The sequence below is a fragment of the Cyanobium sp. Cruz-8D1 genome (genome assembly GCF_024345975.1).
Classification (GTDB): Bacteria; Cyanobacteriota; Cyanobacteriia; order PCC-6307; family Cyanobiaceae; genus Cyanobium.
In genome coordinates this window covers 1-113,555 of sequence record NZ_JAGQCD010000005.1, presented here as the reverse complement: position 1 = coordinate 113,555, position 113,555 = coordinate 1, and the positions used below count along the sequence as shown (strand labels likewise).

Genomic DNA, 113,555 nt, shown 5'->3' with positions numbered 1-113,555 from the left:
CACTCCGGAGCGCTCATGGGGCCTGAAGGACCAGGGCGGGTCGTCGCCAGCTGAGCAGGAAGCGCTCGGGCCAGCTGCGCCGGACGCGGGCCCCCCCAAGGCCAGCCTGGACCGTCAGATCCAGGGCCTCGTCCATCCGGAAAGCCCCTTGCACCGAAACGGGACCATCAAAATGCACAATCGGGGAGCGACTCAGCAGGCGACAGCCCACCCACGCCAGCCCATACCCGAGGGGACTGCGGATCAGGTCGTTCACCAGTAGCAGCTGGCGGCAGCACTGGCCCATGCGGCGCAGCAGTTCGACGGCGCTGGTCTCATCGAGATGATGCAGAAACAGACTGCAGACCACGACGTCGTAATCCAGCGGCAGGGGATCCCTCAAGGCGTCGGCCTGGAAGAACGTGGCCTGCACATCCTTATCAGCGGCATGACGGCAGGCGATGGCCACCGCCTGCTGGCTCAGATCGCAGCCGTCGACCTGCACGGCCAGACCATGGCTTCGGCAGCGTTCCGCCAGGGCGATGCTGTTATCACCGCCGCCGCAGGCCACATCCAGAATTCGCAGGGGGCGGTTGTGCGCCTGTTCAGCGGTCAGGGCCTTGATCTCAGTGAACAGGGACCCCACAGCACCGCTCAAGGCATTGATCCGGCGCAGGCCTTGCAAGGCTTGGTCGTGCGCGGCGGCATCGATGCCGACCTGATCCATCCACTCTGGTTGCCGGTTCCGCTCGGCCAGTGGCTGCCAATGCATCGGGGAAGGTGGCTGGGGGTGGGGCGGCTGGTCAGACGGGAGTGCTCTGCGCGCAGGCTGACGTGATAGCTATGGGACGCTAATCCGTTCCAGGCAACGGCGTGGCAGCCTCCAGACATGGGGTTCATGGCCTGGAGCTACGTCATCGTCAATTAACTTGTGCTTGCCATCCGTTCGCAGGCGGATGGGCCATCACTGGATTTGCCGATGCTTTTCGACGGTTTACTGATTGTCGTGTTGATACTGATCAACGGCATCTTTTCGGGTTCGGAGTTGGCCATGATGTCGGCTCGGAGACTGCGCCTCGAACACCAGGCGGAGGCTGGGGACCCGAAGGCGGAAGTGGCTCTGAAACTAATCCGTTCCCCCAACGATTTCCTCTCGACGGTGCAGATCGGCATCACTTTGATCGGCATCCTCAGTGGCGCTCTGGGCGGCTCGCGGGCGGCCGAGTCGTTGCGGCTGCTGCTGCAGACGGTGCCCCCATTGCGCCCCTGGTCCGAACCCCTCGCCCTGGGCATCGTGGTGACGCTCATCACCTTTCTCTCCCTGGTGCTGGGCGAACTGGTGCCGAAGCGCATCGCCCTCAGTGATCCGGAGCGCTTCGCCTGCCTCGTGGCGCCCCCGATGCGGGCCCTGTCGCGCTGGATGGCCCCCGTGGCCCATCTGCTCGGCTCCTCCACCGATCGGCTGCTCAGCCTGATGGGCATTGGCGAGAGTGGTGAGCCTGAGATCACCGAAGACGAGATCAGGACTCTGCTGCGTAGGGGCACGGAATCAGGCTTGTTTGAAGTGGCGGAACACGCCATGGTGGAGCGGGTGTTTCGCCTGGCCGATCGACCTGTCAAGGCGATCATGACGCCCCGCACCGAAATCTGCTGGCTGGATCTCTCCGAATCCCCCCAGTCCCACCTCGAGCGGGTGATGCGGGTGAATCATTCCCTGTTTCCGGTGGCACGCGACAGCCTCGACGCCTGTGTCGGCGTGGTCCGCGGCCGCGCCATCCTGGCAGCCCAGCTCTCCGATGGCCCCCGGGAGATCGAGGCGTTGCTGCAACCGCCGCTGTACGTGGGCGAGAGCACCAGGGCCCTGAAGCTGATCGAACAATTCAGAACCAGCGGGGTTCACATTGCCCTGGTCACCGATGAATTCGGCGGTATCGAAGGACTGGTGACCCTCAACGACGTGATGGAGGCGATCGTGGGTGATCTTTCCTCCGCCAGAGACAAGGAGGATCCGATGATCATCGTTCGCCAGGATGGATCCTGGCTGCTCGATGGCATCCTCGACATTGCTGACTTCAAGGACCTGGTCCAGAAGGAAAACCTGCCGGAAGAAGTCCGTGGGGGTTACCAGACCCTGGGTGGATTCGTGATGCACCATCTCGAGCACATTCCCAGCGCCGGCGAAGCCTTCGAATGGGAAGACCTTCGCATCGAGGTGGTGGACATGGATGGCAATAGGGTCGACAAACTCCTGGTGAGCCGCTCCGCTAAGACCTCAGACGAGGCCGAGGGGCCGGTCTGAAGGCTTTCTCACTTGGCCACCAGCTCCGCTTCCTTGGTGGAATCGGTTCCGGCCTGGGGATCCACGGGCGGGGTGGCGGCGTGAACGCCCGCAGGCTTCATCGAGGAGCGGGGCTCGGCGGCCAGGAAGATCGCTTCCGCCTCCTCGGCCGAGCGCACGGCACTGGGTACCGGCTTGTAGCCAGCCGGGGCCAGGGCCTGACCCCGCAAAACCGCAGCCAGGGTGAGCACGGTCAGCTTGATCTGCTGCCAGGGGTTCATCGCAACCACCCGCTTGTAGAGGTAGCTGTCGAAGGTGAGGCGCTGCACGTCCTTGTCATCGCACATCTCCACAAACGCCTCACGGGCGGGATCGTTGCTGTAGAAGATGTTCTGCAGGAGCTCCAGCACCTTGTAGGTGGCGCCGTACTTGCGGTCCCACTTGCGGATGTAGACCTTGAGGTCTTTGTCGGTGGGAATGCGGCTGCCGGAGGCGCTGGAAGCCACAATCTCCTCGGCACACATGCGGCCACTCTTGGCGGCGAAGTAGATGCCTTCACCGGAGCTCTTGGTGACGTAACCGGCCGCGTCCCCCACCAGGGCCATGCGGCCCACCACCCGCCGGGGGCGGGGATGCTCGGGAATCGGGTGGGCTTCCACCTTGATCACCTCGCCGCGCAGCAGGCGCCGGCTGGCCCGGGCGCGGATGCCTTTCTGGAGCCCCTTGATCAGCGACTGGTTGGCCTGCATCGTGCCCGTGCCCACCGCCACATGGTCGTACTTGGGGAAGACCCAGGCGTAGAAATCAGGCGACACATCGGTGCCGACGTACATCTCCGCCAGATCCTCGTAGTAGGCCATCTCCTCGGCGGGCAGGCGAATCCGCTCCTGGAAGGCGATCGCCACGTTGTAGTCGCCCGCATCCATGGCCTTGGCCACGCGGCTGTTGGCGCCGTCGGCCCCGACGATCAGGTCCACCTCGAGGGTTTTCAGCTCGCCGGTGGGGCCGCCGGACGAGTAGTCGGCGTAGTGGAGGGTGTACGGGCCCTGACGCTGGTTGCCGGTGTCGATGCTCTGCACCAGCCCGTTGACCAGCTGGGCCCCCAGCTCGGCGGCCCGGTTGCGCAGGAAACCGTCGAGAACTTCCCGACGGCACATGCCGATGTATTCGTTGCTGTTCTCCAGGTGGATGTCCACTTCCCTGTTGGAGGGGGAGATCATCCGCATGTTCCGCACTTTGCGGTCGATGATGGAGTCCGGCAGGTCGAACTCTTCCACCATGCAGAGGGGGATCGCGCCGCCACAGGGCTTGGCGTTGTCCAGCTTGCGCTCGAACAGCCAGGTCTGGAGGCCTGCCTTGGCGAGAACTTCTGCAGCACAGGAACCGCTGGGGCCGCCGCCCACGACTGCCACTCGCAACATCTTGAAACCTGCTCCGCCATTGGGATGTGGCGTGAAGCTAACACCGCCGGGCAGGCATCCGTCCTGTAGAAAAACCACTGAAATGAGCCCCCACCTAAGATCAGCGTTGGCTTGCCGTTGAGGGAGTGTCCGCCCCAGGGTTCGGTGACGACATTCCGCTGGCCAGGCGCAGCACGCCCCGTCCCCGACGCCAGGCTTCCCTTCCCAGGCGCCTGATTCAGGTCCTGCTCACCAGTGCCCTGCTGGCCGGTGGTGCGGTGCTGCTGCTGATCGGCCCATTTCGCAGCCTGATCACCCCCACGCCGGTGCCGGGACTGGCGGCCCGTCTCGGGCCGGATGGGCGGTTGCTGGGTCATTTCCCCTACCCCGAGGCCAACCCGGAGGAGCTGGTGGCGATTGCCCCGGGCCTGCTGTTGCAGCCACAGGCCGCCGGGGCGTTGGAGGCGATGCGGGCCGCCGCTGAGGCTGACGGCATTGTTTTGACCGTTCTGAGTGCCTACCGCAGCCATGGTTTGCAGAAGCAGTTGTTCTTTGATGTCAAGGCCGAGCGCAACCAGACCTCCGCCGACCGGGCCCGGGTCAGCGCCCCACCCGGCTTCTCCGAGCACAGCACCGGCTACGCGGTCGACTTGGGCGATGGCCGCTTGCCCGCCACCAATCTGATGGAGAGCTTCGAAAACACCGACGCCTACCGCTGGTTGGATCGCCACGCCGCCCGCTTTCACTTCGTGCGCTCTTTCCCGAAGGGCAACCGCCAGGGGGTGATCTACGAACCCTGGCACTGGCGCTTCGAGGGATCCACCGACGCCCTGGAGATGTTCGAGCCGGCCCAGCGCCTGGGCCGATGATCCGGTGGGTGCGGAGACCCGCCGCCTGTGTTCCTGGAGGGGGTGGGAGTAGGATCAAGATTCGCTTCAACGTTCGCCACTTGTCCATTCGGGCCGGCGCGGCAGGGTTTCATCGAAAACCCTGACGAAGCGTCAGAGCGCCGGTTGGCCCCATCATCAGCGGCCCGTTTTCAGCGGCCCCTCTTTCAGGCTCGTTGGCAGCGACATGCCTTCTTCGTCTCGCCATCAACGTCTCGTTTCCCTGGAAACGACCAGCGTCGATTCGATTCCGTTGAATCCTTTCCCCTTACTTTTCAGGACGACATCCCCATGAGCGGCGAGATCAAAGGCGCCCCGATACGCAATATCGCGATCATTGCCCACGTCGACCACGGCAAGACCACCTTGGTGGATGCCCTGCTCGAGCAATCCGGCATCTTCCGCGAGGGCGAAGCGGTGCCCACGTGCGTGATGGATTCCAACGATCTGGAGCGGGAGAGGGGGATCACGATTCTCTCCAAGAACACGGCCGTGGATTACAACGGCATTCGCATCAATATTGTTGACACCCCCGGTCACTCTGATTTCGGTGGTGAAGTGGAGCGGGTGCTTGGCATGGTCGATGGCTGTCTGTTGATCGTGGACGCCAACGAAGGCCCCATGCCCCAGACCCGCTTCGTGCTCAAGAAGGCCCTGGAGAAGGGGTTGCGGCCGATTGTCTTCGTCAACAAGATTGACCGGGCCCGCGTTGATCCCGAGCAGGCCGTCGACAAGGTGCTGGATCTGTTCCTGGAACTCGGCGCTGACGACGACCAGTGCGATTTCACCTACCTCTTCGGCAGCGGCATGGCCGGGTATGCCAAGCCCGACATGGCGACCGAAAGCGACAATATGAAACCGCTGTTCGATGCCATTCTGCGGCATGTTCCGCCGCCGGTTGGTGATCCCGCCAAGCCCCTGCAGCTGCAGGTCACCACCCTCGATTATTCCGATTTCCTGGGCCGGATCATGATCGGTCGGGTGCACAACGGCACCATTGTCGGCGGCCAGAGTGTCGCCCTGATCCGCGACGACGGCAGCATCAAGCGGGGACGGATCAGCAAGCTGCTCGGCTTCCAGGGTCTGCAGCGGGTCGAGATTCCTGAGGCCCGAGCCGGAGATCTGGTGGCCGTGGCCGGTTTCGATGAGGTCAACATCGGCGAAACCATCGCTTGTCCCGACCATCCCGAGGCCCTGCCGTTGATCAAGGTGGATGAACCCACCCTGCAGATGACCTTCGTGGTCAACGACTCGCCGTTCGCCGGCAAGGAGGGCAAGTTCGTCACCAGCCGTCAGTTGCGGGATCGCCTGCAGCGTGAGCTGCTTACCAACGTGGCGCTGCGGGTGGAGGACACGGACTCCCCCGACCGTTTCTCCGTCTGCGGACGGGGCGAGCTTCACCTGGGCATCCTGATCGAGACGATGCGCCGCGAAGGCTTCGAGTTTCAGGTCTCCCAGCCCCAGGTGATCTTCCGCACCATCGATGGCACGCCCCACGAGCCCTTCGAAACCCTGGTGATGGATGTGCCCGAGGAAGCGGTGGGCAGCTGCATCGAGAAGCTGGGCATGCGCAAAGGCGAAATGCAGAACATGGAGGCCACCAGTGATGGGCGCACCCAGCTGGAGTTTGTGGTGCCCTCCCGGGGCCTGATCGGCTTCCGTGGTGAGTTCATCCGCGCCAGCCGCGGTGAAGGCATCATGAGCCACTCCTTCCTCGACTACCGGCCGATGCAGGGGGACTTCGACGCCCGCCGCAACGGCGTGCTGATTGCCTTTGAGGAAGGCACCGCCACCTTCTATGCCCTCAAGGGTGCCGAAGATCGCGGCCAGTTCTTCATCACCCCCGGTACCAAGGTGTACAAGGGGATGATTGTGGGGGAGCACAACCGCCCGCCTGATCTCGAACTCAATGTCTGCAAGGCCAAACAGGTCACCAACATCCGTTCCGCCGGCGCTGAGGTGCTCGATACCCTTCAGTCCCCCGTGCAGATGACCCTGGAGCGGGCCCTGGAGTACATCGGCCCCGACGAGATGCTGGAGGTCACGCCCGAGTCGATCCGGCTGCGCAAGATGCCGGTGAAAAAGCCCGCCAAGCGTTGAGCGACGGCTCCCCGCTCGCCGATGAGGAAACCCTGCTGCAGGCTGACCCACGCCTGCGGCAGGCGGTGGCGGATTTCAACAACGCCGACTGGTATGCCTGCCACGACGGCTTTGAGGCGCTGTGGCAGGAGACCCAGGGACCCATGCGTCCTGTCCTGCAGGGCCTGCTGCAGATCGCCGTGGCGGAACTTCATCTGGAGCGGGACAACCGTCACGGCGCCACGGTGCTGATGGGCGAGGGCCTGGGGCGGCTGCGCCGTTGCGACGATGAAGCCCTTGGCCTGGCGCTGGCCCCCCTGCGTCTGCTGGCCGCCGAGCGCCTCAACGCCCTGCAGCAACTGGGTGATCTCGACTCCCTGCCCCTGCCGTACCTGGAACTGGCGCGAGCTTCGGGCACGTCGCCGGTACATTGAGCACACTCAAGGCCTCAACGATTTCCACCTTGGCCCTGCCCCAACGCCCGCTGTTGTTCGTGCTTGCCGCCGGGCTCGCTGCCGCCGCCTTGCTGCTGCTGCCGTCCCGTCCCGTCGCTGCCCAGGCCCCCAGGGCGAAAGCTCCCGTCACGGGCATGGTCACGATCGAGTCCGATCGTCAGCAGGCCGACAATCAGAACGGCATCGTCACCGCCACGGGGAATGTGCGCATTGTCTACGCCGATCGCGGCATGACGGCGACGTCGCGCCAGGCCCAGTACTTCAGCAACGAAGGGCGTCTGGTGCTCACCGGCGACGTCGATGTGATCGACACGGATGGCCAACGCCTGCGGGCGGAGCGCCTGGTTTACCTGTTGGACAGTGAGCGCATGGTGGCGGAGCCACCGGCCGGCAAGCAGGTGTTCAGCAAGTTCCGCCTGCAGCAGCAGGGCAGCCCCAAGCCGTCCACCGCCAAGCCTGCGACCATCAAGCCGTGAGCCTGGTATTGGAGAGGGTGGCGATCACCCTCGCAGGCCGACCCCTGGTCACCGATGTGAGCCTGGATCTTCACCCGGGAGAAGTGGTGGGGCTCCTGGGGCCGAACGGGGCCGGCAAGACGACCACCTTCAACCTGATCACCGGGCTGCTCAGGCCCGACTGCGGCGAGGTGCTGCTGGATGGGGACTCCGTCGCCCATCTGCCGATGCCCAGCCGCGCCAGGCTGGGCATCGGCTACCTCCCCCAGGAGGCGAGCGTGTTCCGCCAGCTGAGTGTGCGAGACAACCTGCTGTTGGCCCTGCAGGAGAGCGGCTCGGACCCGGCTGGACGTCGCCAACGCCTCGAGCAGCTGATCAACGACTTCCATCTGGTCAGCTTTCAGCACCGCCGCGGCTACCAGCTCTCCGGCGGGGAACGGCGCCGTTGCGAAGTGGCCAGGGCCCTGGCGGTCGGAAACCACGGTCCCCGCTACCTGCTGCTTGATGAACCCTTCGCCGGAGTGGATCCCATGGCTGTGGCCGACCTCCAGACCCTGATCGACAGCCTGCGCCACCGTCAGATGGGAGTGCTGATCACTGACCACAACGTGCGGGAGACCCTGGCGATCACCGACCGGGCCTACATCTTGGCCGATGGCAGGATCCTCGCTTCTGGTTCTTCCCTCTCGGTGGCCAACGATCCCCTGGTGCGGCGTCACTACCTCGGTGAGGGCTTTCAGCTTTGAAGCCAGCCCTGCTGGAGAAGCGCCCCACCTGGCTGCAGTTACCTAGCCGTGAACGGCTGCGGGACTGGAAGCGAACCCCGCGCTGGCGCGATCTTCCCCTGCTGGATCGCTGGCTGCTGCAGGAGCAATTGGGCCCCCTGCTGTTCGGCATCGCCGCCTTCACGGCTGTGTCCCTTTCGGTGGGGGCCGTGTTCGAGCTGGTGCGACGGGTCGCTGAGTCCGGCCTGCCGGTGCTGGCGGCCGTCAAGGTGCTGCTGCTGCGGCTGCCCTCCTTTCTGGTGCTGTCCTTCCCGATGGCCACCCTGATGGCCACCCTGCTGGCCTACAGCCGCCTGTCAGGCAGCAGCGAACTGACCGCCCTGCGCAGTGTGGGGGTGAGCACCCGGCGCATGGTGCTGCCGGCCATGGCCCTGGCCCTGGTGATGTCCCTGCTCACGTTCGTCTTCAACGACGCGGTTGTGCCGCGGGCCAATCTTGAGGCCACCAACAGCCTGGAGCGGGCCCTTGGCAAGGCCATCGCCACCGAGCAGAGCGACAACGCCCTCTACTCCCGCTTCAGCGATGCCAAGTTGCCGAATGGCGACTCGGTCAAAGTTCTGAGCCACATCTTTTTCGCCCGGAAATTCATCAAGGGTGTGATGTTTGATGTGACGTTGCTGGACTTCAGTCGTGAAGGGTATCGCCAGATGCTGACGGCACTGATTGGCAAATGGAATGAAGACAAGGGGATGTGGGAGTTCACCAACGGCCGGATCACCAACATCGATGTCGCCACTGGCACCACCACCTCCGCCAGCTTCGACCGCTACCTCTATCCCTTCACCCGGGATCCGATTGAGGTGGCCCAGCTGCCCACCGATGCCAGCACCATGACCGTCGGCCAGGCGCTCACGGCGGAACGGCTCCTGTTGGAGGCCAATAACACCAAGGAGGCGCGACGCTTGCGCGTGCGCATCCAGGAGAAGTTCGCGTTCCCGGCCATCTGTCTTGTGTTCGGCTTGATCGGCAGCAGCCTGGGGGTCCGGCCCAACTCCCGCACGAGCCGCAGCCAGGGTTTCGGCATCAGCGTGCTGCTGATCTTCGGTTACTACCTGATGTCCTTCATCTTCAGCTCCCTGGGGGTCACAGGCACCTTGATGCCCTTCATGGCGGCCTGGCTGCCGGTGTTCATCGGGCTGGGCGGCGGTCTCTGGTTGCTGCGCCAGGCCAGCCGCTGAGGCCCCACCCGCCGGACGACACGGCAGAGTGGATCGGTTTCGAACAGCACCCTGGTGAACGATCCGGTCATCGGTCTTGGTCTGGCGGCCTTCGCCCTGCTGCTGCTGGTGTTGCCCATCGCCTTCTGGTCCGTCAGCGGCGGCCGCAGCAACCCGGTGGTGAGGATGCTGGTGGCCTCTGCCAACCTCTGCCTGACGGCCCAGTTGGTGCTGCGCTGGTGGGAGTCAGGCCACTTCCCGATCAGCAACCTCTACGAGTCGCTCTGTTTCCTGGCCTGGGCCTGCACCCTCACCCAGCTGTTGGTGGAACGCAGCTGGCCCAACCCCCTGGTGGCGGCGGCGGCGACCCCCATGGGACTGGGTTGCGTGGCCTTCGCCAGCTTCGCCCTCCCCGATCGCCTCCAGGAGGCCTCTCCCCTGGTGCCGGCGTTGCGCTCCAGCTGGCTGGTGATGCACGTCAGCGTGATCATGGTCAGCTATGCCGCCCTGCTGGTGGGTTCCCTGTTGTCGGTGGCTGTGTTGTTCGTTGACCGCAACCAGGATCTGGAGTTGCGCGGCAGCTCGATCGGCAGCGGCGGTTTCCGCCAGGCCCAGCTGGCCAGCGACGGACCTGGCGCGATGGCCCTGAGCAGCAGCAGCTTCCGCATCAGCGAACAGCTCGACAGCCTCAGCTACCGCACGATCACGGTGGGCTTCCTGCTGTTGTCGGTGGGTCTGGTCAGCGGTGCGGTCTGGGCGAACGAGGCCTGGGGCAGCTGGTGGAGCTGGGATCCCAAGGAGACCTGGGCCCTGATCTGCTGGCTGGTCTATGCGGCCTACCTGCACACCCGGCTGATCCGCGGCTGGCAGGGCCGGCGGCCAGCGATCGTGGCCTCCGCAGGCCTGGTGGTGATCGCCGTCTGCTACATCGGAGTCAACTTGCTCGGCATCGGCCTGCACAGTTACGGCTGGTTCCTCGGTGACTAGGACGCTGCCTGCCTGGTGTCGAGGGCTCCTTGCACCACGGTTGCGCATGCCCCTGGTTCTCCTGGCAGGGCTGGTGTTCAGGCTGGCACTCTCCGCCATCCTGCCGCCGGGCTACGACGAGGCCTACTACAGCTTTTATGGGCAGCATCCTGCCCTGAGCTACTTCGACCATCCCGCCGCTGTGGGGCTCTGGGCCTGGGCCGGCCAGCGGCTGGGGGGATCGATCCTCGCCCTGAGGGTGCCATCCCTGCTGAGCTATACCGTCGCGCTCGCCTTGCTGGCCGGGGCGACACAACGCTGGTTCGGCCAGCGCGCGGCTCTGCTGAGTGCCCTCCTGGGCAGTCTCTGTCCGGTGCTTCTGCTGTGTGGAGGCGTCCTGCTGCTGCCGGACAGCCCCTTGCTGCTGGCCCTGGCCGCACTCCTCTGGTGGCTGTCCCGACACCCGAAGGTGATTCCGGGCACAGCGGGCGAAGCCGTGGGGCTTGGGATCCTTCTGGGCCTCGTCACCCTGGGGAAGTACCACTCCTTTCTGGTGCTTCTGTCGCTGCTGGGCTGGTGTCTGGGCTCTCCCCATCGGCGCAGCTTCTACCGAAGTCCCTGGCCAGCACTGGGATGGCTGGTCTGGCTGATCGTGTCGGCGCCTCTGTGGCTCTGGAACGTGAATCAAGGCTGGGTTTCCTTTCTCTTCCAGGGCGGCCGGATCGATGCCGGGGTCGGTTATTCGCTGGCCTCTCCCCCCCTGTTCCTTCTGTCCCAGTTGGTGCTGCTCTTCCCCACACTCGGCGTCGTCCTGTTGCTGGCCCTGCTGCCCCGATCGGGCCGGGACGATGCCGCCGGTTCCAGGCAGCTGCTGCGCTGGCTGGTGCTGCCCCAATTGGTGGTGTTCGTGGCCCTGACCGGGCGGATGCATGTGCTCGCGAGCTGGCTGGTGCCCGCCTGGTGGCTGCTGCTGCCCCTCGCCGCTGACTGGCTCGCTGGGCTGAAACGGCCCAGGCTGCGGCCTTGGCTCATGGCGGGGGCCTGGGGCACGGCCCTGGTCCTGCCGCCGTTGCTGCTCACCCTGGCGACCCAGGTGCGCTGGGGGGTGTTCGACCACTGGCTGCCTGCCGGGCTGGACACGTCGACGCAGCTGATGCCGCCTGACAGCCTGCGGCAGGGTCTGAAACGCCACCCCGCCCTATGGAAGGCGCTCCAGGAGGCCCCGCTGATTGCCGCCAACCGCTACGACCTGCCGGGCTTCCTGTCCCTGGCCTTGGGCCGCGGGCACAGGGTGGCGTTCACCACCTTCAACCCCGATGCCCGAGGGTTTGCCTGGTGGCAGCCTGCCAACGGCTTCCAGGGAACCAGCGGCGTGGTCTTCGGGATTGAGGAGCCAGGTCAGCCTGTGGTTCCAACCTCCTGGGGGCCCTGGATGGGGCCCGTCAAGTCCCTGGGCATCGTTGAAATCCATCGCGCCGGACGACCGGCGCTGCGGCTGGCCTTCTCCCGCTTCGGACCCCTTCCCTACCCGTTGCCTCGCTTTTATGGACCGAGCGCCTTGGTGAGGCCCTCGCCCTGAGGCATGGGCCCCGTTGCCAAGCTGGCGACTTCAGACCAGGGCAGGTTCGGGACGGCGGCTGTTGCGGATGCCGGTGATGGCCTCGGCGTAGTCGGCGTGGCCGAAAACCCCCGAGCCGCTGACGATCGCGTTGGCGCCGGCCTCGATCACCTGCCAGGCGTTGCTGCCCTTGACTCCGCCGTCCACTTCGATCCAGGGATCGAGGCCGCGCTCGTCGCAGAGGCGACGCAGCTGGCGGATCTTCTCCACCTGGGAGGGAATGAAGCTCTGGCCACCGAAACCGGGGTTGACGCTCATGATCAGCACCAGATCACAGAGCTCCAGGCAGTACTCGAGGGTGTCGAGGGGGGTGCTGGGGTTGAGCACGGCACCGGCCATCTTGCCGAGGTCCTTGATCTGGCTCAGGTTGCGATGCAGGTGGGGGCAGGCCTCCACCTGGACACTGATGATGTCGGCGCCGGCCGTGGCGAAATCAGCCACATAGCGTTCGGGCTCGACGATCATCAGATGAACGTCCAGGGGCTTGGTGGTGACGGGCCGCAGCGCCTCGACAATCAGTGGGCCGATGGTGATGTTCGGCACGAAGCGGCCGTCCATCACGTCCACATGGATCCAGTCGGCACCGGCGGCGTCCACGGCGCGGACGTCGTCACCGAGGCGGGAGAAGTCGGCGGAGAGGATCGACGGGGAGATCACCAGGGGCTTGGTGCTCATGGACGGCCACCGCAGCGGAAGAATGGAGGGATTGTAAGGAGCGGCCCACCTGGGGCTTCCGAGGGGCTCCCGGGCGCGCTGATACGATGGCCCCGCTTCGACTCCGAGAGGCCTTGCAGCGGCTGGATCTTCCCCCGCTTTGCCTGCGGTCCGCCTCCGGCGTACCGGCCCCTCGTTGAGGCCCTCCCCCCCGCCGGACCGTTGTGGATCGCACTCTCATCCAGGAACTGCTCGAAGTCGTCGAGCAGGCCGCCATCGCCTCTGCCCGCCTGACAGGGCTCGGCAAGAAGGACGAAGCCGATGCCGCTGCCGTTGAGGCGATGCGCACCCGCATGGGCAGCATCGCCATGCAGGGCCGCATCGTCATCGGTGAGGGCGAGCGGGATGAAGCCCCGATGCTCTACATCGGCGAGGAAGTGGGCAGCGGCACCGGTCCCGGCGTCGATTTCGCCGTGGATCCCTGCGAAGGCACCAACCTCTGCGCCAACGCCCAGGACGGCTCGATGGCCGTGCTGGCCGCCAGCGACCGCGGTGGACTTTTCTATGCGCCCGACTTCTACATGAAGAAGCTGGCGGCGCCGCCGGCCGCCAAGGGCAAGGTGGACATCCGCAAAAGTGCCACCGAGAACATCGCCATCCTGAGCGAGTGCCTGGGCATGCCCGCCAGCGACCTGGTGATCGTGGTCATGGACCGCGCCCGCCACAAGGGCCTGATCGCCGAAATCCGCGCCACCGGCGCCCGGGTCAAGCCGATCAGTGACGGTGACGTGCAGGCCGCGATCGCCTGCGGCTTCGCCGGCACCGGCACCCATTGCCTGATGGGCATCGGCGCCGCCCCCGAGGGTGTGATCTCCGCCGCCGCCCTGCGTTGCCTTGGCGGCCACTTCCAGGGCCAGCTGGTGTATGACCCCGCCGTCGCCCAGACCAGCGAGTGGGCCGACTACACCAAGGAGGGCAACATCGCCCGCCTCAATGAGATGGGCATCACCGACGTCGACAAGGTCTATGAGGCCGAGGAGCTGGCTTCCGGCGAGAACGTCGTCTTCGCCGGCAGTGGCATCACCCCCGGCCTGCTGTTCAAAGGTGTCGAGTTCGAGCCTGACTGCACCCGCACCAGCAGCCTGATCATCAGCTCCCTCGACCGCAGCGCCCGCTTCACCGATACGGTGCACATCAAGGAGGGCGCCAAGAGCATCGCCCTGCGCTGAATCCCCCAGAGCCCGGACCTCGGAGCCCGCCTGCATGCACATCGCCGTCGTCGGTCTGAGCCATCGCACGGCTCCAGTGGAAATCCGCGAGCGCCTGAGCATCCCCGAGCAGACCATGGAGGATTCCCTCCAGCGGCTGCGGTCGGATGAGCAGGTGATCGAGGCCTCGATCCTGAGCACCTGCAACCGGCTGGAGATCTACACCCTCCTGCGCCATCCCGAACGGGGCATCAGCGCCGTCGGCGACTTCCTCAGCCAGCAGTCCGGGCTGGCGGTGGAGGAGCTGCGTCCCCATCTGTTCACGTACCACCACGAGGCGGCGGTGGGCCACCTGCTACGGGTGGCCGCCGGCCTCGACAGCCTGGTGCTCGGGGAGGGTCAGATCCTTTCCCAGGTGAAGAAGATGGTGCGCCTGGGCCAGGAGCACCGCTCCGTGGGGCCGATTCTCAACCGCCTGCTCAACCAGGCGGTGAGCACCGGTAAGCGGGTGCGCACCGAGACCAACCTGGGCACCGGGGCGGTCTCGATCAGCTCAGCGGCCGTGGAGCTGGCCCAGCTCAAGGTGGGCCAGGCCCGCGGGCGCGACGAACTGGTGCCCCTCGACCAGGAACAGGTGGCGGTGGTGGGGGCGGGCCGCATGGCCCGTCTGCTGCTGCAGCACCTCCAGGCCAAGGGCTGCCGGGGCGTGGTGGTGCTCAACCGCACCGTCGCCCGTGCCGAAGCCCTCGCGGCCGACTTCCCCACCCTCCCCGTCCAGTGCCGACCCCTGGACGACCTCGACCACTGCCTGAGCACCTGCTCGCTGGTGTTCACCAGCACCGGCGCCGAGGAGCCGATCATCACGGCCCGCCGGCTGGAGGGGCTGAACCGCCGTTCCAGCCTGATGCTCATCGATATCGGTGTGCCCCGCAACATCAGTGCGGATGCGGCCGAGCTGCCGGGTGTCGACAGTTTCGATGTCGACGATCTCCAGGAGGTGGTGGCCCGCAACCAGGAGGCCCGCCGGGAGATGGCCGCCGAGGCCGAGGGGCTGCTGGCCGAGGAATCGCGCCTGTTCCTGGAATGGTGGGACGGCCTCGAGGCGGTGCCCCTGGTCAACCGGTTGCGCCTGCAGCTGGAGGACATCCGGGAGCAGGAGCTCCAGAAGGCCCTGAGTCGCATGGGCCCCGACCTCTCCGCCCGGGAGCGGAAGGTGGTTGAAGCCCTGAGCAAGGGGATCATCAACAAGATCCTGCACACCCCGGTCACCAAGCTGCGGTCCCCCCAGCCCCGCCAGCAGCGACTGGCCTCCATGGGGGTCCTGCGCGACCTCTTCGAGCTTCACGACGACCCAACGGAGGCCTGAGCCCCCGTCCCCGGGATCACCCGGCCCCAGCCCCATCCACCACTGCAACGGAACATGAACCGAGTTGCCGCCGCGCCGCGCTCCGCGTCACCACGCTCCAGTACGGTCTGGCCAGCCAAGGACCGAGGACTGGGCTCATGAAACGCGTTCTGGCCATCATTCTGGGAGGCGGGGCGGGAACGCGCCTCTACCCCCTCACCAAGATGCGGGCCAAGCCCGCCGTGCCCCTCGCAGGCAAGTACCGCCTGATCGATATTCCCATCAGCAACTGCATCAACTCGGAGATCAACAAGATCTACGTGTTGACCCAGTTCAACAGCGCCTCGCTCAACCGTCACCTGACGATGAGCTACAACCTCTCCGCCGGTTTCGGCCAGGGGTTCGTGGAGGTGCTCGCCGCCCAGCAGACCCCCGACAGCCCCAGCTGGTTCGAGGGCACCGCTGATGCGGTGCGCAAGTACCAGTGGCTGTTCCAGGAGTGGGACGTCGACCACTACCTGATCCTCTCCGGTGACCAGCTCTACCGGATGGACTACAGCAAGTTCGTGCAGCACCACATTGATTGCGGCGCTGACCTCACCGTGGGTGCCCTGCCGGTGGATGGGGCCCAGGCCGAGGGCTTCGGCCTGATGCGCACCTCCTCCGACGGCCGCATCCTGGAGTTCAGCGAGAAGCCCAAGGGCGCCGCTCTTGAGGCGATGCGGGTCAACACCGAGAGCCTGGGCCTGTCCGCCGAAGAAGCGGTGAAGCGGCCCTTCCTGGCGTCGATGGGGATCTACGTCTTCAACCGCAACACCCTGTTCAACCTGCTGGCCAGCAATCCGGAGTCCACGGATTTCGGCAAGGAGATCATCCCCACCTCCCTGCGGGAAGGGGACCATCTCCAGACCTTCCTCTTCGACGACTACTGGGAAGACATCGGCACGATCGGGGCGTTCTACGAGGCCAACCTGGCCCTCACCGATCAGCCCAACCCGGCTTTCTCCTTCTACGACGAGAAGTTCCCGATTTACACCCGGCCCCGCTACCTCCCCCCCAGCAAGCTGCAGGACGCCCAGGTCACCCAGTCGATCATCGGTGAAGGCTCCCTGCTCAAGGCCTGCAGCATCCACCACTGCGTCCTGGGGGTTCGCTCCCGCGTCGAAGATGAGGTGGTGCTCCAGGACACCCTGGTGATGGGCGCCGACTTCTTTGAGTCGTCGGAGGAGCGGCTGGTGCTGCACGAGCGGGGCGGCACACCGATCGGCGTGGGCCGGGGCACCACGGTCAAGGGGGCCATCCTTGACAAGAACGTGCGCATCGGTCGCGACGTCACCATCGTCAACAAGGACCGGGTGGAGGAGGCCGACCGTCCGGAGCTCAACTTCTACATCCGCAACGGCATCGTGGTGGTGGTCAAAAACGGCACCATCGCCGACGGCACGGTCATCTAGACCGCGCTTTGGGGGGAGGCTTGGGCCAGCAGTTGCTGACATCCCTCCCCAGGACACCGACGAGGCGCCGACCGCTGGCCACACTGCCAACGAATCAAGGAGACCTCGGTCCTATGGGCAAGGCGCATTTCGGACTCATCGGCCTTGGCGTGATGGGTGAGAATCTGGTCCTCAACGCCGAGAGAAACGGGTTCTCGAGCGTCGTCTACAACCGGACCTACGCCAAGACCGAGGACTTCCTGGCCGGACGCGGTGCCGGCAAGGACATCGTGGGGGCAGCCACCCTGGAGGAGTTCGTGGGGGCGCTGGAGCGGCCCCGCCGCATCCTGATGATGGTCAAGGCGGGTGCTCCGGTGGATGCCACCATCGCCAGCATTTCCCCTTTGCTCGAAGAAGGCGATCTGCTGATCGATGGCGGCAACTCCCTCTTCACCGATACCGAGCGGCGCGTCAAGGAGCTGGAGAGCAAGAGCTTCGGCTACATCGGCATGGGGGTCTCCGGCGGCGCCAAGGGGGCCCTGGAGGGGCCAAGCATGATGCCCGGCGGCACCAAGGCCGCCTACGACGCCATTGAGAGCCTGGTGACCAAGATGGCCGCCCAGGTGGAGGACGGCCCCTGCGTCACCTACATCGGCCCCGGCGGCGCCGGACACTTCGTCAAGACCGTCCACAACGGCATTGAGTACGGCATCGAGCAGATCCTGGCCGAGGCCTACGACCTGATGAAGCGCATCGGCGGCCTCGATGGCGACGCCATGGCCGACGTGCTGGGGGGCTGGAACCAGACCGAAGAGCTCGCCTCCTTCCTGGTGGAGATCACCGAGGTGTGCCTGCGCACCAAGGATCCCGAAAGCGGTGGCGATCTGGTGGAGCTGATCGTCGATGCCGCCGGCCAGAAGGGCACCGGCCTCTGGACCGTGGTCAGCGCCCTGGAGATGGGGGTGCCCGTGCCCACCATCTATGCCGCCCTCAATGCCCGGGTGCTGAGCTCCCTGCGCAGCGAGCGGCTGGCGGCTGAATCGGTGCTGCTCGGCCCCGCCCCCCACAGCTTCCCCCTGGGCGAACCGGCCACCGGCATGGCACCGCTGCGGGACGCCTGCATCCTGGCCTGCATCGCCAGCTACGGCCAGGGCATGGCCCTGCTGCAGGAGGCCTCCAAACTTCACGACTACAACCTCGATTTTTCGGCCATCGGCCAGATCTGGAAGGGCGGCTGCATCATCCGGGCCCGACTGCTGCAACGTATCCAGGACGCCTATGGCGCCAACCCCTCCCTGCCCAACCTGATGCTGGATCCCTGGTTTGCTGCCCAGGTCAACCAGCGCCTGGGCGGCCTGCGTCAGGTGGTGGCGGGGGCGGCGCTGGCCGGCATTCCCGTGCCTTGCCTGAGCAGCACCCTGGATTACATCGACAGCTACCGCAGCGGCCGTCTGCCCCAGAACCTGGTGCAGGCGATGCGGGACTGCTTCGGCTCCCATACTTATGAACGCACGGATCGCCCCGGCGCGTTCCATACCGAATGGCTCGATTGACCGAACCCAGCACCCGCTATCACCTGATCGTCGCCGCCGGTCCCGAGGAGCTGGCCCGCCAGGCGGCCGAACAGATCGCCTCCGGCATCGATCTGGCCCTGGCCGAGCGAGACCGGGCCCAGATCGCCCTGGCGGGGGGCGAAACCCCCCGGGCGACCTACAGCCGTCTGGCCGGCGAGCACCTGCCCTGGGAGCGGGTTGATGTGCTCCTGGGCGATGAGCGCTGGGTGAGCGCCGACGACCCCTCCAGCAATGCCCGCCTGCTGCGGGAGACGCTGCTCGCCCAGCCTCCCGCCAGTGAGGCCCGCTTCCATCCGGTCCCCACCAACCGCCCCAGCGCCGAGGCCAGCGCCGAGGCCTATGCGGCAGAGCTGGCGGTGCTGTGTCCCGGCCTTGTGCCGCGCTTCGATGTGATGCTGCTGGGTCTTGGCGACGACGGGCACACCGCTTCGCTGTTCCCGGGCACGGCGGCCCCCGGGGTGCTCGACCGCACTGTCACCATCGGTGAAGGCAAGGGCCTGCCCCGCATCACCCTCACCGCCCCGGTGCTTTCGGCCGCCCGCCGGGTGATCTTTCTGGTCAGTGGCGCCGGCAAACGCCAGGCGCTCGCCCGCCTGCTCGATCCCAGCGAGCCGGCCGGCCGTACCCCCGCCCGGTTGGTGCGGCCGGCCTCTGAGGTGGTGATCCTTGCCGACGCCGCCGCCGCCGCCGACCTCCCCCCCCACTGAGGCAACCATGCAGGTGGTCAGTGGCGATGGTTTCAGCGGCTGGCATGCCCTCAACGACACCGTGATGGGGGGCCGCAGCACGGGCCGCTGCACGGTCAGCAGCCGCGGGCTGCGCCTGGAGGCGGAGGTGGTGGAGCGGGGCGGTGGTTTTGTCAGCTGCCGCTCACCGGTGTTTTCCCCGCCCCTGGATCTCTCTGGCCAGGCCGCCTTCGAGCTGGAGTTGCAGGGGGATGGCCGCCACTACAAACTGGCCGTCGCCTGCGCCGATGGGGTGGCGGGCCTCACCGAAATGATTCCCGGTGGTGTGCGCTGGGTGGCCAACTTCGCCACCGACGCCTCTGGCCCCAGCCGACTGCGGATTCCGTTCGATCAGTTGCGCCCCTCCATCCGGGCCAAGCCGATCGAGGCCCTGCCCCTGGGCCTGCCACTGCGTTTCGACTCAGGGCGCATCACCCGGCTGCAGATCCTGCACTCGAAGTTCGGCGACGATGGTTCCGACAATCCAGGCTTCCGGGCCGGCCCTCTCCTCCTGGAGCTGATGGCGATTGATGCCATCCCCTGAGACCTCGATCGGCAGCGACAACACCGACCTGAGCCGGTTGGTGGCGGCCGCTGCCGATCTCTGCCGCAAGCCCCTGCACCATGCTGTCGTGCCGGCAGCCCAGGACAACACCCCATCCGGGGCGGAGGAGCGACCGACGCAAAGCCTGGATCTCTGCCTGCGCCTGGAGGCCCGCACAGCCGAGGGGGAGCGGGTCCCGGCGGAGGATCTGGAGCTGGAGATTTACCGCAGCGGCGACGCGCTCAACCTCACCCTCGCCTGGTGCCACAGGGACGACCAACCGCTGCTGTGGCAGGGAAGCCATCCGGTCTGGATGGACGGGGCCACCGGCCTGCGCAGCAGCTGCCCGCCCCAGGGCGAGCCGCTGGAGGCCCTGGCACGCCGCCTCAGGGTCCTGCTGCGGCCCGATCAGGACTGAGGCGACGGCAGCACCACCAGCAAGACCCCGATCCCCACCGAGGCCGGCAGACGCCAGAGTTCGGCCACTGCCTCCAGCGCGCGTCCATCCCGGTGCCGCAGGGTGAGGGTTTCGCTGCGCAACAACGGCTCAGCGGCCGAGGTGTCGCTGCCCTGGGACGCCCACACCGCCTCCGGCAGCTTGCAGAAGAGCGACGCCGGCGAACCCACCAGGCTGGCCTGGTCGAAGCCGACGCGTTCGCAGAGGCTGCCGTTGACCATCACCACCCGCTGGTCGGCGTCGATCACCGCCAGGGCGAAGCTGGGGCTGTGGATCAGGGTCTCGAAGAGAGCGCTGAGGTCCTGGCCATGCTTGTCCACCTGGCGCTGCTCCGTCACATCGGCCAGGGTGCCGACCACGTAGCGATCGGTGGCTTCGGTGAGCACCCGGGCGTTCTCCTTCACCCAGCGGCGCTGGCCATCGCGGCGAAGGATCCGGTACTCCACCGACCAGCCCCCCTGCTTCAGGTTGCGGCTGGCCCAGACCCGTTCGCGATCGGCCGGATCGATGGCGTCATCGAGCAGTTCCGAATGGGCGAACAGCTCGGTCGGGGTCCAGCCCGTCAGGGGCAGGATGCGCTTGCTGGCGTAAAGAAGGCGATGCAGGGTGTCGTCCCGCTTCCAGACCGCCTCGTCAAGGGCATCGGTGAGGCTGGAGAAGGAATCCAGGGAGGCCTCGGCGGCCATGCGCAGGGCCAGCAGCTCCGACACGTCGGTGAGGGTGATGATGGCCCCGCGGCGCTGGCCTTCCTGTTCCTGGTAGGGCAACACCTGGGCCAGGTAGGCGACCTCCTCGTTCACCGCCTCGATGCTGCGCCGGGAGGCGCCGGCCAGCACCTCCCCCAGGGCCGCGCGCAGACCGGGCAGGGCCACCGTGGTGGGGATGCCGAGCAGGGGCTGGCCGATGTCCCCATCCACCAGGGCGAAGACGCGTACCGCCAGCGGGGTGTAGCGGGTGATCCGCAGGTCCCTGTCGACGATCACCATCCCCTGGTTCAAGGAGCGCTGGATGTTCTCCAGGTCGGAGCTGAGCAGCTGGAGATCCTCCGTCCTGGCCAGCAGCTGCTGGTTGAGGACGGCCAGTTCCTGGTTGGTGGCCTGCAGTTCCTCGTTGGAGGATTCCAACTCCTCATTGGACGACTGCAGTTCCTCGGAGGAGGCCTGCAGCTCCTCGGCGGAGGCTTCCAGTTCTTCGTTGGCCCCCTCCAGGTCGGCCATGGAGCGCCGCAGGGTGTCATGGCTGGTGAGCAGCTCCTGTTCCAGTCGGGCGATCTGCTGGTCGAAGTCCGCTGCCCGGGTGACCGGCGCGCCAGTGGTGGCGGGCTCCGGACCTTCGGCCGGCTCAGGCAGAAAGCTCAGCAGCGTGAGCAGCCGCTCGTTCACTGGCAGGGGCCGTGCCTCCAGGCGCAGGTTGAAGGCGGGCAGGTGCAGCACCTGACTGCGCACCGCTTGGCCATCGGAGCGGACGATCAGCAGCAGGGCGCGGGCTTCGGCCTGCAGATCCGGCAGCAGGAAGGTGGTGGCAGCACTGGAGATCCGGCCTTCCGGGAGCCGGCAATAGGGGCTGACATCGCCGATCACCTCCACCAGTTCGTGGGCTTCATCGAGGACCACACCGGCGGGACAGGTGCTGCGCACCAAGGCTTCGAGGGTGGCGACGTGCTCCTCGACCACGGATTCATTCAGGACCGAGATGCGGCCGACCGGACTGAACAATTGGGGGGGGCGCAGGGCGGGCTGGGGGAACGTGGAAAAGCGACTGGGCTGGTTCTCCGTGGTGCGATAGAAGATGCGGTGCTCGGCACTGGCCACCCCGAACCCCTGGGTCTTTCTACCGAGCGACTCGGTTCGTCCCAGGAAGAGCAGCCCGGAGGGCTGCAGGCCGAAGCGGAACAGCCCCAGCACCCGATCCTGTAGCGGTTGGGTGAAGTAGATGAGCGTATTGCGGCTGCAGATCAGGTCCAGGCGCGGGAAGGGGGGATCCACCCCCACGTTGTGTCGGGCGAACACGACGCAGTTGCGCAGGGCTTCGCTGATCTGCATCTCACCGTTGTGAGGGATAACAAAGCGCTCCCGCAGGGCTTCAGGGATCGCCATGACGGTCTCCGCCGGGTAGGTGGCCCGGCGCGCCAGCGCCAGGCTTCCCTCATCGAGATCGGTGCCGAAGATCTTGAGCTGATGGATCAGATCTTTGGGATGGTCGAGCACCTCGCTGATCAGCATGCCGATGGAATACACCTCTTCGCCGGTGGCACAGCCCGGCACCCACACCCGCAGGCGATCCCGGCGCGTGCGCTGGGATACATAGGTACGAAGCAGCTCCCCCAGGGCTGCGAAGGATTCGGGATCGCGGAAGAAGGACGTCACCGTGACCAGCAGGTTCTGGACCAGGGCGGACGACTCATTGCGGTCGGCCGACAGCAGCCGCAGGTACTCCTCCATCGTGTCCATCTGGCGCAGAGCCATCCGCCGCGACAGCTGCCGCTGCAGGGTGGAGTCCTTGTACTGGCTGAAGTCGATGCCGCTGTTGTGCTTCAGCAGCTCCAGGGCACTGCTGAGGCTCAAGGCTTCCGGCTCCGGCAGTTTGTGTTCCACCCAGTCATCGCCCGAATGCATCAGATCGCCGAGGTGCTGACCGATGGCGGCCGGATCGAGAATGAGGTCGGCCCCTCCCATGGCGATGGCGGCCCTGGGCATGCCATCAAAGCGGGCGCTCTCGGGGGCCTGGGCGATGGTGAGGCCACCGGCAGCCCGAACGGCCCTCAGACCGCGGGCCCCATCGGAACCTGTGCCGGAGAGGACCACGGCCGCGCCGCGCTCGGCCCAGTGCTCGGCAATCGACTCGAACAGGCGATCAATGCTGGGGCTGGGGCCGAGGCGCGGTTCGGGGTCCACCAAGGCCAGCTGGTTTCCCTGCACCCGAATGTCGTGATTGGGTGGACACACGGTGATCGTGTCGGGGAGTAACTCGGCCCCATCCACCGCCTTGAGCACCTGCAGCGGCGTGACACGGGCGAGCAGATCGACCATCAAGCTGCTGTGATCGGGGGCCAGGTGCTGGGCCACCACATAAGCCACATTGCCGCCGCAGCCGAGGCTGCCCAGAAGCGACTGCAGGGCCTCAAGCCCACCTGCGGAAGCGCCGATGCCGATCAAATGCATCAACGACTCTGTGACATTGGCTTCATTTTCCCCCTTCGAGCCCGAAGATGGAAAGACATCGGCAGACGACGCAGGGAATGGTGCGGGCAAGGACTCTGCATCACTGGATTCTTCCATCTGAAGAGAGGCGATGAAGAGAGGTTATCCACTTTAGACGCTGATCACTTTGGCTCTCCGAGACGAGGTTGCTCCAGCATCCGTTATCAAGCTGGCACCCATCCCATGCGATGGGTGCCTTTTGCATTGGCCCCGATTCGGCCCCGATGCCCTCAGGACTGAGTGAACGGGCCTTTGCAGAACGTTCGGCCTGGCCTCTTATCTGGCAATGAAACTGATGCCTGCCTGCCCCAACCAACATCGCTCAGATGGAATTAATCCTTGCGACTGTCCTGATCACGCGCCCACCAAACCTCCCTTCCGAATCTTAGGCTTTTATGATAGCATTATTAAAAGGCGAGAAGCGAGGTGGGTCGGCTGATGTGCAGCGAGGCCAGTGTTCCGGATCTATGGCATCAACAGGCTGCTCGCTTCTCGAATCCTCTGCTTCGCCAGTGGCACCTCAGTGAGGATCCACGAGCCTGTGCGTCGTTGTTGCAGGAGGCCTTGCCTCTGATGGAGTTGCAACCGCTCGAACCTGCCGCCACCTGGTGGTTCTACGGCGCCAATGTTCGTCTCGGCTCCACGGTGGCCACCGCCTGGACGGCCAAGGCCATGCGCGCCTCCTTCAGCGATCGCCGCGACCGCATCGCCGTGCTGGGCTACGGCGGCGAGCAGCGCCTGCGGCAGGCCTCCCGCACCTGGCGCTGCGGCATCGGTTGCTGTCTATTGATGGCCAAGGGACCTTGCAGCATGGAGAGTTCGCTCTCCTCGGCCGTGGCCTTCGCCCTGTGCGATGAGCAACTCCTGCAGACGGCGTTGAGCATGGGGGGCTACCACCAGCAACCATCGGGCTGGCAGGACATCCTGGACCAGGCCCATGGCTGGAGCCCCCCGGAGAATCCATCCGCCCCGTCGCTTCTGGCGGCCCTGCGGCAAACGATCGATATGGCCGGGCAGCTTTCCAGCTATGGACGGGGTCTGCTCGACTCCCTGCAGCTTGACGACCAGATTCACCGGCTGATGGCGGCGATGCTGCTGCCGGATCTGCGCGAAGAGAACTCCCTGGATCGCCTCAGACATCGCCAGCGGCAGGGCCGTGACGCCTTTGATGAGTTGATCGACTACATCAAGCAGAACCTCGGTAGTCCCTTGACATTGACCGTCCTGGAGTCAAGGAGTCATTATTCACGTCGGGCTTTGCAGTATGCCTTCGCTGAACGGATGGGCTGCAGTGCCACCCAGTGGATCAAGAATCAGCGCCTCGACCTGGCCAGAAGACGGCTGGAGAATCCACATCCGAGCGATTCGGTGGGGAGCATTGCCACGGAATGTGGCTACCGCTCCCTGGGATTATTCAGTGTGGATTTCCAGCAACGCTTTCACGTCAAACCGTCCCAACTGCTACGGGAATCCCGGCCGGACTAGACGCCAGGACTGCCGCTCTCAGGCGCGACGCTGGAAGCCGTCCATGACATCAGAACGGTTCTGGCCCTGCTCCACGGGATGGAGAGCTTGCAGCGACGTTTCGAGCAGGTAGGCGGCAAGATTGGAGAGCGAACGTCCCTGATGGTTGCTGCGCTCGATCAGGGCCTGGTAGGCGTTGTAAGGAATGGTGATCGTGACGCGCACAGGGCGTAGAAAGGGACCAGGTGTCGATTGGCTGAGCATGGGTTCATTGCTGCTACCCAACAGATATAAGCCAAATTCAGAAAAACACAAGGTGCCATTCATGTCAGCACTTGCTCACATATGAGGGAAAAGCGAGGGCGGCACAGCGATTCACCCTGCTGTGATCAACAGCGCGGCTACGGCAGCGGCAGTGCAGGTCTGCATCAGGTTGCGCGAGTTGCACGATTCTGAAACCGGGCTGAACACCGGCTTGATGGCTGCCGATCAGTCCGTCGATCAGTCGCTGGGTTGGTCGGTCACCGCACCGAGGCTACTGCTGCTGACCTGGCGGGCGTACTTGCCGAGCACCCCGGTCCGGTAGCGGGGTTCCGGCTTTATCCAGGCGCTGCGGCGCTGCGCCAGCTCGTCCTCGGCCACGTTGAGCTGGATCAGGCGTTGCTTGGCGTCCACCGTGATGCTGTCACCTTCCTGAACCAGGGCGATGGTGCCGCCCACGGCAGCCTCCGGCGCCACGTGTCCCACAACCATGCCGTAGGTGCCACCCGAGAAGCGTCCGTCGGTGATCAGAGCCACCGAATCGCCCAGCCCCTCGCCAATGATCGCAGCGGTGGGGGCCAGCATTTCACGCATGCCGGGACCGCCCACAGGCCCCTCGTAGCGGATCACCACCACATCGCCGGGGCTGATGCGTTTCTCGAGGATGGCCGCCAAGGCGGACTCTTCGCTCTCAAACACCCGGGCTGGACCGGTCATCACCGGATTCTTAACGCCGCTGATCTTGGCCACGCAGCCCTCTTGCGCCAGGTTTCCCCGCAGAATCGCCAGGTGGCCCTGGGCGTAAAGGGGATTGGAGAGGGGCCGGATCACCTCCTGGTCGGCAGGAGGCTCAGAAGGCACGTCGGCCAGCACCTCGTGCAGGCTGCGCCCTTCGATCGTGCGGCAGTCCCCGTGGAGGAGGCCGGCATCCAGTAGCAGCTTCATCACCTGGGGAATGCCACCGGCCCGGTGCAGATCCACGGTCACGAAGCGTCCGCTGGGCTTGAGATCGCAGATCACCGGAACCCGCTGGCGGATTGTCTCGAAATCGTCGATGCAGAGGGACACGCCGGCCGTACGGGCGATGGCCAGCAGATGCAGCACCGAATTGGTGGAGCCGCCCACCGCCATGATGACGCTGATGGCGTTCTCGAAGGCCTCCCGGGTGAGCAGATCCCGCGGCCGGATGTCGGCCGCGATCGCCTGTACCAGCACCTCGGCAGAACGGGCGGCGCTGTCCGCCTTCTCCGGATCCTCCGCGGCCATCGTGGAGCTGTAAGGCAGGCTGAGGCCGAAGGCTTCGAAGGCCGAGCTCATCGTGTTGGCGGTGAACATGCCGCCGCAACTGCCGGCGCCCGGACAGGCGTTCTTTTCGATCGCCAGCAGCTCCGCCTCACCAATCCGCCCACCGGAATACTGCCCCACCGCCTCAAAGGCGCTCACCACCGTGAGATCGCAGGGCCCCAATTTCCCCGGTTTGATCGTGCCCCCGTACACGAAGATGGCCGGGATGTTCATGCGGGCCATGGCAAGCATGGCGCCGGGCATGTTCTTGTCGCAGCCGCCGATGGCCAGCAGGCCATCCATGCTCTGGGCGTTGCAGGCGGTCTCGATCGAGTCGGCAATCACCTCGCGCGACACGAGTGAATACTTCATACCCTCCGTCCCCATCGAGATGCCGTCGCTGACGGTGATGGTGCCGAACATCTGGGGCATCGCTCCAGCGCCACGGAAGGACTGCTCAGCCCGCCGGGCCAGGTCGTTGAGGCCGATGTTGCAGGGCGTGATCGTGCTGTAGGCGTTGGCGATCGCCACGATCGGCTTACCGAAGTCATCATCCCCGAACCCCACGGCCCGGAGCATGGCCCGGTTGGGGGAGCGTTGGAGGCCCTTGGTGATGGCATCGGAGCGCAGCATGGCCGGGGAGGATCAGTTCTGCAGCAACTTACCGAGGGGCCTGCGCCCTCAGGGCTGGGGCTGCAGCTGCTCCAGCTGACGGCGCACCTCGTCAATCGCCTGGTTGAGCTTCTGGACGCGGTCGTGCAGCTGGTCACGGCCCACCGGCGGCTCGCCGCTGGCCTCCGCCAGCCGGGAGAGGCGCAGCATCCGCAGCTGGCGCTGCACGAGGTGCCGCCGTTCGGCGCGGCGCAGCAGCCAGACCGCCAGGCCTGCAGCTCCCACCACCGCACCGGCGGCCCCCGCCAGCAGCACGAGCCCACCGGCGGACGATTGCTCCCTGGAATCAGCCATGAACCTGCACCCGTCAGTGAGCTCGTAAGGGAGGCTCAGCCTAGGCAGTGGCGGAGGCGATCCCATACAACCGCTCACTCACCTCCCCGAAACCGGGCACGATGCGGTGCCGATCGTCCACCTCCGGGTCAATGCCGGCGCAGTAAATGGTGAGCTGGCCGTGGCGCTCCCCCACCACCTGGAGTCCAGGGTTGGCCGCCAGGGGAGTGATCACCCGCAGCCGCTGGCCTTCCACACCAAGACCCTGGAGCCGGTCCAGCAGCGCCAACAGGATGGAGCCGCTGGCCAGGCAGGGCAGGAACACCAGCACGCCGCTGCGGGGATCGATGCTGGCCGGCAAATCATCCAGGAACCAGTGGGGCCTGTGCTCCGGACCGCAGGGCTCCAGGCCCACATGGGCCAGCTGGGCTGAAGGCAGCACCGTCTGGCCCCCCTGCCACAGACCCAATCCTCCCCGCAGCACCGGAATCACCAGCAGGGGGACCTGCGGATCCACCACCTGTCCTTCGCTGCGGCCCAAGGGCGTTTCGACCGTCACCTGGCGATGGGGCAGCCAGTCGCGCAGGGATTCATAGGTGAGCCAGCGGCCCAGTTCCGCCATCGCCGTGGCAAACAGGGGCGAGGGGGTGGCGCCATCGCGCAGCAGGGTGAGCCAGTGGCCGATCAGGGGATGGGGGGGGACCACCACCCGCAGGGACATGCTCATGACGGGCTGCGTCTGCCATAGCTTGAACCGGCAGCGTACCGGTGTGGCATGGCCCCAAGCTTTCAGTCCTTTGCCGCGATCGCTTTTGCCGTGATTGCCCGCAGGGCCTGGGCCCTGCGGGGTGCCGTGCTGGTGCTGGTGATGCTCTGGGCCGCGCTGCCGGTGGGACCGGTGCTGGCGATCACCGCCCCGGAACTGCGCGCCCAGCGTTCCTTCCAGGATCTCGATCCGGATCTGCGGGGGCGCAATCTGCAGCAACAGGAATTCCTCAAGGCCTCCATGGAGGGCTTTGACCTGCGCGACGCCGATCTGCGTGGGGCCGTGTTCAATTCCACCAATCTGCGCCAGGCGGATCTGCGCGGCGCCGATCTTGAGGACGTCGTGGCTTACGCCACCCGCTTCGACGGTGCTGACCTGCGCGGGACCCAGTTCCGCAACGCCATGCTGATGCAGAGCCGCTTCCGGGATGCCCAGATCGAAGGGGCTGATTTCAGCGACGCGGTGCTCGATATGCCCGAGCAAAAAGCCCTCTGCGCCCGCGCCTCCGGCCGCCACCCCGTCACCGGTGTGGCCACCAGCGAAAGCCTCGGCTGCCGCTGACGTCCCGCTGGCCCTGCATGGAGTTGGCCGCAACTCCCTTAGGTTTCGGTTCTTGCCTTCGCGTCTGCTCTGATGACGGCCACCCTCTCCAGACGTCTGCCGGTCACGGTGGTGACCGGTTTTCTGGGGGCCGGTAAGACCACCCTGCTGCGCCACCTGTTGCTGGAGAGCGGTCTGCGCCTGGCCGTGCTGGTCAATGAGTTCGGCGAGGTAGGCATCGACGGCGACCTGCTCGCCGCCTGCGGCTTCTGCCCGGACGACGAGCTCGAGGGCCGCCTGGTGGAACTTGCCAACGGCTGTCTCTGCTGCACGGTGCAGGACGAGTTCCTGCCCACCATGACCCGCCTGTTGGAGCGCGCCGATCGCCTCGACGGCATCGTGGTGGAAACCAGTGGCCTGGCCCTGCCCGAACCCCTGGTGGCCGCCTTCGGCTGGCCGGAGATCCGCAGCCGCACGCGCGTGCATGGGGTGGTGACGGTGGTGGACGGCGAAGCCCTGGCTGCCGGCCATGTGGTCGGCGATGCCGCCGCGGTGGAGGCCCAGCGCCTGGCCGATCCCAGCCTCGACCACATCAGTGCCATCGAGGATCTGTTCGCCGACCAGCTCGGCGCCGCCGATCTCGTGCTGGTCAGCCGTGCCGACCGGCTGCAGCCTGAGGCCTTCGAGCGGGTGAAGGCCAGCCTGGCGGCGGGCCTGCGCCCCGGCACCGTGGTGCTGCCGATGGCCCGGGGCCAGCTCGATCCCTCCCTGGTGCTGGATGGGCCTGGGCGGGAGGAGGGCGAACACCTCCAGGACGCTCACGACCATGACCATGACCATGACCATGACCATGACCACCACGACCATGCCCACGTGGCGATGGAATCGCTGCTGCTGCGCCGTTCCGGCCGCTGGGAGCGGGCTGCCCTGGAGGCGAAGCTGCAACGGCTGCTGATCGAGCATCCGGTGGTGCGGCTCAAGGGCCGGCTGCGCCAGGGCGGCAAGCGGCTGCCGCTGCAGATCCAGGGGGTCGGCCGCCGCCTCGAGTGCTGGTACGAGGAGCGCGCGGCTTCCCCCCCCAACGATGAGGCCGCCGCTGAACCCGGCGAGCAGAACGCCGATGGACTGGAGCTGGTGGTCCTGGCCACCGCCGGAGCCGCCGGCCCCCTGCGCCTGGCCCTCGATCAGCTCTGAACAGCGACAGGCCAGCTCAGTCGAGGGGGATGTCCCCCCTGGCGCAGACCCCATCCCAGCAGAGATCCGTGGTTTCCACCCAGCGGCTGTGCACCGACTGCCAGCCGCCAGAGGGCTTCAGCATCGTCACCTTGCCGCGGCCATCGTGGCGGAATTCGATCCGCTCCCCCCCCACCAGCAGGAACCAGTGCAGGCCCAGCTCCTCCACCTGCATGTGGCAGTCCTGCCAGGGACCATTCGCCAGGCGGCACTGCAACGCGACCAGGCCCGGCAGGGAATGGGCTTGCAAGGCGGCGCAAGCCAGGGAGAGACCCATGAGCCAGGCCAGCAGATGGTGGCCCAGCGGATCCAGCAGAAACCTCCGCAGGGAAGGCACCACGGCCAGCGGAACATGGGACCAACCCCAGGCTGGTCAGTCGCCGGGAGGGTGGTGGGGCGTGCTGCCAAGATTTAACAAACGTCCGTGCCTCCGGTGCCGCTCTTCAACGCCCGCGTTCAGGTCTCCCTGCGACCCTCCGTGCTGGATCCCGCCGGGGAGGCCACCCGCGCCGCCGCCGCCCGGCTCGGCGTGGAGGGCGTGAAGCGGCTGCGGATCGGCAAGGCGATCGAACTGGATCTGGAGGCGCCGGATCGGGCCACCGCCCAGGCCCGTCTTGAACTGCTCAGTGACCGTCTGCTGGCCAATCCGGTGATCGAGGACTGGTCGCTGGATCTGGCGGAAGCGGGCTGAGGGGAGCAAACCGATGACCGTTGGCATTGTTGTGTTTCCCGGCTCCAACTGTGATCGGGACGTGGCCTGGGCCCTGGAAGGCTGTCTGGGCATTCCCGTGCGCTTCCTCTGGCACGAGGAGCGGGACCTGTCCGGCCTGGACGCCGTCGTGCTCCCGGGCGGCTTCAGCTACGGCGACTACCTGCGCTGCGGCGCCATCGCCCGTTTCGCCCCGGTGCTGGAGGAGGTGCGCACGTTCGCCGAGCGCGGCGGGCCGGTGCTCGGCATCTGCAACGGCTTCCAGGTGCTCACGGAAATGGGCTTGCTCCCCGGGGCCCTGACCCGCAACCGGGACCTGCACTTCCTCTGCCAGAGCAGCGAGCTGGAGGTACGGCCGGGAGCCTGCCGCTGGCTGGCTGCCTATGGCGCCGACGAGCGGATCAGCCTGCCGATCGCCCACGGGGAAGGGCGTTACCAGGTGGAGCCCCAGGAGCTGCAACGCCTCGAGGATCAGGGCTGTGTCGTGCTGCGCTACGTCGCCAACCCGAATGGCTCCCGGGGAGATGTGGCCGGCCTGACGGACCCGACGGGCCGCGTGCTCGGCCTGATGCCCCATCCGGAGCGGGCCTGCGATCCCATCACCGGTGGGCTCGATGGCCGCCGCCTGTTGGCGTCGCTGCTGGGCTGAGGCGTCACTCCAGCGCGGCGAAAAAGTTCCGGCTGCCCTTGGGGTCCGGAGCCAGGGTGTGCGCTCCCGGGGTCCAGTCGGCCGGGCAGACCTGGCCCGGGTCGTTGCGCACGAGCTGGAAGGCCTGCAGCACCCTCAGGGTTTCATCGACACTGCGGCCGACGGCCAGGTCGTTGATGGTGCTGTGCCGGATCACGCCATCGGGATCGATCAGGAACAGCCCCCTCAGGGCCGTTCCGGCCGCCTCATCCAGCACCTGGTACGCCCTCGAAATCTCCTTGTTGAGGTCCGAGACCAGGGGGTAGGCCACATCCCCCAGGCCACCGTTCTTGCGCTCGGTCTGCACCCAGGCCAGGTGGCTGAAGGGGCTGTCGACGGAGACGGCCAGGATGTCGGTGGCGAGGCGGGCGAAATCGGCGTGGCGATCGCTGAAGGCGGTGATCTCCGTGGGACAGACGAAGGTGAAATTGAGGGGATAGAAAAACAGCACCACATGCCTGCCGCGGTAATCGCGCAGTGACAGTTCGCGGAACTCCTGATCCACCACGGCGGTGGCGCGAAAGTCGGGGGCCTGGAGGCCAACGAGCCTGCCGGTGCTGGTCATGGTGGGTCGTGTTGGGGAGTGATCCAACCCCCATGCTGCCCCCAGCGAGCCTGGCCCTACGATGGTTGTCAAGCTAGAAATCTAAACGCCATGGGTTGGGATCCAACCGTTCTGCGTAAGTACAACACCACCGGCCATTTCCGCCTGATCAATCAGCTGCGCTCCGAACTCAAAGGCAACCCCCTGATCCGTCCCAAGGATGGCGAGACCGTAGGCGCCGCCAACCGCAGCAAGAGTCTCACCCGCGCCCTCGAGAACCGCTCCCAGTCAGGGGGTTACGGGCGCAGCCGTCGTCCGATTCAGACCCCCCAGGCCGCCGCCCCTGCCCCTTTGCCCGTGATCGCTCCGGTGCAGGTTCCCATCGAAACGGCAGAAAGTCAGGAGGCCGCCAATGCCCGCAGCTTCCGCGAACGGCTCAACGCCATTGAGATGCGCTGAAGCCGATAAAGGACCTTTGATGGGCTGAATCATCAAAGGCTCAGACGGAAGAAACTCTTGAGTCCGCATCCCCATGGATTGCAGCCCTCCAATGTTTCCATCACGTCGAATGACGTCTCCACAATGGCTCGGGGGAGACTTGAACTCCCGACCTTGGGGTTATGAATCCCACGCTCTAACCAGCTGAGCTACCGAGCCAATCGAAGTGATCCTAGACGATCACCTTCTCCGCCCCCGGGGCGGATCAGGCCCGGGGAGGGAGCATCTGCAGGGGGTTGACGGCTCCACGGCTGGGAGGGTGGATCTCAAAGTGCAGGTGGGGACCGGTGCTCCGGCCGGTGCTGCCCATCTGGCTGATCACTTGCCCCTGGGACACCATTTCACCTTTGGCCACCAGCAGGCGGCTGTTGTGGGCATACAAGCTGCGGCTGCCGTCGGGGTGGTGGATCTCCACGAGGTAGCCGTAGCCGCCCGCATGCCAGCCGGCGAAGGAGACCTGCCCTTCCTTGGCGGCCATGATCGGAGTTCCAACGTTGTTGGCCACGTCGATGCCTTTGTGCATCCGGCCCCAACGCCAGCCGAAGCCGGAGGTGAAGACCCCTTGGGTGGGCCAGATCCAGGTGGTGGAAGGTGCGTTGCTGCCGCCATTGAACGGAGGCTGGGGGTCGCCGAAATCCGGGATATCGGGCCAGCTGAGGCCGCCGCTCGCCGCCGGCTTCAGGCCCAGCAGCCTGCGGGAACGGCCGGGGGCCGACTGGACCAGGCGCACCTGACTGCCCACCACGAGGCGGGCGGTTTCCAGGCCTGGATTCAGCCGGACCAGCTCGGCCACGCTGAGGCCGTAGCGCTGAGCCAGTTTGAGCAGCGTGTCGCCGAGGCGGACGATCCCGTCGGCCTCCAGCGGCGGAGGGGTGGAGACAGGCGCGGACTGACGCTGGACGGACGTGTCCAGCGAGGCGATGCGCCCGAGGCGTTCCTTGCCGCGGGACGGCAGCACGAGCCAGTCGCCGTTGCTGAAGCGATGGTCCTCGTCGACGTCGTTCAGACGGGCCAGGCGGCTTTCATCGAGGTTGAGGGCCGTCGAGAGCTCCTCAATGGAGACGGGGCGGCGCACCTTGACCCAGACCCGGTCAGCGGACGTGGGCAGGGAGGCCAGGAGGGTTTCAGTGGACGCGGTGTTGGCGGCGTCGTTTGCAAGGACAGCCACGAGCGGCACGACGGCCGGTGTGGAGAGAAGAAAGGGAAGAATCAAGCGGAAAGGCTTCATGCATTTCACATCCATCGGACAAAACCCAGCAGAGAAGCCAACATCTGCGGGTCCGGCAGAGAGTAGCGCCATGAACCTCCTGCGGCAAGTTTCCTCAGGCACAACTCGGACGGGTCGGCAGGACAGAGCTGCTGGGATCTCAGCCGTCGGTTCGACCCTCGGGTCCCAGCTGGCGCAGGGCCTCGAACAGCACGATGCCAACGGACACCGAGAGATTCAGGCTGCGGACGCCCCCCTCGCCGTGGCGGGCAGCGCGGGCCATGGGGATGGTGAGACGCGCCTCGGCCGACGCCTGCAGGGCATTCGGTAATCCGTCCGTCTCGCGGCCGAACAGCAGCCAGTCGTCGGAACGGAAGCGGAACTCCGTGTAGGCCGTGTCCACCTGGCTGCTGAGGGCCACCAGCCGCCCCCCCCGCCGCTGCCGTTCCGCCTGGAAGCACCCCAGGTCGGCATGGCACTGCAGCGACACCCAGGGCCAGTAATCCAGGCCGGCCCGGCGCAGGTGGCGGTCGCTGATCGTGAAGCCGAGGGGCTCGATCAGATGGAGCTCCGAGCCGGTGGCGGCGCAGGTGCGCGCCACATTGCCCGTGTTCGGGGGAATCTGGGGTTGGTACAGAACGACGCGGGGCATGGGGAGCGGGCCTCAGCCGCAGGGGGGGACGGGCTGGCTGAGGGCCAGCAGGTCGATGGCACGACCCTGCAGGACAAGCCAGGCCGCCTCGCTGTGGCCTTGAAGCTCCTGCTGCATCGACCCCAGCCGGTCGCGGAAGCGGGATCCCGCCGCCGTGGCCGGGACCACCCCCCAACCCGTTTCCTCGCAGACGACCACCAGGGGCGCTTGGCAGCGGTGAACAGCCGCGATCAGCTCGTCGCAGCGTCTCGTCCAGGCCCCCGGCTCCAGGTCCAGGTGGGCGGCCACCCAGGTACCGAGCGAATCCACCAGGCCCAGCTGTCCGGGCTCCAGGCCGGCGAGGTGGGCGGCGAGTTCGCCGCCCACCTCGCGGCAGCCCCACTGGGGCGGGCGCCGCTGGCGATGGCGCTGCAGCCGCTCCTGCCAGGACGGGTCATCGGGAAGCGACGGCCCGGTGGCCAGGTACACAACCGCCTGGCCGCTCTGGGCGGCCAGATGCTCGGCCCAGCGGCTCTTGCCCCCCCGCGAGGGCCCGCTGACCAGGGTGAGCCGTGGCTGTCGCTGGCCCCCGGCCGGAGAATCAGCCGCCACCGTTCATGTTGCGCAGCGTGGCCACCGAGGAGGGCGAAACGCGGTTGAGGTAGCGGAAGATCCAGTACTTGAAGATCGTGGCCAGGACCACCGGGAAGGTGGCGATGAAGAGCATCACGAAGTTCTCCCGGGCCGGCAATCCGAGATGGTGGGCGACGCCATTGAGCAGCACGGTCCAGCCTTCCGGACTGTGGAATCCCACGAAGATGTCGGTGAACAGGATGATGGCGAAGGCCTTGGCACTGTCGCTCAAGCCATAGACCAGTTCATCGATGAAGCCCCGCAGCACCTGGAGATCGCGCCGGCCGGCGATGGCGATCACCACAAAACCGATGAAGCCGGAGATGTCCGCCAGGACGTTCTTGATGGCATGGGTGCTCTCCTGATCGGCCTCCTCCTTGAGCACATGGGCCCGCTTGGCCAGCTCCACCTGGAGCTCCTCGCGGCTCGGCAGCGGCTTGCCCTCCAGCAGGGCATCGAACTCGATCTCGGCCTGGTAGACGCGCAGCTTCTCGACCGCCCGTTCTTCCAGGTGGGGCTTGGGGTAGGTGAGGAAGGCGTTGTCGGGGGCGAAGCGATCCACCAGGGGCGAGACCACGTAGGTGCGGCTCACCTGTTGCACCAGCACCGGCACCAGAATCAACAGCAGCAGGATGCGCAGGGACACCAGGGTGGAGTCGCGGCGGCGGCGGAAGCCGGCCAGCACGCTCGCCTCCGCTTCCGGATCCAGCTGGCGACGCACCGTGTCGACCACGCTCACCAGGCTGCGGGGCAGCATCTCCGGCGAGCGGCTGAGAGCCGGCAACTCCTCCCGTTCAACGGCGTAACGGCCCGTGACCATGTCGATCAGCTGGAACTGGCGCAGTTCCTGGCCCGAGAGTTCCTGCCGGTAGGGGGTCAGCACGGTCCTGGCCTGCCGGCAGACCTGCAGGGCGGCACGGAAGCGGCGCAGCACCTGGGCCTGCATCGCCCGCGGAATCCTCAGCTCCAGCTCGGGACGCACCGGGCGGTCGTTGTAGTGCTCCATCTCGATGCTCTGGATGAGCAGGGCGGCTTCATAGCCGCGCTCGAGGTCAGAGCTCAGGTCGAGGGACTGGGCCCGCCCGAAGGTGCCCATCCAGTCAGTCAGTCCCATGGGGAGGCACGGCGCGGAGGGATCAACGGGAGAAGACCCACCAGGTCAGCATCGGCACCACGGTCCCCACCACCAGCAGGACGATCACCCAGGTGAAGGCGTTGCTGCTGGAGGTCTCTTCGCGGCTGGGAATGTTGCTGACGACGGCGGCGCTCTCCTCGACGACGGGTTCCCCCGGATCTTCACCGCCCTGGAGAACGGTGGCAAGCCGTTGCAGGGCATCGACAGCCGCCTGGCGGTAGCGATCACCGCTGCGCAGCGGTTGGGCCATGGTGGTGGCCGCCGTGCTCTGCAGCAGTTCGGTGGGCAGCTGCCGGTCGAGGGGGGCCTGGGCGGCAATGGCCGTGGCGCGGGTCTGGGTATCGATCAACAGCAACAGCAGCGGATCCGGGCTGCTGCCAGCCGGGGGATCGGCCGACCAACGCTCCAGCAACTGCTCGGCCAGGCTGTTGAGGTCAAGGCCGTAATCCAGACGGCTGAGCGTAATCAGGCGGGCGTCGACCCGTTCGGCGGAGAAGTCCTCCAGTTGGTGCTCAATTTCGGCTTTGCCGGCCCGGCTGAGCACCTTGGCGCCATCGAGCACATGCTCGACCGGTGGGCGGGTTGGCAGGTCGGCGGCGGACAGGGCCAGGGCGGCCGCGACCGGAGCGGCCAGCACCAGGACCAGGGCCAGCACCAGGGAAAGCAGGGACCGCCGCAAAGGGCTCACTGAAGCCAAGGCCATCGTGCAAGACGCCACCAGTCTGCCGTTGCCGCAGCGTTCCGGCATCCTGAAGTCACCTTCGGACCATGGAACTCCACGATGGCGATGCCCGCCGCCGCCCGCGTCGTTCTGGCCTGTGGTCTGACGGGACTGGTTCTGGTCGTGGTCAACCAGATGACCGCTCCCAGCCTCGACCCTTCGTTGGAGCGCGCCTCGGTGCTGGGCAGCATCTTGTCGGTGCTGTTGTTACTGGTGGCCCTGCTGTGGCAGCGGGTGGAGCCCTTGGCGCCGGAACGGGTGCCGCTGGAGGGCCGTGAGGGACTGCACCTGGCTCCGGATCTGGAGGGCCCGCTGGCCGAAGAGTTGGGCTGGGGCAGCACCATGCTCCTGACGGCGACGCCGGCGGCGGTGTTGCTGCTCCACTGGCGCGGCCGCGTCCTGCTGGAACGGGGTCTGCTTGGCAGCGGTGGGTTCCGTCCGGGCGCGATCTGCAGGCGTTCGATGGCCACAGGCAAGGCGATCTCCCTGGTGGATCTGAAGCTCTATCCGGGTCGGGATGAATTCGCCGCCCTGCCCACAGGCCTGCCGGCCGTCCTGGTCCAGCCCCTGGGTGAGGAGGGGGTCCTGGTCCTGGGCGGCTGGTCGCCCCGCTGTTTCAGCCGCAGTGATCTCGTCTGGGTGGAGGGCTGGGGCCGGCGCCTTACAGGCGAATTGGCTCGGGTTTCGGGCGGGGAGGAGCCGGCCGAGGAGGTGCCTTCGTCGTCGGCACCTGGAATTGGCTGAACACCCGCCCGCCCGGGGCGGTCACGACAACGGAACCCTTCGCGCCCAGCTGGCCCCGCAGCAAGCTGCCCCGGGTGAGCTGGCGACTGGCGGGCCGTTGCAGCAACACCGAGCCATCAGCCGCGATCGCCTGGGTCCGCCAGTTCCAGGCACAACTCTGGGCCTGGAGGCTGGCACCGGCCTGCTCGATCAGACAACCCATCGGAATCCGCACCAGCTGCTGGGCCGCATCCACCTGCATGGCCTGGCCCCGGGCCCTGACGCCGCCCGCCACCGCCGGATCCTTGAACAGCACCGGCGGTCCCAGATAGAACTGCTGCGTCTGGGTGTTTCCCTTCAGCGAGGTGGCCGTGAGGGTCTGGGGAGGAGCGCCAGTGGCCGAACCCGGTGGCCGCCGTTCCCCCAGCACCGGCCCCCCGGCGGTGAGGGCACCGCTGCCGGGTTGCCACAGCACCGACGCTACGGTCACCGCGATCTGGGGGGGGCCAACGGGATTGGCCTGGAAGGGATCGAAGGCCTGGGCCCAGCGCTTGAGCTGCGGCTTCCCTTGCAGCTCCAGGGTGTCCTTGTCGAGGCGGAAGGTGGCCCGCTCAGCAGAGAGCCGGGTGTGGGGATCGAAGCCCTCCGGGTGCCGGTCGATCTCCATCAGGTTGCGGCTGGGGAGCCAGCGCACCCGGGAACCCTGGATCATCACCGGTGCGCTGCCCAGGCGCTGCAGGCGGATCCGTCCCTCCAGCAGGATCACGGCCCCGTCGTTGATCACCGTTCCGGTGGAGGCTTCCACCCGATAGGCGGGCTTGCCGTCGCTGTAAATCACGCCCCGGGGCAGCAGGGCCCGGGCGACCCGCCGCCGCAGGTCGTAGCGGGCCTCCGGACTGGTGAGTTCCCAGTTCGGCCGCCCCAGCACGTCCTGCTGGCGCAGGTTCAAGGAGCGGAACACGAAGGGGGTGGGGGGCGTCTCGCGGGTGACCTCGCCGCCACCGCAGCCCGGGAGCAGCAGCAGCGCAGCCGCCAGGTGCCAGGGTCGGGCCAGGAGGGGAGGGGTCAAAGGGGGGAATCCAGTTCCAGACGGGCCAACACCGGCGTCGGCTCGGGCAGGGGATGGCCGCAGGCCAGCTTCCCCCAGTGTCGGGCCGCCGTCCAGCCGGTGTCGCCTGCCAGCTCCGGTTGACCCAGCTGGCCCAGCATGCGCCCCGAGAGATCGGGCAACAGGGGGGCCAGCAGCAGGGCCACCCAGCGGCTGGTCTCCAGCACGGCGTAGAGATCGGCGGCCACGCCGGCACGGCCGTCCTCGCTCTTGATCGCCTTCCAGGGGGCCCGGTCATTGAGAAAGCCGTTGGCCGCCTCCGCCAGCTCCAGGATCGCCACGGCCGCCGAGCGGAAATCCAGCGCCTCGAGGGCAGCGTCAACGGCAACGCCGCAGGCCGTCGCACGCAGGGCCAGGGGATGGTCGGCGCCAGCGGCGTCAGCGGCCGGCGGCACAGCCCCATCAAACCAGCGCCGCGCCATCGAAGAGGTGCGGTTGAGCAGGTTGCCGATGGTGTTGGCCAGGTCGTTGTTGACCAGGTCGGTGAAGCGCTGCTGCTGGAAATCGCCGTCATCGCCGAAGGGGATGTCCCGCAGCAGGTACCAGCGCACCGCATCGGCGCCGCAGCGCTCGAGCAGGACGTCCGGGTCGAGCACGTTGCCCAGCGACTTGCCCATCTTCTGGCCCTCCCGGGTGAGGAAGCCGTGGCCGAACACCTTCTCCGGCAGGGGCAGCCCGGCCGACAGCAGCATCGCCGGCCAGTAGACGGCGTGGAAGCGCAGGATGTCCTTGCCGATCACATGCAGCTGGGCGGGCCAGCCCCGCTCGGCCAGCAGGGTCAGGTCGGCGGGATCGTCGGGCTCCAGCAGGGCCGAGAGATAGCCCAGCAGGGCGTCGAACCACACATAGAAGGTATGGCCCTCGTAGCCGGGCACGGGGATGCCCCAGGGCAGGTCGAGCCGGGAGATGGAGAAGTCGCGCAGGCCTCCGGCAACAAAGTTTTCCACCTCCCGGCGGCGGGAGCGCGGTGTGATGAAGCTGTCACTGGCCACCAGCTGCTCAATCTGCTCCTGGTAGCGGGACAGTCGGAAGAACAGATTGAGCTCGTCGCGCCATTCCAGGGGACGCAGATGAATGGAGCAATGGGGCTCCTGGGCCGCCGGTGATTCCTCCTTGAACTCCTCACAGGCGACGCAATACCAGCCCTGCTGGCGGCCTTCGATCACATCGCCGCTGGCTTCCACCCGGGCGAAGAACTGCTGCACGATCGCCCGGTGGCGCGGATCGGTGGTGCGGATGAAACGGTCGTTGCTGATGCCCCAGCGCCGCCACAGGTCGCGGTACTCGCCGCTGATGGCATCGCAGTGGGCCTGGGGGGTGAGACCGGAGGCTTCCGCCGAACGCTGGATCTTGAGGCCGTGCTCGTCGCAACCGGTGATGAACGTGACCCGTTCCCCTTGCAGCCGCCGGAAGCGGGCGATGCTGTCGCAGGCCAGGGTGGTGTAGGTGCTGCCCAGGTGGGCACGGTCGTTGACGTAGTAGAGGGGGGTGGTGAGGGTATAGGTCATCGGCAGGCGACGTCGGCCGGATCCGCCGGCGGCAGGAAGGGTCCCCGTGACGCCGCTGGGACCTGGCCCGGGGTTCGGATCTTAACTGTGGCCCTGGGATGGGATGCTGACGTCCTGATCCCGGCCCCCTCGTCACAGATGCGTACGGGCTTTGATCGCCGGGCAGAGGTTCTCGTCTGGGGCGGTGGCAGCGGTGGTGTCGCCGCCGCCCTGCAGGCCGCCCGCTCCGGGGGCCACACCCTGCTGCTCACCCCCGGGCCCTGGCTGGGGGGGATGGTGAGCGCCGCTGGCGTCTGCGCCCCCGATGGCAATGAGCTGAGCCCCTGGCAGAGCGGCCTGTGGGGGGCGCTGCTGCGGGCCTTGCAGAGAAGCGAGCCGGAGGGTCTGGATCAGAACTGGGTGAGCTGTTTCGGCTACCGCCCCGCCAGCGCCGAGCGGATCCTGCGCCGCTGGGTGGCCGCTGAAGCCCGGCTCGAATGGTGGGCTGGGGCCCGGCTGGGGCCGATCGAGCGGGACGGCGATCGCATCAGCGCCGTGAGCGTGGGGCACGGCGGCCTCCAGCGGCGCCTGCTGCCCACGATCGTCATCGACGGCAGTGACCGCGGCGACCTGTTTCCCCTGGCCGGTGCCCCCTACCGCTTCGGCTGGGAAGCCAGAGAGTTGTGGCAGGAGCCCAGCGCCCCCACAGCCCAGCGCCTCGCGCGTGATCCCTTCTTCCAGCAGCAGCCGGTCCAGTCGCCCACCTGGGTGTGCCTGGGCCAGCTGGACGAACGGGGAGAAACGGCCGCCTCCGATCGGGAGGCCTGGCAGCACTCCCCCCCGTCCCTTGACGCCCCGTTTGCCAGAGCCACCGAAGCCTTCGGCCTGGAGCGCACCCTCACCTACGGCCGCCTGCCCGGAGGCCTGGTGATGCTGAATTGGCCCCTGCACGGCAACGACTGGCACCACGGCCTGGAGCGGGCCTTCACCGAGCAGGTTGCCTGTGGCGCCGCCGAAGCCGAGGCGGCCGAGCGGGATCTGAACGACGCGATGCGCGACCACAGCGAAGCCTTCGCCGCCACCCTGCGCCAGGCCAGCGGCGGCTGGCTGGGGCCGGCCGCCGTCTTCCCGAGCCAGGAAGAGGCCATGGCCGGCCGGTTGGACGGTGGTGAGTCCCTGGCGCTGATGCCCTACTGGCGTGAGGGCCGCCGACTGGTGGCCCAGGAGCTGGTGCTGGAGCAACACTTGCTGCCCCAGGCCAGCGGAGCCTGCATCGCCCCGCTCCGCTGCGATGCCGATGGGGCCTTGAGCAGCATCGCCGTGGGTAACTACGCCAACGACCACCACTACCCTGGCGGCGACTGGCCCCTGGCCCCCAAGAGCTGCCGCTGGGGCGGGCGCTGGAGCGGCACCCCGTTCACCATTCCCTACGGCGCCCTGGTGAGTGAGGGGGTGTCCAACCTGCTGGCCGCCGACAAGTGCTTCGGGGTCAGCCACATGGCGAATGGGGCTACCCGGCTGCAGCCCCTGGTGCTCAACATCGGCCAGGCCGCCGGGCTGGCGGCGGCGCTTTGCGTGCGCCACGGGCTGGAGCCGGCCTTTCTACCCGTGCGCCGCCTGCAGGAGGCCCTCATCAGTGATCCCTTCGCCCCTGCCGGGGTGTTGCCGTTATGGGACACCCCCTGGCATCACCCCCTCTGGCGCGAGCGGCAGCTTCGGGCGCTGGAGGCGCCCGAGCGACTGGATCGGCGCGGGCAGCTTGGGGCGAGCGCGGAGCTGGCAGGGCTGGCGCCTCCCCCGGAGCCTGGCGAGCGGCTGTGGCGCGGCGAACTGGTGCCGGATGGCCAAGGCGGCTACGTGCTCCATGGTGAGGCGGGGGCCTGGCCGCTGATCACCCTGGAGCCAGCGCTGCATCACTGGCTGCTGGGCCTCGAAGGCCCCACCTCTGTGGCCCTGATCGGCTGCCTCAACCCCTGGGGGCCCTGGCTGCGGGTCTCGCGGACCGTGCCGTGAAGGCGCTGTTCAGCGCGGCGGCCATCGCGCTGACCTTCGCGGCCTTCCTCCCCTACATCGTCTCGATCCGATCGGGTCGCACCCGCCCCCATGTCTTCTCCTGGCTGATCTGGGGCGTCACCACCCTGCTGGTGTTCCTGGCCCAACGCGCCGGCGGAGCCGGCGTGGGCGCCTGGCCCACCGGCGTGTCGGCCCTGATCACCTTCTTCATCGCCTGGCTGGCCCACGCCCATGGCGCCGACCGGGAGATCACCGCGAGTGACTGGCTGTTCCTGGTGGGGGCCAGCTCGGCCCTGCCCTTCTGGGTCCTCACCGCCGATCCTCTTTGGGCCGTGGTGATCCTCACCCTGGTGGATCTGCTGGGCTTCGGCCCCACCCTGCGGCGGGCCTATTCACACCCGGAGCAGGAACGGGCTGGCTTCTACGGCCTGTTCGTGCTGCGCAATCTGCTGGTGCTCCTGTCCCTGGAGCGCCTGACGCTCACCACGGCGTTGTTCCCGGCGGCGGTGGGTCTGGCCTGCGTGGGGCTGGTGCTGCTGCTGCTCTGGCGGCGGCGCTGCCTGCTGACCTGAGGTCGGCGAAAATGCTCCAACTCCGTGTCGTCACCCCATGGTCGTCACCACCACCGGATTCGCCGGTCGGCCCCTGCCCGCGCTGCTCTCCCTGGCGGGTTCGGCCCTGCTGCTGGCCTGCCTCCCTGCCCGGGCCCAGGGCCTCAACAACATGCGTGACCAGCTGATCATCCACTACTGCACGCAGGCGGTGAACGCCGACTTCGCCAAGGCGGGCAAGCCTGTGCCGGCGGGCCTGGCGAGGGACACCTGCACGTGCGTGGCCCAGCAGGTGAATGCCCGCGCCTCCATTGCCCAGGCCGAAACCATCTGCAAGCAGCAGGCGATGAGCCGGTACAACCTCAGTCCCTGAGTTGGGATGGCCTAGGGGGCAGCCGTGAAGCGCAGCAGGTCCCGCAGGGAGTCCACCTGCTGCAGCCGCACCAGCAGGGCCTCGCCGGGGCCGGGGTCGCCATGGCACTCGGCGGCCAGGTCCATGGCCAGATCGGGGAGGTGCACCAGGCCGAGCCGGTCCTGGGGCCGGAGCCAGCGCAGAAACAGCCCCGGCCACTGGTGCTGGTCCTGAGCCTCGAACCACACCTGCTGCCAATGGCGCTGGTCCTCCCGGGCGATCTGCAGGCCCTGACGGATCGCCCCCTCCAGCTCAGCCAGCAGCGCCCCCAACTCCGCCTCGTCCAGCACCGGCTGCCCCTGCTGGTGGGCCAGCAACTGGCGCTGCACCAGCAGGTCGTTGTAGCGGCGGATCGGTGAGGTGGCCTGCACGTAGCAGGGCAGGCCCAGGGAGAAGTGGGGGGCCGGACTGGTGCCGAGAAGGCCCCGGCTGAGGCAGCGCTTGATGGCCGCGTGGCGCACCGGGCCGGCCGGCAGGCCCTGCAGCTCCCCCTCAGGCGGCAGCTCCGCCGCCAGCTGGCTGCGGTAGGGCAGGGCCAGGCTCTGGTCCTGCCCGAGGTGGGCGATCACCGCCCCGGCCAGGATCATGGCCTCAGCCACCATCGTCCGTGAGGGCGAGGGTTCGGTGATCTCCAGCTGGGCCCCCTGGTCGTCACAGCGGATTCGCCCCTCGGGCTGATCCAGGTTGAGCGCCCCCCGGGCCAGACGCCAGCGGCGCCGCTGCTCCATCAGGCCGTGCATCTCCTCGATGGAGCGCTCCTGGGGCGGAGCCAGCTCGATCAGCTCATCGGCATCGTCATAACTGAGCCGATAGGCGGGTTGCACCCAGCTGGGCTCGAGCCCGTATCCGGCCACCGCGCCGTCGCCCGTCAGGTCCACCCAAAGGCTCAGGGCCGCGCTGCGCTGGCCCATGCGCAGGCTCATCGGGCCGGTGCTGAGCACTTGGGGGAACATCGGCAGGGGGCCCCGGGCCAGGTACAGGCTGCTGCCCCGGCGCCGGGCTTCTGCGTCGAGGGGGCTGTCCGCCGCCACCAGGCGGCCCGGGTCGGCGATGTGGATCCACAGCCGCGGTGTGCCATCAGCCCCGTGCTCCAGGGAGAGGCCGTCATCGATATCGCGGGTGTCCTCGTCATCGATCGTGACGGTGTGCAGGCCGGTGAGGTCGCGGCGGCGCTCGTCGCCGGGCAGCTCCGCTGTGGCCAGCTCCGCTAGCCGCCGGGCCTCACCCTCAAGTTCTTCGGAGAAGCCCGCTTGCCAGGTGGTGTTCTCCAGCGAAGGGAGGTGGTGCCGCTCCCACTGGCCCAGGTCCACCAGCAGGTGCCGGATCGGCGAGCCTTCCATCGGGCAGTGGGCCGCCTGCAGGCTTCGCTGCAGATCGTCCGGCAGAGGCCGGCTGGTGTCCCCGCCGGCCCACTCCCGCAACAGGGCCAACTGCTGGCGCTGATCAGGCTCGAGCTGCTGCGGGTCGATCGGCTGACGCTGACGCAGGACGTCCTGCCAGCGGCGACGGCGCTGCTCCGCCAGTTGCTGGCGGCGGGCATCCCGACGCAGCCGCCTGACATCCACCAAGGGGCGGGCTTCCACCTGCTGCTGGCGCCAGCGGAACAGCGTCTGGGGACTTTGCAACCAGAGCCAGCAGGCAGCCCTCTGAATGGGGTCGCCGCCGTCACCGATCAGGTCGACGAAGTCTTCCAGCGCCATAGGCACCGGATCTGCCAGCAGCAGCAGCCAGGCGGCCGCCAGCTCCTTCGGCTTGGGGGACGCTTGCTGCAACCTCTCCTGGCTCAGGCCCCAAGGGGGTTGGGACAGCCGGGACGGGGGCGGCTGATCACCAGGCAGGGAGGCCAGCAGATCAAGCTGACGCACACCCCGCTGGACGGCCTTGGCCTCGAAACCGACCCTCAGGTCGATTCGCGTGCCCTTTTCGGCTGCCACAACGGCCAGCAGACAACGGCTCTCATCCTGGAGGCCGACCAGGTCGCCCGCCGTGAACCGACGCGAGGCGGGGGGCAACTCAGCCTTCGGGATTCACGAAGGGCAGCAGGGCCACGATGCGCGCCCGCTTGACGGCATTGGTGAGATCACGCTGCTGCTTGGCCGTCAGGCCTGTGAGCCGACGGGGAAGGATCTTGCCGCGTTCGGTGATGAACTTCTTGAGCAGATCGACGTCTTTGTAGTCGATCGGATCACCGGGCTTGATCGGCGAAAGGCGCTTTTTGAAGAAGGAACTGGACATGGAAACGGAGTGAGGGAACGAAGAGGGGGAACTGCCGCTGCAGGGTCTGGAGGATGGTCAGGTGAGTGGTTTCCGTGAGGAAAGCAATCTCACTTGATCTCCTTGTGGACGGTGGAGGCGTTGCAGTGGGGGCAGAACTTCTTGAGTTCGATCCGTTCGGTGGTGTTGCGGCGGTTCTTCTGGGTCGTGTAACGGGACACGCCAGGGGACCGCTTGGCGGGGTTGGACCGGCATTCGGTGCACTCGAGGGTGATCACCAGCCGGACGCCCTTGTTTTTAGCCATGGAAGGACGTTGCGCCGCGTATGCGTTGCAGGGAGACGATTCAGCACCATACCTCCCGGTGGGACAGGCCTTGATCGCTTCCTAAGGTGGATGGCTGCTGTGCAATGGGCCCATGCTGGTTTCGCTCCAATGGCTCCGGGAGCTGGTCAGCGTTGAACCGGCCTGTCTTGAGCCTGGGCATCTGGCGGAACGCCTCTCGATTGCCGGCTTCGAAGTGGAAGGCATCGAGGATCTGGCGGCACGGGCGGCCGGTGTGGTGGTGGGTCACGTGGTGCAGCGGGACCCCCACCCGAATGCCGACAAACTCAGCGTCTGCACAGTGGATGTGGGGAATGGCGAGCCGCTGCAGATTGTCTGCGGCGCCCCGAATGTGCGTCAGGGTCTGCACGTGCCGGTGGCCCTGGTCGGCAGCACCCTGCCGGCCGTGGGGCTGACGATCAAACCGGCCGAACTGCGCGGGGTGGCCAGCAGCGGCATGATCTGCTCCCTGCGGGAGCTGGGCCTCGACGACGGCAGTGACGGCATCGCCGAACTCGACCAGTTGCTGGCTGCCGTGCCCCCCCTGGGGACGGCCGTGGGCCCCCTGCTGGGCCTGGATGACCAGGTGCTGGAACTGGCGATCACCGCCAACCGGCCCGATGGCTTGTCGATGCGGGGGATCGCCCGGGAAGTGGCGGCCCTCAGCGGCGGCAGCACCAGCTTCCCCGCGGCGGCGCCCGTGGTGGCAGCCGAGACCCTGTCCGCAGCGGCGGCCGACCGCCAGGCCATCGAGGCGGGCGGGCTGTTCAGCCTCACGGCCCTCAGCGGCCTGCGGGTGGGCCCCTCCCCCGATTGGCTGCGCCAGCGGCTGGAGCGGGCCGGTGTACGCCCCATCAACAACGTCGTGGACATCACCAACCTGGTGATGCTGGAAACGGGCCAGCCTCTGCACGCCTTCGACCGGGATCGCCTGGGGTCGCCCACGGGCGGCACGCCCGAGCCGGCCAGCATCGGCCTGCGCCAGGGCCGCCCTGGAGAAGCCTTCGTGGCCCTCGATGGCCAGGAGCGCACCTTGAGCGAAGAGGCCCTGGTGGTCACCTGTGCCGACCATCCCATCGCCCTGGCCGGGGTGATGGGGGGGCTGGGTGAGGCCGTCACCGAAGCCACCACCGCCATCTGGCTGGAGGCCGCGGTGTTCGCCCCCCAGGCCGTGCGGCGCTCGGCCCGCAGCGTTGGGTTGCGCACCGAAGCCAGTAGCCGATTTGAGAAGGGGGTGCCGCGGGAGATCACCCTGGCCGCCGCCGACCGGGCCGTGGTCCTGCTGCTGCAGCTGACCGGAGCCCAGCTGGAGGGCCGCTGGCTGCATCAGAAGCAAGCGATAGCCCAGAGGCCCCTGGGGCTGCGCCGCGACGCCCTCCACAACCTGCTGGGGCCAATCGTGGAGGAGGGCGAGGAGCGCGATCTCGACGACGGGCGCATCAGCGTCACCCTGGAAGCTCTCGGCTGCGTGCTGGAGGAGGACGAGGAGGGCTGGCAGGTGCGGGTGCCTCCGGAGCGGGCCATGGACCTCAAGCGCGAGGTGGACCTGATCGAGGAGGTGGCCCGGTTGGTGGGCTACGACCACTTCGCCGCCCACCTGCCTGATCCTCTCCTCCCCGGCGGCCTTGAACCGGCCCAGCAGCTGGAGCGGCGCCTGCGGCGGGCCCTCTGCGCAGCCGGCCTGCAGGAGGTCGTTTCGCTGTCTCTGGTTTCAGCAGCCACTGATCGGGTTCCCCTGGCCAACCCGCTCCTGGCCGACTACGGCCACCTGCGCGACAACCTGCATCAGGAGTTGCTCCAGGCCGCCCGGCGCAACCTTCAGGCTTCCCTGCCAGGGTTCTGGGGCTTCGAGATCGGCCGGGTGTTTCCTGGCGGAGCGGCCCGTGGTGAGGAGTGCCACGCTGAACGCACCCTGCTGGTGGGCGTGATCGCCGGGGAACGGCGCAGCGAACGCTGGCGCAGCTCCGGCAAGCCCACCCCCCCCGACTACTTCCAGGCCCGTGGGGTGCTGCAGGCCGGTCTTGAGCCCCTGCGGCTGCCTGTGGAGGATCGCCCCCTGAGCGACGCGCCTCTGCTGCACCCGGGGCGGGCGGCCCAGCTGGTGGTGGAAGGCAGGTCCGCGGGCTGGTTCGGCCAGCTCCACCCAGCCGAGGCCGAAGCCCTCGACCTGCCTTCGGCCACCTACGTGTTCCAGCTGGAGCTGGAGCCGCTGCTCAGCGCCGGCACCCGCCGCAACCGCTGGCAGCCGGCCTTCCGCCCCTTCGCCACCGTGCCGGCCTCCGAGCGCGATCTGGCCCTGGTGGTTCCCACCGACACCAGTGCCGCCGCCCTGCTGGCGGCGATCCGCAAGGCGGGCAAACCGTTACTGGAGCAGGCCGAACTCGTTGATCGCTACGAAGGCGCCCAGCTGGAGGCCGGCCGCTGCAGCCAGGCCTTTCGGTTGCGCTACCGCGACAGCGCCCGCACCCTCACCGACGAGGAGGTGGAGGCGGCCCATGGCCGGGTGCGCGAAGCCCTCGAGCGCCAGTTCGGCGCCCAGCAGCGCCGCTAGCGGCGTTCCAGGGCCGCCAGGGCTTCCACATGGCTGGTGTTGGGGAAGAAGTCGATGGGCTGCACCCAGTTCAGCCGGTAGACACCGGAGGCACACAGCTGGGCCAGGTCGCGGGCCAGCGCGGCGGGATCACAGCTCACGTAGGCGATGCGGCTGGGTGGCGCCGCCAGGATCGCCGCCGTGGCGGCCGGGCTCAGCCCCTTGCGGGGTGGATCCAGCACCAGGGCCTGCATGCCCTGCAGGCGCTCCTCCAGCACCAGGGGCACGTCGGCCTGCTCAAACTGCGCCCGAGCTTCCAGGTCATTGGCGGCGGCGTTGAGCCGGGCCATGGCCACGGCGCCGGGGTGCAGCTCCAGGCCGGTGACATGCCAGCCGGCGGCAGCCAGGGGCAGGCTGTAGGTGCCGATGCCGCAGTAGGCATCCAGCAGGGAGGCCTCGCCGGGGCCGGGGCCGAGGGCCTCGATCAGATGGGGCACCAGCCGCTCGGCCTGGCGGGTGTTGACCTGGAAAAAGGTGTCGGCGGCGATGCGGAAGCGCAGACCGTAGAACGTTTCATTCAGCCAGTCCCTGCCCCGGATCACCCGCGTCTCGTCCCCCATCAGGCGATTGGTCGGCCGGGGTTGGAGGTTGAGGCAAACGCCCACCAGCTCGGGCCAGCGTTGCCGCCAGGCGTCGGCCAGGGCCTCGAGGCCGGGCAGATCGTCATGGCTGCTGATCAGGGTGAGCAGCCGTTCGCCGGTGGCCGCCCCCACCCGCAGGCCCAGATGGCGCAGACCAGGGCCGTCCTCGGCCTCGGGGTCTCCGCCATGGCGATCGATCGGCCAATCGCTGGCTTCCAGATCGACCTTGAGCGGGGCGATCATGGCGTCGATGCGGGGGTCGAGCACCGGACAGCGGGCCATGTTGACGATCCGATGCGAGCCCCGCCGGTAATAGCCGGCCCGCAGGGTGCCGTCGGCACTGCGCTCCAGGGGAATCAACGCGCGGTTGCGATACCCCAGGGTGGGCTCGGCCGCCAGCAAGGGCCGTACCGGCGCGTTCAGGCCGCCGATGCGTTGCAGGGTCTGCTCCAGGCTGCGCTGCTTCCACGCGGCTTCGGCGGCGTCGTTGAGGGGCTGCAAGCTGCAGCCGCCGCAGTTGTCGGCAAGGATGCAGGGGGCACGCCGGCGCTCGGGGGAGGGCGTGAGCACGCGTTGCAGCTGGCCCACCAGATGGCGGCGGGCCACCACCTGCAGGCGCACCTCCACCGTGTCACCGGGCAGGGCGCCGCTGACGAACACCACCTGGCCGTCGTGGCGTCCCACCCCCTGGCCGTCGTGGCCCAGATCGGTGATCTCCATCTGCAGCTTTTCGCCCACCGAGGCCATGTGCGATCCGCACCACTGCTGCGACCCTATCGGGGGTCGTGCAAAGGGGCGTTACACCTTGCAGCCGAAGCCCGGGCTGGGGCTCTGCTCTCGATAGGATTCGCCGGACTGTGGTCGCTGCTATGAGCGTCGTTCGCGATCTGATCCTCCAGGCCGATGATCAGCTCCGCTATCCAACGGGCGGCGAGCTGCGCGCGATGGTGGAGTTCCTCAGTGGGGGAGCCCGCCGGCTGAGCGTTGTCCGTGTGCTGACCGACAACGAGAAGAAGATCGTCGCCGAGGCCTCCAAGCAACTGTTTCTGCGCAAGCCGGACTACGTGGCCCCCGGCGGCAACGCCTTCGGGCAGAAGCAGCGGGCCCAGTGCCTGCGTGACTACAGCTGGTATCTGCGGCTGGTCACCTACGGAATCCTGGCCGGCAGCACCGAGCTGATCCAGCAGATCGGCGTTGTGGGAGCCCGGGAGATGTACAACAGCCTGGGCGTGCCCCTGCCCGGCATGGTCGAAGCGATGCGCACCCTCAAAGAGGCAGCCCTGGTGCTGCTGGGCGGCGAGGAGGCCACCCTGGCCGGCCCTTATTTCGACTATCTGATCCAGGGGCTGCAGACGTCCACCTGAGCCGACCGAGCGTCTCAACCTGGTCTTGCCCCTGGTCTGCTAGTGGGTCCAGCCTGAGACGCACGATCAAGCTTTCGGATACGGCCTGGCCTCCTGCCCCGTCACAGCCGTGACGGGGATTTTTTTGGCGTCTGACGCTTTGCGATCGGGGCCCTGCAGGGTGCGTGCGCAACAACGTCTGAGGAGCGGCTGCAGCAGCCGCAGAGCTCTCCGATGGGACCACTCTCTGGTCCTGGGCTGAGACCAGAACCGGTCAGGCGCGACGGCCTGAGCGGCGGGAACGGTGCCCGGTCGCGGAAGAGCCCGTCGCAGCCCAGCGCGACAGAGCCGCTGCACCTCCGCAGTCTTCTCGGATGAGTCTTGAGCCGGGTCCTACGGCGGCTTCCAGCTGAGACAGTCGACACCTCTATTTCTTGGGATGCCCGCTCCGACGGGCGACCCATCCCGGAGATGGTTCTCCCCTTGGGGCCCTTCGAGCGGCTTCCGAGGCGATCGACGGCCTCAGGCCTGGTTGTCGTTCTGCGTATCTGTGTCAAAGACAGATACGCGGCGGTCTACATCTCAGTCTGCCACTAGGGTGCGAGGCGATGTCCAAGCCATGGACAGGGCCTGGGAGGCCTGGCCAGCCCCAGCCGGCCAGGACCAATCGGTGCCCAGGGGATGGAGAAGGACCCATCACCTTTGACAAGCCAGATCGAGGAAAAATCGCTGTATCTGAATAGGAGACTGTGTCTTGAAAATGGACCCATCGGTGGACCCAGGTCGGACCAGTGGGACTGGATGGCTGCACACGGCAGGGCTCGCGTTCTTGCGGGTCCAGCATGGGTCTCTACATAGGTCCAATAACGGGACCAGAACGAGAGAGCTGGCACGCCGACGCGTGTGGGTCGCCGGCACGCTCTGGGACCTCAGCGCTCCGCTGCCGCTCCCTGGCGGTACAGCTCCTTCAGCAGCTGGTAGGCCTCATTGAGCCGACGCATCGCTTCGAGGGATCCGCCGGCGTCGGGATGGTGGCTCTGGGCCATGTCCCGGTAGGCCTCCCGGATCTGGGCCAGGGTGAGCCGCTGGCCGGGGTCGGTGGGCAGCTGCAGCAGCCGCAGCGCGCCGTGAAGGGTCATGGTGTGCTCCAGGGTCTGGAAGGAGGTGCCGCGGCGACGGCGGCGGAAGCGGTGCACGAAGCGACGGATCAACGTCGGGATTCGCAGGGTGAGGGTCTGACCGCTGAAGGGGTCTTCCAGCACACCGGCGGTGACCATCACCCGCTCGAAGGTCGGTGGTCCGTCACTCCAGCCAGGGGCGAACGGCTGCATCACCTGGCAGGCGGCCGACCAGGTGAAGGTGCGGCCATCGCTCTGATCCGACTGGGGCCAGATGTCCTGGGCCAGCCACACCATCGCCGCCTCCAGCACCGCCTCATTGGCCGGCGACCCGTAGAGGGCGCGCCAATGGTTGCCGGATTCCTCCAGGGCCTGTTGCACCAGCTCGCCGCCAAGGGGGGGCAGGGGGGTCATGGGCAACGACGCGGAACGCGCCGGAGACGGCGACCGCAGGCTGCGCTTGATGACGTCGGAGCGGCGACGCACAAAGCCGGGCAGGTCGATGCCCCCGCCACCTGGCGCCGGACGGGGGGGATCCTGCCTCGGGGCCTCCCATTCAAATTCCGCCTGGAGGCTGTCCATGGCCCCGCGACCCACCAGCACCAGGGCTCCCTGCTCGTCGAAGTCGTGGTCGTCCTCCCGGTGACGCACGACCTCTCCGGGCTGCGGCGCGAGCCCATCACCGTCCTCCTCCTCGTCAGTGCCGAACAGATCGCCGAGAAGCCGTTCCAGCACATCGCCGCGGCTGCGGAGCCCCCACTCCCGTCGCAGACCATCGAGGTGGGTCACCAGTTCGCGGTTGAGGTCCAGGCTGATCCGCTGTCTGGCCTCGTTCGAATGTTCAGCCACGGCAGCCATCCATCGGCGCTGGGTTCGCTGGCATGGGGCTTCGGATCAGGGTCCCCGCTGGTCCCGCAGGAACTGTTGCTGGGCCTCCACCGCATCGCGATAGCGGTCCACCAGCGTCCCCCCCGTAGCGGCGGCTCCTGAGAGGCTGCGCATCGGGGACACCAGGGGGGAGGGGGCCAGAACGCTGCGGTTGGAGGAGGCTGGCGGCGGTGGCGGCGGGTTCAACCAACCCGGAGCCGGCGCCGGCCGCAGGATCTGGGGCGGCGGCACCAGGGGGCCGGTGCCCCCCATCGGCATCGGTGTGATCGGCCCGGGTTGGGGGGCAATGGTCAGGGCCGGAGGGGCAACGGGCGGCGGGGTTGGCCGGGTGGTGGCACCGGCCCGGGCCAGATCCAGCTGCCGTTCCCGCTGCTGGACGAGGGCCAGCTGGCTGGCACTCACCACACTCAGGAGGTGCCCGGGGGTGGCATCAGCCGGGTAGACCAGGCTGACCCGCACCGGGTTCACGACCCCCGGGACCAGATCGATCTGGCCCAGGGACAGGCTCTGGCCTGAGCGCAGCCCCACATGCACCTCACGCAGACCGGCGGATGTCTGGATCTGGATCGAGCCGCGGAAAGCCGTGAAGGGTTGTCCGCCGATCAGGGTGGGATGGCTCATCACCAGCTCGTAGGGCCCATTCCCCTTGAGGTTCATGTCGACATCGAACCGCACCCCGTAGGTGCCGACGTTGTCGAGGGAGGAATCGACCATGCGGCTGGCCAGGGCATTGACCTGCACATCACGGGTACCGAAATTGTGGCGGTCGGTGCTGGTGAAGGGCACATGCAGCGGTCCCTTCATGTCGAGGTCGTGGGAGATGGTGGCCTGGTAGGCATCACCGAGGGCCACACCACCGACCCGGGAGAAGATGCGCCGGTTGTGGATGTCATGGATGCGGCTCAGGTAGACCCGGCCAGGGGCCAGCCGACCCGCGTCCAACACCGCGAGCACATCACGGTCGGAGTCCGGTGTCTTGGCGGCCACCACCGCCATCTGGAAGGGCCCATCACTGCGGCCCCGCAGCAGGGCATTGGCGATGCCCAGGGCCGGCAGATCGGTCTGAAACAGCACGATGCGGCTGCGGGCCGGAATCGTGATCTCGTCGGCCAGTCGGGCATCCAGTCTGCCGCGCAGCATCTGGACCGCGGTGGCATCACCGGGACCGGTGTTCCAGGGCCTTGGCCCCAGGGGTTTCACCCCCATCAGATTGTTGGCGAGGTAGGGAGCCTCGAAGCTGTTGCGCACTGCCCCCTTGGAGAAGCGGATGTGCACCGGTCGTACGCCCGGATTGATCAGGATGGCCGCCAGGGTGAGCTCGGCCCGACGGTCGGAACGGGAGATCGAGCGGCGATTGGGCGGGAAGTATTTGTGGTGGAGATGCATGCCGAACTCACCGTTGAAGGTGTACTCGGCATAGCGAAGGGCCTGGCCCGTCTCACTGGCGTAGGCGTACCCAGGTGTCGTGCTGATCAGGATCCCCGGCCCCTCCACTTCCTCGGGCTGGTTGGAGTGCAGCACCGGCACGTTGTTGAAACTGCCGTTCAGGGGACGGGCCTTCTGGCCGGCCATCAGGGCCACGTAGGCGTGGGCCGGCTGGGCGTGCTGCAGGGGTGCCATGCCCAGACCGAGCGTCAGCCAGACACCGATGGGACCAAGGGGAGCGACCAATCTCAAATTGCGACAGGCTTGAGGGTGTGAGTGGCAAGGGGAGGGTAGGGCGGGAAGCGACCGGCCCAGTCACTGGGGGGTGCGCGCACCTGGGGAGCCCCGGATGGAACGGCGGGCTCGCTAGAACGGTCCCACTCTGCAGATTTTGTCATGATTCCTCCCTTCGGGACCTGCTCCGGCTCGGAGTCCGGAACCGGTGCCCTGCGGCGGTATCAGGAACGCAAGCTGCGCATGATGAGCTTCTGGCGCGATGGCGTTGAACGCCAGCTTGCTGCGTTGAACGCCGCCATCAGCACCCTCGAACAGCAGATGCACCGCGATCAGCCAGACCACCAGGGCTGAGCCCACCGGCCTCCAAGTGTTGCCGTAGCTGCTCAAGTCCCTTGTGCAGCAGTCGTTTCACTGTCATTGGGCTGACCTCCATCTGGCGGCCCAAGCGGCGGTAGCTCCAGCCCGCCAGCACCACTTGCCGCACCACCAGCCGCTGGCGAGGCTCCAGCAGGGCCAGCATTGTGGCCACCGAGAGCCCTGGTGAGGCATCGCCACAGGGCTCACCACACGTTTTGGCTGCCACCGCCTCGGCCAGGATCGGATCGTCCAGGTTGGCGGGTCTTGCCAACAGTCGCTGCACCTCCAGCCGCCGCCATTCCGTCGGGGTGATGCCGAGGGTCTGGCTCAGGGCCACGACTCCCAGGCTGGGATCTGCCTGGAGGATCGGATGGTGTTGCAAGCGGTTGAACCGCTCCTGCAGTTCCGCCTGTCGCCTGGGAAGCCGCACCACCGGTGCCTCGTCGCGCAGGTAATGGAGGATTGCCCCACGGATGTGTGGTCTGGCGAAGGCCTCGAACGGGGTGCGGCGTTCTTCGCTGTAGAGCTCGGCGGCCCGGATCAGTCCCATCAGGCCCACCTGGAGCAGATCTTCGAAGGATTCCCGGCAGCAGCGGGAGTAATGCAGGGCGAGGGGTCGGACCACGGCGCGATACTGCTCGACGCGGCGGTTGCGACTTGTGGTGGAGCCGCGATGGGTTGGGTGGCAGGAGGATGGGGTCATGGTCTGGAAAGCAAAGCCTGGGCTGGTTCGGTGGATCTGATCTGCCGCCGTGCCGTTAGGGCCGCGGTGATCTCCTTTCCAGGGAGGGACAGGCCTGCCGAAACACGCAACCGTGAAACCACGGAAGTTCTCGGTTCTGGGGCCGGAGCCGTGATCCGCTGGCTCAGGCGCGCAGGGCCGCCACGTGGGCCAGCAGGGACCAGGGACCGTGCCGCTCCAGCCACCCCCTGTCGGAGCCCACGGTGCAGAGCAGAAACCCTGCAAAGCCAAGGGCGTTGACACTGAAGCCGGCGCCGTGCTCCCGCACCCGGCGCACGGTCATGAACCACTGGTCGTCGAACAGGAGGTTGTAAGGGTGCAGCGGCTCGCTGTTGTTGCTGGGATCGCCGAGGTCGAGCGCGCGGGCATGGGCGCGGTAGAGATCCGCCAGGTCGGATCCGCCACAGGGATCGGTGCGCCGAGTGAGGCGATAAGCCCAGGTCCAGGAGGCCTCGGTCCCTGCCAGCTGCGCCAGAAACAGCGGAGCCAGCGGGCAGCTGAGCTCCCCCTGCCGGCGCGGCAGCAACTGCAGGTGCCGATGGGGCTGGCTGGCTCCGGATCGGGCACCGCTGTTGAAGAACCACAACCCGCCGGTGTCCTGGCTCACCTGCTGGACTGCCTGCCAGTCCGGGGACTCGATCCAGCCGCCCTGGGGCCGCCAGTCGCGGGTGATCACCAGCAGGTGAGCCTCCTGCACCGGGTACTTATTGAGCAGGAGCACGTGGGCGGGCCCCAGCAGGTCCACCTCCAGGGGGCTGTCCCAGGGGAGAAAGGGGTTGGGGCGCGGCCCCCCCTGGCGCAGGTGACGGGGCGTGGAGGAGAGGAGCTGGCGAACGACGAAGGGCTCAGTGCCAGGAATGTCCAGAAGACACGTCTCCAGGGGCACCAGGGCTCCCCCCAGGCGGGCCCGCTCCGACACCTCCCTGGCGCGCTGCCAATGGCGCTCAGCTCGCACCGGCCTGCAGACGGGCCAGGGAGGCGCCCTGGTAATAGCGCCCAAGGATCTCGTTGTAGCGCAGGCCCTGCTCGGCCAGATCCTGGGCGCCGTGCTGGCTCATGCTGGCGCCAAGGTGACCATGGGCCTCCTGGGTGATGCGCGTGGTGGCCGCGTAAAGGCTCTCGACGATCCCGCCCTGGTAGCTCAGGATCACCCCGGAGGTGCTGCTGGTGGCCTGGCGGGTGCGGGGATTGACACTGCCCAGGCCCCGGTAGGCCTGCCAGCGGGTGGTGTCGCCCAGATGCCAGTGGGCGCTGGCCGGGCGGGCCATGTGGGCCATGGCATAGGAGCGGGCCGCCACCGCCTGGGCCTTGAGGGCCTCCATCTGCCAGCTGCTGGGCATCTCGGCCCCCACCACGGAGCTGATGTAGCGCTCCAGGGAGACATGGTTCACCAGCTGGAGGCCCCTGGGACCACGCAGCACCCGGAGGCGGCCCTCATAGGGCCGTCCATCCACCGACAGGACATGACCAGAGCCGGTCTCCAGCCACACCTCGGCCCGGGCCGCCATGGCGGCGCCCAGGTCGGGCGAGGCGTCGGGGCCGCCATCCTGCACGGCGCGCCCATCGCGATCCACCAGTCGCCAATAGCCACTGGCGCCGAGCTGGGGGGAGGGGGAGGCTCCCAGCAGAGCCACCCGGATCTCCAGCGGCACCTCTGGGCCAGCCTCCGGCTCCACAAGGGACGGGTCGGGATGGTTCAGGCTGGTGCGTTGGGCCCGCAGTGACGTCGCGGCCAGGAGGTCCTTGTCTGGGGATTCCGCCGCGGTGGCGGACGATTGCGAGACCTCCCGGGGCTGGGCAATCAGGGCTTCGAGCAGATCCGGCTGCGCAGCAGACCGGGGGCCTGGGAGCAGGTCCTGGGCGGCAAAGCCCGCCCCTACCGCCACGACGGCCAGGGGAGCGGTCAGCAGGATGGGGTGGCGCCGGCAACCCTGAAGCAGGCGCCGGCCACTGGCACGGAGTGCGGCGAAGGCGGCCGCGTAGTGCCGACGCACAGCAGGATTCCACGAAGGGGTCGTCGGATCATGCCGGAAAACGCGACCCTGCACCCTCCTGGCGCAGGACGGTCGCCGCATTGCACCCGTGGTCCCGTGGGGGCCAAAGGCCGGGATCAGGTGGCGGCTTCAGCCTTCAGATCCCGCTGCATCAGCTCCTGCACCGCCTGGCGAGCCTCCACCTGACCCGCCAGCAGCCGCACGACCTGGTCGCAGATCGGCAGTTGCCAACCCTCCCGCTGAGCGAGGGCCAGGGTGGCCCGGGCGGTGCGGGGCCCCTCCACGGTGGCGCCGATCCGTCCGAGAGCCGTGCTCTCATCACACCCCTCCGCCAGCAGGGTGCCGAAGCGGTAATTGCGGCTCAGGCTGCTGTTGGCCGTGGCCAGCAGGTCGCCCAGGCCCGCCAGCCCGTAGAGGGTGGTGGGCTGGCCCCCGAGGGCCGTGAGAACCACGGCGATCTCCGACAGGCCCCGGCAGAGCAGGGAGGCCTTGGCATTGGCTCCCAGACCCAGCCCATCGCTGATGCCGGCCGCCAGGGCGATGACGTTCTTGAGCGCCCCGGCCGCCTCGGTGCCGATGGGATCGGCATTCGTGTAGAGGCGGAAGTGGGGGGCCCGCAGCTGCTCCTGCAGCTGAAGGGCCAGACCGTGATCCTGGCTGCTCAGCACGCTGGCCGCCGGCAAGCCCCGTTCCAGTTCACCGGCCAGATTCGGGCCGCTCAACACTGCCAGCGGCACGTCGGGGAGATGGCGGCGCCACAGCTGGCTGGCGGTGCAGAGGGTGTCCAGATCGATTCCCTTGCTGCAACTCAGCAGGGGGAGGTCCGCCGGCCAGTGCCCTTGCAGCTGGGCAGCCAGGGGGGCCACGCCCACCATCGACACGGCCACCACGACGAGATCGCAGTCCTGAAGCAGCGTGGTCGGCTGGCCCCCATCCCGCCGGGACCAGCTGCTGAGACGGTGGCCCTGACGCTCCCAGAGCCGCAGGAGCGTGGCGCCCCAGGCGCCCCGACCCAGCACCGTGATGCGCAGACTCATGGACCAACGCGGGGGTCGGTTCCCCTGATCGCCTTGCCATCATGCGCCATCCCCGAACGCACCATGGCGACCGCCCCCAATCCCTACTGGCAGGCCTGGGAGGGCCAGGCCCTCATCGTGGGTCCAGGGGGTCTGGGCCTGGCTCTGGCAGCCGAACTGACCCGGCGGGCGCCATCGCTGCGGGTGCGCACCGCCGGTCGCCGCGCTGCGGACCTGCCGCTCGACCTTGGCGATGACGTCAGCCTGGAGCGGTTCTCGGCCATGGCCGCCCACGACCTGAGCCCGTTGCGGGTCGTGATCAACACGGCCGGGCTGCTGCACGATGGCGCGCTGCAGCCGGAGAAGCGCCTCAGCCAGGTGCGTCGCCATGCCCTGGAGCGCAGCTTCGCCGTCAACGCCTTCGGCCCCCTGCTGCTGGCCCAGGCGATCGAGCCGGCCCTGGCGAGGGATTGTCCGGTGCACTTCGCCAGCCTCTCGGCCCGGGTGGGCAGCATCGGCGACAACCGGCTCGGGGGGTGGTACGCCTACCGGGCCGCCAAGGCGGCCCAGAACCAGCTGTTGCGCACCCTGGCGATCGAATGGCAGCGCCGCCTGCCCCAGGCCTGCGTGACCCTGCTCCACCCGGGCACCGCCGCCACCCCGCTCTCGGCCCCCTTCAGGGGCTCCCTGGCCGCCTCGGCCCTGTTCACGCCCGCCCGCTCCGCCTCCCACCTGCTTGATGTTCTGGAGGGACAGACGGCCACCAGCAGCGGCGCCTTCCTGGCCTGGGATGGTCAGCCGGTGCCCTGGTGAGGCTGCGGCCAGCGGTGAGGCTGGCTAGGCGGCGTGAGCGCGGAGCACCTCCAGCGGGATCACCTCCAGAGTGGCGATGGCGGAACTCTCCAGCCGCACCGGTGGGGCCATGCCGTCCTCGTAGGCCTCCAGCCAGCGGGCGGCACAGACGCACCAATGATCACCGGCCTGGAGGCCGGGGAACGAGTGGGCCGGCACCGGCGTGGAGAGGTCGTTGCCCTGGGCGCGGCTGTAGTTCAGAAACGACTCGTTCACAACGCAACAAACCGTGTGGCGGCCAAAATCGGCTGGATCGCCCTGGCAGTAGCCATCCCGGAACCAGCCGGTGAGGGGGGCACATCCACACTCCTGCAAGGGTTCTCCCAGCACATTGCGCTGGTCTTCTGGGGGCTGCAGAGAGGAAGCGGCCAAGGCCCGGGAGCAGGTGGAACGGGCTGAGTCTGCCGGAGGACTGGCACAAAAAGCGGCCAGGAGGTTGACGAAATCCGGGGGGGAGGCGTTAAAGGTCATTCAGCACGACCCCCTTCATGAGCTGGGATTTCACCGAGGATGCGGCCTTCCTGGCCCTCTGCGACGCCTACAAGGAAAGCGGTGAGCCCTCCGCCATGGAGTTTCTGGCCCATGGCGAAGGCGCCTTCCATTTCCAGGAACTCACCCAGAACGCGGCTGGGGAGGGCATCGATCTGAGCGATTCCGATGCCCTCGATGCCTTCCAGCAGGAGGTGATCGACAGTCTTGAAGAGCTGTGCAGCTGAAGGCGCCCCAAGGCCTCAGCCGTAAAAGAAGGCGATTTCCTTGTCCTTGAGCCCCTCCCAACCGGCCTCCCGCAGACGTTGGTCGAGGGTGAGCCGATCGAGGTGCTTGGCGCCGGTGCGCACGATGCGGTTACGCATCGACTTTTTGACTCCGCTGCGGGCCCGGCGAGCCTCCAGCTCCATCACTTCGCCGTAGAGGGCGAGCATGGCAGCCGGAATCGGCGTGCCGTCGAGGTCCACTCCGGCCGCAATGGCGTCATCGACGCCGCCGGGTCCTGCGATGGCCATGGCAAGGGAGGCAAAGGGTGCCCAAGCCTGCCACGTCCAGGACCCTGACCGGGGCTATCTCAGGCGCTGAAATAGCGGGCCTGGCTGTGCAGGGCCACCAGGGCCGTGGTGCTCTGCTCGGGCTCCAGCTGGTCGCTGTCGTCCATGGTGAGGCCAATGCGGTCAGTGCCCAGCCAGGCGAGCTGCTGGCGGGAGTCGGCCACGTTCGGACAGGCGGGGTAACCGAAGGAGTAGCGACTGCCCCGATAGCGCTGGGCCAGCACGTCCCGCAGGGCCGTAGGTTCCTCGGCGGCAAATCCCATCTCCCGCCGGACGCGGGCGTGGGTCCACTCTGCGAGTGATTCAGCCATCTGAACCGCCAGCCCATGGAAGTAGAGGTAGTCGGTGTAACGATCAGCCCGGAACAACTGCTGGGCAAAGCTGGTGGCGCCTTCGCCCATGGTGACAGCCTGCATCGGCAGCACATCCGTCGGCCGCAGGGTGCCGTCCGGGGCCGTCTCGAGGTCGCGGTAGAAGTCGGCGATGCAGTAGCGGTTGCCGCTGCGCTGGCGCGGCAGAACAAAGCGCCCCAGCTCAAGGGCAGCGGCCGCCGGTGGCGCCCCGGCCGCCATCCCCTCGGGGTCGAACACCACCAGGCCATTGCCGTCGCGGCCGCAGGGGAAGTAGCCGTAGGCCACCCGCGGGGTCAGCAGGCCTTCGCTGCGGCAGCGAGCGAGCCATTCCTGCAACACCGGCTCCGCCTTCTCGGCCAGCATCGCTTCATAGTCCTGCCGGCTCTGCTGCTGGGTCTTGCGCAGCTGCCACTGGCCGGCGAACAGGGCGTTGCGATCGAGGTAGGCGAAGACCTCGTCGAGGTCGATGGCCGCCTCGGTGAGCAGCCTCGATCCCCAGAAGGGGGGGATGATCGCTGCTTCGGCTGGCACGGCCGCGGAACGCTCCTCGCTGCCGGCGGCTGGAACGTCGGCTGGGGACCCCACCGCCAGCTCCATGACGGCCGTCGGCGTGGCCTCTACGGCGGCCGCTGGAGGGGCGGCGGGCTCGTTGAGGCCCAAGCCCTCGGGGGCAGCATCGAGGAAACCCTCGTGGTCGTCCCAGCGGCCAGCCGTTTTGGCCTCCATCAGGGCATCCATGAAGCGCAGGTCGGCGAAGGCATCACGGCCATAGATCACCTGGCCCCGGTAGGCCTGGCGGCAGTCGCCGTTGACGAACCGGGGCGTCAGGGCCGCACCGCCGAGGATCACAGGAACGGAAATTCCAACGTCGTTGAACGTTTCCAGGTTGTCCTTCATGAAGGCGGTGGATTTGACCAGCAGGCCGCTCATGGCGATGCAGTCGGCTGCGTGCTGCCGTTGGGCCTCGACGATGGCATCGACGCTTTGCTTGATGCCCAGGTTGATCACCTCATAGCCATTGTTGGTGAGGATGATGTCCACCAGGTTCTTGCCGATGTCGTGGACGTCGCCCTTGACAGTGGCGATCAGGAACTTGCCCTTGCTGCTCGATTCTCCCTCCTTGCGCTCCATGTGCGGCTCGAGAAAGGCCACGGCGGCCTTCATCGTTTCGGCGCTCTGCAACACGAAGGGCAACTGCATCTGGCCGGAGCCGAACAGTTCACCTACCACCTTCATGCCATCCAGCAGGTAGGTGTTGATGATCTTCAGGGGTGGATGCACCGTGAGGGCCGACTGCAGGGCGATATCCAGGCCAATGCGTTCACCATCGATGATGTGCTGCTTGAGACGCTCCTCAAGCGGCAGATCGGCCAGCGACGGTCCTGAGGCCCGGGCCTCTTTGGCGCTGACCCCCTCGAACTCGGTGGTCAGAAGGGTGAGCGGGTCATGGACGCAGATACCGTCTTCGAATCGGCGCCGGTCGTGGATCAGATCGCGACAGATCTGCTGGTGCTCTTCGCTGATCTTGGCCAGCGGCAAGATCTTCGCCGGGCTGATGATGGCGGCATCCATGCCGGCCTCGCAGCAGTCGTGCAGGAACACCGAATTGAGCACGATGCGGGCGGCCGGAGACAGCCCGAAGCTGACGTTGCTGACCCCCAGCACCACATGGACCCCGGGAAGTTCGCTGCGGATCCGGCGGATCGCCTCGATCGTGGCGGCCGCATTGGCCCGGTCCTCCTCGATGCCCGTGGAGATGGGCAGGGCGAGGGGGTCGTAAAAGATCTCGTGGGCTGGAAGGCCGAATTCGAGCGCATCCCGGTAGGCCCTCTGGGCGATGGCGAACTTACGCTCGGCGCTGCGGGCCATGCCCTCCTCGTCGATCGTGCCCACCACCACCCCGGCGCCGTAGTCACGGGCCAGTTCGAGCACTTTGAAGAAGCGCTCATCGCCATCTTCGTAGTTGGTGGAGTTGAGAATGCACTTGCCGCCGGCCACCTTGAGGCCAGCCTCCATCTTCTGCCACTCGGTGGAATCGAGCATCAGCGGCAGGTTGACGTTGGTGACCAGTCGGCTCACCAGGTCGTGCATGTCCTTGACCCCGTCGCGCCCCACGTAATCGACGTTGACGTCGAGCACATGGGCGTTTTCCTTCACCTGGCCCCGGGCCACCGCCACCAGGCCATCCCAGTCCTCGGCGTTGAGCAGCTCCCGCACCTTCTTCGAGCCGCTGGCATTGAGCCGTTCGCCGATGATCAGGAAGGAGTTGTCCTGAAAATAGGGGGTGACGCCATAGATCGAGGCCACCGCCGGTTCGTAGTGGAGCAGGGGCCGCTGCAGCCGTTGCTGGGGCCGCCGCACCTGCCGCTGGGCGGGTTGCAGACCGGCGGCGAGCTCCGCCAGCGCACCGATGTGGGCCGGGGTGGTGCCGCAGCAGCCACCGATCACCTGGACGCCGAGATCTTCGACGAAGTGCATCATCTGCATCCTCATCTCGGTGGGGGTGAGGCGATAGTGGGCCACCCCGCCAACGTTCTCCGGCAATCCCGCGTTGGGAATGCAGCTCACCACGAAGGGACTGTGCTGACTCAGGTAGCGGATGTGTTCCTTCATCTGCTCGGGCCCCGTGGCGCAGTTGAGGCCGAGCACGTCGATCGGGAAGGGCTCCAGGATCGCCACCACGGCGGCGATATCCGAGCCCACCAGCATGGTGCCGGTGGTTTCCATGGTGACGGAGACCATCAGGGCTCGCCGTTCCCCGGCGGCACTGAAGGCCTCCTCAATCCCCTGCAGCGCCGCCTTGATCTGCAGCACGTCCTGGCAGGTCTCGACGATGAACAGATCAACGTCGCCGGCGATCAGGCCAGCGGCCTGCTCCCGGAACGAGGCCTTCATCGTGTCGAAGTCGATGTGGCCCAGGGTGGGCAGCTTGGTGGTGGGACCGATCGATCCAGCCACGAAGCGGGGTTTTTCCGGGGTGCTGAAGGCGGCGGCCATCTCCCTGGCCAGTTCAGCCGCCCGGCGATTGATGGCGAAGGCCTGATCCTCCAGCCCGTACTCGGCCAGCACGATGGAGGCGGCCCCGAAGGTGTCCGTTTCGATCACATCGCAACCCGCCTCCAGGAACAGGCGATGCACCGCCTGGACCGCATCGGGCCTGGTGAAGACGAGGTTCTCGTTGCAGCCCTCCAGGGCTGCGCCACCGAAATCCTCCGCTGACAGGTCCATCTCCTGCAGGGAGGTGCCCGTGGCGCCGTCGAAGACGAGCACGGGACGACCTGGGCCATGCAACCAGTCGAGGAAGCCGATGCGATCGGTGGGGCAGTGGATGGCGGCGGAGACGACCATCAGGCGTCGAGGCGAATACGGGTGACCCAGTGGTCATAGGAAGGATCGCGGCCCTCCGTGATCGCGGTGAGGCGGTCGCGCAGACGCTCCATCACGGGCCGATGGCTGGGTAGGTCGGTGGATTCAATGCGACGCACCGGGGTGACCCTGGCGGCTGTGCCGCTGAGGAACACCTCGTCGGCGATCATCAGTTCGGTCTTGTCGACCGCCCGCTCGAGCACGGGGATATCCATCGATCGGGCCAGTTCCATGAGGCTGGCCCGGGTGATGCCCTCGAGGATGTCCTGATCGACGCCGGGGGTGATCAGCACACCGTCCCGGACGATGAACAGATTCATGCCGCTGGCCTCGCTCACTTTGCCGCGGCTGTTGAGCAGCAGGGCCTCATCGAAGCCGCTTTTGACCGCTTCGGTCTTGGCCAGCGAACTGGTGATGTAGGCCCCACTGATCTTGCCCCTCAGCGGCAGGGAGCGGTCCTCCTGGCGGCACCAGCTGCTGATCCGGCAGCTGACACCCTCAGGGGACAGATAGTCGCCCATCTCGATGCCGTAGATGAGGAAGTCGGTCTGGATGTTGTGCAGCCGCGGGGCGATGCCGAGATCACTGGTGTAGACGAAGGGACGCAGGTAGATCGGGCAGGTGGGCCTGTTGGCCTGCAGAAACGCCTGGATGGCCGTGTGGATCGTCTCCTCGGCAAGCTCGGTCAGCAGCAACCGGGCGCTCTGGCTGAGGCGGCGAGCATGGCGATCGGCGCGGAACAGCAGGATTTCGTTGTTGTCGGCGGGATTGGGCAGGGCCCGCATGCCGCCGAAGGCACCCGTGCCGTAATGCAGTGCATGGGTGGCCACCGACAGGGTGGCCTCGGCAAAGGGGACGCATTGTCCGCCGAACCAGGCATAGGGCAGGAACTGGTGCATGAAAGGCGGTGGCGATGCTGCGATCTTCTCATCGCGTTCGGCAGGATGGGGTGATGCATCGACTCGCGTCCATACCCGGTGACAGGACGGAGGACGGCGGGACCCTCTTCGTGGAACAGCCACCGGCGCCGGTGGTGCTGCTCAGCAGCGCCGACACGGATCTGCTGGCGGTCTCCCAGCTGCTGGAGGCCGAGCCGGCGCTGCTGCCGGCCGAACTGAGGGCTCTCAACCTTTCGGCGCTGATGCACCCGGCGGTGATCGACCACTACGTGGCCACCACCCTGGCGACCAGCCGGCTGGTGGTGGTGCGCCTGCTGGGGGGACGCGGCCATTGGAGCTACGGGCTGGAGTGCCTGCGTCACTGGGTCGCCACTGGTGAGGGCCGCCAGTTGCTGGTGCTGGCCGGCACCGCCGAGGAGGAGCAGGCCCTGGCCTGCCTCGGCAGCCTCGATGGCCCCCTGGCCATGGCCTGTGCGGCCTGCCTGCGGGAGGGGGGAGCCGCCAATCTGCGCCTGTTGCTCCAGACCCTGGCGGCCCTGCTGGCCGGCGAACGCCCCGCGCCACCCTGCCCCAGCCCCGCCGCCGATCCCCTGCCCCACGACTGGCGCGACGAGCCTGGCGCCCGGGTGGGGGTGATTCTTTACCGCGCCCTGTGGCAGGCGGGGGATCTGGCCCTGATGGAGGCGCTGCTGGCGGCCCTGCGCGGCCAGGGGCTGGCACCGCGGGGCCTTTGGGTCAGCAGCCTGCGGGACGGGGCCGTGCAGCGGGGGGTGGCGGATCTGCTGGGGCGGGAACAGGTGGAGGCGGTCCTCTGCGGCACGGGCTTCGCGTCGGTGTCGTTTGAGGAGGCGGGTCTGGGGGCTCCCCTGTGGGACCAGTTGGGGGTGCCGGTGTTGCAGGTGCTGTGCAGCGGCCGCAGCCGCGGGGCCTGGCGCCAGAGCAGCATCGGCCTGGGACCCCTCGACCTGAGCCTGCAGGTGGCCCTGCCGGAACTGGATGGGCGCCTCACCACCCGGGTGGGGGCCTTCAAGGAGCGGAGCTGCACCAGCGACAGCCTGGCCACGGCCCTGCACCGCTACGAACCGGACCGGGAGAGACTCGACTGGATCGCCCAGCTCACCGGCGCCTGGACCCACCTGCGGCTGACGCCGGCCCCCGAGCGGCGGCTGGCCCTGGTGCTGGCCAACTACCCCAACCGCAACAGCCGCCTGGCCAATGGCGTCGGTCTGGACACCCCGGCGAGCGCCGCCCTGATGCTGGGCTGGCTGGCGGAGGCCGGCTACGACCTGGGGGCGGCTGCTGAGCAGCCCGCCGATGGCGATAGCCTGATCCACCGGCTCCTGGAGGGCCGCAGCAACGACCCGGAGAGCGGCCATCGCCCTCCCCTGGCCCACCTGCCCCTGGCCGCTTACGCGGCTTGGTACGCCACCCTGCCGCTGGAGGGCCGCCAGCGGCTGGAGGCGGTCTGGGGGCCGCCCGAAACCGATGCGGGCCTGGAACGCGTGGGTGGGGGCCCGGCCTTTCCGGTGCGGGGGCTGCGTTTCGGCCGGGTGCTGCTGCTGATCCAGCCCGAACGCGGCTACGACCGCGATCCGAGCCTCAGCTACCACAGCCCCGATCTGCCCCCCACCCACGCCTACCTGGCCCAGTACCTGTGGCTGCGCCAGAGCTTCGGCGCCCAGGTGGTGGTGCACGTGGGCAAGCACGGCAACCTCGAATGGCTGCCCGGGAAGGGGCTGGGGCTGTCGCAGGACTGCTTCCCCGAATGGGCCCTGGGGCCCCTGCCGCACCTCTACCCCTTCATCGTCAACGACCCGGGCGAGGGCAGCCAGGCCAAACGCCGTGCCCAGGCGGTGATCCTCGACCACCTGACCCCGCCCCTGGGCCGGGCCGGCCTGCACGGTGACCTGCAGGGCCTCGAGGCCCTGCTCGATGAGTACTGGGAGGCGCGGCAGCTGGGCAGCGCCCGGGCCCCCCTGCTGCGGGAGCGCCTGGGCTCCCTGCTGGAGCAACTGCAACTTCCCGCCATGGCCCAGGCGGACCTGGAAGCGCGCCTGGAGGCGGCCGACGGCTACCTGTGTGAACTCAAGGAGGCCCAGATCCGCCTCGGCCTGCACACGTTCGGCACCCTGCCGGCGCCGGCGAAGCTGGCCGAACTGCTGCTGTGCCTGGCCCGGGCGCCCCAGGCGGGACAGCCGGGCCTCACCCAGGCCCTGGCCCTCGACCTGGGCCTGGATCTCGACCCCTGGGCCGACCCGGAGGAGGCCCCCCTCACCGCCGCCGACCGCGCCCGGCTGGCTGGCCATGCCCAGCCAGGCAGCCTGCTGCGCCATGCCGGCGACGGGGTCGCGGTGCTGGAGGCCCGTGCCCTTGTCCTGGTGGAGGAGCAGCTGGCCGCAGCCGCCGGGGCGCCGGAGGAGACACCGGGGCCCGCCACCGAACGGGCCCTGCAGCACCTGCGCCAGGCCCTGCTGCCGCCCCTGCTGGCCTGTGGCGAGGCGGAGCGCCAGGCCCTGCTCACGGGGCTGGCCGGCGGCCGCATCGCCGCTGGTCCCTCGGGGGCCCCCACCCGCGGGCGGCCCGACCTGCTGCCCACCGGCCGCAACTTCTACAGCGTCGATCTGCGCGGCCTGCCGACGGAGGCCGCCTGGGACCTGGGACGGCGCAGCGCCGCGTTGCTGTTGCAGCTCCACCTGCAGGAGCAGGGCGACGACCTGCGCACCCTGGCCCTCTCGGTGTGGGGAACCGCCACCATGCGCAACGGCGGCGAGGACATCGGCCAGGCCCTGGCCTTGATGGGCGTGCGGCCCGTCTGGGATGGCCCGACGCGACGGCTGGTGGATGTGGAGGTGATTCCCCTGCGTCTGCTCGGGCGGCCCCGGGTGGATGTGACCCTGCGCATTTCCGGCCTGTTCCGCGATGCCTTCCCCCAGCTGGTGGGCTGGTTCAACCGTGCCACCCGCCTGGTGGCGTCCCTGGCCGAAGACCCCGAAGACAACCCCCTGGCCGCTTCAGTCCGGCAGGAGGGCCATGGGGGGCGTATCTACGGATCGGCGCCCGGGGCCTATGGGGCCGGGCTGCAGGGCCTGATCGACAGCGGCCACTGGGAGGAGCGCGGCGATCTGGGCGAGGCGTTCCTCAACTGGAGCGCCTGGCGTTACGACGGCGATCCCAGCGATGGAGCCAGCGGCGGGGCCATCGCCGCCACCGCAGACCGGAGCGGACTCGAACGGCGTCTAGCCCAGGTGCAGGTGGTGCTGCACAACCAGGACAACAGGGAGCACGATCTGCTGGATTCCGATGACTACTACCAGTTTCAGGGCGGCCTCAGCGCCGCCGCCGAGCGGCTCCAGGGCCAGGCCCCGGCCCTCTGGTTCGGCGACCATTCCCGCAGCGAGCGTCCCCGGCTGCACCGCGTCGAGCGCGAATTTGACAAGGTGCTGCGCTCCCGCCTGCTCAATCCCCGCTGGATTGAGGCCATGCAGGGCCATGGCTACAAGGGCGGCTTCGAAATGGCCGCCAGCCTGGATTATCTGTTTGCCTACGACGCCAGCACCGGGCGGGTGCCGGACTGGGGCTACGGCGCCATCAGCGCCGCCTGGCTCGAAGACGGGGCCGTGCGGGAGTTTCTGGGCCGCTCCAACCCCTGGGCCCTGCGGGACATGGCCGAACGGCTCCTCGAAGCCCACCATCGGGGCCTGTGGGAAGGGGCCGACCCGCAGCGGCTGGAGCGGCTGCGGGCCCTGGTGCTGGAGAGCGAGGGCTTGGTGGAGCAGCGCTGAACCAGGCCCTCACTCCTTTGAGGGGATCAGAGGTCGAGATCCCGCGCCATCGAGCGGAAGGGGTCGGTGTTACCGGGTTTGGCGGGCTGCTGGCTGATCTTCGGCTGGCTCTGGGCCTCAATTTCCTTCTGTTGCTTGGCTGCCGCCGCTGCGCCGGGCACGTTGGTGGGAGTCACGGCGGACCCCTTCATGCGCTGACCCAGCTCGGCGACGCTCATCGTCTGGGCGAAGGTCTTCTTGACGGGCTTGGGGATGCCACCGGTGAGGTTCACGGAACCTTTTTCCGTGGGCTGGATCCCAGCCAGACCAGGGGTCATCTTCTCGACCCGGGCCTGCATCGAGGCCACCTCCGCCACCATCTCCTTGTCCCCGGGGCTGTCGGCATTGCCAGGGAAGGTGCGGCGGATGGTGTTCGACCGCTTCATGAACTGGACATCGCCCAGGCTGGTGGAAGCCTCGGGATCAAGGAAAAAGGATTCGGCCTTGGGTTTGGCCTTGGCCGCAGCCTCAGGCTTGGTCACCGAGGCGGCACGGGAACCGAACAGACGATCGAACAGGCCCATCGACGCATGCAGAAACGTGTCAGCAAACCCTAGCGGCCACGGAGCACCAGCCCATGGGTATCTGTACCACAACTCATCAGAAGGCCCCGCCGCTCCAGGTCCGTCGCGATCGCCTCGCAGACCAGTTCGGTGGGTTGCCAGCGGGGCTGCATGGCGTAGTCATACCAGACTTCGGCCCCGTCGAAGCCCAGAGCATCCGCCGCCGCAATCAGGCGCTGGTGGGGCAGGCGGTAGCGGGCGGGATGGGCCAGCAGGGCCAGGCCCCCGGCGGCCCGGATCGCCGCCAGCACCGCTTCGGCCAGCAGGCCCGGCCCCACCACGGAGGTGCCCTGCAGGTAGGGATCGAGGGAGGGGTGCTCCTCGGCGAAACCCAGCCCCAGCACGTGCACCAGGCACCCCTCAAGCAGGCAGCTGATTTCCACCCCGCGCCAGAGGGTGGGCGTCGCCGCTCCCCGCTGGCGGTGGTCAGCAAGGGACGCGGCAATGGCCCCATGGGCAGCCAGGGCGTGGTGATCGGTCACCGCCAGGTGCTCCAGGCCAATGGCCACGGCCTCAGCCGCAAGGTCTTCCGGGTGGAGGCTGCCGTCGCTGCAGATGGTGTGGCAATGGAAGTTGAGCCGATCCGGGCAGCTGTCGGCCTGCACCTGCCGCAGCACCGGCGTCAGGGGATGGGCGAGAGCTTCAGGCCGCAGCACCACCACTCTCCTGCTGGGCCAGCCGTTCGCTGCGCAAGCGCCGCCAGCGGGCATAGAACTGGATCGAGGCGGCCATGGCCACCACCAGGGCCACCAGGAACCATGTGGCGGCCCCTAGGGGGAACTGGTTCTTGAACACCACCAGCATCACCACCAGCACCAGCAGCAAGGTAGGCAGTTCATTGAGGGCCCGCAGCTGGCGGCCACTCCAGCGGCACTGACCCCGCTGCAGCTGGCCCATCAGCCGGTAACAGAACCAGTGGTAGACGAGCAGGGCCGCCACGAAGGCCAGCTTGGCGTGCATCCAGGCCTGTTTCAGCCAGGCCGGCTCCACCAGCAGCAGACCCACGGCCATGGCCACCGCCACCACCATGCCAGGGGTGGTGATGATGTTGGCCAGGCGCCGCTCCATCAGGGCGTACTGGTCCTCGAAAGCCTGACGCAGGGGGGGATCCAGCTCGGCCGCCTCCCGGTGGTAGATGAACAGCCGCACCAGGTAGAACAGCCCGGCGAACCACACCACCACCCCGACGATGTGGAGTGTCTTGAACCAGAGGTAGGCCTCGGGGGGCCAGCTCACGGCCAGCGGCAGCGGCAGCGTCATGTCAGGACCTGGGGGAACCGGGACTCGCTTCGGATTGCCAAGTTAGTCGGCAGTAGCGGCGGGCCACGGCGGCGGCGTAGGCCCGGTCCACAGGACCGACCCTTGGGCTGATGACGCCGTCGCGGCAATCCACCACGATCCGCTCCCGGTGGTTCTCCTGGTCGCTGACCCGCAGCTTCAGCTGCCAGTGGCGCTGAGCACTGCGGCTGAATTCGTCGCCGCAGACCGGGCCGACGCAGAGGCCCGGTGCCGCCCAGGCCCCCCGGGGAAACCACAGGAGCAGCAGCAGGGCCAGCAGCCATCCGGCCCAAAGCCCAACCGAACACCGACGCGCGGCCTGCAACCTTGAGCCTGACGTCATCCCGCCAGCTCCATCGGGGCGTCCTCCCCTTCGCCGGGCCCTTCGGGTCCATCCATGGGGGGATGGAAGTGCTCCCACACCTGCCGCGCCATGGCCGGTCCGATCCCGGAGACGGCGGCGATCTGCTCGGGAGTGGCCAGCTGGATGGCGTCGATGGAGCGGAAGTGGGCCAGCAGATCCTTGACCCGCTTCGGACCCAGCCCAGCGATGTCGCTGAGACGGGAGCGCTTCATCCGTTCGCCCCGCTGCTGGCGGTGGTAGCTCACGGCGAAGCGGTGGGCCTCGTCCCGCAGCCGCCGCAACAGCACCACCCCCAGCTGGTCGGCCTCGGTGTCGAGGGGCTGGCTGGCGCCGGGCAGGAACACCTCCTCCCGTTGCTTGGCCAGGGAACACACCGTCAGGTCCTCGTGCAGATCCAGCTCTCGCAGCGCCTCCATCACTGCCGACAACTGGCCCTTGCCGCCATCGATCATCACCACATCCGGCCAGTCGCTGAGGCCATCGGTGTGCAGGGCCGAAGCACCGTCCCGGCGCAGGGCGGCCAGGTCGGCCCCTTCCGCCTTGGCCTGGGACCAGCGGCGGAAACGCCGCCGCATGATCTCGGCCATGGCCATGAAGTCGTCGGAATGGCCGGCGCGGATGCTGCTGCTGCGGATCCGGTATTTGCGGTAGTGCTGCTTGGCCGGCAGGCCGTCGATGAAGACCACCTGGGAGGCCACGGCGTCGCTGCCCTGGATGTGGCTGATGTCGTAGCCCTCGATCCGCCGGGGCGGCACCGGCAGCTCCAGCAGCTGGGCCAGGTCTTCGGTGGCCAGTTGCTGCTGCTCCGCCCCCCTTTGGGCCCGGGCCAGTTCGAAGCCGGCGTTGCGCTCCACCAGTTCAATCAGGTCGGCCTTCTGGCGCCGTTGCGGCACGGCCAGTCGCACCTTGCGGCCCCGCCGCTCCGCCAGCCACTCGCCGATCAACTCCTGGGCCGGCAGCGCGTGCTGCAACACCAGTTCCGGAGGAATCTCCACGGGCTCCACCTGGCTGTAGTGCTCCTCGACCACCCGCTGCAGCACCTCGGCCGGTGTGGCGATGGCCGCATCGGCAGTGTAGCCCAACCGGCCCACCAGCTTGCCGGCACGCATCTGGAAGATCTGCACCGCCGCCACCCGATCGTCCGCCGCCAGGGCGATCACATCGCGGCTGACGGAGCTGTCCCCCAGGCTCATCTTCTGGTCGGCGGTGAGCAGGTCGAGACCCTGCAGCTGATCCCGCACCCGGGCGGCGGACTCGAAATCGAGCCGCTCGGCATAGCGGTCCATCTGCTGCCGCAGCAGATCCAGCAGTTCGTCATTGCGGCCCTGGAACACCATCGCCACCTTGCGCAGGATGTGGTGGTAGTCGTCGGAGCCGATCTTTTCCTGGCAGACCCCCGGACAGCGGCCGATGTCGAAGTTGAGGCAGGTGCGGTCGCGGTAGAGGGGCTGGGGACGCTGGCGCAGGGGAAAGACCCGCTTGACCACCGCCAGGGTGCGGCGCAGCAGCCCCACATCCACATAGGGCCCGTAGAAGCGATCCAGGGGGCTGCTTAGACGGCGGCGGCGCGTGATGAAGAGGCGCGGGTAGGCCTCGCTCCAGGTGATGCAGAGGTAGGGGTACTTCTTGTCGTCCTTCAGCAGGACATTGAAATGGGGCTGGTGGTTCTTGATCAGGTTCGACTCCAGCGCCAGCGCCTCCGCCTCGCTGTCGGTGACGATGAACTCGATCTCACAGACCTGCCGCACCATCAGGGCGATGCGGGGGCTGATGTCGTGGGAGTTGCGGAAATAGCTGCGCACCCGCGCCCGCAGACTCTTCGACTTGCCGATGTAGAGGATGCGGTCGCTCGCATCCCGCATCAGATAGCAGCCCGGCTCCGCCGGCAGCTCCCGCAACCGGGCCGACAGCCGCTCACGCTGCAGCAGCAGCGGTCCGACGACGTCCCCAACCGGAGTGCCGCCCGGCTCAGCCATGGCGGCGCCTCAACCGCCGTACTGCCAGCCCGTGGCGGACAGTTCCAGGGCGGGGGCATCGCGGTGCAGGGTCGCCGATTTCACTTCCCCCACGAACACGGTGTGGTCGCCATGGGCCACCTGGCCCACCACGGTGCACTCCACGGCGCCAAGGGCATCGTCCAGAACGGGCAGACCCAGGGGCCCCAGACTGAACGGGGCCGCGTCAAAACGTCCGCCCATCCCCTTCTGGGGCTTGAAGAACACGGCCGCCAGGTCCTTCTGATCGGCGGCCAGCACGTTGAGGCAGAAACGCCCGCTGCGCTCGATCATGCCGTTGCTGGTCGAGTCGGCCCGCACCGCCATCACCACCAGGGGTGGCTCAAAGGAGCCCTGGGTGACCCAGCTGGCGGTGAAGCCGTTCACCTCCGCGCCTTCGGCCACGCCGCAGATGAACACGCCGTGGGGAATCTTGCGCAGCAGCGTCTTCTTGGCGGCCGCGTCCAGAACAACGTCGGTCATGGGGGTGGGCGGCAGGGATCCAGCGACTCTAGGAACCCGACCGGGTCCGTCTCCATAGGCTGGGCGCATGCGAGCCCTCTATCCCGGCAGTTTCGACCCCCTCACCCTCGGCCACCTCGACCTGATCGAGCGGGCGGCGCACCTCTTCGATGGCGTCGTGGTGGCGGTGCTGATGAACCCCTCCAAGCAGCCCAGTTTTCCGCTCGAGCAACGGCTGCAGCAGATCCGCACGGCCACCGAAGGGCTGGCCGGCGTCGAGGTGGGTCATTTCGACGGTCTCACCGTGACCTACGCCCACACCTGTGGCGCCCAGGTGATCCTGCGGGGGCTGCGGGCCATGAGCGACTTCGAATTTGAGTTGCAGATCGCACACACCAACCGGACCCTGGCCCCCCGCGTCGAGACCCTGTTCATGGCCACCTCAGCGCACCACAGCTTTCTGAGCAGCTCGGTGGTGAAGGAGGTGGCCCGCTTCGGTGGGGATGTCGCCCACATGGTCCCGCCGGGAGTGGCGATCGACCTGGAGAGGCTCTTTAATCGACTGGCAGCGTCAGAATCCTGATATGTCTGAAGTCCGTTTCTCCGTTCTCGACCAGCTGGACCAGCTGGAGGACATCGTCCTCGAAGGCAGCAGGATCCCGTTCAGCGGCGGACGGCTGGTCAACGAGCAGGACGCCATCGAAATGATGGATGCCCTGCGTGAGGCCCTGCCCGGGCAGATCTCCCAGGCCGACGACCTCATCCGCCAGCGGGAGGGCTTCATCGAGAAGGCCAGGCTGCAGGCCGAGGAGATCGTCACCCAGGCCCGCCGCGAGCGGGAGCAGCTGATCAACGCCGCCGCCATCCGCCAGGAGGCCGAACGCCAGGTGACGGAACAGCGGGAACTGGCCCGTCAGCAATGTGAGCAGATGGTGCTGCAGGCGCGCCAGCAGGTGGCCCAGACCGAGCAGGAGCACCAGGCCCGGATGGCCCAGTTCGAGCAGCAGTTCGCCGGCCGCCGTCAGCAGCTGGAGCAGGAAGCCCAGCAGCGCCGCCAGCAGCTGGAGCAGGAGGCGGCGGACCGCAACCGCCAACTGCTGGAGCAGCACGAACGCGGCCGGGCCCAGGCCCTGCAGGATCTCGAAGGCATCCGCCAGGAGGGGCTGCGCCTGCAGCGTGAAAGCCAGACCGAAGCCGAGCGCCTCCACGCCGACGCCCTGCAGTTCCGCCAGCAGACCCAGCAGCAGTGCGATGCCCTGATCGCCCGCAGCCGCCAGGAGGCTGCAGCGATCCAGGAGGGCTCCAACCGCTACGCCGAGCAGGTGCTGGGGGAACTGGAGGTGCGCCTCAAGGAACTCAGCCAGGTGGTCCTGGGGGGTCGGCGCGAACTGGTGCGGCTCCAGAGCCAGGAGACGGCGATTGCCAGCCGCCCCCCCGAAGCTCCGATCCCCCTGGAGAACGCCACGGTCGACAGGGCCCGCCGTGTCGCCGGCCGCCTCAAGCGGGCCGCCGGCCGGGGCCTGGCCAGCTGAGGCTGGAGCGCCCGGAGTCCTGGGGCGCTCCGAAAGCTCAGAACGCCGGTTGACAGGCCCCTGCGGACTGGACCTGGCGCAGGACACGGCCGATGGTGGTGTTCGGAGCCCCCGCCCCGGCGGACACGGCACTCACATAGCGGGGGCCGTCTGCCGTCTGCAGGACGCCGCTGATCGAGCGCACGCCCGTCAGGGTGCCAGTCTTGGCGAAGAACTGACCATCCAGGCTGGTGCCTTTGTAGAGATTGCGCAGCGTGCCCCGCCGACCGGCGATGGCCATGGAACTGAGGTAATCCCTGGAGTAGGGATGGTGATCCATGCGCAGCAGCAGGGCCACCAGGAAACGGCTGGTGAGCCGGTTGGCGCGATCCAGGCCGCTGCCGTCGGCGATCCGGACACCCTCCATCGGCAAGCCCTGGGCATTCAGCCAGAGAGCCGTGCGCCGGCTGGCTTCGGGCAGGTCCCAGGTGCCGGCGGCCTGACGCAGCAGCACCTCGGCGGTGAAGTTATGGCTTTCGGTGTTGGCCAGGCTGAGCAGGCCATGCATCGAGGTGGAGGGCTGCTCATGCAGCAGGACGGCGTCGCTGGGGAGCGGCTGCCGCGCCGAGACCAGGGCCAGCTGCACCGGCTGGCCGCCGCTCTGGGCCATGGAGCGGCGTAGCAGGGTCTGCAAGCGCGAGGCGGGATTGCTCACCGCGTCGTCGATCGCGTTGCTGGTGATGGCCAGCCGGGTGATCGGCGCGCCGTAGGCATAGACCCGATCCCCCGGATGCCAGCCACTGGGCCACCAGTTCTGGGGCGCTTCCTCCGCCAGCTCCAGCCGCACGGGGCTGCCAGCCGCCATGGCCAGCTGGGCAAAGCGCTGCAGCTGGGGCAGGGCCAGATCGGGATCCCCCTGGCCGACCATGCGCAGGGTGCCGTCCTGGAGACGCCACAACTGGGTGGTGAGTCGGTAGTCGGGGCCGAGCCGGTCGAGGGCGAAGGCGGTGCTGATCAGTTTCTGGTTGGAGGCCGGCACCCTGGGCAGGCGCCCGTTGACATCGGCCAGCAGCCGTCCACTGCCATCGGCGACGCTGACGCTCCAGCGGGACTGTTCCGACCCCAGGGCCTGGGCAAGCTGCCGTTGCAGCAACGGACAGCTGACCTCCCCGGCCAGCCGCGGCATCCCCACCGGGGGCGGCGCCTCCGGTAAGGCGGCCATCGGCAGGGGGCGCAGGGCCCGGGGTGAGGGCAGCGCCGGGGCGTTCTGGGCCCAGGCCGCCGTGCCCAGGGGACTGGTGCTCCCGGCCATCAGCAGGATGGCCACCGCCCGCAGCGGGCTGTAGGGGCAACGGAACCCAGGGGACAGGCGGACGGGCGCGGTCATCTCAGGAGGCTCCGAGTTTCAGATCCGTGACAGTGCCGTTGAAGCGGAAGTTGGTCCCCTCCAGCTCCACCGGGGCACCGATCTTGATCGTTTGGTTGCCGAAGACAACCCCGCCGCTGGTGCGACGGCCCTGGCCCTCCAGGACGAAACGTCCATCAAAGGTGCTGAAGGTCTTCTGGTTGGGATCGGGGGCACTCACCACCTTTCCGTCGGGGGTGAGGGTGGAGATGATCCGATCAAAGGGAATGATCTGCTTCACCGCCACGCTGCCGTGGGGCTGGTTGCGAATCACGATCGCCACCTTGCCCTCCTGGCGGATCTGTTGCAGCAGCTCCAGGGGGGTGGCGGCTGGGGCACCACGCACATCCACCATCACGGTGACGGGCTCAAGGGCCCCGGTGGCCTGGGCCACGGCCCCGCTCAGACGGGGGCTCCAGATCACGCCCCCGATCGCCAGCAGCGCCGCAGCGGCAGCACCGAGGTCGATGGGGCTCCAGGAACGGGACCGGGGCGAATCGCTGGGCATGGGCACCTGAAAGCCAGGCAAGTGTACGCAGCCTTTCCGGGATGCACCAGCCGGGCCGGCGGGTCAGTTCCGCAGGTCTTCGATCATCTGGCCAAGGGCCCGCAGGTTGCTCCCCAGACCAGGCTCCTGCCCGCCGCTGAGGACCAGCTCCTGCTGCTCGGCATCGGGTTTCTGCTCGAAGCGCCCGGCCAGCCGATAACCGTCGGGGTCGAGTCGGTAGAGCTCCCACTCACCCGGGTAGGCGCAGCGCAGGGCGCGGTCGGACTGGGGCAACAGGGCATAGGCGGCCCGCCAGCCGGCCAGGAAACCCTTGCGGCGCTGGCGCGCCACGCTGCCGATGCCGATGGCGGCATCTTCCAGAGAGGAATTGATCAGCACCACGCTGTCGCCGTGGCCGCCGCACACCGCTTCCACCAGCTCGTAGTCCGCCTGGCTGGCCCCCACCAGCAGCAGCACCCCCCGGGAGGGTTCCTGCTGCTGGAGCCGGCGCTGGTCGGAGAAGCTGCCAATGCGATCGGCGAGGGCAGGGGCATCGCGGCGGGCCAGGGCCGTGGCACCGGCATCCGGGAACAACAGCCGCAACGCGGGCCGCTCTGCCAGCAGCCCTTCCAGCAGGCGCAGCACCACCGGCAGCAGCCGCAAGCCTTCAAAACGGAACTCCACGGTCCAGCGACCTCCGGATCCGGACGCCAGGGCCGCCTGCAGGGCCTCGCGGGCTTCGGCCTCGGCGGTGCGCAGATCAGCAGGCAGCATCGGCGTGCGACAAGGCTGGGCGGACCCTACCCAGGCGCTGCGGCGACACGGCGGCGTGCCTCCTCCAGGGCCGCCGGCAGCCCGGCCAGATCGGCCGGGGTGAGCCAGGGGCCCAGGCTGAGTCGCAGGCCGCTGGCGGCCTCCTCGGGGTTGTAGCCCATGGCGAGCAGCACGGCACTGGCCCCCGCGGCCCCGCCACTGGTGCAGGCCGATCCACTGCTGACGGCGTAACCCCGCCGGGCCAGCTCCCGCACCAGCCGGCGTCCGCTCAGTGATCGTCCCGCCGGGCCAGCCACCAGCAGGCTGATGTGATGGGGCAGGCGCCCGCAGGGGTCGTCCGGGGCCGGCCCGCTGAGGCGCACCCCCTCGAGCGGCAACAATGCCTCCAGAAGCCGATCCCGCAGGGGGCCCATGGGGTCCACTCCGCCGTGGGTCGCCAGTCGCTGCTCGGCCAGCGCCAGGGCCGCCGCAAACCCCGCCACCAGGGCCACGGGCTCGGTACCGCCGCGGCGGCCCGCTTCCTGAACTCCGCCGATCAGGGGGTCCAGTCGGAGCCCGCGCCGCACCAGCAGGGCGCCGACACCGCGGGGGCCCTGCAGCTTGTGGGCCGCGCAGCTGAGCAGGTCCACCGGCAGCTGGCTGAAGTCGAGGCTTTGGTGACCCACCACCTGCACGGCGTCGACATGCAGCAACACGCCGGCCTGGCGGCAGAGCTTGCCGATGCGGGTGATCGGCTGGAGCGTGCCCACCTCGCTCTGGCCCCAGAGGATCGAGACCAGACGGGTCGGCGGCTGCAGCAGCGCCTCGAGGGCCTCCAGGTCCACCACACCGCGGCGATCCACCGGCAGCAGCTGCCGCTGCCAGCCCCGCCTCTCCATGGCGTCGGCAGCGGCGTAGCTGGCGGGATGCTCCACCGCCGAGAGCAGCACCCGGCCGGGCTCCAGGCAGCCGGCGCAACCGATCAGGGCGGTGTGGATCGCTTCGCTGCCACCCGAGACCAACACCAGCTCGTCGCTGCCGCAGCCCAGGCATGACGCCAGGGCCTGGCGGTCGCGCTCCAGTCGGTCGGCTGCCGCCAGGCCGAAGCCGTGCAGGCTGGAGGGATTGGCCCAGGCCTCCCGATGGGCACGGTCCATGGCGTCGAGCACCTCCGGCGCCGGGGGGCTGGTGGCGCAGGCGTCGAGGTAAACCCCTGGGCGGAGACCTGCCGACCCAGGGGGCTCAGGGGGCGGCGGGTTCATCACGGCAGAGGCGGTCCCGGGTGCGGGATTCCAGGGACTCGCCGGCCAGGGTGACCAGATCATCGAGGGAGCGGCCCTCCAGCAGGGCCGTGACGCGGGCGCGGGCTTCAGCGCTGGCGCAGGCCTCGGGGCGGAGGCAGCCGTTGACGCACAGCGTCGCGCAATCGATGGCGGGACGTGCGTCCAGGGCAACCCCGAACATCGAGGGGGCCACCACACCGTCGAACACCGCCTCGGCCGGACCGGTCATGAAGACATGGCCGCTGGCCCCATCCCAGTCGATCTCCAGGGGCCCGCCGGGCAGATCGAGCCGGGCCTGGCGGTCGGCCAGACCCAGCAGGTGGCAGGCCACCAGGGTGGCGCAGGCACCGGTGCCACAGGCCAGGGTGGGCCCGGCTCCCCGCTCCCAGACGCGCATCACCAGATGGTCGGGGGCGATCACCTCAACGAAATGGACGTTGGTGCGGGCCGGGAAGGCCTCGTGCACCTCCAGGGCGGCACCCAGGGTCTCCAGATCGATGGCTGCCACGTCATCCACCGGCACCACGGCGTGGGGATTGCCCATGCCGGCGGCCGCCACGGCCATGGGCTGGCCCAGCACCTCCAGCATCCCAACCGGCAGCCCCTCCACCCCCATGGCCAGACCTGTGGGAATCGTCTCCGGCGTCAGGAACGGGGCACCCATATCAACGCGGATGCGCCCGTCCTCGGCCAGGGCCGGCACGATGCGGCCGGCCAGGGTCTCGACCTCCCAGCGGCGAGGGGCGACGTCGCCATCGCTGTCGGCCAGGAAGCGGGCCAGACAGCGGATGCCGTTGCCGCACATCTCCGGCTCGGTGCCATCGGCGTTGAAGATCCGCATCCGCAGTTCGCCGCCCTCCCGGGGCGGCAGGGCCAGGATGACGCCATCGGCGCCGACCCCGAAGCGCCGGTCACAGAGCCGTTGCACCCGTTCGGGAGTCAATCCGAACGGGTCGTCCAGATCCCCTAAGCTGCGGCCGTCAAGCAGCAAGAAGTCATTCCCAAGGCCCTGATATTTGCTGAATGGGAGCACCTGACGCACCGTTCCGTAAGTCCTGGAGGTTGGGATGGATCCTATGCAGAGTTTCTTTGAACGGCGGGGGCCCAGGCTCGACACGACCCTGCCCAGTGTGCGCCATGTTCAGGAGCTGATCCGCATCCGCACCCCCGTCAACGTCGTGCTGCTCTCCGGTCAGGAGTGTGATGGCATCATCCGCTGGCAGGACTGCCATTTCCTGGCCATGAGCACCGAACCCGGCACCCCGTTGCTGCTGATCAGCCTGACGGCGATCGCTTCGTTGCGCGCGCTCAGCTGAGCCACCCATGGGCTGTGACACGATCACCCCCACCCCATACGGCCCGTGACAGACCCCTCCCGCTACGAGCCCGAGTTGATCGAGCAGCGCTGGCAGCTGCAGTGGGAGCAGTTGGGACTGCACGCCACACCTGACCTCGCCGGCGACGCTGGCGACACCTACTACGCCCTGTCGATGTTCCCCTATCCCTCGGGGAGCCTCCACATGGGCCATGTGCGCAACTATGTGATCACCGATGTGATCGCCCGGGCGGCCCGGCTGCGGGGGCGTCAGGTGCTGCACCCCATGGGCTGGGATGCCTTCGGACTGCCGGCAGAGAATGCCGCTATTGAACGGGGCGTCGACCCGGGGGACTGGACCGACCGCAACATCGCCCAGATGCGCGAGCAGCTCAAGCGCCTGGGTCTGTCGATCGACTGGGACCGGGAGGTGGCCACCTGCCACAGCGATTACTACCGCTGGACCCAGTGGCTGTTCCTCCAGTTTCTCGACGCCGGCCTGGCCTACCGCAAGGAGGCGACGGTCAACTGGGACCCGATCGACCAGACGGTGCTGGCCAATGAACAGGTGGATGCCGAGGGGCGTTCCTGGCGCTCCGGCGCCCAGGTGGAGAAGCGCCGGCTGCGGCAGTGGTTTCTGAAGATCACCGCCTACGCCGATGCCCTGCTCGACGATCTCCCCTCCCTGCAGGGCTGGCCGGAGCGGGTGCGCACGATGCAGGCCAACTGGATCGGCCGCTCCCTCGGGGCCGAGCTGACCTTCACGGCCGAAACCGGTGCCGCCATCACCGTCTTCACCACCAGGCCCGACACCATTTTCGGAGCCACCTATGTCGTGCTGGCTCCGGAGCACCCCCTGGTGGCCGCGCTGACCACCGACGACTGCCGCCTTTCGGTGGCCGCCTTCTGCGATCTGGTCAGCCGCCAGAGCGAGCAGGAGCGCACGGCCGAGGACCGGCCCAAGCGGGGCGTGCCGATCGGCGCCTGGGTGCGCAACCCCGCCAGCGGCGAGCAGATTCCCGTCTGGATCGGCGACTACGTGCTGGCCGACTACGGCACCGGTGCGGTGATGGGGGTGCCGGCCCACGACCAGCGCGACTTCAGCTTTGCCCGCCAGTACGAACTTCCCGTCAGGCGGGTGGTGATCCCCGAGGGGTCCGACCCCCACGCCTACGAGGGCCAGGCCTGGACCGAAACCGGTGTGCTGATCGGCTCCGGACCCTTCGATGGCCTGACCACCGCCGAGGCCAAAACGAGCATCGTCGCCAGCGCCGAAGCCCAGGGCTGGGGCCAGGGACGGGTGCAGTACCGCCTGCGCGACTGGCTGATTTCCCGCCAGCGCTACTGGGGTTGCCCCATCCCCGTGATCCACTGCGACAGCTGCGGCGTGGTGCCCGTCCCCGACGACCAGCTGCCGGTGGAACTGCCCCGGGACATCCCCCTGAGCGGCAAGGGGGGCACCCCCCTGGCCAAGCTGGAGTCCTGGGTGAACGTGCCCTGCCCCCGCTGCGGCGCCCCCGCCCAGCGGGAGACCGACACCATGGACACCTTCATGTGTTCGTCCTGGTACTACCTGCGCTACAGCGACCCCCACAACGACCAGCGGCCGTTCGGGCGCGACGCCGTCGACCGCTGGCTGCCCGTGGATCAGTACGTGGGTGGCATCGAGCACGCCATCCTGCACCTGCTCTATTCCCGCTTCTTCACCAAGGTGCTGCGGGACCGGGGCCTGCTGGGCTTCTCCGAACCCTTCGCCCGCCTGCTCACCCAGGGCATGGTGCAGGGCATCACCTACCGCAATCCCCACACCAGCCAGTACGTGGCGCCGGCCGAGGTGGCCGACCCCAACGACCCCCGCGATCCGATCAGCGGCGAGGTGCTGGAGGTGTTCTACGAAAAGATGTCCAAGTCGAAGCACAACGGCGTCGATCCGGCGGTGGTGATCGACCGCTACGGCGCCGACACGGCCCGCATGTTCATCCTGTTCAAGGCGCCGCCGGAGAAGGATCTGGAGTGGGACGACGCCGATGTGGAAGGCCAGTACCGCTTCCTGCAGCGCCTCTGGCGCCTGGTGGACGCGGCCCATGGCCGGGGCCTGCGCCTTTCAGGGCCAGGAGCGCCGCCCATGCAGGAGCCCGATGCCGCCTGCTTCAGCGACGGCGACAGGGAGCTGCGGCGGGCCGTGCACACGGCCATCGCCGCGATCAGTGAAGACCTGGAAGGCGAGCTCCAGCTGAACACCGCCGTCTCGGAGCTGATGAAGCTCAGCAATGCCCTGGCCGCCCAGCTGGAGGCCGCCAGCCCGGCCGTTGCTACGGAGGCGCTGTCCACCCTGCTGATCCTGCTGGCCCCCTTCGCGCCCCACCTGGCCGAGGAGCTCTGGCAGAAGCTCAACGGCGGCGGCAATGGGGCGCCCGTCGCGGCGGAGGCCAGTGTCCATCGCCAGCGCTGGCCCGTCGTGGATCCAACCGCCCTGGTGCGCGACACCATCCCCCTGGTGATCCAGGTGAAGGGCAAGATGCGCGGCAGCCTGGAGGTGCCCGCCGACGCCGATGCGGCGACCCTGGAGCGCCTGGCGCTGGAGAGCGAGGTGGCCCAGCGCTGGCTGGAGGGTCAGCCGCCCCGGCGGGTGATCGTGGTGCCCGGCAAGTTGGTCAACCTGGTGCCCTGAGGGCGGCGGCGTGGTGGCGCAGGTGGTCGTCGATGAAGCTGGCGATGAAGAAGTAGCTGTGGTCGTAGCCCTCCTGGTAGCGCAACTCCAGGGGATGGCCGGCCGCTGCCGCCGCCGCCGCCAGGTCGGCGGGCCGCAGTTGGCTGTCGAGGAACGGATCGGCGAGGCCCTGGTCCACCAGCAGGGGCAGGCGCTGCGCCGCTGAGGCGAGCAGGCGCGTGGCATCCCAGGCAGCCCAGGCCCGTTGATCGGTGCCCAGGTAGGCCCCGAAGGCCTTCTGGCCCCACGGACAGGCCGAAGGGTGGCAGAGCGGCGCGAAGGCGGACACCGAGCGGTAGCGGCCCGGGTGCCGCAGGGCCGCCACCAGGGCGCCGTGGCCCCCCATCGAATGGCCGCTGATGCTGCGCGCCTGGCTCAGGGGCAGCTGGGCCTCCAGCAGGGCGGGCAGCTCCTCCACCACGTAACTGTGCATGCGGTAGTGCCGGTCCCAGGGGGAGGCGGTGGCATCCACGTAGAAGCCCGCCCCAGGGCCCAGGTCCCAGCCACCCTGCGGATCGGTGGGCACCTCGGGGCCCCTGGGGCTCGTGTCCGGCGCCACCAGGGCCAGGCCGAGCTCGGCGGCGAGGCGATGGGCCCCGCCCTTCTGCATGACGTTCTCGTCGGTGCAGGTGAGGCCGGAAAGCCAGTAGAGGGCCGGCACCCGGGCCCCGGCGAGGGCCTGGGGGGGCAGGAACACCGCCAGGGTCGCCGGGCTGTTCAGCTCGGACGACGGGTGCCGGTAGCGGCGGTGCAGACCGCCGAAGCTGCGGTTTTCGCTGAGCAGCTCGATCATGGTGACGCCGATCTCCGCGGTCTCAGGGGGTTCAGAAGTGGATCACCGAGCGGATGCTCTCGCCGGCGTGCATCAGATCGAAGGCCCGGTTGATGTCCTCCAGCCCCATCGTGTGGGTGATGAAGCGCTCGAGGGGGATCTCCCCCTGCTGGAAGCGCTCGACATAGCCGGGCAGCTCCGTGCGGCCCCGCACCCCACCGAAGGCGGAGCCGCGCCACACCCGCCCGGTGACGAGCTGGAACGGTCGGGTGGCGATCTCCTGGCCCGCTCCGGCCACACCGATGATCGTGGATTCGCCCCAGCCCTTGTGGCAGCACTCCAGGGCGGCGCGCATCACCTGGACGTTGCCGATGCACTCGAACGAGTAGTCGACGCCGCCGTCGGTGCGATCGATCACCACCTCCTGGATCGGGGCATCGAAGGCCCTGGGATCGAGGCACTCGGTGGCGCCGAGCTGGCCGGCGATGGCGAACTTGTCGGGGTTGGTGTCGATGCCGATGATCCGCTCGGCCCCGGCCATCACCGCCCCGATGATCACCGCCAGGCCGATGCCGCCGAGGCCGAAGACGGCCACGCTGCTGCCCGCTTCCACCTTGGCGGTGTTGAGCACGGCGCCGATGCCGGTGGTGACGCCGCAGCCCAGCAGGCACACCGTCTCCAGCGGCGCCTCCGGGGCGATCTTCGCCACGGCGATCTCAGGCACCACCGTGTATTCGGAGAAGGTGGAGGTGCCCATGTAGTGGAAGATCCGCTCGCCGTTCCTGGAGAAGCGGCTGCTGCCATCGGGCATCAGGCCCTTGCCCTGGGTGGCGCGAATCGCCTGGCAGAGGTTGGTCTTGCCGGAGAGGCAGAAGCGGCAGGCGCGGCATTCGGGCGTGTAGAGCGGAATCACGTGATCCCCCACCGCCAGGGACGTCACGCCTGGCCCCACCTCTTCCACCACCGCACCGCCCTCATGGCCGAGCACCGCCGGGAAGATCCCCTCGGGGTCGGCACCGGAGAGGGTGAAGGCATCGGTGTGGCACACCCCCGTGGCCACCACCCGCAGCAGCACTTCGCCGGGCCGAGGGCCCTCCACGTCGATCTCGGTGACCTCCAGCGGCTGGCCGGCGGCCCAGGCGACCGCGGCGCGGGAGCGGACCATGGCAAAGATCCGAAACCTATCAGGTGTGGTGGAAGGTCAGGCTGTCGGGCCGGGCCCAGTCGCCAACGGCGCCATAACCGCGATCGTTGGCGCAGAGGTGGCGCAGCAGCCAGAACACCGGCTCCACCGCCTGCAGCTCCAGTTGCGCCTGAATGGTGGCCAGGCTGCGGGGCTGGCCATCGGCCAACAGACCCTCCACCTGACTCTGCAACGCCAGGATCCCCGCGGCCGCCAGCTTGCCGGCTTCCACCCCGGGCTGGTGGTAGGCGTTGACGTTGACCAGCTCTCCGTAGAGCCCGACGGCCCGCTCGAACAGGCCGATCAGGGCCCCGAGGCCCCGGGCGTCGAAGCGGCGCAGGGTGATGGTGATGCTCTGGCGGTCCTGTTCGGCCAGGGCCGCCCGGGTGCCCTGCAGGAACCCCTCGAGGAAATCGGCGGGGCATTCGCCAGCGATCGTGGCGATCTCCGCCGGGTCCTCCAGCACCTCGATGAAGGTCACGAAGAAGTTGTCGAGCCCATCGCGCAGTTGCTGGACGTAGGCGTGCTGATCGGTGGAGCCCTTGTTGCCGTAGACCGCCAGGCCCTGGTGCACCACCTCACCGTCCCGGTCGAGCCGCTTGCCCAGGGACTCCATCACCAGCTGCTGCAGGTAGCGGCTGAACACCTCCAGCCGGTCGCGGTAGGGCAAGACCACCATGTCGCGGCGACCGCGGCCGCCACCGGCCACGTGCCAGGAGGCGGCCAGCAGGGCCGCCGGATTGGCCCGCAGGCTGGGCACCCGTGTGAGGCGATCCATGGCGGCGGCCCCCTCCAGGAAGCCACGCAGGTCGGCGCCGATCAGGGCGGCGGGCAGCAGGCCCACCGCACTGGTGATGCTGGTGCGGCCCCCCACCCAATCGAACATGTCGAAACGCCGCAGCCAGCCGGCCGCCTTGGCCTCCTGATCCAGGTGGCTACCGCCCATGGTGATGGCCACGGCCTGGGCACTCCAGTCGCCCCCGGCTGCCACCACCCGGGCCCGGGCCTGCACCATGCCCAGGTGCGGTTCGGGGGTGCCCCCCGACTTGCTCACCACGATCACCAGCGTGGTGGTGAGCCGCTCGCCCAGTCCGGCCAGGGTGCGGGCCATGCCGTCGGGGTCGACGTTATCGAAGAAGTGGAACGGCAGACCCGTGCCATGGCGCTGCAGGGCCCTGAGCATCAGCAGGGGCCCGAGCCCGGAGCCGCCGATGCCGATCCAGAGAACGTCAGTGAAGGGTCCGCCGCCGGGCGCCGTGATCGTGCCCGCCAGCACCTCCCGCCCGAAGGCTTCGAGCCGATCCACTTCGGCAGCGATGGCCACCGCCACAGCCGGATCGGGAGCCAGCTCCGGGGCCCGCAACCAGTAATGACCCACCTGACGCCCTTCGTCGGCGTTGGCGATGGCCCCGGCCTCCAGGGCCTCCATGGCGGCGAAGGCGCGGGCGAAGGGGGCCTGGAAGGACGCCAGATCCTCCTCCCCAAGAGCCATCCGGCTCACATCCAGCCAGAGGCAGAGATCGGGATCGTGCCAGAGAAGCTGGCGGAAACGCTCCCAGAGGGCAGCGGAATCGTGGCCGTTCAACGGCGGCAGCGGGGACATGGCTCCTGGGACGCCGTGACGGGCCCCCGAACCGTATCCAGCCGCCTCCATATTCGGCAAGCGGATCGGCGGATGCGGGGCTTCCCCCACAGGGTCCAGCGGCGAGAGCGCCCCACTGGCGGGGCAAATCCGGAAGTGTTCGTTACGATTGATGGAAAGAGCACGTTTTTGCTTGCTGTCCCGCTTCGCAAGAACTAGGCCTTCCAGCCTCACCCGCCAGCCTGGGGCTTATGGCCTTGTGCTGCGAGCGACCCTGCTGCTTGGGGCGATCGGACTGTGTGTCGTTCCCTTCAGCCGGGAACCCCAGCGCCAAGGCCGCAGCCCCTTCCTGCTCACCGAAGCGGAGCGCGGCCTTGAGGCCTTTCCCCTGATCAGCCCCTCCACCAGCGAAGGCCTGCGTCCGGACCCGGTCGATTTCAGCCCTGAGGAGCTACGCGAACTGAACCGCCGCTTCGGCGTCCACGGCCCCCAGCCTCGCCTCGCCCAGCTGTTCACCGAGGGCATCGACCAGCTCCAACCCCTGCGCACCCATACCCTCGGTCGGCTTGAGGAGCTCAGGCCGGTGATCCTCAGCGAGAGCCGCCGTCACGGCATCAACCCGATGCTGGTGACCGCCGTGCTGTTCGATGAACTGCAACATGCCAAGCCCGGCGAGGATCACCCTCTGGCCGCCCGCAGCGGCCTGTTCAGCACCCTTGGGCCCGCCCAGCTCAGCCTCGGTGAGCTCGTCAAGCAGGGCCTGCTGCCGGCCGATGCCACCCCGGAGCAGATTGATGAGGCCCGCATGCAGCTGCTCGATCCTGACCGCAACGTGCGGTTGCTGGTCGGCAAGTTCGTGCGTCTCAAGCAGGCCCTGGGCCTCTCCGGCCAGACCCTGATGAACGCCAGCACCAACCCGGCCGACGCCAAGGCCATGGCCACCCTGGCCTACCTGCACAACGGCAAGCTCGATTACCCGGCGCGGGTGCTCCGCTACATGCAGGATCCAGAACTGCACGCCTTCCTGTACGGCAGCCGCAAGCCGATCACCAGCCCGCTCCTCTGAGCCCGATCAGCAGAGGACGCCGATGGCGGCCAGCCGAAGCTGCAGCTCGCGCCACTCAAAACTGCGGGGATCCATCCGTTCTCCACCCAGATCCACGTGCTGGTGGGTGGTGATGTTGCTGGCCGGAATGCCGTAGCGGCGCATCCAGCGGCCCAGGACGATCGCCAGCGCGTCGTACTGGGCGGCGGTGTAACCGCTGTGGGCCCTGTCCTGGTTCTCCCCATCCAGGGGAGTTTCCAGGCTCAGGTGCAGGGAGAAGTTGTTGATCGAGCCTCCCACCTCCGGGTTGGTCACCACCCAGCGGCCGTTGAAGGCGGAATTGCCCGACCCGAAGGCCCGTTTGGAGGGATCAAGCACTTCCACCACCCGGCCGTCGAGACCGATCAGGGTGTGGTAACTCACCTGGTCTTCGTCGCGGGGATGGGGCGTCATGAAGGTGTTGATCGCCGAGTTGATGCCGTAGACGGTCTCATGCAGCACGACGACCTGGGGCGTGGGATCCAGCGGCTGGCCGAAGACATCCTGGCGAAAGCGCTCGCCGTAGTTGCTCGGATCGATGCGCAGCCGGGTGGTCTCGTAACGGAGGCGTTCCGCCAGGGCGAGCAGGCGGCTGCGCAGCAGCGGGTCGGCCTGACAGGCGCCCCCCAGCGGAGCGCGCCAGGCCGCCTGGGGTGGCGGCAGGACCTGGGCCGCCGGGGGCGGCTGCAGCTGTCCGCCGGCGCCCGGGGACTGGCGCACCTCGTCCAGCAGGTCGAGCAGGGAGGCACGGCCGCCGGCATTGCCCGGGGCGCCGAACAGGTCGCGGCCCAGCCAGGTGAGACCACCGAGGCTCAGCACACCCGCGCCGGCCACCGCCAGGACCAGGGGACGCAGGGACGAACTCATGGCTCGAGGGACAGCCAACGCCGCCGGTTCAGACCCGTACGGTCGTTGGTCAGCAGGGGGTCGATCAGCAGCTGCCAGCTGGCCACGGCCGGGGGGTCGGGCCACAGCCCGGTGCTGCGCACCAGGCCATCACGGCAGTAGAGCAACACCCGTTCCGCCGGCGGCGCGGCGGGGCCGATGGCCAGGCTGAGGTCGTCCGGCCGGCGCAGCCGCACACCGTCGAGGGCCAGCAGCTCATCGCCGCTCTGCAGGTGCGACCGTTCCGCCGGGCCGTCCCTGTGCACCCGTTTCAGCTGCATCGGCCTGTCGGCGGCGTCCTCGAGCTGCCAGCCGAAGAACGGCTCCGTCGCGGGCTTCGGCACCAGGGCCAGGCCCACGTCAGCCAGGTAGCTGGCCAGGTCGGGGTCGTCGCTGCTCTCCAGCCAGTGGGGCAGCAGCTCGGCCAGGTCGGCGGCCTGGTCGGCGAAGGCGGCGATCAGGTCGTCGTTCCGGTAACCCCGGCCCCAGGCCCCATGACGGCGCCAGAGGGCCCGCAGCACCACGGCCAGGCACGACCCCTGCCGCCGCAGGTGCAGGTCGAGCACCAGGGCGACCACGGCCCCCTTGAGGTAGTAGCTGATCTGGCTGTCGGCGGAGGAGGCGTCCTGGCGGTAGAGCTTTACCCAGGCCTCTTCGGCGCTTTGCCGCAACCCCTGCACCCGGCGACCGGGGGTGAGCAGGTAACGGCTGAGGTCGGCCCCCAGGTCTTCGAGCAGTTCGGCCTCCGTGCCCAGGCCGGCCGCCAGGGGCAGCAGCAGGTCGAGGTAGGAGGTGACGCCTTCGGCAAACCACAGACCAGGCACGATCGCGGCCCGGTCGTAGTCGATGGGGGTGAGCTCGGCGGGCCTGAGGCGGCGCACATTCCATTGGTGGAGATACTCATGGGCCACCAGTTGCAGCAGCTTGCGACGACCGCCTGGCGCCGCCAGGGCCCGGCGCCCGAACTGGAGCACGCAGCTGTGGTCGTGTTCGAGGCCGCCGTAGGCCTCGGCCAACAGATGCAGCACGAACAGGTAGTTGTCGCTCGCGGGCGCCGGCTCCCCGACCAGGCGGCAGCAGGCCAGGGCGACCCGCTCCACATCGGCGAGCCAGAGGGGATCGTCGGCGGGCAGGTCGGCGCCCCAGGTGACCCAACGGTGGGGCACGTCAGCGACGCTGAACCGGTGGCAGGGATGGGGGCCGGCCTCGATGGGACTGTCGATGAGGCGGTCGAAGTCTGGGGCGATCCAGGCGTTGGCGCCGGCGCTGGGCAGGGGAACGAAGGCCTGCCAGCCCTCGGGCAGTTGCAACGCGAGCCGGTGCGGGTGCCAGCGTTCGCCGCTCACCTGCAGGACCACCCCGGCCAGGGCCAGAAAGCCATGGTCGGCGCTGAGGTGGCAGGTGCGCACGCTCAGCTCGGTGGCCTGGAGGCGGTAGCGAACCACGAGCGGCGCCAGGCTGCTGAGATCCAGACACCAGCAGGCCTGCGCCGTTCGCGTGCTGGCCACGGGGACGCCCCCCTGGTGCACCTCCAGGGCCTCCAGGTTCCGGACGTAGTCACGGATCAGGTACGAGCCCGGGGTCCAGGCGGGCAGGCGCAGCTCCGGCTGCAGGCAACGGGGTGTGAGCTGGAGCGTGACCCTGACCAGGTGGCGGTGGGGTTCACGCAGATCGAGCTGGACGATCGGCCCGGCGGCCGGATCACGAAGGGGTGGGTCGTCAGACACGGAGCTCGATCGACGCCGTGGGAAGAGCCAGGCTGGCCTCCTGGAGGGCCGCTCTGGCGGCGTAGGCGCGGGTGATCCGGCCCAGCAGGCTCTGCAGCGCGGTGCTGCGACTGAGGCGCTGGAGATCGCCCACCAGGGCCAGCGAGCCATCCGCCTGGCGGGTCCATCCCAGGGACTGACCGTCCTGCAACTGCACCTGCAGCGTCACCGCCAGGCGCTCGTCACCGAAACCGGCGAGTTCACCGCCGTGGCGCCAGGGAAGCTTGAGGGTGGAAAGTGTGGCCCCCAGCAGATCCTCATCCCGCAGCACGGTGGGCAGGATGGAGAGATGGGACATGGACGCAATGCCCGATTCAGCCGACCATAGCGATCCCAGCGGATCTCTCCAGTGGCCATGGCCACAGCGGCTCCCGGCCGGTGGGGCCCCGCTGCGACTGGCGGTGATGGCGTCCGGCGAAGGAAGCAACTTCGAAGCCCTGGTGGAGGCCTGCGCGCAGGGGCGACTGCAGGGCCAGGTGGTCGTTCTGGCGGTGAACCGGGAGGGTTGCGGAGCCCTGGGCCGGGCCGAACGGCTCGGCATCCCCTGCCAGGTGATCGACCACCGCCGCCAGCCGTCGCGGCAGGCCCTCGACGCGGCCCTGATCACCCTGTTCCGGGAGCACCGGGTCGATCTGGTGGTGATGGCGGGCTGGATGCGCATCGTCACCGCCGTGCTGATCGAAGCCTTCCCGGATCGGCTGGTGAACATCCACCCCTCCCTGCTGCCCAGCTTCCGCGGCGCCGATGGGGTGGCGGAAGCCCTGGCCGCCGGGGTCACCCTGGCGGGCTGCACCGCCCACCTGGTGACGGCCGACGTGGATGCCGGACCGATTCTGGTGCAGGCGGCCGTGCCGGTGCTGGCGGGGGATGACCGGCAGCGGCTGCACGCCCGCATCCAGGTTCAGGAGCATCGGATCCTGCCGTTGGCTGTGAGCCTGGCCGCCCAGCGGCTGGCTCAGGGGTAGAAGGGCAGCAGCGGCAGGCCGGTTCCCGCCTCCAGGCCGCTGAGCAGGTTGAGGCACTGCACCCCCTGGCCGGCCTGGCCCTTGAGCAGGTTGTCGATGGCGCTCATCACGATCAGCTGGCCGGTGCGCAGGTCGACCTGCACCGAGAGCAGGCAGCGGTTGGTGTTGCGCACCCACTTGGTGGAGGGGTACACCCCCACCGGCAGCACCTGCACGCTGGGGCTGTGGCGGTAGGAGGCCTTCAGCAGGGTCGTGCAGTCCTCGGCCGTCAGGCCGGGGTCCCGCAGGCGGCCGTAGACCGTGGCCAGCAGGCCGCGCACCATCGGCATCAGGTGGGGGGTGAACTGCAGCTGGATCGGCTGGCCCGCCGCCTGGGCCGCCAGTTGCTCGATCTCACTGGTGTGGCGATGGCCCACCACCCCGTAGGGGGCCACCGCTTCGGCGGCTTCGGCCAGCAGCAGGTTTTCCTTGGCCGCCCGGCCACCGCCGGAGGTGCCGGTCTTGGCATCGATGACAATGCCGCCCGTCTCGATCAGGCCCTGCTCGAGGAACGGCAGCAGGGCCAGCAGGCTGGCCGTGGGGAAACACCCGGGGGCCGCCACCAGGCGGGCCTCGCGGATACGGGCCTCGGCCACCTCCACCAGCCCATACACCGCCTCCTGGCAGAGCTCGCCGTCCTGGCGGGTCACCTGGCGGGCTTCGGCGGCGTAGACCTCCTGCCAGCGGGCCAGGGAGCGGTAGCGGTAGTCGGCCGAGAGGTCCACCACCTTGACGCCGCGCTGCAGCAGGTCGGGCACCAGAGTGGCCGCCAGGCCGTTCGGCAGGCTCAGCACGGCCAGATCGGCGGCGGCGGCGATCGCGTCCGGGTCCGGCGCGCGCACCACCAGGTCGTCGGCCAGGGGCAGGAAGGGCACCAGTTCGCTCCAGCGCTTGCCCGTGCTGCGCTCCCCGCCCAGAAAGCTCACCGAGAGATGGGGGTGGTCCTGCAGCAGCCTGAGGGTCTGCAGTCCCCCGTAGCCGCTGGCACCGATCACCGCAACGCGCTGTCCAGCCATGCGGAACGCCGAAGAACGCTGGATCGTACCGGCACCCTATAAATGAGCTTCGATCCTTTCAGGGATCGGCCACGTCCAGCGCCCCTGCGGGCGCCGGCCTTCCCCTTCCTTTGCATCCCTTGACCGTCCTGTCCGGCCCACGCCAGTCCACGGGAATTCACTTCGATGCCATCGCCGATGCCCTGGCGGCGATCCGCAACGGCGAATCGATCGTGGTGGTGGATGACGAGAACCGGGAGAACGAAGGCGATCTGATCTGTGCGGCCCAGTTCGCCACACCCCAGCAGATCAATTTCATGGCCACCGAGGCCCGGGGCCTGATCTGCCTGGCCATGGAAGGGGAGCGGCTCGATGCCCTCGATCTGCCCCTGATGGTGGATCGCAACACCGACAGCAACCAGACCGCCTTCACGGTGAGCGTCGACGCTGGACCGGAGCGGGGGGTGAGCACGGGCATCTCGGCGGAGGACCGGGCCCGCACGATCCAGGTGGCGATTCACCCGGAGACCCGCCCCGGCGATCTGCGCCGGCCGGGCCACATCTTCCCCCTGCGGGCCCGGGAAGGGGGCGTGCTCAAGCGGGCCGGCCACACCGAGGCGGCGATCGACCTGGCCCGCCTGGCGGGCCTGTATCCGGCCGGGGTGATCTGCGAGATCCAGAACGCCGATGGCTCGATGGCGCGCCTGCCCCAACTGGTGGACTACGCCCACCGCCATGGCCTGCGGCTGATTTCGATCGCCGATCTGATCCGCTACCGGCTCGACACCGAACGCTTCGTGCGCCGCCAGGCGGAGGCGACGCTGCCGAGCGCCTTCGGCTCCTTCCGGGCGATCGGCTACCGCAACGAACTCGACGGCAGCGAGCATGTGGCGATCGTCAAGGGCCATCCGGAGCGGGCGACGGCACCGGTGCTGGTGCGGGTGCATTCGGAATGCCTCACCGGCGATGCCTTCGGTTCGCTGCGCTGCGACTGCCGCCCCCAGCTGGAGGCGGCGCTGCGCATGATCGAGGCCGCCGGCGAGGGGGTGGTGGTCTACCTGCGCCAGGAAGGCCGCGGCATCGGCCTGATCAACAAGCTCAAGGCCTACAGCCTCCAGGATGGCGGCCTCGACACGGTGGAAGCCAATGAACGGCTCGGCTTCGCCGCCGACCTGCGCAACTACGGCGTCGGGGCCCAGATCCTCAGTGATCTCGGTGTGCGTCGGCTGCGGCTGATCACCAACAACCCGCGCAAGATCGCCGGCCTCGGTGGCTACGGGCTGCAGGTGGAGGATCGGGTGCCGCTGGTGATGGATCCGGGCCTGCACAACGCCGCCTACCTCCAAACCAAGCGAATCAAGCTTGGCCACCTGATGGAAGAGGAGTACCACGGACTGACAGCATTACTTGGCTGGGATGGCGGGGATGGGCGGGACCCCCTTTATCTGAGTGAGGCCTTCGATAGGTTGCGTGGGTGGACCAGGGAGCAAGGTCTGCTGCTTGAACGCGAGAGCGATCCCCGCCTGCTAGCCCTGCTTGATCAGCCGCAGCTGGCGCTCTTGCTGGGCTGCCCAGACGGCCGCCTGCTCAGCGCCGCCGACCTAGCCGCCAGCCTGCAGCAGTTGACGCAGCAGGGAGGGAGCCAGCGCCTTTCGCTGCTGCTGGCCCCCGATGCCCAGCGCCTGACCCACCCCAACGCAACACTGGAGGCCGAGTTTCGCGATCTGAAGGACCTCAGTCCTGGCGAAAACGAAAGCTGCCCGCGACTTAGCCTGCAACCGGGGGCATTCGTTGTGTGGCGCTGAATTGAGCCGGAGCTTCCACTCAAACTGCCAGGCCGATCGGACTTGGAATTTAGCGGAGTGGCAGTGAAGCAAATACAAGCCCAAAGGCCTTGGAGCAATTGCCATCTAAAAGTCAGGCACTATTACAGAGACGAAAGCATAGCGACTGAGGATTTCAAGATGATCACCAGAATGCAGAACTGAATTCAAGTCAACCCATCTCGACCCATGTCGAGACTGGCCAATGCTGGCATGCAACGCACGCAGTCCGCCCAGGGGGCTCGAACAAGCATGTGACTCATGAAATACCAAGAAAAGCCAGGCCGGACACGCTGATACTACTTCTTGATTTTCGGCAAGATCAGGGCTTAGATTTGAATTCTGAGTTTCAGCTGCCAAGCCGCCATGTCGAAGATACTTTTTCTGCACCAAAACTTCCCAGGCCAGTATTTTCACTTGGCTCAGGCATTGAGGGATCGAGGCGATACTGTCATTGCCATCGGCTTGGAGACGGCAAGTGAGCTAACGGGCATCCCCCTTCACCGCTACGATCCTGCGCCCAGTGGCATCATTCCCGAATGCCATCCATTGCTATCTGATAGTCAAACCAAAGTGCTCAGGGGGGCTGCAGTTGCACAGACCATCCTGAAATTGATGGGAGAAGGCTTTGAGCCTGACCTAGTGATCGGTCACTCTGGGTGGGGAGAGATGCTGGCATTGGCAGACATCCTCCCCGGCGTACCCGTAATTCACCATCAGGAATTTGTTTATAATGTTAAAGGGGCAGACTATGGATTCGACAAAGAATTTCATCATCCAACCTGGATGGATGTAACAGGTGTTCGCATACGCAGAAACTTTCAATTACTCGCGCTTGATAGTTTTACATGTGCGACTACCTCAACATGGTGGCAATGGAGCTCAATACCAACTGCCTATCGAGATCGCGCTGTTGTTGTCCATGAAGGCATAGATACGACCAAGATCACGCCAGAGGAACCACCTGGAGAAACAGGTGAGATTACTTTGTCCAGGGATGGAGTCGTGCTTCGCCCAGGAGATGAAGTGGTGACATTTGTCAGTCGCAACCTGGAGCCTTGCCGTGGCTTTCATATCTTTATGCGGATGCTCGCACTATTGCAACAGCTCCGTCCAAACATGAGAGCAATCATCGTCGGTAGAGATGGAAAAGGATATGGCAGCCCTCCACCAGACGGTGGGGACTGGCGAACGTTCATGATGAGGGAGTTGTCGAGTCGAATTGATTCAAAACGAGTACATTTTGTGGGTCAGGTTCCCCATTCCGTCCTGCATCGTGTTTTTCGCCTGAGCGCTTGTCATGTATACCTGACAGTACCATTTATTCTAAGTTGGAGCATGCTTGAGGCGATGGCCTGCGGATGCGTGGTCGTGGGGTCAGCCACGCCACCAGTCCAAGAGATGATTAGACATGCCGAAAATGGATTACTAGTTGACTTCCTTGATCACGAAGCTTTAGCTAAGACTGTAGCGAAGGTGCTGGCTAATCCCAAAGACTACATGCATCTCCGGCGATCAGCTCGCCAGACAGTTGTCGATCGCTACGACCTTCATAGCGTATGCCTGCCGAAGCAGATTGAGATGATAGATCGGCTTCTCAGAGGAGATATCTACCCTGCTGAGCCGTTGCGCCCGCCTGCTGAACTGGAATCGATTTTAATGAATGGAGCTTAAACAGCCAGGCATCCTGTACCGAGAATACAGACCTATTGAATAGACTGTGCGCTGCTAGCGATCAGGTAATTTCGAACAGCGGGTCAGCAAAATGATGTTGGACATAATTGGGCCAGCATTACCCAACATGAAGTCATTCCCTACGCCTTGACCGCGCGCAATGTCGCAGTCCAAGTGCGCACAACACCCCAGTGCAAGGATGCTGCCTCGCGAAGCTGATCACGGCTGATCTCCCCAGCCTGAAGCTTGCGCCACCAAATAGGATCATAAGTTTGAACAATAGAAATCAATTCAAAATTAATACCAAAAAGCTCAGCGAGTGAAGTATGGGCGACTCCTTGTTCACGCAGGGAACCACAATATTGACTGGATAAAAGCTGTAATGTCTCCGGACAATACGGTCGGACATGTGTTGGGTCTGACCAAAAAGAATCGTGCCTAATCCAGGGCAAGTTGAGAATAACAGTTGCATCAGCAGCACTGACACGGAAGAGTTCACCAAGAATCGATTTCTGCTGGTATATTTCCCTGCCAACTCGTGAAAGATGGTTAACCACAATCTCAGAAAACCGATCAGAATCAAACGGCCACGGGGTTTGCTCAATCGCATGCACAATATCTGGATTGCTGGAAGCGAAGGCATCCACATGCAGGTAGCCATCTCGGCGCTCATCGCCACAGGCCATAAAAAGCTTTTGAGACTGATTCATAACCGGAGCGGGTCCCGTAAACCAGGAAAGAAAGGGGGTCATACAACGATAACTCGGATAAGCCAATGGAAAGCTGGGTGAAACTCAGCTTTGGCCGGGCTGTGGTGACACACTGACGGGGCGAATCACTTGGCAAGGATTACCATAGGCAATCATACCAGCTGGAATATCACGTGAAACCACGCTACCTGCGCCAATTATTGAATTGTCGGCAATCGTAATCCCTGGCAGAATTGTAGAGTTCATGCCAATCCAAACATTTTGACCTATACGGACAGGGCGATTGTCTGACGCTTGAAATCTATAAGGACCGGCAGTAGGATCCATGCCATGGTTCACCCCTGATACACAGACACCTGCAGCGATCATTGAGTAGTCGCCGATGAATAGTCCTGCCCTGAGTTCATAAAAAGCACAATTTGGACCGAAAGAGACCTCATTGCCGATATCAAAATGGCCATATTTACTTCGAAAAGTACACCCCGAATAGATTGTGACATTAGTTCCGATGCTGAACGATGCATGGGGGCCCATGACAAAGCTGCAGAAGGGTTCAATGATGGTGGTCTGTGGAAATTCAATGGTCGCGCCACCAGTCACAACAGTGCTGGGATGGATGCCACGGTAAAGGAGACCGGCTGCTGATCCAGGAGGAAGGGTCGCCGGATGCGGCGGATCCATGGGTCCGTCAGCTATATCAAGGCCAGAACAGACTGGGTTGGGCTGAATCACGATGCCTGGGGATGGATCAATGTCTGCGCAGCGCAGTGGTGCTTCATCCTATGATTACACTAGGACAGCAATGGCATGGTCTCGGTCTTTGGACGCTGTCAAAGCATCCCATTAGCCGCCCGTTGAACCGCCCCTCAAGGCCCTGGCCTCTCATCATGTCTTCACCCATTTCAAGACCAAGCAAGCTTGCCGAAAACCCCTCCCCCAGTATAGGGAGCGGTGCAGACACCCCCTATCTGATCAGTAATTATCTGGTTCGCGATCTGCGGCACGTCATGCTGAAGGTGGCGGCTAACGAAGGTTGGTTTCGCAATCACTGGCTGGGTGTACCGATCTGGCAACTCCCGGATGATCTAATGGGCCTGCAGCAGGCCGTTACAGCTATTCGGCCAGGGCTAATCATCGAGACGGGGACAAAGTACGGCGGCTGTGCCCTTTTCTTTGCCTCCATGCTTTCATTGCTCGGGCTTGAGCAGTCACGCGTCATTACAATTGACATCAGACCGACTGCTGAGGCCGAGGCAGTGCGCCGCGAGCAGGGCCTGGCTCGCTTTGTATCAGAATGGCTTGTTGGCAGCAGCCTTGAACCAGGTGTGCTTGAAACTGTTGCTGCAAATGTTGCAAAAACCAGCGGCCCCGTGCTGGTTTTTCTCGATGACTGGCATGATGGTGATCATGTTTTGGCGGAGATTCGGGCCTACCAGAAGTTTGTCGATAGAGATGGTCTGTTGATTGTTGCCGATACAAGCTTTGCAGATTTGGCTGGTACACCCGTGGCACCTTACCGTTCCCTCGTTGATTCCAATCCACGCACAGCAATCGCCAGTTTCCTTGCTGAGTCTGATGCCTTTGAGCGGTGTGAAACTTACTTGAGTGCCTCTGGTTTGTCTAACTTCGCTGATGGCTACTTACGTCGCAAACCTAATGCCGAGGAGTAAGCTCTCTCGCTTGCCTCAGTCATTGCATTCCAATTGAATTCAGCCAGGATCCTCCGTTGTAACCGCCGCACTCGAGGGTCATTGCGGCCTGCGTCGATGGCGCCTACCACAGCATTGCGCACGGAGCAGGGATCTGCCGGATCGCAATACCAGGCATCAGACCCCACGTAGGCGGACTCGTGGCCAGCAATGCTCACCACAACAGGGGCACCAGCGAGGGCTGCCTCGAGGGTGACGAGGCCACAGGTCTCGCACCAGCTAGGCAGCACGTGGACCGCCGCGGCTGCATAGGCCGAAGCCAGTAGATCAGGTGATAAATGGCCATGGAGATGCAGCCGGCTTCCACCAATCGTCCTGCACAGTTCGGTGTAACCAGGATCCAGATCGTGTCGTCCCGCGAGCACAACCGGCAGATCGGTGTGGCGAAGTGCCTGCAGCAGCATGGCGGAATTCTTCGGTGGTTCAACCCGCCCTGCCTGAAGCACAAACGGACCCCTCAAACCGCTGAGTTTGCGAAAGGGCTCAGGATCTGGATCGCTGAATAACCTCGGATCCACACCGTATGGTGCAATCTGCACCTGGGTGCCTCGCCAGCAAAGGTCACGGCGCACGGCAGCTAGCTCCAGCCAACTGTTGGGGAGGAGTGCATCAACATCCTCAAGCAACCTGGCGATGCGGTTCAACTGTGCTGTTGCCGTTGGACCTGCCTGATCGAAATGGAGGACGTCCCCAGCAAAGTTCACTGCGAGCGTGCGAGCGATGAGCTGCTTCAACAGGCGTTCTCCAATGGTTGGATCCTGCTGGAGCTTCTCCAGCACACCGCGTGCTGCCAATGATCCCCAGCGCGCCTGGGTGAGCGAAATCCAGATCGGGCTGACTACCACAGGCAGGTCAGCCTCGCGGGCGGCCGCCAACTGACCAGCCAGAGCCTGGTCGGTACGTGCGTTGAAGATGTGGACAAGGTCGACCCCGGTGGTATCAGGCTGGTTTGAGCAGGCCACGCGCACCTGATGGTTGCGGCGTCGCAAACCTGCTGCGGTGGCCTCAATCTGCACACCGTCGCCCCCCAACATCTCGCCAGCGAGTCCATGGTTCACCAAAAGAATACGCAGAGACTCTGTCATCGGGTGCCAAAAGTTGGCGCCGGTAGATCATGAACCAGGCGCAAGTCCTGGAACAGAAGAAGATGGTCTCGGCAGCGTTCCATGAGCTGTTGGAGATAGGGCAAAGCCCCCTGAGCGCGCATGATATGCAGGTCAATGCGGTCAATAGGTTCAGGTATTGAAACGATGCTGTCAGCTCCTTGCGTTTCCTTCAAATGCCTGCCGATGTCCATCAGGCATTGCTCCAGTGCCAGCTTTAACATGAATCGACTGTCGAGCCATTCCAGGCTGCGCAGGTTGTAGGTCTGCCTGTACTCATCCAGCCTGAACGGTTCGAAGTGGATATCCCTGACCAGCAGCTGCGGACTGTCCGGCAGGCACGCATAGGCGGTGGCCCAGGTCGAAGGCACCACGTGACCCTGGGCCACCGTGGCAATCAGAACCATTCCGCCGCCGTTGAGGCGCAGTCGGTGGAAGCAATGCACATGGCCAGCCTTGACAAGGCGCCGTCGTGATTTGCTGGTGATGGGAGGGAGGCCGCTGCTACTGGAGGCCGTGTTGTTGAGCATCACCGCTGCGTGGCATCGTCCCATCATCAACCCAACGGGCCGACATGTCACCGATCGCGATCGGGGACCGTTCAGCCGGCTGCTCAGCCTAGGCTCTGTAGACAGGCTGCTTTGGACGATCATCGAGGTCATGCTCACGCTTGTCTGTGCCAGCCAGCAGTATCCGAGTCATTTCTCACGGTCCACCCTGCTGGGCAGAAGTCTGCGCCAGTTTCCACCAGCCCTGCGCCCGCGGTTGTTCCTGGTGGCTGGCAACCGAGGCGAGCACTGCCAAGGTCTCTCTGAGATCTACAACAAAGCCATCGCTGAGTTGCCCCCTGAGGGGATTGTGGCGTTTGTGCATGACGATCTGTTCGTGCACGACTGGTTTCTCCAGTTCCGCTTAGAGCGGGCCCTGCGCCACTTTGATCTGGTGGGACTGGCCGGTGAGGGGGAAGCGGGTGCACAGCAGGGCAACTGGTACTTCGAACGAGGTGAGAATGGCGGCTGGAAGTGGTCCCAGCGGCGGCCCAGCGGGTATCTGAATCACTGGGATCCCAGCCTGGTGGAACCCAGTGCCTATGGACCCACACCGCGACGCTGCATGGTGCTGGATGGGGTGCTTCTAGCCGCCAAAGTTGAGGTTCTACAACGCAGTGGGCTGCGATTTGATCCCCAGTTTCGCTTCCACGCCTACGACATTGACTTCTGCAGGTCGGCCCTGGCGCTCGGCATGCGCCTCGGCACCTGGCCGATCGCCTGCACCCACGGCAGTGCTGGATCCCACGAGGGTGCCTGGGAGGAGGCTGTATCACGCTTTCATGGCAAATGGTCTGGCAAACCCTGGCCCGCTGCACCAGCCGATCACATGTCAATCGGACTGGAGTAGAGTCGTGCCAATAGTTTTGAGCCCGACAGATCGAACTGCAGCGGCTGACTGATGAGCTGACCCTTAAGCGGGATGGCAGACGGGTGAGCCTGGAGGGTGTGCTCACAGGTGGCGCCCTTGGCCTGGTGCTGCTGTATCTGTTTCAGGAGGCAGCACAGGCAGCTGGAGAAAGACTGCCGCGTGGACCGGTGTTCTTGAAGGGCCCTGTTGAATTCGGCCCATTCAGCGGCGGGGGCGGAAGCATCAACATCCGTCCGCTGGAACAGGGTGAACCGGACCTGCCCAGTCGTCGGATCGATGGCAGCATCGGCCAGGGGTCACAACAACAGGGTGGCGGCCTGAGAGGCCAGGGTGGACAGGGTGGGCTCCAGAGCGAAAGCCGCCGCGATGAACAGGACAGCGACACAGGAGTCCCCGAGTCCCAGGTACCTCAACCGTCATCATCGTCATCATCATCATCATCACCGTCGCCATCGCCTTCGCCATCGCCATCGCCTGAACCACCGCCTGAACCACCCCCAGAACCACCCCCAGAACCACCGCCTGGACCCGACCCCTCTCCACTGCCCCAGCTGGTGCTGGTGATCGTTCAGGGGGAATCGGGAAGCACTGCCCGCTCTATTGCTGGCGACGCCAGATCAATCACAGCGGCACGGCAAGTGGGCATTGAGAGATCACTTCTGAATTACACCGGGAAGGTTCAGACATCCCAGGAAGTGATTACTAATCGGTTCGTGCCTAGCTCAGCCACTTCGCTGTTTAACGACGCATCTCTCGAGCTAGATCTTGATCATATTGCACTCTTAAACGTTCAAATCCTTTCTGGGGATAGGACTGATTTGTTGGTGTTCCGCGTTGATGAGCTGCTGCCACTGGCCCTTATGGCGGCCGGCAAGACGGACGCCAATGTACGGTCGCGCAGCGCGGCGGCCGATAACTCAAGCATTCATACAGCCGCTGGCGATGACCTGTTGGCGCTTGAGGCACTCACAAATCTACGTTTTTATGGCGTGGGAGAAAGCACAGATACCGACCTTGTCTTCAATCTATTGACTCAGGGAATGAAGGATAGCTTTGCCATGCTAGGCCCTGGAATTAATACGGTAACAATTAATTCCGGTTTTTACAAAAGCAATCAGGGGGCAACACTCGGAGACGCCTGGGACATTGGCCTTGACTTTGATTTCAGCAAGTCAGCAGTACTCCAGAACGATGCCGACTGGTCATTTGAACTGAATGCACGAGCAGTGGGCATCGAAGCCAGTGAGCTTGTATTCGGTGATGGTAGTGATGACCTAACGATCTTTACCCGTATCGACGAGAATCTTGCTAATCAACTTGGCAGTCGCTATCTAAGCAAAACAACAAAGATACAGCTTGAGCGCATTGGGATGCTCGACTCAAGCATCTCAATGGGATCAGGAAACGACCGGGTCCGCATTAATGGATCTATTCTGAATTCAGCGATTGATCTCGGTGAAGGTAACAACACCTTGTACCTGGAGGAATCACTTGGAGAGGGCAGCAGCATCTCTATGGGCAATGGCGCGAACAACATCATCATCAACAGCATGCTTGGTGGGGTGGTCAATGGTGGCAGCGGTGATGAAGTGTTTAAGTTTGAAGATCAGGTGCTTGCGGGGGAATTAGATGGTGGGGCTGGTTTTGATGTGCTTGAAGGTGGAGTATTACCGGTAGGCCAACGAGATGTGGTAACACTGAATGGCAAGGATCAGGGATTCTTTAACGGATTGCGCTTTTATAACATCGAAGAACTGAGCACTGGTTCCGGAGATGATGTTGTGATTATGAATTTTAATGCTTCCATCACGGGTCGATTGTTGGGCGGAGACGGCCTGGATCGACTGGAGTTCCTGAGCTGGGAGTTGCCGGTTTTCGTAGATCTGGACCTGGGCAAGGCCTCATCCATTTATGGCGGCCTATCGGGTGGCATATCTGGCTTTGAGGCGGCGACAGGCGGGCAGGGAGATGATGTATTGGCAGCATCTGGTTATTTTCGAAGTCTCTTTGGTGGTGGTGGCTCGGATACCTTCTTTTTGAGGTGGAGTCCATGGGAATCGGAGGCGTCCACGGGTCTGCAGGTGGGCTTGAATCCCCTGAGCGATCGCGTGGTGTTGTCCGGCATTGAGGCCCAAGTGCCAGGGGGTTGGGATGGGCGTTACGGATTGCCCGTGATTGAGGGGCTGGATCTGGCAGACGCCCGCGGGGTATCTGACCAGTTGTTGTGGGAGAGGCAGTCAGGTGTACTGCGTCTGACACCCACTGGGGCCGAGGGTATCGGTGATGCCAAGCTCTTACCCATTGCCCCACTGGAGCAGTTGCTGAGTGGTATGAGCAGCCATCCCGGATCGTCGCAACTGGCGGTGAATACCTCTCCGCTGCTGACGTCGGGGCAGAATTCTGCCGAGTTGATTTTGCTTGGCGCATCGGGCCAGGACGCGTTCCGCGTTATCGCCCAGTTACCAGGCGCAACGCTCGGGATTCATACGCCCAGTAGAGCTTGAATCAGCGAATTGTGCGACTGGATTCAAAGAAGCGGTTGAAGCGATCGGTGATGAGCGAAAGGGCGGGCCGCGAATTGAGATTGATTAAACCGGTGATACTCATGCCCGGTCGCAGGCTGTAGTTGACACCCCTGCGGCTCAGTTGCTGCTTGTTGAGCTTTACACTAACACTGAAGTGCTCAGTTGGATTCTTTTCATCCGGCGGCAAGGCGTCATCGCTGATACTGGTAATAAATCCTGTGATGGATCCATATTCAGTGGAGGGGAAAGAGTCGATACGAATATCAACTTTCATGCCCTTGCGTAAGAAACCAACATCGCGATTACTGACATCCAGATGGGCTTCCAGAGGAGAGTTGGGAAGAATTCGGAGGACAGGTTCTGCAGGGCTGGAGAGTTCTCCGACCTTAGCTTTAACATCTATAACCTTGCCAGAAATTGGAGCCCGCAACAGTTGGAAGCTGGCGCGTTGCTGCTGGTCGCTGAGCTTGCTGTTCACCTCAATGAGCTGCTGCCTGGCATTGTTGAACCGCGTGAAGACCTGGCGGCGTTCAGCGGCGGGAATCTGCAATGATTTAAGCCTGGCTTCCTCAACGCGCTGTACCGAAGATTTCCATTCGTTCTCCGTGCGTTTCATCGAGGTGATGATCTGTTGCTGACGTTCGAGCTGGCGATCCAGATCAAGCTGAGCCATCGCCCCTTGGGACACGAGCGAGCGCATACGAGCACTGATGTTTTCGTTCGTGCTGAGCTGGGCGCGCAACCCCTGCAGATCAATCCATTGCTGGCCGGACTGGAACTTGGTGCGAGCAAGTTCCCGTTGGGAAGCCTCTACGCGAAGCTGTAATTCCAGTTCATCAGCCATAAGCTGGGCGAGAGCATCCGGCTCGGTGGGCAGAGGTCCGATATTGAGTTGGCGAGCCAGCACCCGCACTTCCGAAGTCCAGAACGCCTGGATGCGTTTGAGATTGTTGAGGATGGTCGGACCTGAATCATCGCGCAGGCGCACGAGGACCTGTCCGCGTTGCACTTGCTGGCCGTTCTTCACCAGCACCTGCTGAACAAGTCCATTCAAAGGTGGTGCCAATTCAGACACACCACCAATGGGTCGCAGCGTTCCCGGTGAGGCGACAGACGATTCGATCTGAGCCACCAGGCCATAGATGGTGCCGCCGGTGGTAATGAAAATCAAGCTCCAGACGATGGCACGACTCCAGACGCGGGTGGAGCGCGGCAGGGTGACGCGTCGCCGCCCGAGTGGATTAGGCGGCGGCGTTTCATCGCCAGGGACATCGCCACCGGGGACATCGCCACCGGGGGGGCCGCCACCGGGGGGCTGACCAAGCTCAGGTAACGGCGAGTTCGGTTCCGGAATGAAATCAACCGGATTCCGCCCTGCAGCAAGTGTCTCTGCCGCCAGCGGCGGCGGCGGGGGAGTCTGGCCACCCCGCCGGAAGGGGTTACGGGGCCGTGAAGAACTGCGGAAGCGGGGCATGGGGTGGGGGCTCTCGCTCAGGCGGTGCCGATACCGCGATTCGGCGATCGCATGACAGGGGTGCTGCTGCGCGAGCCGGAAGAGGACGACGAAGATCCGGAACCGGAGGACGATGAGGAGCTGCCGCCAGAGCGGCCTTGCTGGCGAAAGAGCACGGAATAGGGCCCATTGGAAGCCATCAATTCACGATGGCTCCCGGTTTCAAGCACGGTTCCCTGTCCCATGCAGATGATCAGGTCGGCATTGGTGATCGAGCTGAGCCGGTGGGTAATGAACAGCACGGTGGAGCCTCGCAGCGATTCCATGAGGTTTTCACTGACAACACGTTCTGTTTGGTAATCGAGCGCCGAGGTGGCCTCATCCATGATCAGCATGTTGGGGCGCTGCAGGATGGTGCGGGCGATAGCAATCCGCTGGCGTTGGCCGCCGGAAAGGCCTGAACCCCTCTCCCCAACCTGGGTGGCGTAGCCAGCAGGCAGATCCATGATGAAATCATGGGCAGCGGCAACGGTGGCGGCCTGGATGATCTCTTCTGTGGTGGCGTCTGGATTGGTGAGGGCGATGTTTTCTTCAACCGAGCCATCAAACAACACAGTGTCTTGAGGCACAATCCCTAATTGCCTGCGAAGCGAATAAAGCTCCACCTTGGAAATATCAATGCCATCGACAAGCACGCGCCCGGTTTCCGGGGGATAGAGACGGGCCACAAGTTTTGTGAGCGTGCTTTTACCAGACCCGCTCGTTCCGACAAGGGCAACGAAACTACCTACTGGAATGTGAAGATTGACGCCACGCAGCTGCAGAGGAGAGGAAGGCTTATAACGGAATTCAATATTCTGGAAATCAATCTCCCCCTTGATGGCTGGCATCACCATGCGCTTATAGTTATCTTCGTCGGCCTCCTGAGGGGTATCGATCACATCACTGAGCCGCTCAAGAGAAAGGGAAACCTCTTGAACACTCTGCCAGATTGAAGTCATACGCAGGAGCGGACCAGTAACGTTTCCCGAGATGATACGGAAAGCGATTAATTCACCCAGGGTCAGCTGGTTAGCCAAAACCAGATAAGCACCACCCCAGATCACAAGCAAACTCGAGAGTGTATTGAGAAAGTTGCTAATATTGCCCGCTATTGTACTTGTTAGGGTATTGTCAAAACCTTCAGCTACAAAATCAGTATAAAGCTCCTGCCAGCGCCAGCGCGTCCGCAGCTCGATATTCTGCGCTTTAACAGTCATCATGCTATTCAGCACTTCGACAAGGTGCGATTGTGTGCGGGCATTGGCTATGGCCCTTTGCTGGATCTGCTGACGGATGATCGGAGAGACAAACAGTACCAGCACCACCAAAATGGGGATGACGGCCAGAGTGAGCAAGGTGAGCTGCCAGCTGTAGATCACCATCACCACGAGATAGAGCATCGCGAAGCTCGCATCAAGAATGGTGGTGAGTGCCGTTCCGGTCAGGAAACCGCGAACTTTTTCAAGTTCAGCAATGCGGCTGCTGACTTCGCCCACCGGTCTTCGATCGAAGTAGCTGATCGGTAGGCGCAGAAGATGGTCGATGACCGCTGTACCCAGCGACAGATCGATACGATTGGTGGTGTCGACAAACAGAAAGGTGCGCAGGGTGAGCAACAGGCCTTCGAACAGCGCGAAAAGCACCAGCATCGTGCCGAGCAAACCGAGGGCGTCTGGGCTGGAGTTGATGATCGCCTTGTCGATCACCTGCTGAATCAGCAGTGGGTTGACGAGGCCGAACAACTGGGCGAAGAAGCTGGCCAGCAGCACCTCAATCAGCACCGTACGATGACGGCGGATTGCGGGGAGGAACCAGCTGAAGCCAAACTTGCGGGTGGGTGTGAGGCTGTTAGCGGCAAGCGTGAGCACCTCACCTTCATCACCCCAGAGTTCACGGAAGTTTTCGAAGGAGATTTCGCGGTTGCCGGCGCCACCCGACGGCACACCGAGCACCAGCGCGGTGGCACTGACGCGATAAATCACAGCCAGGCCCTGACCCCAACGCACCAGCAAAGGTGTCTCCAGCCGGAGGATGGAGTCGACCTGGATATTGAGCAGCTGGGTCTGCAGGCCGATCGATTCGGCGACGGCGCCCGAGAGTGCCAAGGAGATGCCTTCCTTGCGACTGGCATGGTCGGTGAACACCCGGCGGAACAGTTCGCGGCGGAAGGGCAGGTTGAGGTGATCGCAGATCATGCGGAACGCGGCAATCGCCGAATCCACCGGCTTGTCACCGCGGAAGTAGGGAAAGGCTGCGGGTGGGCGGTCGTCAGACGCTTCGTCAGGGATCTCCACCTCGACCAGGGCCTGGCCGGGAGGGATGGCATCTGGATCAAAGCTTTCCTGTTGCAGCTGCCAGGTCTGGAGCAGCTGGTGCTGCCAGTCGGACGCGGGCGCGCCGGAAGCTGGAGCAGTGGCGTCTGATGCAGGCGCGGGCGGGCTGAGGATGGCCTGGAGCGCCAGGTTGTCGACCGCCAGCAAGCGCACCGGAGCGTTGGCATCACCCTCAACGAGTTCGTTGCCGCGGATCGCTCTGCCCAGAGCCAGCGGGCCAGCCGCCACCAGCCAGAGTCGGTTGGGATCGCGGGGCAGGTCGCCGAGGCTGGCCTGGGTCACCGTGACGGCTGGGGTGTTGTCGGCCAGTTCAACAGCGGCGCGGATCAGTTCATCGGTCAACAGGCGGGGGTAGTCGTTGAGGTAGCGGTCGAGGACGGCGAACAGCTCGGCTGGGTTGACACTGCCGCGCACGCGGGTGGCCAGAGCCGGGAAGCGCTGCAGCCCTTCATTGAAGGTGTCGTAGGGAACGGCCAGGAGCACCGTGTTGGTGGAGGCGAGCAGCGTTTCCCAGTTGCGATCGCAGCTGAGGGCGCTCCAGGCGAGCACAGCTCCCACCTCATGGCGTTGGAGAGTGGCAACACGACGGGCAAAACGATCGGCCATGACAACGGAGCGCACCGTGCCCTGGAGCAGGAAGAACACCTGACCGGTGGTGCGATCGGGCCGAGCGATCGGCTGGCCGAAGGCATAACGAATGAGCTGCGCCCGGGAGGCCAGCAGGGCGATCAGTTCGTCGGGCTGGTCGGATAGGAAGGGAAAGGAGCGCAGCAGCGCCTGGAGTTGGGCAGCATCAGCCATGGATGATCAACCCGACTGGCCAGCTGGCAGGGCAGCTGGCTCGCCCACTTCCGTGTGGCTGATGTCAACGGTCTGACCGATGCCGGCACTGTTGCCAGGGTCAGGGACCTGTGCCGAAGCGTGAGTGTCGAGGGCCGCGATGAGGTCCTGCTCGGCGAGAAAAGCGGCCAGGTCGGCCTCGAACAACTCCGTGGTGAGCTGCTGGCGTGTGGCTTCGTTGAGGCACGCGGGTTCGCGGTGTTCCATGCGCAGGATCAAGACCCAGTCGTCAATACGCAGCGGGGGAGCGATATCACCAACCGCCAGAGGGATGAGAGCCTGTCGTATGGAGGGGTGGGGCTGGCCAATCGGCATCGGGCCGACGAGCCCATGGGTGTAGCGCTCATCCCCAAGGGAGTAGGCGCAGGCCAATTGGGTGAAATCGGCGGAGTCGTCAATGAGGCGCAGATAAAGCTCTTCGGCGGCTCCCTGATTACGCACGCGAATCATGCCGTACACGACCCGTTCCAACTCGGCGCGACGTTCAAGGAAGTAGGCGTCGATGCGATGGCTGTAGGTGAGATCCATGTATTTCTGCAGGCGCAGCTCCTGCCAGCGCTGCAGCAGTACCGCTTGCTGCGGGGCAGGCACCAGGGAGAGCCAATCGCCATGCAGATTCAAAGGCGGATCAACCTCGAGCCCCTCCCAGAGCCGCCCAATCACGGCAGGGTGTTCATCGTCGGAGAAGGCGACCCCGCTCACGGTGGCGGCAAGGGCCGCTTCCCTGGCCATGCGCTGAAGAAGGCCCTCCTGCTGCAAAAAGAGAGGGAAAGGAAGACCCGCCGCCGAGCCTACGGATTCTGTGAGCCGGGAGTGAAACACTGCCCCATCGGCGCGGAATGCGGGATCGATGAGATCGTGCATGAAAAGTTACAAGCGAACGCTGGCGCTGGCACTGGAGTCTTCCGAGCGAGCATTAGCGAGCTGCTGAGAGGTGGCGCTGCCGCCGATCTGAAGCGTACCAGCGGCAAGGATGGACTGGGACTCAATGCCGACGACCTGGTCCACCAGGTTGGCGATGCTGACACCGTTGACGCTGACCGCCTGGGCAAAGGAGCGTTGACTGGCGGCAATGGCGATGCGACCGGACTGGTCGAAGTCGATCGAGACGGGGGTAGCTGAATTGGAGCCGAACAGGCCAATGCCGCTGGTTACCGCACCGGCGCTGGCGTTGGCAGCGGTGCTGGTGGCAGTGAGGTTGACCACACCGGTGGTGCTGACGGTGAGGGTGTTGGTGCCGGCACCGAAGGCGAGGGCGGTGTCCTGGATACCAATGAGCAGGGCGGGGGCGGTGCGGTCTGCGCCGTCGGCCAGGAAGGCCTCGGCAGCACCGGCGACACCGAAGGCGCTGATACGGGCGCTGGTGACGGCGGTGGCGGTGAGGTCGCCGCCGGCTGCACCGGGCTGGAGGAGGGGGTAATCGCTGCCGTTTGCCGTGCCGAAGATGCCAATGGCGTCTCCAGCGAGGTTGGCACGGGCGATGCCGTTGGCAGCACTGGTGGCGGATACGAGGATCGGCGCCGCCAGGCTGCCGAGGTCGGCGCTAGCAGAAATCGACCCAACGCCGCCGATGGTGGTGGAGGCGCCGGCGTTGGCCAGGGAGATGGCGGTGGCGTTGAGGATCGCCAGGGCATCGCTGTTGCCCACCACGGTGCTGGCGGTGGTGCCACTGCCGATACGGGCGGCGGCGGTGATGGTTCCGTCAGCGGCGATGGTGGTGGTGTCGGCCGCTCCGCGACTGCGGATACCGATCACATCCACCAGGGTGTTGGCGAGGGCGAAGTCGCTGTTGGCGGAGCTGCCGGTGGTGGTGGCGGCCACCTGAGCATCGGCGGCAGCGGTGGCGCGCACGCTGCCGTCGGCGGCAGCGGCGATCATCACCCCATCAATACCGGTGACGTTGGCGGCGGCACCGGCGCTGGCGGGGGAGGCCACATTGATGGCCCGGCTGTCGAGATTGGCGGCGGCAGCTGCGATCACCGTGGCATCGGCGCCAGAACTGATGCTGTGCCCGGCACTGTGGTTGCCGCTGATGCCAAGCACCTGGGCCCGCTCGAGGCTGGGATCGAGCCGGGCAGCTGAGCCGATATTGGTGGTACTGGGCCGGCCACCGGCGAAGGCGGAGGCCGTGGCGATCTGGCTGAAGCTGATGTTGGCCGTGGCCCCGTCAGCGAGGTTAACGACAGGGGCAAAGGGATCGGCGGCGGAGCTGAGCTGGAAGCGCTCGCCGTCGATCAGGCCGCTGGGCAGGCTGTTGCTGCTGGTGAGCGGCACCGCCGTGCCACCGGCGGTTTCCGCAATCTGGAAGGTGCCACCTGATGCGCCAGTGACGAAATAGGTGCGGCCAAGGGTGATGCCGTTAACGCTGAGGGTGACGCTCTCGTCAACGAGGTTGGCGGCGGCGGCGTCATTGAGGCGGAACACCACCGTCATGCCGTTGGTGTAGCTGACACCGTTAGGCATGGTGATGGTGTTGCCGCTGCCGATGGCCCCGAAGGCCAGATCGCGCACCCAGTAGTTGGTGTCGGGGATGAGGTCGGCCGTCTGGGGAGTGGCACCGGAGAGCTGCACCAGATCGCCCTGGACCAGACCGCTGTTGGGTGCGAAGAAGGTTTCCTGGCCAGAATCACCGTTGGCCTGGATGAAATCGAGGCGGCGACTGCCGTCCACCGTGCGGGCCAGGGCCGTGAGCTCGAGATCAGCACTGGCGTTGAGATTGAGATCCGCACCGGCCGACTGGTTGGCCTGGCGCAGGCCGATCACCTGGGAGGTGGTATCGGCCAGGGTGGCAGCGCTGGCGTTGGTGGAGGTGGCAGCGCCGGCACCAGCACCGCTGAGGGCGCGGGCACTGCCAGCGGTGCTCAGGGCTTGGCCATTGAGGCTGAGGGTGGCACTGGTAATGGCGTTGAGGTTGTCGCCGGCAGTTACGGGGGAACTGCTGATGCCGAGCACACGGGCACTGGCCTCAGTGAGACTGGAGCCATTGGTAGTGCTGGCCACCAGGCTGGCGCTTTCACTGGCACTGGCACGCAAGTCGGTGTTGCTGGCAGCGGTGATGACAGAGGCGTCAATCGCCGTCACCTGGCTCCAGGCGGGGGAGTCGCTGCCGATGGCACCGCGTTGCCCGCCAAGACGGTTGAGGCCGGCAACGGCCTCGCCTGTGACGCTGGTGGCACGAACATCGAGCAGCTGGCTGGCAGAGGCGTCAAGGCTGAGCTCAGCGCCGCTGCTGACGCCGGCTCCGGCAAGCAGGCTGCGGTTGAGATCCACCGCTGTGGCCATGGCGGAGGCATCGGCCATGGCCGCACCGGGCCTGAAGGCATCGGCAGCCGGGATGGTGATCGTGGAGCCGGCGGCACCGAAGAAGGTGACGCGATCAGAAACGGTGGAGGCGTAATCGCGCAGGCGCAGGGTGCGCAGGCCGGGGTTGACGTCGGAGACGTAGTAGCGACGTCCTGCCACCACACCACCTTCGCCACTGCTGTTCTGGCCCGAGGAGGTGTTGAACACCACCAGGTCGCCATCAAGGAAGGGGAAGGGGGCGCCGGCAGCACCAGCCACCACCACGTCCTTGCTTTCGGCGGGGGTTGCCGGAATCGAGACGGACAGGCGCGGCAGGCTCTGGCCGCCGACGCTGGTTGCTAGCACACTGTTGGTGCCGCTGGCGCTGGCGGTGATGCGGGCATCGTCGCCGGCGCTCACGAAGTTGGCGCTGCCGCCGAGCGCTGTGTCGGCGAGGCCGGCGACGCTGGAGCGCAGGTTGGCAACGCTCAGGCCGGACACATTGCGGGCAATGCTGAACTGATTGCTGTCGGCGGCAGCATCGAGGCTGAGGGAGGCGGCTGCGCTCACATTGGCGTCGATGCCACCGGCCACATCCATGGCGGAGTCGGCCTGCACCACGGTGGCGGCACTGCCAGCATTGGCGCCACCGGCGACGCGGCCAGTGAGCTGCAGGGAGACGCTGCCGGCGGCACTGAAGTCGCTGCGATCGGCGCCGAAACCGAAGGCACCGGTGACAGCTTCAGCGCGCTCGGCAACGCTGGTGGCGAGGGTACCGGCCTGCTGGTTGGCGGAAGCGACACCACTGAGATCGGCGCCGGCCGTGAAGCGGCTCTGCAGAGCACCGGCTACCTGGGTGCCATCGGCCAGGGCGCTGGACTGGAAGGGGGTGGAGGTGGCGATCGCCTCGGTGCGGGCGTTGGCGCCGGAGTCGATGCTGAGGTCGCCACCACTGAGCACCGTGCCGCCGCTGGTACCGATCACCCGGTTCTGGGTGGTGGCGGTGGGATCCACCAGCAGCAGGTTGAAGGCTGCGGGGGAGATGAAGCCCACACTGGCGGACTGGAAGTTAGTGGCGTTGATGTTCAGCAGATCGCTGCTGAACGTGGCGCTGCCGGGGGCATCGGTGTAGCTGAGGATGTCGCTGCCGAAACGACCAGCCTGGGTGAGCAGGGCAAACTGGCCGAAGGTGAGATTGAGCTCAATCTCGTTGGTGCCAGCTCCACCGTTGTAGGTGACATTGAAGGGAGTGCCCTTGTTGACGGTGGCAGTGGAGACGTAATCGTTTCCATTGCCCAAGTCGACATAACCGATATTGCTCAGGGCAGTGCCAGAAAGAGTCCAGGTGTCATCGCCATTAGAAGCTTCAAGGGTGCGGTAGTCGCTGCCATTGGCATCTCCACCGGAGAGCACGTTGATGCCCTGAGCACCAGGGTCCCAATCGCCAGCTGGCCCAGTAGTAGTGGCGCCAGCATCGATCAGCTTGAATTCGTTGCGGGCAGCTGCATTAGGGAGATATTCATTTCCTGGCGTGAGGTTCTGCGCATTGACGTAGAAAATGTTATAACCAGAACCAGCATCAACTTTGTTATCGCCATTCGCGCCGGGAATGATGATGTCATTGCCTTCACCACCGAAGATGGTGTTTGAACCACCCACACCAGCGATGGTGTCATCACCGCCGTTGCCCACCAGGAAGTTGTTGGCGCTGGAGCCCACGATCGTGTCGCTGCCGTTGCCACCGATGACACCTTCGAAGTTCTGAACAAACCCATCCTTGCCAGCATCGGCGGCAGAGGACAAACCACTACCGATTCCTTGGGCGTTCTGGAATTGCGAAACCGTGAAGGTGATGCTGGGAGTGAGTGCAACTGAATAGCCACTGCTGTTGCTAGTGAGGCTGACCAGTACTGGGTTGGCTTCGCCGAAGCCGGAATAATCGAGGATGTCGAGGCCACCACCAGCGGCGTTGATCGTGGTGCCGAAGCTTGAGTTGCTGGGGCCAGCAAACACCACTCGGTCGTCGCCTTCGCTGAGGCGCAGGCCGTCGTTGATCTCGCTGAACTGATCGGTGAACAGCAGGGTTCCCGTGCTGGTGGTCAGGCGCTGGTCAAAGTCACCATCGGCGGTGGAAGCCTCTGAAATGGAGTTGTAGCTTTGAACGGTGCCGGCCTCAGTACCGGAGAACTGAACCAGCAGCTGGGCATTCAGCCTTTCGTAGGTGAGGTAGTCACTGCCGCCGCCGCCGATAATTGTGTCGTCACCGGTGCTGCCAAAGATCGTGTCGTCGCCGGTGCCAGCAAGCACAGAATCGTTGCCCGTGCCGGTGAAGATCAGATCGTTTCCAATGCCGGAACTGATGGTGTTGTTGCCTGCGTAGACATCGATCGTGTCGTTGCCACCACCGGAGACGATGGAATCGTTACCGCTGCTGGTGGATACGATCGAATCATTGCCAGTGTTGCCACTTGCAGCGCTCGTTTGGATTGTGTTATTACCAAATCCTGCTACGGAGATTGTGTTATTGCCGCCCTGAACCTCAATGAAGTTATTGCCATCGCTACTAACAATTGAATCGTTACCGAGGCCGCTGTAGACAGTGTCATCACCCGTGCCTGCATCTACAACATAGCTGTAAGTTGCCGAAGCAGAAATCGACACCAAATCAGAACCAGCTCCGGCCAGAACCAGGCTGACTGGAGCGCTGTTCTGGATCGAAATCGTGTCATTACCAGCACCGGCATCGATGGTGTTGGTAGTGCCGCCGGTGACACTGAACGAATCATCACCATCCTCGCCCTGAGCCAGGGAGACATTGCCGCCACTAATGCTGATCGTGTCGCTTTCAGTGCCGGCTGAAATGGTGCCGATGCTGCCACCAGAAATGACGATCGAGTCAGCTTCTGTACCGGCGTTGATCGAATCAATCGTGCCGCCTGAGACGACGATTGAATCGTTATCAGCACCAGCATCAATCGTGTCGATGTTGGCTGTGTTGCTAATGCTGATGAAGTCAGTGCCGGCCTCGCCCTGAGCCAGGGAGACATTGCCGCCACTAATGCTGATCGTGTCGTTTTCAGTGCCAGCTGAAATGGTGCCGATGCTGCCACCAGAAATGACGATCGAGTCAGCTTCTGTACCAGCGTTGATCGAATCAATCGTTCCACCAGAGACGACGATTGAATCGTTATCGGCGCCAGCATCGATCGTGTCGATGTTGGCTGTGTTGCTAATGCTGATGAAGTCAGTGCCGGCCTCGCCCTGAGCCAGGGAGACATTGCCGCCACTAATGCTGATCGTGTCGTTTTCAGTGCCAGCTGAAATGGTGCCGA

100 protein-coding genes and 1 tRNA gene (1 of these 101 running past the window's edge) are annotated in these 113,555 nt (G+C 66.4%); 42 read left to right on the top strand and 59 right to left on the bottom strand.

Annotated elements, in window-relative coordinates:
- Both KBZ33_RS05075 and KBZ33_RS05070 read right to left on the bottom strand, forming a co-directional pair.
- Nucleotides 1–17 carry the start of an NAD(P)/FAD-dependent oxidoreductase gene (locus tag KBZ33_RS05075; protein ID WP_254950803.1) on the bottom strand. The gene continues 1,138 nt to the left of window position 1, outside the view, so only the first 17 of its 1,155 coding nucleotides appear in the window; it begins with the start codon at nt 15–17; the stop codon falls past the left edge of the window.
- Nucleotides 14–706, bottom strand: a complete 693-nt coding sequence (locus KBZ33_RS05070) for a methyltransferase domain-containing protein (RefSeq protein ID WP_255011578.1) — start codon at nt 704–706, stop codon at nt 14–16. Before KBZ33_RS05070 ends, KBZ33_RS05075 begins: the two co-directional genes overlap by 4 nt.
- Nucleotides 707–958: 252 nt before the next feature.
- Between KBZ33_RS05070 and KBZ33_RS05065 the strand changes: the two genes are divergently transcribed.
- Nucleotides 959–2,278: a hemolysin family protein gene (locus KBZ33_RS05065; protein ID WP_254950800.1), complete on the top strand. Its 1,320-nt coding sequence runs from the start codon at nt 959–961 to the stop codon at nt 2,276–2,278.
- A gap of 8 nt (nt 2,279–2,286) precedes the next feature.
- On the opposite strand, the gene chlP is transcribed toward KBZ33_RS05065, so the two are convergent.
- The gene (chlP, locus tag KBZ33_RS05060; protein ID WP_254950798.1) at nt 2,287–3,678 is read right to left on the bottom strand and encodes a geranylgeranyl reductase; all 1,392 of its coding nucleotides are present in this window, start codon (nt 3,676–3,678) and stop codon (nt 2,287–2,289) included.
- Nucleotides 3,679–3,803: 125 nt separating this feature from the next.
- Between chlP and KBZ33_RS05055 the strand changes: the two genes are divergently transcribed.
- From KBZ33_RS05055 to KBZ33_RS05020, 8 genes are all read left to right on the top strand, one after another.
- Nucleotides 3,804–4,526 (top strand): D-alanyl-D-alanine carboxypeptidase family protein, encoded by a 723-nt coding sequence (locus KBZ33_RS05055; RefSeq protein ID WP_254950796.1) that lies wholly within the window; start codon nt 3,804–3,806, stop codon nt 4,524–4,526.
- 309 nt (nt 4,527–4,835) lie between these two features.
- Nucleotides 4,836–6,644, top strand: coding sequence for a translational GTPase TypA (typA, locus tag KBZ33_RS05050; RefSeq protein ID WP_254950795.1), 1,809 nt, complete (start codon nt 4,836–4,838; stop codon nt 6,642–6,644).
- Nucleotides 6,641–7,057 carry a DUF309 domain-containing protein gene (locus KBZ33_RS05045; protein WP_254950793.1) on the top strand — a complete coding sequence of 139 codons (417 nt, stop codon included), beginning with the start codon at nt 6,641–6,643 and terminating at the stop codon, nt 7,055–7,057. The genes typA and KBZ33_RS05045 overlap by 4 nt, the downstream gene beginning before the upstream one ends.
- A 29-nt stretch (nt 7,058–7,086) precedes the next feature.
- Complete coding sequence (locus KBZ33_RS05040) at nt 7,087–7,554, top strand: LptA/OstA family protein (protein ID WP_254950791.1); 468 nt, start codon at nt 7,087–7,089, stop codon at nt 7,552–7,554.
- On the top strand, nt 7,551–8,279 hold the full coding sequence (gene lptB / locus KBZ33_RS05035; protein ID WP_254950789.1) for an LPS export ABC transporter ATP-binding protein: 729 nt from the start codon (nt 7,551–7,553) through the stop codon (nt 8,277–8,279). Before KBZ33_RS05040 ends, lptB begins: the two co-directional genes overlap by 4 nt.
- The gene (locus KBZ33_RS05030; protein WP_254950787.1) at nt 8,276–9,496 is read left to right on the top strand and encodes an LptF/LptG family permease; all 1,221 of its coding nucleotides are present in this window, start codon (nt 8,276–8,278) and stop codon (nt 9,494–9,496) included. Before lptB ends, KBZ33_RS05030 begins: the two co-directional genes overlap by 4 nt.
- A 54-nt stretch (nt 9,497–9,550) precedes the next feature.
- Complete coding sequence (ccsB, locus tag KBZ33_RS05025) at nt 9,551–10,462, top strand: c-type cytochrome biogenesis protein CcsB (protein WP_254950785.1); 912 nt, start codon at nt 9,551–9,553, stop codon at nt 10,460–10,462.
- Between the two features lie 46 nt (nt 10,463–10,508).
- Nucleotides 10,509–12,020 (top strand): glycosyltransferase family 39 protein, encoded by a 1,512-nt coding sequence (locus tag KBZ33_RS05020; RefSeq protein WP_254950783.1) that lies wholly within the window; start codon nt 10,509–10,511, stop codon nt 12,018–12,020.
- A gap of 30 nt (nt 12,021–12,050) precedes the next feature.
- On the opposite strand, the gene rpe is transcribed toward KBZ33_RS05020, so the two are convergent.
- Nucleotides 12,051–12,734 (bottom strand): ribulose-phosphate 3-epimerase, encoded by a 684-nt coding sequence (rpe, locus tag KBZ33_RS05015; protein WP_254950781.1) that lies wholly within the window; start codon nt 12,732–12,734, stop codon nt 12,051–12,053.
- A 203-nt stretch (nt 12,735–12,937) separates the two neighbouring features.
- Here rpe and glpX point away from each other — a divergent pair, with 203 nt between their 5' ends.
- The 7 genes from glpX to KBZ33_RS04980 all read left to right on the top strand — a co-directional run bounded on the left by glpX (nt 12,938) and on the right by KBZ33_RS04980 (nt 19,960).
- A complete protein-coding gene (gene glpX / locus KBZ33_RS05010) occupies nt 12,938–13,942 on the top strand; it encodes a class II fructose-bisphosphatase (protein ID WP_254950779.1) in 1,005 nt (334 codons plus the stop codon).
- A gap of 34 nt (nt 13,943–13,976) precedes the next feature.
- The gene (locus tag KBZ33_RS05005; RefSeq protein WP_254950777.1) at nt 13,977–15,287 is read left to right on the top strand and encodes a glutamyl-tRNA reductase; all 1,311 of its coding nucleotides are present in this window, start codon (nt 13,977–13,979) and stop codon (nt 15,285–15,287) included.
- A 137-nt stretch (nt 15,288–15,424) separates the two neighbouring features.
- A complete protein-coding gene (locus KBZ33_RS05000) occupies nt 15,425–16,720 on the top strand; it encodes a glucose-1-phosphate adenylyltransferase (protein ID WP_254950775.1) in 1,296 nt (431 codons plus the stop codon).
- 113 nt (nt 16,721–16,833) lie between these two features.
- On the top strand, nt 16,834–18,252 hold the full coding sequence (gndA, locus tag KBZ33_RS04995) for an NADP-dependent phosphogluconate dehydrogenase (protein WP_254950774.1): 1,419 nt from the start codon (nt 16,834–16,836) through the stop codon (nt 18,250–18,252).
- Complete coding sequence (gene pgl / locus KBZ33_RS04990) at nt 18,240–18,980, top strand: 6-phosphogluconolactonase (protein WP_254950773.1); 741 nt, start codon at nt 18,240–18,242, stop codon at nt 18,978–18,980. The genes gndA and pgl overlap by 13 nt, the downstream gene beginning before the upstream one ends.
- A 7-nt stretch (nt 18,981–18,987) precedes the next feature.
- Nucleotides 18,988–19,542, top strand: coding sequence for a CIA30 family protein (locus KBZ33_RS04985; protein ID WP_254950771.1), 555 nt, complete (start codon nt 18,988–18,990; stop codon nt 19,540–19,542).
- Nucleotides 19,529–19,960 carry a hypothetical protein gene (locus KBZ33_RS04980; RefSeq protein WP_254950769.1) on the top strand — a complete coding sequence of 144 codons (432 nt, stop codon included), beginning with the start codon at nt 19,529–19,531 and terminating at the stop codon, nt 19,958–19,960. Before KBZ33_RS04985 ends, KBZ33_RS04980 begins: the two co-directional genes overlap by 14 nt.
- Here the strand turns inward: KBZ33_RS04980 and KBZ33_RS04975 are convergent.
- Nucleotides 19,951–23,160 carry a chemotaxis protein CheB gene (locus tag KBZ33_RS04975; RefSeq protein WP_254950767.1) on the bottom strand — a complete coding sequence of 1,070 codons (3,210 nt, stop codon included), beginning with the start codon at nt 23,158–23,160 and terminating at the stop codon, nt 19,951–19,953. The two genes, KBZ33_RS04980 and KBZ33_RS04975, sit on opposite strands and share 10 nt — an antisense overlap.
- Nucleotides 23,161–23,772: 612 nt before the next feature.
- On the opposite strand from KBZ33_RS04975, the gene KBZ33_RS04970 reads away from it, so the two are divergent.
- Nucleotides 23,773–24,684: an AraC family transcriptional regulator gene (locus KBZ33_RS04970; RefSeq protein WP_254950765.1), complete on the top strand. Its 912-nt coding sequence runs from the start codon at nt 23,773–23,775 to the stop codon at nt 24,682–24,684.
- 18 nt (nt 24,685–24,702) lie between these two features.
- On the opposite strand, the gene KBZ33_RS04965 is transcribed toward KBZ33_RS04970, so the two are convergent.
- The 4 genes from KBZ33_RS04965 to upp all read right to left on the bottom strand — a co-directional run bounded on the left by KBZ33_RS04965 (nt 24,703) and on the right by upp (nt 27,880).
- Nucleotides 24,703–24,990 (bottom strand): ribbon-helix-helix domain-containing protein, encoded by a 288-nt coding sequence (locus KBZ33_RS04965; protein ID WP_255011576.1) that lies wholly within the window; start codon nt 24,988–24,990, stop codon nt 24,703–24,705.
- A gap of 174 nt (nt 24,991–25,164) precedes the next feature.
- Nucleotides 25,165–26,841, bottom strand: coding sequence for a dihydroxy-acid dehydratase (gene ilvD, locus KBZ33_RS04960; RefSeq protein ID WP_254950762.1), 1,677 nt, complete (start codon nt 26,839–26,841; stop codon nt 25,165–25,167).
- Between the two features lie 48 nt (nt 26,842–26,889).
- Nucleotides 26,890–27,174 carry a hypothetical protein gene (locus KBZ33_RS04955; RefSeq protein ID WP_254950761.1) on the bottom strand — a complete coding sequence of 95 codons (285 nt, stop codon included), beginning with the start codon at nt 27,172–27,174 and terminating at the stop codon, nt 26,890–26,892.
- A gap of 40 nt (nt 27,175–27,214) precedes the next feature.
- Nucleotides 27,215–27,880 (bottom strand): uracil phosphoribosyltransferase, encoded by a 666-nt coding sequence (upp, locus tag KBZ33_RS04950; protein ID WP_254950759.1) that lies wholly within the window; start codon nt 27,878–27,880, stop codon nt 27,215–27,217.
- Nucleotides 27,881–28,021: 141 nt separating this feature from the next.
- On the opposite strand from upp, the gene KBZ33_RS04945 reads away from it, so the two are divergent.
- Both KBZ33_RS04945 and cobW read left to right on the top strand, forming a co-directional pair.
- Nucleotides 28,022–28,480, top strand: a complete 459-nt coding sequence (locus KBZ33_RS04945) for a pentapeptide repeat-containing protein (protein WP_254950897.1) — start codon at nt 28,022–28,024, stop codon at nt 28,478–28,480.
- 72 nt (nt 28,481–28,552) lie between these two features.
- Nucleotides 28,553–29,653, top strand: a complete 1,101-nt coding sequence (gene cobW, locus KBZ33_RS04940; RefSeq protein WP_254950758.1) for a cobalamin biosynthesis protein CobW — start codon at nt 28,553–28,555, stop codon at nt 29,651–29,653.
- A gap of 16 nt (nt 29,654–29,669) precedes the next feature.
- Here cobW and KBZ33_RS04935 read toward each other — a convergent pair whose 3' ends face one another.
- Nucleotides 29,670–30,032 carry a hypothetical protein gene (locus tag KBZ33_RS04935; RefSeq protein ID WP_254950757.1) on the bottom strand — a complete coding sequence of 121 codons (363 nt, stop codon included), beginning with the start codon at nt 30,030–30,032 and terminating at the stop codon, nt 29,670–29,672.
- A 93-nt stretch (nt 30,033–30,125) separates the two neighbouring features.
- Between KBZ33_RS04935 and purS the strand changes: the two genes are divergently transcribed.
- Both purS and purQ read left to right on the top strand, forming a co-directional pair.
- Complete coding sequence (purS, locus tag KBZ33_RS04930) at nt 30,126–30,383, top strand: phosphoribosylformylglycinamidine synthase subunit PurS (RefSeq protein ID WP_094584545.1); 258 nt, start codon at nt 30,126–30,128, stop codon at nt 30,381–30,383.
- A gap of 13 nt (nt 30,384–30,396) precedes the next feature.
- Nucleotides 30,397–31,050 carry a phosphoribosylformylglycinamidine synthase subunit PurQ gene (gene purQ, locus KBZ33_RS04925; RefSeq protein WP_254950755.1) on the top strand — a complete coding sequence of 218 codons (654 nt, stop codon included), beginning with the start codon at nt 30,397–30,399 and terminating at the stop codon, nt 31,048–31,050.
- A gap of 4 nt (nt 31,051–31,054) precedes the next feature.
- Here the strand turns inward: purQ and KBZ33_RS04920 are convergent, their stop codons facing one another.
- Complete coding sequence (locus KBZ33_RS04920) at nt 31,055–31,654, bottom strand: peroxiredoxin (protein ID WP_254950754.1); 600 nt, start codon at nt 31,652–31,654, stop codon at nt 31,055–31,057.
- Nucleotides 31,655–31,744: 90 nt separating this feature from the next.
- On the opposite strand from KBZ33_RS04920, the gene KBZ33_RS04915 reads away from it, so the two are divergent.
- Entirely contained in the window at nt 31,745–32,092 is a 348-nt protein-coding gene (locus KBZ33_RS04915; RefSeq protein WP_254950752.1) for a hypothetical protein, read from the top strand.
- Nucleotides 32,093–32,216: 124 nt separating this feature from the next.
- Here the strand turns inward: KBZ33_RS04915 and KBZ33_RS04910 are convergent.
- The 6 genes from KBZ33_RS04910 to psb32 form a co-directional block, all read right to left on the bottom strand.
- Nucleotides 32,217–32,290: transfer RNA gene (locus tag KBZ33_RS04910), tRNA-Met, on the bottom strand.
- A gap of 46 nt (nt 32,291–32,336) precedes the next feature.
- A complete protein-coding gene (locus KBZ33_RS04905) occupies nt 32,337–33,359 on the bottom strand; it encodes a M23 family metallopeptidase (RefSeq protein ID WP_254950750.1) in 1,023 nt (340 codons plus the stop codon).
- 139 nt (nt 33,360–33,498) lie between these two features.
- Nucleotides 33,499–33,990 (bottom strand): tRNA (cytidine(34)-2'-O)-methyltransferase, encoded by a 492-nt coding sequence (locus KBZ33_RS04900; protein WP_254950748.1) that lies wholly within the window; start codon nt 33,988–33,990, stop codon nt 33,499–33,501.
- Nucleotides 33,991–34,002: 12 nt separating this feature from the next.
- A complete protein-coding gene (gene cobU / locus KBZ33_RS04895; RefSeq protein WP_254950746.1) occupies nt 34,003–34,581 on the bottom strand; it encodes a bifunctional adenosylcobinamide kinase/adenosylcobinamide-phosphate guanylyltransferase in 579 nt (192 codons plus the stop codon).
- Entirely contained in the window at nt 34,571–35,716 is a 1,146-nt protein-coding gene (gene pxcA, locus KBZ33_RS04890; protein WP_254950745.1) for a proton extrusion protein PcxA, read from the bottom strand. The genes cobU and pxcA overlap by 11 nt, the downstream gene beginning before the upstream one ends.
- 22 nt (nt 35,717–35,738) lie before the next feature.
- A complete protein-coding gene (gene psb32, locus KBZ33_RS04885) occupies nt 35,739–36,440 on the bottom strand; it encodes a photosystem II repair protein Psb32 (RefSeq protein ID WP_254950744.1) in 702 nt (233 codons plus the stop codon).
- An 84-nt stretch (nt 36,441–36,524) separates the two neighbouring features.
- On the opposite strand from psb32, the gene KBZ33_RS04880 reads away from it, so the two are divergent.
- Nucleotides 36,525–37,202 (top strand): cofactor assembly of complex C subunit B, encoded by a 678-nt coding sequence (locus KBZ33_RS04880; protein ID WP_255011569.1) that lies wholly within the window; start codon nt 36,525–36,527, stop codon nt 37,200–37,202.
- Here KBZ33_RS04880 and lptC read toward each other — a convergent pair.
- Both lptC and metG read right to left on the bottom strand, forming a co-directional pair.
- On the bottom strand, nt 37,120–38,250 hold the full coding sequence (lptC, locus tag KBZ33_RS04875; RefSeq protein WP_254950741.1) for an LPS export ABC transporter periplasmic protein LptC: 1,131 nt from the start codon (nt 38,248–38,250) through the stop codon (nt 37,120–37,122). The genes KBZ33_RS04880 and lptC overlap by 83 nt on opposite strands.
- Nucleotides 38,247–39,797 carry a methionine--tRNA ligase gene (gene metG, locus KBZ33_RS04870; RefSeq protein ID WP_254950739.1) on the bottom strand — a complete coding sequence of 517 codons (1,551 nt, stop codon included), beginning with the start codon at nt 39,795–39,797 and terminating at the stop codon, nt 38,247–38,249. The genes lptC and metG overlap by 4 nt, the downstream gene beginning before the upstream one ends.
- 138 nt (nt 39,798–39,935) lie before the next feature.
- Here metG and KBZ33_RS04865 point away from each other — a divergent pair, with 138 nt between their 5' ends.
- Genes KBZ33_RS04865 through KBZ33_RS04855 form a run of 3 tightly spaced genes read left to right on the top strand, consistent with a single transcriptional unit; the run spans nt 39,936 to nt 42,713 of the window.
- Nucleotides 39,936–41,789: an FAD-dependent oxidoreductase gene (locus KBZ33_RS04865; protein ID WP_254950737.1), complete on the top strand. Its 1,854-nt coding sequence runs from the start codon at nt 39,936–39,938 to the stop codon at nt 41,787–41,789.
- Entirely contained in the window at nt 41,786–42,361 is a 576-nt protein-coding gene (locus tag KBZ33_RS04860) for a hypothetical protein (protein WP_254950736.1), read from the top strand. The genes KBZ33_RS04865 and KBZ33_RS04860 overlap by 4 nt, the downstream gene beginning before the upstream one ends.
- A 37-nt stretch (nt 42,362–42,398) precedes the next feature.
- The gene (locus tag KBZ33_RS04855; RefSeq protein ID WP_254950735.1) at nt 42,399–42,713 is read left to right on the top strand and encodes a hypothetical protein; all 315 of its coding nucleotides are present in this window, start codon (nt 42,399–42,401) and stop codon (nt 42,711–42,713) included.
- 11 nt (nt 42,714–42,724) lie between these two features.
- Here KBZ33_RS04855 and KBZ33_RS04850 read toward each other — a convergent pair whose 3' ends face one another.
- The 3 genes from KBZ33_RS04850 to rpmG all read right to left on the bottom strand — a co-directional run bounded on the left by KBZ33_RS04850 (nt 42,725) and on the right by rpmG (nt 45,271).
- Nucleotides 42,725–44,764, bottom strand: coding sequence for a ribonuclease catalytic domain-containing protein (locus KBZ33_RS04850; protein ID WP_254950733.1), 2,040 nt, complete (start codon nt 44,762–44,764; stop codon nt 42,725–42,727).
- 1 nt (nt 44,765) lies between these two features.
- Nucleotides 44,766–44,987, bottom strand: a complete 222-nt coding sequence (rpsR, locus tag KBZ33_RS04845) for a 30S ribosomal protein S18 (RefSeq protein WP_006041316.1) — start codon at nt 44,985–44,987, stop codon at nt 44,766–44,768.
- A gap of 89 nt (nt 44,988–45,076) precedes the next feature.
- A complete protein-coding gene (gene rpmG, locus KBZ33_RS04840; protein WP_015108195.1) occupies nt 45,077–45,271 on the bottom strand; it encodes a 50S ribosomal protein L33 in 195 nt (64 codons plus the stop codon).
- 112 nt (nt 45,272–45,383) lie between these two features.
- Between rpmG and pheT the strand changes: the two genes are divergently transcribed.
- A complete protein-coding gene (gene pheT, locus KBZ33_RS04835; protein WP_254950732.1) occupies nt 45,384–47,840 on the top strand; it encodes a phenylalanine--tRNA ligase subunit beta in 2,457 nt (818 codons plus the stop codon).
- Here the strand turns inward: pheT and rlmD are convergent.
- Nucleotides 47,837–49,207, bottom strand: a complete 1,371-nt coding sequence (gene rlmD / locus KBZ33_RS04830) for a 23S rRNA (uracil(1939)-C(5))-methyltransferase RlmD (protein WP_254950731.1) — start codon at nt 49,205–49,207, stop codon at nt 47,837–47,839. The two genes, pheT and rlmD, sit on opposite strands and share 4 nt — an antisense overlap.
- A 122-nt stretch (nt 49,208–49,329) precedes the next feature.
- On the opposite strand from rlmD, the gene KBZ33_RS04825 reads away from it, so the two are divergent.
- The gene (locus KBZ33_RS04825) at nt 49,330–49,824 is read left to right on the top strand and encodes an allophycocyanin subunit alpha-B (RefSeq protein ID WP_254950729.1); all 495 of its coding nucleotides are present in this window, start codon (nt 49,330–49,332) and stop codon (nt 49,822–49,824) included.
- 908 nt (nt 49,825–50,732) lie between these two features.
- Here KBZ33_RS04825 and KBZ33_RS04820 read toward each other — a convergent pair.
- From KBZ33_RS04820 to KBZ33_RS04795, 6 genes are all read right to left on the bottom strand, one after another.
- Nucleotides 50,733–51,779: a J domain-containing protein gene (locus KBZ33_RS04820; RefSeq protein ID WP_261362245.1), complete on the bottom strand. Its 1,047-nt coding sequence runs from the start codon at nt 51,777–51,779 to the stop codon at nt 50,733–50,735.
- A 36-nt stretch (nt 51,780–51,815) separates the two neighbouring features.
- Nucleotides 51,816–53,486 carry a DUF3370 family protein gene (locus KBZ33_RS04815; protein ID WP_396107963.1) on the bottom strand — a complete coding sequence of 557 codons (1,671 nt, stop codon included), beginning with the start codon at nt 53,484–53,486 and terminating at the stop codon, nt 51,816–51,818.
- Between the two features lie 283 nt (nt 53,487–53,769).
- A complete protein-coding gene (locus KBZ33_RS04810; RefSeq protein ID WP_254950725.1) occupies nt 53,770–54,531 on the bottom strand; it encodes a sigma factor in 762 nt (253 codons plus the stop codon).
- Nucleotides 54,532–54,694: 163 nt separating this feature from the next.
- On the bottom strand, nt 54,695–55,525 hold the full coding sequence (locus KBZ33_RS04805; protein ID WP_254950724.1) for a DUF4922 domain-containing protein: 831 nt from the start codon (nt 55,523–55,525) through the stop codon (nt 54,695–54,697).
- A complete protein-coding gene (locus tag KBZ33_RS04800; protein WP_254950723.1) occupies nt 55,515–56,564 on the bottom strand; it encodes a SpoIID/LytB domain-containing protein in 1,050 nt (349 codons plus the stop codon). The genes KBZ33_RS04805 and KBZ33_RS04800 overlap by 11 nt, the downstream gene beginning before the upstream one ends.
- 116 nt (nt 56,565–56,680) lie before the next feature.
- On the bottom strand, nt 56,681–57,601 hold the full coding sequence (locus KBZ33_RS04795; RefSeq protein ID WP_254950722.1) for an NAD(P)H-dependent glycerol-3-phosphate dehydrogenase: 921 nt from the start codon (nt 57,599–57,601) through the stop codon (nt 56,681–56,683).
- A 63-nt stretch (nt 57,602–57,664) separates the two neighbouring features.
- Here KBZ33_RS04795 and KBZ33_RS04790 point away from each other — a divergent pair, with 63 nt between their 5' ends.
- A complete protein-coding gene (locus tag KBZ33_RS04790; protein ID WP_254950720.1) occupies nt 57,665–58,393 on the top strand; it encodes an SDR family NAD(P)-dependent oxidoreductase in 729 nt (242 codons plus the stop codon).
- A gap of 24 nt (nt 58,394–58,417) precedes the next feature.
- On the opposite strand, the gene KBZ33_RS04785 is transcribed toward KBZ33_RS04790, so the two are convergent.
- Nucleotides 58,418–58,804 (bottom strand): DUF2237 family protein, encoded by a 387-nt coding sequence (locus tag KBZ33_RS04785; RefSeq protein ID WP_254950718.1) that lies wholly within the window; start codon nt 58,802–58,804, stop codon nt 58,418–58,420.
- A 116-nt stretch (nt 58,805–58,920) separates the two neighbouring features.
- On the opposite strand from KBZ33_RS04785, the gene KBZ33_RS04780 reads away from it, so the two are divergent.
- Nucleotides 58,921–59,148 (top strand): hypothetical protein, encoded by a 228-nt coding sequence (locus KBZ33_RS04780; RefSeq protein ID WP_254950716.1) that lies wholly within the window; start codon nt 58,921–58,923, stop codon nt 59,146–59,148.
- A gap of 15 nt (nt 59,149–59,163) precedes the next feature.
- Here KBZ33_RS04780 and KBZ33_RS04775 read toward each other — a convergent pair whose 3' ends face one another.
- Genes KBZ33_RS04775 through KBZ33_RS04765 form a run of 3 tightly spaced genes read right to left on the bottom strand, consistent with a single transcriptional unit; the run spans nt 59,164 to nt 64,093 of the window.
- Nucleotides 59,164–59,436, bottom strand: a complete 273-nt coding sequence (locus KBZ33_RS04775; protein ID WP_254950714.1) for a DUF4090 family protein — start codon at nt 59,434–59,436, stop codon at nt 59,164–59,166.
- Between the two features lie 59 nt (nt 59,437–59,495).
- Nucleotides 59,496–63,176, bottom strand: a complete 3,681-nt coding sequence (gene metH / locus KBZ33_RS04770; RefSeq protein ID WP_254950712.1) for a methionine synthase — start codon at nt 63,174–63,176, stop codon at nt 59,496–59,498.
- A complete protein-coding gene (locus tag KBZ33_RS04765; protein WP_254950711.1) occupies nt 63,176–64,093 on the bottom strand; it encodes a branched-chain amino acid transaminase in 918 nt (305 codons plus the stop codon). Before KBZ33_RS04765 ends, metH begins: the two co-directional genes overlap by 1 nt.
- 53 nt (nt 64,094–64,146) lie before the next feature.
- Here KBZ33_RS04765 and cobN point away from each other — a divergent pair, with 53 nt between their 5' ends.
- Nucleotides 64,147–67,875, top strand: coding sequence for a cobaltochelatase subunit CobN (gene cobN, locus KBZ33_RS04760; protein WP_254950710.1), 3,729 nt, complete (start codon nt 64,147–64,149; stop codon nt 67,873–67,875).
- A gap of 26 nt (nt 67,876–67,901) precedes the next feature.
- Here the strand turns inward: cobN and KBZ33_RS04755 are convergent, their stop codons facing one another.
- Genes KBZ33_RS04755 through KBZ33_RS04730 form a run of 6 tightly spaced genes read right to left on the bottom strand, consistent with a single transcriptional unit; the run spans nt 67,902 to nt 72,596 of the window.
- On the bottom strand, nt 67,902–68,438 hold the full coding sequence (locus tag KBZ33_RS04755) for a hypothetical protein (protein WP_254950708.1): 537 nt from the start codon (nt 68,436–68,438) through the stop codon (nt 67,902–67,904).
- Nucleotides 68,439–68,467: 29 nt separating this feature from the next.
- Nucleotides 68,468–69,133, bottom strand: coding sequence for a PHP domain-containing protein (locus KBZ33_RS04750; RefSeq protein WP_254950893.1), 666 nt, complete (start codon nt 69,131–69,133; stop codon nt 68,468–68,470).
- Nucleotides 69,120–69,737, bottom strand: a complete 618-nt coding sequence (hemJ, locus tag KBZ33_RS04745; protein ID WP_254950706.1) for a protoporphyrinogen oxidase HemJ — start codon at nt 69,735–69,737, stop codon at nt 69,120–69,122. Before hemJ ends, KBZ33_RS04750 begins: the two co-directional genes overlap by 14 nt.
- A 1-nt stretch (nt 69,738) precedes the next feature.
- Entirely contained in the window at nt 69,739–70,098 is a 360-nt protein-coding gene (locus KBZ33_RS04740) for a hypothetical protein (protein WP_254950704.1), read from the bottom strand.
- Complete coding sequence (gene uvrC / locus KBZ33_RS04735; RefSeq protein WP_254950703.1) at nt 70,095–72,095, bottom strand: excinuclease ABC subunit UvrC; 2,001 nt, start codon at nt 72,093–72,095, stop codon at nt 70,095–70,097. Before uvrC ends, KBZ33_RS04740 begins: the two co-directional genes overlap by 4 nt.
- A 9-nt stretch (nt 72,096–72,104) precedes the next feature.
- Nucleotides 72,105–72,596: a flavin reductase family protein gene (locus KBZ33_RS04730; RefSeq protein WP_254950701.1), complete on the bottom strand. Its 492-nt coding sequence runs from the start codon at nt 72,594–72,596 to the stop codon at nt 72,105–72,107.
- Between the two features lie 67 nt (nt 72,597–72,663).
- Here KBZ33_RS04730 and coaD point away from each other — a divergent pair, with 67 nt between their 5' ends.
- Both coaD and KBZ33_RS04720 read left to right on the top strand, forming a co-directional pair.
- Nucleotides 72,664–73,158 (top strand): pantetheine-phosphate adenylyltransferase, encoded by a 495-nt coding sequence (gene coaD / locus KBZ33_RS04725; RefSeq protein WP_254950700.1) that lies wholly within the window; start codon nt 72,664–72,666, stop codon nt 73,156–73,158.
- 1 nt (nt 73,159) lies between these two features.
- Nucleotides 73,160–74,107 carry a hypothetical protein gene (locus tag KBZ33_RS04720; protein ID WP_254950699.1) on the top strand — a complete coding sequence of 316 codons (948 nt, stop codon included), beginning with the start codon at nt 73,160–73,162 and terminating at the stop codon, nt 74,105–74,107.
- Between the two features lie 37 nt (nt 74,108–74,144).
- Here KBZ33_RS04720 and KBZ33_RS04715 read toward each other — a convergent pair whose 3' ends face one another.
- The 5 genes from KBZ33_RS04715 to dapF all read right to left on the bottom strand — a co-directional run bounded on the left by KBZ33_RS04715 (nt 74,145) and on the right by dapF (nt 79,047).
- Nucleotides 74,145–75,473, bottom strand: coding sequence for a D-alanyl-D-alanine carboxypeptidase/D-alanyl-D-alanine-endopeptidase (locus KBZ33_RS04715; RefSeq protein ID WP_254950697.1), 1,329 nt, complete (start codon nt 75,471–75,473; stop codon nt 74,145–74,147).
- Between the two features lies 1 nt (nt 75,474).
- Nucleotides 75,475–75,999 carry a DUF4330 domain-containing protein gene (locus KBZ33_RS04710; RefSeq protein ID WP_254950695.1) on the bottom strand — a complete coding sequence of 175 codons (525 nt, stop codon included), beginning with the start codon at nt 75,997–75,999 and terminating at the stop codon, nt 75,475–75,477.
- Between the two features lie 63 nt (nt 76,000–76,062).
- Entirely contained in the window at nt 76,063–76,752 is a 690-nt protein-coding gene (locus tag KBZ33_RS04705; RefSeq protein WP_254950693.1) for a DUF1995 family protein, read from the bottom strand.
- 26 nt (nt 76,753–76,778) lie between these two features.
- The gene (locus KBZ33_RS04700) at nt 76,779–77,993 is read right to left on the bottom strand and encodes a cysteine desulfurase family protein (protein ID WP_254950691.1); all 1,215 of its coding nucleotides are present in this window, start codon (nt 77,991–77,993) and stop codon (nt 76,779–76,781) included.
- Nucleotides 77,974–79,047, bottom strand: a complete 1,074-nt coding sequence (gene dapF / locus KBZ33_RS04695; RefSeq protein ID WP_254950892.1) for a diaminopimelate epimerase — start codon at nt 79,045–79,047, stop codon at nt 77,974–77,976. Before dapF ends, KBZ33_RS04700 begins: the two co-directional genes overlap by 20 nt.
- A gap of 43 nt (nt 79,048–79,090) precedes the next feature.
- On the opposite strand from dapF, the gene KBZ33_RS04690 reads away from it, so the two are divergent.
- Both KBZ33_RS04690 and leuS read left to right on the top strand, forming a co-directional pair.
- On the top strand, nt 79,091–79,330 hold the full coding sequence (locus KBZ33_RS04690) for an Hfq-related RNA-binding protein (RefSeq protein WP_254950689.1): 240 nt from the start codon (nt 79,091–79,093) through the stop codon (nt 79,328–79,330).
- A 45-nt stretch (nt 79,331–79,375) separates the two neighbouring features.
- Entirely contained in the window at nt 79,376–82,000 is a 2,625-nt protein-coding gene (gene leuS / locus KBZ33_RS04685; RefSeq protein ID WP_254950687.1) for a leucine--tRNA ligase, read from the top strand.
- Here the strand turns inward: leuS and fghA are convergent.
- The 3 genes from fghA to KBZ33_RS04670 are packed head-to-tail and all read right to left on the bottom strand — an operon-like array spanning nt 81,984 to nt 85,597.
- On the bottom strand, nt 81,984–82,829 hold the full coding sequence (gene fghA / locus KBZ33_RS04680) for an S-formylglutathione hydrolase (protein ID WP_254950889.1): 846 nt from the start codon (nt 82,827–82,829) through the stop codon (nt 81,984–81,986). The two genes, leuS and fghA, sit on opposite strands and share 17 nt — an antisense overlap.
- 34 nt (nt 82,830–82,863) lie before the next feature.
- Nucleotides 82,864–83,976, bottom strand: coding sequence for an S-(hydroxymethyl)glutathione dehydrogenase/class III alcohol dehydrogenase (locus KBZ33_RS04675; RefSeq protein WP_254950685.1), 1,113 nt, complete (start codon nt 83,974–83,976; stop codon nt 82,864–82,866).
- Between the two features lie 19 nt (nt 83,977–83,995).
- On the bottom strand, nt 83,996–85,597 hold the full coding sequence (locus tag KBZ33_RS04670) for a glucose-6-phosphate isomerase (RefSeq protein WP_254950683.1): 1,602 nt from the start codon (nt 85,595–85,597) through the stop codon (nt 83,996–83,998).
- A gap of 238 nt (nt 85,598–85,835) precedes the next feature.
- Between KBZ33_RS04670 and KBZ33_RS04665 the strand changes: the two genes are divergently transcribed.
- Complete coding sequence (locus tag KBZ33_RS04665; protein WP_396107953.1) at nt 85,836–86,642, top strand: helicase DnaB; 807 nt, start codon at nt 85,836–85,838, stop codon at nt 86,640–86,642.
- A 6-nt stretch (nt 86,643–86,648) separates the two neighbouring features.
- On the opposite strand, the gene KBZ33_RS04660 is transcribed toward KBZ33_RS04665, so the two are convergent.
- From KBZ33_RS04660 to KBZ33_RS04650, 3 genes are read right to left on the bottom strand one after another with little or no spacing between them, the layout of a single operon-like run.
- Entirely contained in the window at nt 86,649–87,527 is an 879-nt protein-coding gene (locus tag KBZ33_RS04660; protein WP_254950681.1) for an N-acetylmuramoyl-L-alanine amidase, read from the bottom strand.
- Nucleotides 87,524–89,272, bottom strand: coding sequence for a M61 family metallopeptidase (locus KBZ33_RS04655; protein ID WP_254950679.1), 1,749 nt, complete (start codon nt 89,270–89,272; stop codon nt 87,524–87,526). Before KBZ33_RS04655 ends, KBZ33_RS04660 begins: the two co-directional genes overlap by 4 nt.
- Nucleotides 89,265–89,609 carry a DUF1257 domain-containing protein gene (locus tag KBZ33_RS04650; protein WP_254950677.1) on the bottom strand — a complete coding sequence of 115 codons (345 nt, stop codon included), beginning with the start codon at nt 89,607–89,609 and terminating at the stop codon, nt 89,265–89,267. Before KBZ33_RS04650 ends, KBZ33_RS04655 begins: the two co-directional genes overlap by 8 nt.
- Nucleotides 89,610–89,616: 7 nt before the next feature.
- Between KBZ33_RS04650 and purN the strand changes: the two genes are divergently transcribed.
- A complete protein-coding gene (gene purN / locus KBZ33_RS04645) occupies nt 89,617–90,276 on the top strand; it encodes a phosphoribosylglycinamide formyltransferase (protein WP_254950887.1) in 660 nt (219 codons plus the stop codon).
- Here purN and argC read toward each other — a convergent pair.
- Nucleotides 90,267–91,331, bottom strand: coding sequence for an N-acetyl-gamma-glutamyl-phosphate reductase (gene argC / locus KBZ33_RS04640; RefSeq protein ID WP_254950675.1), 1,065 nt, complete (start codon nt 91,329–91,331; stop codon nt 90,267–90,269). The two genes, purN and argC, sit on opposite strands and share 10 nt — an antisense overlap.
- Nucleotides 91,332–91,501: 170 nt before the next feature.
- Here argC and ribBA point away from each other — a divergent pair, with 170 nt between their 5' ends.
- Both ribBA and KBZ33_RS04630 read left to right on the top strand, forming a co-directional pair.
- Nucleotides 91,502–93,115 (top strand): bifunctional 3,4-dihydroxy-2-butanone-4-phosphate synthase/GTP cyclohydrolase II, encoded by a 1,614-nt coding sequence (gene ribBA, locus KBZ33_RS04635; protein ID WP_396107997.1) that lies wholly within the window; start codon nt 91,502–91,504, stop codon nt 93,113–93,115.
- A 384-nt stretch (nt 93,116–93,499) separates the two neighbouring features.
- Nucleotides 93,500–94,807, top strand: coding sequence for a glycosyltransferase (locus KBZ33_RS04630; RefSeq protein WP_254950671.1), 1,308 nt, complete (start codon nt 93,500–93,502; stop codon nt 94,805–94,807).
- Nucleotides 94,808–94,947: 140 nt separating this feature from the next.
- On the opposite strand, the gene KBZ33_RS04625 is transcribed toward KBZ33_RS04630, so the two are convergent.
- Together KBZ33_RS04625 and KBZ33_RS04620 are read right to left on the bottom strand one after the other, a co-directional pair.
- Complete coding sequence (locus KBZ33_RS04625) at nt 94,948–95,559, bottom strand: hypothetical protein (protein ID WP_255011567.1); 612 nt, start codon at nt 95,557–95,559, stop codon at nt 94,948–94,950.
- 42 nt (nt 95,560–95,601) lie between these two features.
- Nucleotides 95,602–96,198, bottom strand: coding sequence for a DapH/DapD/GlmU-related protein (locus tag KBZ33_RS04620; RefSeq protein ID WP_254950667.1), 597 nt, complete (start codon nt 96,196–96,198; stop codon nt 95,602–95,604).
- Nucleotides 96,199–96,404: 206 nt separating this feature from the next.
- Here KBZ33_RS04620 and KBZ33_RS04615 point away from each other — a divergent pair, with 206 nt between their 5' ends.
- Complete coding sequence (locus KBZ33_RS04615; RefSeq protein ID WP_254950665.1) at nt 96,405–97,187, top strand: CmcI family methyltransferase; 783 nt, start codon at nt 96,405–96,407, stop codon at nt 97,185–97,187.
- On the opposite strand, the gene KBZ33_RS04610 is transcribed toward KBZ33_RS04615, so the two are convergent.
- Nucleotides 97,154–98,311, bottom strand: a complete 1,158-nt coding sequence (locus KBZ33_RS04610) for a glycosyltransferase family 4 protein (RefSeq protein ID WP_254950662.1) — start codon at nt 98,309–98,311, stop codon at nt 97,154–97,156. The two genes, KBZ33_RS04615 and KBZ33_RS04610, sit on opposite strands and share 34 nt — an antisense overlap.
- A complete protein-coding gene (locus KBZ33_RS04605) occupies nt 98,308–98,859 on the bottom strand; it encodes a hypothetical protein (RefSeq protein ID WP_254950660.1) in 552 nt (183 codons plus the stop codon). Before KBZ33_RS04605 ends, KBZ33_RS04610 begins: the two co-directional genes overlap by 4 nt.
- 130 nt (nt 98,860–98,989) lie before the next feature.
- On the opposite strand from KBZ33_RS04605, the gene KBZ33_RS04600 reads away from it, so the two are divergent.
- Nucleotides 98,990–99,727, top strand: a complete 738-nt coding sequence (locus tag KBZ33_RS04600; RefSeq protein WP_254950658.1) for a glycosyltransferase family protein — start codon at nt 98,990–98,992, stop codon at nt 99,725–99,727.
- A 575-nt stretch (nt 99,728–100,302) separates the two neighbouring features.
- Nucleotides 100,303–102,252 carry a hypothetical protein gene (locus KBZ33_RS04595; protein ID WP_254950656.1) on the top strand — a complete coding sequence of 650 codons (1,950 nt, stop codon included), beginning with the start codon at nt 100,303–100,305 and terminating at the stop codon, nt 102,250–102,252.
- Between the two features lies 1 nt (nt 102,253).
- Here KBZ33_RS04595 and KBZ33_RS04590 read toward each other — a convergent pair whose 3' ends face one another.
- The 4 genes from KBZ33_RS04590 to KBZ33_RS04575 form a co-directional block, all read right to left on the bottom strand.
- On the bottom strand, nt 102,254–103,747 hold the full coding sequence (locus KBZ33_RS04590; protein ID WP_396107947.1) for an HlyD family secretion protein: 1,494 nt from the start codon (nt 103,745–103,747) through the stop codon (nt 102,254–102,256).
- Between the two features lie 17 nt (nt 103,748–103,764).
- Nucleotides 103,765–106,902, bottom strand: a complete 3,138-nt coding sequence (locus tag KBZ33_RS04585) for a peptidase domain-containing ABC transporter (RefSeq protein ID WP_254950654.1) — start codon at nt 106,900–106,902, stop codon at nt 103,765–103,767.
- A 6-nt stretch (nt 106,903–106,908) separates the two neighbouring features.
- The gene (locus KBZ33_RS04580; protein ID WP_254950652.1) at nt 106,909–107,805 is read right to left on the bottom strand and encodes a hypothetical protein; all 897 of its coding nucleotides are present in this window, start codon (nt 107,803–107,805) and stop codon (nt 106,909–106,911) included.
- Nucleotides 107,806–107,811: 6 nt separating this feature from the next.
- On the bottom strand, nt 107,812–113,555 hold a 5,744-nt coding region (locus KBZ33_RS04575; RefSeq protein WP_255011566.1), incomplete at its 5' end, for a hypothetical protein.

What these genes read in the sequence shown, in the direction of transcription:
- KBZ33_RS05070 (WP_255011578.1), bottom strand. Translation starts at nt 706, where the DNA reads ATGGATCAGGTCGGCATCGATGCCGCCGCGCACGACCAAGCCTTGCAA.
- KBZ33_RS05065 (WP_254950800.1), top strand. Translation starts at nt 959, where the DNA reads ATGCTTTTCGACGGTTTACTGATTGTCGTGTTGATACTGATCAACGGC.
- chlP (WP_254950798.1), bottom strand. Translation starts at nt 3,678, where the DNA reads ATGTTGCGAGTGGCAGTCGTGGGCGGCGGCCCCAGCGGTTCCTGTGCT.
- typA (WP_254950795.1), top strand. Translation starts at nt 4,836, where the DNA reads ATGAGCGGCGAGATCAAAGGCGCCCCGATACGCAATATCGCGATCATT.
- KBZ33_RS05020 (WP_254950783.1), top strand. Translation starts at nt 10,509, where the DNA reads ATGCCCCTGGTTCTCCTGGCAGGGCTGGTGTTCAGGCTGGCACTCTCC.
- rpe (WP_254950781.1), bottom strand. Translation starts at nt 12,734, where the DNA reads ATGAGCACCAAGCCCCTGGTGATCTCCCCGTCGATCCTCTCCGCCGAC.
- KBZ33_RS05005 (WP_254950777.1), top strand. Translation starts at nt 13,977, where the DNA reads ATGCACATCGCCGTCGTCGGTCTGAGCCATCGCACGGCTCCAGTGGAA.
- KBZ33_RS05000 (WP_254950775.1), top strand. Translation starts at nt 15,425, where the DNA reads ATGAAACGCGTTCTGGCCATCATTCTGGGAGGCGGGGCGGGAACGCGC.
- gndA (WP_254950774.1), top strand. Translation starts at nt 16,834, where the DNA reads ATGGGCAAGGCGCATTTCGGACTCATCGGCCTTGGCGTGATGGGTGAG.
- pgl (WP_254950773.1), top strand. Translation starts at nt 18,240, where the DNA reads ATGGCTCGATTGACCGAACCCAGCACCCGCTATCACCTGATCGTCGCC.
- KBZ33_RS04985 (WP_254950771.1), top strand. Translation starts at nt 18,988, where the DNA reads ATGCAGGTGGTCAGTGGCGATGGTTTCAGCGGCTGGCATGCCCTCAAC.
- KBZ33_RS04980 (WP_254950769.1), top strand. Translation starts at nt 19,529, where the DNA reads ATGCCATCCCCTGAGACCTCGATCGGCAGCGACAACACCGACCTGAGC.
- KBZ33_RS04975 (WP_254950767.1), bottom strand. Translation starts at nt 23,160, where the DNA reads ATGCATTTGATCGGCATCGGCGCTTCCGCAGGTGGGCTTGAGGCCCTG.
- KBZ33_RS04970 (WP_254950765.1), top strand. Translation starts at nt 23,773, where the DNA reads ATGGAGTTGCAACCGCTCGAACCTGCCGCCACCTGGTGGTTCTACGGC.
- KBZ33_RS04965 (WP_255011576.1), bottom strand. Translation starts at nt 24,990, where the DNA reads ATGAATGGCACCTTGTGTTTTTCTGAATTTGGCTTATATCTGTTGGGT.
- ilvD (WP_254950762.1), bottom strand. Translation starts at nt 26,841, where the DNA reads ATGCTGCGCTCCGATGCCATCACCAAGGGCCTCCAACGCTCCCCCAAC.
- KBZ33_RS04955 (WP_254950761.1), bottom strand. Translation starts at nt 27,174, where the DNA reads ATGGCTGATTCCAGGGAGCAATCGTCCGCCGGTGGGCTCGTGCTGCTG.
- upp (WP_254950759.1), bottom strand. Translation starts at nt 27,880, where the DNA reads ATGAGCATGTCCCTGCGGGTGGTGGTCCCCCCCCATCCCCTGATCGGC.
- KBZ33_RS04945 (WP_254950897.1), top strand. Translation starts at nt 28,022, where the DNA reads ATGCTCTGGGCCGCGCTGCCGGTGGGACCGGTGCTGGCGATCACCGCC.
- cobW (WP_254950758.1), top strand. Translation starts at nt 28,553, where the DNA reads ATGACGGCCACCCTCTCCAGACGTCTGCCGGTCACGGTGGTGACCGGT.
- purQ (WP_254950755.1), top strand. Translation starts at nt 30,397, where the DNA reads ATGACCGTTGGCATTGTTGTGTTTCCCGGCTCCAACTGTGATCGGGAC.
- KBZ33_RS04920 (WP_254950754.1), bottom strand. Translation starts at nt 31,654, where the DNA reads ATGACCAGCACCGGCAGGCTCGTTGGCCTCCAGGCCCCCGACTTTCGC.
- KBZ33_RS04915 (WP_254950752.1), top strand. Translation starts at nt 31,745, where the DNA reads ATGGGTTGGGATCCAACCGTTCTGCGTAAGTACAACACCACCGGCCAT.
- KBZ33_RS04905 (WP_254950750.1), bottom strand. Translation starts at nt 33,359, where the DNA reads ATGAAGCCTTTCCGCTTGATTCTTCCCTTTCTTCTCTCCACACCGGCC.
- KBZ33_RS04900 (WP_254950748.1), bottom strand. Translation starts at nt 33,990, where the DNA reads ATGCCCCGCGTCGTTCTGTACCAACCCCAGATTCCCCCGAACACGGGC.
- pxcA (WP_254950745.1), bottom strand. Translation starts at nt 35,716, where the DNA reads ATGGGACTGACTGACTGGATGGGCACCTTCGGGCGGGCCCAGTCCCTC.
- psb32 (WP_254950744.1), bottom strand. Translation starts at nt 36,440, where the DNA reads ATGGCCTTGGCTTCAGTGAGCCCTTTGCGGCGGTCCCTGCTTTCCCTG.
- KBZ33_RS04880 (WP_255011569.1), top strand. Translation starts at nt 36,525, where the DNA reads ATGCCCGCCGCCGCCCGCGTCGTTCTGGCCTGTGGTCTGACGGGACTG.
- metG (WP_254950739.1), bottom strand. Translation starts at nt 39,797, where the DNA reads ATGACCTATACCCTCACCACCCCCCTCTACTACGTCAACGACCGTGCC.
- KBZ33_RS04865 (WP_254950737.1), top strand. Translation starts at nt 39,936, where the DNA reads ATGCGTACGGGCTTTGATCGCCGGGCAGAGGTTCTCGTCTGGGGCGGT.
- KBZ33_RS04855 (WP_254950735.1), top strand. Translation starts at nt 42,399, where the DNA reads ATGGTCGTCACCACCACCGGATTCGCCGGTCGGCCCCTGCCCGCGCTG.
- rpsR (WP_006041316.1), bottom strand. Translation starts at nt 44,987, where the DNA reads ATGTCCAGTTCCTTCTTCAAAAAGCGCCTTTCGCCGATCAAGCCCGGT.
- rpmG (WP_015108195.1), bottom strand. Translation starts at nt 45,271, where the DNA reads ATGGCTAAAAACAAGGGCGTCCGGCTGGTGATCACCCTCGAGTGCACC.
- pheT (WP_254950732.1), top strand. Translation starts at nt 45,384, where the DNA reads ATGCTGGTTTCGCTCCAATGGCTCCGGGAGCTGGTCAGCGTTGAACCG.
- rlmD (WP_254950731.1), bottom strand. Translation starts at nt 49,207, where the DNA reads ATGGCCTCGGTGGGCGAAAAGCTGCAGATGGAGATCACCGATCTGGGC.
- KBZ33_RS04825 (WP_254950729.1), top strand. Translation starts at nt 49,330, where the DNA reads ATGAGCGTCGTTCGCGATCTGATCCTCCAGGCCGATGATCAGCTCCGC.
- KBZ33_RS04820 (WP_261362245.1), bottom strand. Translation starts at nt 51,779, where the DNA reads ATGGCTGCCGTGGCTGAACATTCGAACGAGGCCAGACAGCGGATCAGC.
- KBZ33_RS04810 (WP_254950725.1), bottom strand. Translation starts at nt 54,531, where the DNA reads ATGACCCCATCCTCCTGCCACCCAACCCATCGCGGCTCCACCACAAGT.
- KBZ33_RS04795 (WP_254950722.1), bottom strand. Translation starts at nt 57,601, where the DNA reads ATGAGTCTGCGCATCACGGTGCTGGGTCGGGGCGCCTGGGGCGCCACG.
- KBZ33_RS04790 (WP_254950720.1), top strand. Translation starts at nt 57,665, where the DNA reads ATGGCGACCGCCCCCAATCCCTACTGGCAGGCCTGGGAGGGCCAGGCC.
- KBZ33_RS04780 (WP_254950716.1), top strand. Translation starts at nt 58,921, where the DNA reads ATGAGCTGGGATTTCACCGAGGATGCGGCCTTCCTGGCCCTCTGCGAC.
- KBZ33_RS04775 (WP_254950714.1), bottom strand. Translation starts at nt 59,436, where the DNA reads ATGGCCATCGCAGGACCCGGCGGCGTCGATGACGCCATTGCGGCCGGA.
- metH (WP_254950712.1), bottom strand. Translation starts at nt 63,176, where the DNA reads ATGGTCGTCTCCGCCGCCATCCACTGCCCCACCGATCGCATCGGCTTC.
- KBZ33_RS04765 (WP_254950711.1), bottom strand. Translation starts at nt 64,093, where the DNA reads ATGCACCAGTTCCTGCCCTATGCCTGGTTCGGCGGACAATGCGTCCCC.
- cobN (WP_254950710.1), top strand. Translation starts at nt 64,147, where the DNA reads ATGCATCGACTCGCGTCCATACCCGGTGACAGGACGGAGGACGGCGGG.
- KBZ33_RS04755 (WP_254950708.1), bottom strand. Translation starts at nt 68,438, where the DNA reads ATGGGCCTGTTCGATCGTCTGTTCGGTTCCCGTGCCGCCTCGGTGACC.
- hemJ (WP_254950706.1), bottom strand. Translation starts at nt 69,737, where the DNA reads ATGACGCTGCCGCTGCCGCTGGCCGTGAGCTGGCCCCCCGAGGCCTAC.
- KBZ33_RS04740 (WP_254950704.1), bottom strand. Translation starts at nt 70,098, where the DNA reads ATGACGTCAGGCTCAAGGTTGCAGGCCGCGCGTCGGTGTTCGGTTGGG.
- uvrC (WP_254950703.1), bottom strand. Translation starts at nt 72,095, where the DNA reads ATGGCTGAGCCGGGCGGCACTCCGGTTGGGGACGTCGTCGGACCGCTG.
- KBZ33_RS04730 (WP_254950701.1), bottom strand. Translation starts at nt 72,596, where the DNA reads ATGACCGACGTTGTTCTGGACGCGGCCGCCAAGAAGACGCTGCTGCGC.
- coaD (WP_254950700.1), top strand. Translation starts at nt 72,664, where the DNA reads ATGCGAGCCCTCTATCCCGGCAGTTTCGACCCCCTCACCCTCGGCCAC.
- KBZ33_RS04720 (WP_254950699.1), top strand. Translation starts at nt 73,160, where the DNA reads ATGTCTGAAGTCCGTTTCTCCGTTCTCGACCAGCTGGACCAGCTGGAG.
- KBZ33_RS04715 (WP_254950697.1), bottom strand. Translation starts at nt 75,473, where the DNA reads ATGACCGCGCCCGTCCGCCTGTCCCCTGGGTTCCGTTGCCCCTACAGC.
- KBZ33_RS04710 (WP_254950695.1), bottom strand. Translation starts at nt 75,999, where the DNA reads ATGCCCAGCGATTCGCCCCGGTCCCGTTCCTGGAGCCCCATCGACCTC.
- KBZ33_RS04705 (WP_254950693.1), bottom strand. Translation starts at nt 76,752, where the DNA reads ATGCTGCCTGCTGATCTGCGCACCGCCGAGGCCGAAGCCCGCGAGGCC.
- KBZ33_RS04700 (WP_254950691.1), bottom strand. Translation starts at nt 77,993, where the DNA reads ATGAACCCGCCGCCCCCTGAGCCCCCTGGGTCGGCAGGTCTCCGCCCA.
- KBZ33_RS04690 (WP_254950689.1), top strand. Translation starts at nt 79,091, where the DNA reads ATGCAGAGTTTCTTTGAACGGCGGGGGCCCAGGCTCGACACGACCCTG.
- KBZ33_RS04675 (WP_254950685.1), bottom strand. Translation starts at nt 83,976, where the DNA reads ATGGTCCGCTCCCGCGCCGCGGTCGCCTGGGCCGCCGGCCAGCCGCTG.
- KBZ33_RS04670 (WP_254950683.1), bottom strand. Translation starts at nt 85,597, where the DNA reads ATGTCCCCGCTGCCGCCGTTGAACGGCCACGATTCCGCTGCCCTCTGG.
- KBZ33_RS04660 (WP_254950681.1), bottom strand. Translation starts at nt 87,527, where the DNA reads ATGAGTTCGTCCCTGCGTCCCCTGGTCCTGGCGGTGGCCGGCGCGGGT.
- KBZ33_RS04650 (WP_254950677.1), bottom strand. Translation starts at nt 89,609, where the DNA reads ATGTCCCATCTCTCCATCCTGCCCACCGTGCTGCGGGATGAGGATCTG.
- purN (WP_254950887.1), top strand. Translation starts at nt 89,617, where the DNA reads ATGCCCGATTCAGCCGACCATAGCGATCCCAGCGGATCTCTCCAGTGG.
- argC (WP_254950675.1), bottom strand. Translation starts at nt 91,331, where the DNA reads ATGGCTGGACAGCGCGTTGCGGTGATCGGTGCCAGCGGCTACGGGGGA.
- KBZ33_RS04630 (WP_254950671.1), top strand. Translation starts at nt 93,500, where the DNA reads ATGTCGAAGATACTTTTTCTGCACCAAAACTTCCCAGGCCAGTATTTT.
- KBZ33_RS04625 (WP_255011567.1), bottom strand. Translation starts at nt 95,559, where the DNA reads ATGACCCCCTTTCTTTCCTGGTTTACGGGACCCGCTCCGGTTATGAAT.
- KBZ33_RS04620 (WP_254950667.1), bottom strand. Translation starts at nt 96,198, where the DNA reads ATGGATCCGCCGCATCCGGCGACCCTTCCTCCTGGATCAGCAGCCGGT.
- KBZ33_RS04615 (WP_254950665.1), top strand. Translation starts at nt 96,405, where the DNA reads ATGTCTTCACCCATTTCAAGACCAAGCAAGCTTGCCGAAAACCCCTCC.
- KBZ33_RS04610 (WP_254950662.1), bottom strand. Translation starts at nt 98,311, where the DNA reads ATGACAGAGTCTCTGCGTATTCTTTTGGTGAACCATGGACTCGCTGGC.
- KBZ33_RS04605 (WP_254950660.1), bottom strand. Translation starts at nt 98,859, where the DNA reads ATGCTCAACAACACGGCCTCCAGTAGCAGCGGCCTCCCTCCCATCACC.
- KBZ33_RS04600 (WP_254950658.1), top strand. Translation starts at nt 98,990, where the DNA reads ATGCTCACGCTTGTCTGTGCCAGCCAGCAGTATCCGAGTCATTTCTCA.
- KBZ33_RS04590 (WP_396107947.1), bottom strand. Translation starts at nt 103,747, where the DNA reads ATGCCCCGCTTCCGCAGTTCTTCACGGCCCCGTAACCCCTTCCGGCGG.
- KBZ33_RS04585 (WP_254950654.1), bottom strand. Translation starts at nt 106,902, where the DNA reads ATGGCTGATGCTGCCCAACTCCAGGCGCTGCTGCGCTCCTTTCCCTTC.
- KBZ33_RS04580 (WP_254950652.1), bottom strand. Translation starts at nt 107,805, where the DNA reads ATGCACGATCTCATCGATCCCGCATTCCGCGCCGATGGGGCAGTGTTT.